This window comes from Haloarcula mannanilytica (assembly GCF_005406125.1).
Classification (GTDB): Archaea; Halobacteriota; Halobacteria; order Halobacteriales; family Haloarculaceae; genus Haloarcula; species Haloarcula mannanilytica.
In genome coordinates this window covers 950839-1061299 of the sequence record NZ_BIXZ01000001.1, presented here as the reverse complement: position 1 = coordinate 1061299, position 110461 = coordinate 950839, and the positions used below count along the sequence as shown (strand labels likewise).

The following is a 110461-nucleotide window of genomic DNA, read 5'->3' as shown; positions in this document are numbered from 1 at the left end:
CCGCTGGTGCTGTGTGGCGTCGTCCTGCGGTACCAGACCCGTCGGATCGACGGGACGGCGACCCGGTTGGGCGTTGTCGGCGTCGTTTTCCTCTCTGTCCTTGTCTGGGGTGGGTTGGCGGCGCTCGCGCGGTTCGAACCGGGCAGCATCGACCTCGTTTCGGGCGGGTTCACCGCTGTCGCTGTCGCCGGCGGCGTCGCGACGCTGTCGGCCGCGCTCGCCGTCACGTTCCGACGCGTCGGCGGTCGCGGGACGACAGTCGCGCTGGCGTATCCGTTCGCCATGACGGCGGTCTTCCTCCCGCCAGTTGTCGCGGCGCTGTACTCGACGACGGTCGCCTCGGTCGTTATCCCCGCGAGCGATTCGTTGTCTCGATGGTTTCTCTACGAGGTGCTGGCGTCGGTCGGTGCCGCGGAGTTCTTCATCCAGAACTTCGACCGGGAAGGCATCGCCTACGTCATCATCTGGCTCGGCATCTCCATCCCGCTGGGGTGGGTGCTCGGCCTGCTCGTGACGCTTGCGGACCTCGTCCGCCCGACAGAGTGACCGCAAGGCCAACGTTCAGAACCGAAGGAAGTCGGGGGTAGTGATGACTTGATTTTGTGGACTTCGTGGATTGAGATGAACTGCTACGGACTTGCGCGGAACTCGCCGTGTTTCATCCCGAGGAAGAACGCAACGACCGAAAATACGATCATTGAGGGTAGCACCATCATGAAGACCGTCGAGGCTGTCATCACAGACGTGAGCGCGACCGTCGCGATGGCGACAATCACGACGAGTGGGGCCACTGCCGGTACGAAGTCGAAATCCATACTTTCAGTTGTATCTGGAGAAATAAATTCTTTGAGGAAGCAAACCGACCGCACGGTGTAGTGCGAAATCAACAATAGATACGCTCTTGACAGGACGCTATGACGGCGTCGCGTCGGCCGGTCGAATCACTGTTTCTTCCGGTGCATCCCCGTCAGCGACGGCGATGTCCGCGACCTCGTCGCCGCCAAACACCACTGTCGCGCCGGCTCGCATCGGCGCAAGCAGGCCGGCGACGACCGCGCCCGCCGTCGTCATCGGTGCCCGGAGCGCGAGGGTCGTCTCCGCGTCGATGTCGTAGTCGGCGACGACACGGCCGCTTTCGGCCATGACTTCGCCGTGCGTGTACGTTCTGTTGGCCGCCAGCACGTCGTCGTCGGGCGCGATCTCGCCCGGCGGCTGGAGCGGGTTCTCGCTCCATAGTTCCCGCTCGAACTGTGCGACTGTCGCGTCCTCGACCGGTCCGCCATAGGCCAATCCTTTCGTCCCCGGCCCTCGCGTGTAGCGGTCGAGCCACGCCGCTGGCGCGACAAGTGCCGTCGCGTCGACTGCGTTCGGCGGGTCCATGTCCACGACCGCACCATCGAGGGCGGCCGCGAGAAAAGCGAGTAGCGCGTCCGGTGCGTCCCGGAGATAACCCGGTTCATCCCCATCAGCCGGCTCTTTCGGACCCACGACGACGGCGACCCGGGTTCCGTGCCGGACGCCGTAGTGGCGCAGCAGATTCCCGCCCTTCCAGGCGTTCGTGGCGAAATCGGAGTAACTGTACGGCGTGGACCGCTCCGGCGAACGGAAGAGAACGCCGTCGCGGTCGCGGGCCTGTGCGACGAGGTCACCGAGTACCTGCATGCGTCGTGGTTCGGACCCACCGATCAAAAACAGCGCGGCCACAAAGCCGATGTAGGTGGCCGTCCCGACGCTTTATAAATGATACGCCAACAACAGGTCGCCGACGTGCTCAGGCACAACGACATCGATACGCCGCCAGCCTATCGGTTGCTCGACGTGGTGACCGAACTCGGAACCATCGCGGATGAAGTCAACGAGACGACCGGCTACGGCACTGATTCGACGGCGCTGTCGGTACAAGAGGACGACCTCGGTGATGCCCTGTTCGCGCTGCTCGCACTGTGTGAACAACTCGATGTCGACGCCGACGCCGCGCTCGCGGCGGCGCTTGCGAAGTACGAGGGGCGGTCAGGCACAAACGGGACGCCGGCAAGCGGCGACTGATTACAGCGAGTTCTTCAGTTTCTCGAAGAAGCCTTCCTCGACATCGACCTCCTCGCCGCCGGCCTCTGCGAACTGTTCGAGGGCCTCCTTCTGCTCGGCGTTGAGGCTGTCGGGCGTGACGACCTGCACCTGTACGTAGAGGTCGCCCCGACCACGACGGCGAAGACGGGGCATCCCCTTCCCCTCTAAACGGAACACCTCGCCGCTCTGGGTCCCGCTGGGCACGTCGACTTCAACCTCGCCGTCTAGCGTCGGGACGGTAATGGTGTCGCCGAAGACGGCTTGGGGGAACGAGATGGCCTGCTGGTGTTGCAGGTCGTCGCCGTCGCGCTCGAAGTCCGGGTGGTCCTGGACGCTCACCTGAATCAGGAGGTCGCCGTTCGGACCGCCGTGTTCGCCGGGTGCGCCCTCGCGTTCCATCCGGAGTGTCTGCCCGTCGGCGATTCCGGCCGGGATTTCGACTTCGAGGATCGCGTCGTTCTGGACGACGCCGTTGCCCCGGCAGGTCGAACACGTCTCGTCGTACAGCGTCCCCTCGCCATCACAGCGCCGGCAGGTCGTCGTCTGTTGGACGCGCCCCATCGGCGTCTGCTGGACCTGCGTCGTCTGGCCCTGCCCGTTACATTCGGGACAGGTTTCCGAGTCGGCCCCCGGCGGATGCCCGGCCCCGTCACAGTCGTCGCAGGCCTCCGGTCGGGTCACGTTCAGCTGCTTCGTCGCGCCCTCGTAGGCCTCTTCGAGGTCGATCTCCAGCCGCGTCTGGAGGTCCTGGCCTTGCCGCCGTCGGTTGCCGCCACGTCCGCCACGGCCACCGCCGCCGAAGAACTGGTCGAAGATGTCCTGCATATCGAAGCCGCCAGCGCCGCCGCCGAAGGGGTCCCCGCCCATGCCGCCGCGGCCGCCGCCACCGCCAGCGCCGCCGCGCTTCTCGGCCTGCTCGAAGCGCTCGTGGCCCATCTGGTCGTACATCTGGCGCTTCTCCTCGTCGGTGAGAACCTCCTTGGCCTTCTTGGCCTGCTTGAACTTCTCCTCGGCGTCGGGGTCGTCGCTCACGTCCGGGTGGTATTCCCGGGCTTTCTCTCGATAAGCCTCCTTGATCTCGTCTTCGGAGGCGTCCCGAGAGACACCCAGTATCTCATAGAAATCCTGACTCATTCGTTGTACGAGGCATAGACGATTGAGCTACTTCAAAAGAACGGGTTGGCGACTAGCGGCACAGCATGCGCAAACAGTTCGATGCTGAACCGAACGGACAGACAGCCATCTGGCTACACGACGACGAGTTCCGGGACGAAGACGGTGGCAGCCAGCACAGTGACGATGACGAGAATTGCCGCGAGACGGAGCACACCGGCTACCCACCGGTGCTGCTTCGGGAGCGCTTCGGCCGTACCAGACAGGGCCGTTCCGACCACCATCCCGAGTAACCACAGGCTCGACGTAGCGTTACCAACGCTCCATGCGTACGCGTAGAGGCCGAGGAAAAAGAGTGCGCTGGAGAACTGGACGAGTGTTTGTGGTCGGCCGGACGGCTCGCTGAACACGACTTCGCTGACTAGGGAGGGCATCGGACGCGGATTCTCACGCAGCCGACAAATAGAAGGGTGGCGATTCGAGAGGTCGGAACTGTCGCGATGGCCGCGACGCCCGCTCCGGCCAGGTTCATATCTGGACACGCGCTGGATATTCGAGTCCGGACTGGATCGGGGCGCTTATTTCCATGCCGGGGGAGGCTTCGGGCAATGAGTCCTGAGTCGTCGCGCAGTCGCGGTCTCGTCACGGTCGAGCGGGTCGCCGTCTGGGGACTCGCGGCGCTGGCCGTCGCCGGACTGGTCGCGCTCGTGGTCGGTCCCGGCGCGGACCTCCGGACGGCGTCGCCGTCGGTCACCATCGACGGCGAGTTCGACGCCGAGGCGGGGGCGGTCACGCTCACCCACGCCGGCGGTGACCGACTCACGGACACCAGCACCCACGCGGTGGAGATCGCCGTCACCGATGCCGACCGGAACCGGTCGACGACGCTAACGTGGGCGGACGCGGATCAGCTCCCTATCGAGTCGGGCGAGACGTTCGTCGTTGACGACCCGCGCGTGGACTCGGACGGCGACGGGAACTACCACGATGGCGACGCTTCAGTCGGCTTTCACCTCGACGCCGGTGACACCGTCACGGTCCGCTGGACCGGCCGCCCGCTCGGCGCACCGGACGAGCGGACGACGACGCTTGGTACAGTGACGCTCGGTAACGGGACTGGTTGACGGGCGCACACCTCCTGCAGTTTACGGTAGCTCGTTTCTGCGAATCTTTACGGCCGCTTATGTCATTTGTTGACACATGGCTACTGATGACAGCTATCAGGCAGTGGCTCCGCTAGACCGCCTCCGTGAGGAGACGCCGGTCGTCGAACAGGTCGGCGGACGGTCTATCGCCTTCTTCGCCCACGACGACAGCGTGTACGCAGTCGACAACCGATGTCCCCACATGGGGTTCCCGCTCTCCGAGGGGACGGTCGACGACGGCCTGCTCACCTGCCACTGGCATCACGCGCGGTTCGAACTGGCCTGTGGGGACACGCTGGACCCCTGGGCCGACGATGTCCAGACGTTCCCTGTTGCGGTCCGAGACGGCACGGTGTTCGTCGATCCCGACCCGGACCCGGACGTGCCGCCGGCCACCCACTGGCGCAACCGACTTGCGGACTCTCTCCAGCAGAACCTCGACCTCGTCGCGGCGAAGGCCGTCATCCACCTCGACGACCTCGGCGAGGGATTCGAGACGCCGCTTTCGACGGCACTGGATTTCGGTGTCACGTACCGGTCGATGGGCTGGGGCCGTGGCCTGACGACGCTTGGTGCGATGGCGAACCTCTACGACGACGTGGCCCACGACGAGAAGCTCCGGGCGATGTACGTCGGCGTCACCGCGGTGGCCGACGACTGCGCGGGCGAGCCGCCGCGGTTCCCACAGTACGAACTCGGGAACGACGCCCTCTCGAAGTCCCGCCTGAAGTCGTGGTTCTGCGAGACCTGTGAGGTCCGGGACAGCGACGGCGCACAGCGCTGTCTCCGCACGGCCGCGAGCGTGCTCCCGCCCGCCGACGTAGTCGAGATACTGCTCGCGGCGGCGACGGACCACCTGTATCTGAACGCCAGCCACACGCTGGACTTCGTGAACAAGGCCGTCGAGACGCTGGACCACGTCGGCTGGGACCGCGCCGACGACGTGCTGGCGTCGACCGTCGACCAGTTTACCGACGCCGTACGGAGCGAGGAGCGGTCCCAGTGGCGACAACCCGTCGACGTGGCACAGTTGTGTTTCGACGCCCACGGGGCGCTTCCTGACCTCGTCGCCGCCGGCGAGGGCCGGACCTGGGACCGCCCCGACGACTTTGTCGAGACGCTCCTGCAGGCCGACCCCGAAGCCATCGTCGACGCGCTCCAAGACGCCATCCGGTCTGGCGCGACCGCCGAGCAACTGACGCGAGCCGTCGCACTCGCGGCGACCCGCCGGGTGGCCCAGTTCGGGACGAGCAACGAGTTCTCGGACTGGAACACCGTCCACCACACGTTCAGCTACGCCAACGCCGCCCACGCGCTCGCGGCTCGGACCGACGCAGTCGAGGCCTACCGGCCGTGTTTCGACGGCGCAATGTCGGTGTATCTCGGCCGATTTTTGAACTCTCCGCCCGCGCCGCTGCCCGACCCCGGGGAGTCCGACCGCGACCCGGCGGCTATCCGCGAGGACCTCCTGGGAACCTTCGATGAACAGGGCCGCGTCGGCGACGCCGGGGCGCTCGTCAGGGAACACTTCGACGCGGGCGGGACTGTCAAAGCCCTCCAGCGGACGCTCGCAAAGGGGCTGTTGCGCGAGGACGCGGGCTTTCACGAACTGCAGCATCTGGAGGCTGCCGTCCGACAGGCCGAGTTCGCCGCAACCACGGCGGAGCGACGGCTTTCGCTGGTCGCGGCAGCCCGCTATCTTGCCGCTCACTTCCCGACGCGACGGGAGCGGAACCAGACGTTCGACATCGCCCGTCGTCTGTTCCGGGGCGAGAAACTCCACGGAAGCGAGGCCACACCGGACCGGGCGGGCTAACTAATCCGACGTGCCGTCGACGTCGCTACAGCTGTCCTGCGGTGGTCACGAACCGAGGCGTCCGTTATGGACGTACACGTCGCCGTGCTCGGTCACGGTGACTTCGTAGTCACCCAGCCGAAACGAGAGCGAGATGTTGCTGTCCGGTTCGGTCGGGTACTGGAAAAGCTCGTCGAGCGCATCCGGATCGACCGTTTCGATGAGTGGCGGGAGTTCTATCGCTTTCCGGTCGGCCGCAATTGCGACCGTCTGAACGATCGCCAACGACGGTGAGATAACAGTCCAGTCAAACTCGGCGTGGAGAATATCACTGCTGTCGGGTGCCCGTTCGGACCGGTTGTCAGACCCGCTCATTATGTGAACTGTGCACATCCAACATATTAATTGTACTGTCAAGTTTTCAGTCGTATTATTGATATAGAAATAACTGCTAATATTCGAGTAAACACCCAGACGTAACTCTCCTAAAATCATAATGTTCTAATTTTATAGTCGTAACCTGATATGATTTCTATGCGGTGAAACCGTAAATTGGTGGTGGCATGACTGATCGTGAGCGGCGATGTTGTGACTGCAATGTGGACAGCGACTTGGCTGCCGGGACAGTTCCGGCCGTCGTCACTGACTCTCTTTGCCGAGAAATCACTGCTTACGGCCAACAGGGATAGTTTCGTGAAAACGGCACGCAGCCGATGTGGTTGGGACACATAGAGTGCTGCGTGCCAACTATCTATAGTCAACACCCATGTATAACAGTTGTGTGATTAACTGAGTAAAACAAAATACAACAGTTCCTTAACTAATCCTCAGGTCGGCGATAACAACCGTTTAAACCGGCTTAGCGTCTGAACGCCGCGACCCAGATATTAAAATATGCTATCTGCGACGAACGGCGGCAGTGTGACAGTAACAACGTCTTTTACCTGTGGGCGTCATCCCACTAGATGTACTCGGCTTCTACCGAGGTGAAGGTTGGGACACATGACATCTGATGCAACACACGAAGAAGCAGTAAGTTTACTTCAGGAGCTGGGGTTGAAAGAGTACGAGGCGAAATGCTTTGTGGGACTCTCCCGGATGTCCAGCGGTACAGCGAAGGGACTGAGCGAGGTGACGGAGGTCCCGAGAACCCGCGTTTACGACGCAGTCCGGATCCTCGAAGCGAAAGGCCTTGTCGAGGTCCAGCATTCGAGTCCACAGCAGTTCCGTGCGGTCCCGCTCCCCGAGGCGACCGAAACGCTCCGGGATCAGTACGAGAACCGGGTCGAACGGCTCCAATCCGCACTGAGCGAAATCAGGAGCGTCGAGTCCGACGACGAGGAAGCTGAGCTACAGGAGGTCTGGTCGCTCTCCGACTCCGCCGCCATCGAGAACCGCGCCGCGGCGATCATCGACGAGGCGACCGATGAAGTGGTTCTCGTTATCGGCACCGAAATGGTCCTCACCGATACGCTGATCGAGCAACTCAATTCGCTCGATCCGGACACCGATCTCATCGTCGGCAGCGGATCCGTTTCGATACAGGACCAAGTAGACCAGGAGATCCCACGTGCCACCACGTTCCTGTCGGAACTGGAATGGCTCCACGGGGAGATGGTGCCCGAAGAGGACGCCGCCGTCGGGCGTCTCCTGCTCGTCGACCGGTCGGCGTTGCTGGTCAGTTCAATCGACCCGCCGACGGGCGACGAACAGGCTATCTTCGCGACCGGGCTCAGAAACGGACTCATCGTCATCGCGCGCCGCCTCCTCTCGCAGGGCGTCGTTGAGATGACCACGCCGGAACAAGATTAGCGGGCCATGCGGTGCGGGGCGTCACAATCCGCGCTTCTCATACTGATTATTGTAGATTATTTCCGGATAGCGCCGCCACCGGGGTCGGCGCGTCCCGGTAAATCGCTCCAAGAATCACTATCAGTCGTCGTAGTACTCGTAGAGAAAGTCGAGCAGCGGCCGGAGCCGCTCGTACTCCGGTCCGCGTGTCACCCGGTGGGTCTCCCGATTCCATTCGATGAGTCCCATCTCCGCCAGTTTCGGGAGATGCTGGTGGTACAGAGTGGCTGGAATTGATGGCTCGCCGATGAGGTCTCCGTCATCGGCAGCTGCGGCCGGTCGCCACTGCTCCGCCCCCCGCAACGCGAACAGTACCGCTCGGCGGTCCTCGTGCTGTACTGCTTCGAGTTGGGCACTCAGACACTGTGGCTGGATCTGTTTCTGATTACTCACTGTGCGATCATACGTTCGGCCATCTGATATATATGCACCATTTTCACTATCTCTATTGTTTTGAGTAACAGGGTGAACAAAATTGGCGCTGTGTATTTTCAATTAACGGAATAGAAGCGGTAGCACGGCGGTATGTGGCTGTCATTATCCGTTTACTGAACACGTGGCAGCTACTAGCCACTTCGATAATGTATAGATTATTTGTCTACTTCGGAACTGCCGTAACTGATATACACTGCCGAGCTGAGAACTGAATCGGCTTGGTAGTCCTCGCTGTCGTCAGCCTCGGTGTCCACGTCGTCAGAGTACACCTGACGGGCTGATGAAAACGACTTATTCTTCGTCGTCCTCGTCTACGTCCTCGAAGTCGGCGTCGACGTACTCCTCACCCTGGTCGGCCGCGCCGCCTGCTGCGTCGCCCGGGCCGGCAGCGCCACCGGGGCCGGCACCGGCTGCACCGCCCGGACCAGCGCCCGCGGCACCGCCGGCGGCCTGCTGGGCCTGCTCCTGGTACATCTGCTTGCCGATCTCCTGCAGTTCCTCGCTCAGGGTCTCGGTGACCTCCTCGTAGTCCTCCTTTGTGGCGTCTTCGTCTTCGAGGACTTCCTCAACGTCCTCGATCTTTGCCTCGATGTCGGACCGGAGGTCGTCGTCGACCTCCTCTTCATTCTCCTCAAGCAGCGTCTCGGCGCGGCGGACCGAGGCCTCTGCCTCGTTGCGGGCCTCGATGCGCTCGCGGCGCTGCTCGTCCTCCTCGGCGTGCTGCTCGGCCTCTTCCTGCATCTCCTCGATCTGGTCGTCGGAGAGGCCAGCACCGCCCTCGATGGTGATGTCCTCCTTGTTACCCGAGCCCTTGTCTTCGGCTTCGACGTTGACGATGCCGTTCTCGTCGATGTTGAACGACACCTCGATCTGCGGCGTGCCTGCGGGGGCCGGCGGGATGCCCGAGAGCGCGAACGCGCCGAGCAGTTCGTTCTCCTCGGCGATTTCGCGTTCGCCCTGGAAGACACGGATCTGGACCTGCGTCTGGTTGTCCTGGGCGGTCGTGAAGATCTTCGATTCCTCGGTCGGGATGGTGGTGTTCTTGTCGATGAGCCGCTCGAACAGGCCGCCTTTGACTTCGACGCCCAGCGACAGCGGCGTCACGTCGAGCAGGACGATGTCGTCCACGTCACCAGAGAGGACGCCAGCCTGGATGGCCGCACCCAGCGCGACGGCCTCGTCGGGGTTGACGTTCTTCTTTGGCTCCTGCCCGGTCATCTCCTCGACCTGGTCTTGCACCTGTGGCATCCGCGTCGAGCCGCCGACGAGGATGACCTCGTCGATGTCGCTCTTGTCGTAGTCCGCGTCGGCAAGCGCCTGCTCCGTCGGGCCGACGGTGCGCTCGATGAGATCCTCGGTCAGCGACTCGAACTTCGCGCGCGTGATCTTCTGTTCGAGGTCCAGCGGGCCGTCGTCTGTGGTCGCGATGAACGGGAGATTGATGCGGGTCTCCTTGCGCGAGGAGAGTTCGATTTTGGCTTCCTCGGCGGCCTCGGTCAGCCGTTGGAGGGCCTGCCGGTCGTCGCGGAGGTCGATGCCGTGTTCGGCTTCGAATTCATCGGCGAGGTAGTCGATGATGGCGTGGTCCCAGTCGTCGCCACCGAGGTCGTTGTCCCCGTTGGTCGCGACGACCTCGTAGACGCCCCCGCCCAGGTCGAGGATGGACACGTCGAAGGTCCCGCCCCCAAGGTCGTACACGAGGACGGTCTGGTCGGATTCGTCGTCGAGGCCGTAGGCCATCGCGGCCGCGGTCGGCTCGTTGACGATGCGCTCGACCTCGAAGCCGGCGATCTCGCCGGCGTCCTTGGTCGCCTGGCGCTGTCGGTCGTTGAAGTACGCCGGGACGGTGATGACCGCCTTCTCGATCTCGTCGCCGAGGTACTCCTCGGCGTCGTGTTTGATCTTCTGGAGGATCATCGCCGAGACCTGCTCGGGCGTGTACTCCTCCCCGTCCAGTTCTACCGAGTAGTCGTCTTCGCCCATGTGGCGCTTGATCGACTGGATGGTCTGGTCGGGGTTCTTGATCGCCTGATTCTTCGCCGGTTTCCCGACGAGTCGCTCGCCGTCGTCGAACGCGACGACAGAGGGTGTCGTCCGTTCGCCTTCACCGTTGACAATGATTTCAGGGTCGCCACCTTCCATGACCGCGAACGCGCTGTTCGTGGTCCCGAGGTCGATACCCAGAATCTTGTTGCTCGCCATCTTACCCGCTCATAGCGGATTGGGCCGGTTAAAAGTTGCTAGATGTACTGATTCGAAAAGCGTCCGACGACCCCTCCTCCGGGCGGTTTTATACTCGGTTCCGTTCCCCGACCGGTGATTATTTAATGTACCGCAATACGACCGCTACACCGCCGCGGCCGCCCGTTACTCCTCGCTCTCGCTGACGGTTACCTGGGCCTCGCGCAGCACTTTGTCGGCCATCTCGTAGCCGGGTCGGTGAACATCGGCAATCGTTCCTTCGGGCTGGTCGCTGTCGACGCGGGCCAGCACCTGCTGCTGTGTCGGGTCCACGTCCTCACCGGGATCGGGGTCGATGACCTCGACGTTCTCGGCGTCCAGCACGTCGTCGAGCTGGCGGAGCGTAGATTCGACGCCGCCTCTGATATCCGTATCTTCGTCCTGTTCGAGGGCCCGTTCGAGGTTGTCCCGAACGTCCAGCAACCGCGTCACGAGGTCCTCGGTTGCGCGCTTCTGTTCCTGCTCCCGGCGCTTGTCCATCCGCTTCTTGTAGTTCTGGAACTCCGCCTGCTTGCGCTTGAGTTTCGATTCCAGCTCTTCGATATCCTCGTCTTGCTGTTCGACCTGTGATTCGAGGCTGTCGGTCCGCGTCCGCAGCGCAGCGAGTTCCCGAGCGATATCCTCCGGGTCCGATTCGGCGACTCGGTCGACGAGGTCATCGTCTACCTCGAACTCACCAAGGTCGACCTCGTCGGCGTCAACGCCATCGGGCGTATCATCAAAATCGCTGTCGCCGTCCGCGGGCGCTTCGCTCGCGGTCGACTCCTCCGTCGCGGCCGTGTCGTCGGCTGCGTCCTGCTCGGTCATACCCGCTAGGAGTCGTCACGTAGATAAAAGGATTCAGAAACGGTGTGACGGCGACACCGTTTTCGGGGCGGTCGTTACAGGAGGAAGCTAACGACCATCAGGACGAGGAATACGACGACGAGGATCTTCGCGATCCGCATGCTGAGTCCCGCTACGCCCCCCAGTCCGGCCAGTCCGGCGACGACAGCGAGGACGAGAAAGAGTAGTGCCAGTTCGAGGAACCCGCCGCCGGGCTGGAGTGGGACAGCGGTTAGTAGGTGGTTCATAGCGGAGTCTAATGGTAATATCACATTTTATTATACAGGACCTAATCAGGGCCCGATGGCGAACGCATCCGGGTCGTACCGGAACCGAGCGCGATAGGCTGCCCACTCGTCGAGTTCTTCCAGCCGGTACTTCGCAAAGGGGGGGTTCCGAACCAGTTCCAGTTCCGCGAGCCGTTCTCGGACCGGGTCGAAAAGCGTCGCCCAGTCGAGTTCCCGGAGCGATTCGTCGGGCTCCTCTTCGGCCGCAGTGAACGTCAGCCCGTCGTCCGTTCGCTCGATGGTCCCGTACTGCTACCGGGTCCAGACGGTGTACTCTCCAAACGGGACGCTATCGGTCGGCGGTGGCGGGCGGCGGTACTGCGCCTGAAATCGCTGCTGTGTTTCGTCGCTGCCCCACAGCACCCCGCGGGCCAGCAGCTTGATCCGTCGTTTCGTGTCCACGCCGCTGTTGTAGACGATACGGGCGTGTTCGTACTCGCTTGATCGGAACTGCTCCGCGATACCGTCCGTGTGGTGGACCTCGATTTCGTACTGGTACGGCAGCGGCGTCCGACGCGCGCGTTCCAGTACTGAGACCGTCTTTGCGCCCCGACGCAGGTCGTCGTGCGGTCCCGTTCCGCGCCACTGCGCCGGGTCGGCCTCGTCCGGGTCGACCCATCGATCCATGCTAGTAATACACGGGAAACGGCCTTAGCTCTTCCCGAATCACGGACAACCACTCAAACTAACACGCGGTCGAGTTCGACGACGAGGCCACTGTCGCCGTCCGGGTCGTCGACGAGCGTGCCCAGACAGACCGCAGCGCCGTCGGGCGTGACACAGACCACCTGCGCGCCCGTTTCGGGCGTGGCATCGCCCACTTCGGCCGAGCCGGTCTCGATGACGCCGGGGGCGTACACCGGCGCGCCCTCGGCGACCTCGCGGGCGGCGCTGGGTGCAATCGTGACTTGCGGGAGGTGGACCAGCGCACGCTCGGCCGGCTGGATGAACTCGCGAAGCTGTGACTCATCGCCGTCTTCGGCAAAGGCCAGCGCATCGACGAGGTCGTGCATCGTCGATAGCGACCCATCGTCGAAGCTCCCGGTCGCCGTCCGGCGGAGGTCGCCCATGTGCCCGCCAGTCCCCGCGGCCAGCCCGATGTCGTGACACAGTTTCCGGATGTAGGTGCCCGAAGCGCACTGAACACGCAGGAGCAGTCTGCGGTCCTCCCGTTCGAGGATATCCAGTGCGTGAATCCGGCGCGAGCGCAGTTGGCGCTTGACCGCGCTCTTTCGGGGCGGCTTCTGGTAGATATCGGTCTCGAACTCGGCGACGATATCCGTAATATCGGCCGGGGCCTGGTCGTGGAGTTCGAGGACGGTGACGTACTCCTTGATGGCGTCATCGAACACCTGGGCCATCCGGGCGGCGTCGCCGAGCAACACGGGCAGACAGCCCGTCACCTTCGGGTCGAGCGTCCCGCCGTGGGCGACTCGGCCCTGCCCGGTAGCGTCGCGAATCCAGGCCGCAACCTGATGGGCTGACGGCCCCGGTGGCTTGTCGAGGTTGACGACGCCGAAGGACCGAAGCGAATCGAGGTCCCGTTCGTCGGGCGGGGCGCGAAGCGTCATCGGCTCAGAACTCGTACCGGATGTTTTCGACTGGCGCTTGGCCCTCGTCGCCGTCGGGGCTGTACGATTCGACGGCGTGCAAGGTCACGCTCAGAACGCCCTGTGGGTCCCAGCGGGCAGTGTTGACCGACAGGTCGTAGATCGAGAGGTCGTCGAAGTCGATGTCGTAGTAGTCGCTGTAGCGCTGGGCCTCGCTCTCGCCGCGCTCCCGCGTCTCGGTTTTGGCCTGCTCGAAGGGCTTGTTCTCCCGGGTCGCGATGCGGTCGGCGCGCACGTCGAGCGGTGCGGTCAACCACAGTTTCATGTCGGCGTACTCGCCCGCCATCCAGCCGGCGAGACGCGACTCCAGTACGAGGTCGTTGCGCTCGGCGGCGATATCCCGAAGCCGGCGGTCCAGATCGCGGTCGATCTGGGCGTCCTCCTCGGCGGCCTTGTTCAGTTCGAGAGGTGTCATCCCGCGCTCCTCGGCCAGCGAGCGGAAGATGTCGCCGCCGCTGACGTGCTCGTAGTTCAGGGCGTCGGCCAGGCTCTTGGCAAGCGTGCTCTTGCCGCTGCCGGCCGGGCCGGAGACGGTAATCAACATAGAGGTGTTCGGGACGCCCCGATAGAAAGGGCTGTCTCTTCGCGCCTACCCGGTCGGCGTCGTCTCGACGTTGAGCGCCTTCCGGATTATTTGGGTGAAGGATAGCGAGCACAGGAAGTACCAGACAATCCACGCCTGGACCGGGCCTGCGACGCCGTTGCGCCACGCCTCGACCTCCCCGAAGATGGGGAGCGTAATCACCGGGCTCGCCTCGACGCCGGCTCCGAAGACAATCCAGTAGAGCCAGAGGAACAGCGGGATGTTGACGAGCATAATCCACACCATCGGGCGGAACTGCTGTTTGAACATCCCCATCTGGTCGGTCATCAGCTCCATCTGCTCCTCTTCGAGGCGGTCCAGGGCCTCTTGGTCGTCGCGTTCTTTTGCGGCTTTGCGGCGCTCTTTCAGGTCCTCCATCTTCTCCTGATGGTCGCCCATCCCCGACATGTCCATGAGGTTGTCCTGCAGAATCGTCGAGGTGGTCCCGGTGATGATCGCAAGCACCAGGATAACGGCGTAGAACGGCAGCATGTCGTTGAGCGGTCCGAGGAAGATGTCGATGAACCCGCCCGCGATAACGTCGCGGACCGAGGTCATGGAGTAGCCGGCGAACAGGCCAAGCGTCGCGAGACCGGCGAGCTTGTCCCACTTCGACCAGCCGCTGTCCTCGTCGTCATCGTCGCTTGGAGCCGCGTCGGAGTCTTCGAGCGCCTCGCGGACGCCCTCGGGGTCGTCGATAACGAACCCCTCGCCGTCGGCGTCGATGAGCAGGCCGGACTCGATGAGCCGGCCCCATTCGCCGCTCGTGAGGTCGTCGCTCACGTCGCTCCAGGTGACGGTCCCGTTCTCTTCGGCCGCAGCGAGCACCGTCGCGAGCGCGTCGGTCATTGCCTCGCCGTCCTCGGCGAGTCGTTCTACCTTCGGCGCGGTACGTGCCATTGGATATGATTGAGGTGCGACGGCATATCAACGTTTTACTCTGTCTGTCTCGGCGGCCGCAGCTTCAGACGGGGGTTCGGGACCCGCTCAGGGTGTCTGCTCGTCGACGGCGGCCTGGATGTCGCTCCAGACCTCGTCGGGCGTCTGCTCGCCGTCGATGGCGACGAAACCGTCGTGGCCTTCGTAGTGGTCGATGACCGGTGCGGTGTTATCGTCGAATACGTCCAGTCGGTTGCGGACGGACTCCTCGTTGTCGTCGTCGCGCTGGATGAGATCCCCGCCGCACTCGTCACAGACGCCTTCCTCTTCGGGTTGGTTGAACTCGACGTGGTAGTTTGTCCCGCAGTCGTCACAGACCCGCCGGCCCGTGAGCCGGTCGACCAGTTCCTCACGGGAAACGTCGAGCGAGAGGATCACGTCGAGGTCGGTCATCCCCGCCAGTTCCTCGGCCTGGTCGAGATTGCGCGGGTAGCCGTCGAGGACGAACCCGTCGGCCTGGGACAGCGCCTCGTCGACGATGGCGTTGACCACCGCGTCCGGCACGAGATCGCCCGCTTCCATGTACTCCCGTGGCGTGTCGTACTCGGTGTCCATGTCGCTGATGTCCATGTCCTTGTTCGCCCGGAGCGCGTCCCCGGTCGTGACGTGTTCGACGCCGTACTCGTCGGCGAGGTTCGCGCTCTGGGTTCCTTTGCCGGCTCCCGGCGGCCCGAGAATCAGGATTCGCGGATTCGACATAGGCACGGTTTCTAAGGGGTCCGTTAAATGGTTATCCAAATCCTGCCGGCGGGCCGCCCTGCCGCCACCCAAAGGTGTGTAGGCCTCCCGAGCGTATCCGAGCGTAATGCTCGAACCCGGAGCGCCCGCGCCCGACATCAGCGCACAGAACCAGTTCGGCGAAACCGTCTCACCGGACTTTGAGGAGCCGACAGTCGTGTACTTCTACCCCGAAGATTTCACCGGTGGCTGTACCATCGAGGCCCGCGATTTTCAGGAGCACCTCCCGCAGTTCCGCGAAGGCGGCATCACCGTCTACGGCGTCTCGATGGACGACGTGGCGACCCACGACGAGTTCGCCGAGGAGGAAGGGCTGCTGTATGACCTGTTGGCCGACCCCGACGGAACCGTCGCCGAAGCGTTCGGCCTGGATACCAGCGGCGGCCGCACGGACCGCCGGACGTTCGTGCTGGCCGACGGCGAAGTCAAGTCCGTTTACGACCCGGACCTCTCGGACCCCGAGGGCCACGCTGCGGAAGTGCTTCACGACGTGCGCAACGAGTACGTGCAGGGTGGCTAGTGGGTTTCGACCAGATTGTCACTTCGTGATACACGGCGGAAATAGCAGTACCGCCACCCAACCTAGAACACTTCTGCACCGCCGCCGATTCGGGTCTGGTACACGCGGGCGTCGACGCCGCGCTCGCCGAAGGCGTCGAGCATCGTACTCGCAATCCGCCGGCGGTCCTCCTCGGCGCAGGCGGCGATAACCGTCGGGCCGGCCCCGGAGATGGTGACGCCGGTCGCACCAGCCGCCAGGGCGGCGTCACGGACCTGTTTGTAGCCGTCGATGAGTTTCGCGCGGGCCGGCGTCACGACGGTGTCGTGCATCCCCTGGCCGACGAGTTCGGGGTCGTCGCGGTGCATCCCCGTCGTCAGCGCCGCCGCGTTACCCACCGTCTCTATCATCTGGTCGACGCGGGCAGTCTCGGGGACGACGTTGCGCGCGTCCCGCGTCGAAACGACGATGTCTGGGAGGCAGGCCACGAGCGGGATATCGGCGTCGACCTGCGTGACGCCCTTCTCGGTGGCGATGGTGAATCCGCCCAGGATGGAGGGCGCGACGTTGTCGTCGTGGGCGTCGCCGGAGACGACGGCTTCGCCTTTGGCGGCGATGGGAACCAGTTCCTCCCGGGAGTAGCCTCGGTCGTACAGTTCATTCAGTCCGACGGCCGCCGCAGCGGCACTGGCTGCAGAGGAGCCAAGCCCCGACGCAGGGCGGACGCCCTTGTCGATCTGGATGCGGGCCGGGGCGTTGAGCGCATCGGCGACCGCACCCACGGTGTTCTTGTCGGGATCTTCCGGGATGTACTGGCTGCCAGCGCCGGTCATTTCGATGGTGACTCGGTCGGCCTTCTCCAGACGGACAACGTCGGCCGGACGCTCCAGTGCGACGCCGAACACGTCGAAGCCGCTCCCGAGGTTCGCACTGGTAGCCGGCGCCCGGACTGTCAGCATGCCTGCGAATTTCAGCAGTGTCGTCAAAAAGGTAGCGAACCGATACTGGAACTTTTTCCCAGTACTGAGAACGCGGCCCAAAGGCATAAGACAGGGAAACATGACCTTCGAGTAGGTATCGATATGGATGTCGACATCGCCACGGTCGCCATCCTGGGGAACACGGGTGGGGCACTCGTCGGTCTCGCGATTGCAATTGTCGCCGCCAGAAACCGGGATGTCCCCGGCGCTCGCCAGTACGGCTGGCTCGCGCTGGCCGGGAGCTGCTGGTGTGCTGTCTCGATATGGCGACTGGTGGTCACAGGCCCTGCCGCCGCCGAGACGGCGTACCTGCTGGAGCGGTTCGCCACGGTGCAGGTCATCGGCCTCTGGGTCGTCTTCGCGCTCGCCTACACCGGGCGACGGTCCTGGCTCCGCCCCTCCCGTCTCGTGCCGCTGTTTTTCGTGGTGAACGCCGACGCGCTATTACTGCTGACCAAGCAGATACACGGTCTCGTCGAGGTGACGGCGCTTCCCGTTACGCAGACCGGAACGACACTGTTCGTCATCATGCGCGGTCCCGCGTACGCAGTTTTCCTCGCCGTCAATTACTGGCTGTTACTGGTTGGCTACGCCCTCCTCGTCGAGTTCCTGTTCCGGTCGCGGAACGTCTACCGCCGGCAGACCGCGGCAATCGTTATCGGAACCGGCCTGCCGATACTCGTCGCCGTGCTGTACGACGCCGGCTACACGCCGCATCCGGCCATCGATTTCACGCCGGTGGCGTTCTCACTCAACGCGATACTCGTCGGCTGGGTCCTGTTCCGGGACGAGTCGCTGTCCGTGACGGCGCTGTCGGGTGACACCCTCGTCGACAACCTCCCCGACCCGGTGGTGGCAGTTGGTGCGGACTGTACCGTCATCGATTACAACGCCGCGGCGGCGACTGCGCTGGACCATCCGGACCCGAGCGGCGAACACCTCGATGACCTCGTTTCGGGCCTCTCCGATCACATCGAGCGCGGTGAGGTGTTTTCCTTTGGGGATTCGCTTACGTACTACAACCCACAGACGACGAGCCTCACCGACCAGTTCGGGACGGAACGCGGGCGACTCGTCGTCCTCAGGGATGTGACCGGACAGCAGCGCCGGCAGGACCGCCTCGAAGCGCTCCAGGCCGCGACCCAGCAGTTCATCGAGGCCGAAACCGCCGAGGCGGTCGCTGAAATGGCCGTCGAGTTCGCGACGGCCGTCCTCGACCAGAACGCGGCGGGCGTGTTCTTAGAAGACGACAACGTTCTCGAACCGACTGTTATCAGCGACTCGATCCAGAAACACGTCGAGGAGGAACTGCTGTACGGTTCGCCGACTGACGACCCCGAGAGTAACCTCTGGCGGACCTACGAAACCGGCGAGATACAGAATGTCTCGCTCGATCAGGACGGACTCGACCCGCTTGATAACGCGTTGATGCTGCCGCTTGGCGACTACGGCGTGATGGCGATTGCGTCACACGACACCACCTTCGCTACTGAAGACAGGCGATACGCCGCGATTCTCGCACAGACCACGCAGGTCGCCCTCGATCAGGTCGAGCGCGAGCGCGAACTCCGCCAGAGCCGCGGGTCGGTCAAACGACGCCGCGAGCAGATCGAGTTCTTCAACGGCGTCCTCAGGCACTCGCTGCACAACGCCATGGTCGTCATCCGCGGCCGCGCCGAACACATTAGAGACGACGTGCCGCCGTCGAAACAGCGGCATCTCGACAGCATCAGCGACTGGTGCGGGAAGCTCACGGACATGAGCGAGACGATCCGTGATATCAACAACACTGTGACGGCAAGCGAAACGGAGCGGTTGGACGCGATCGATCTTAACGCGACGATCCGGCGCTCCATCCAGGCGCTCCGGGTCGAGTACGACTCGGTATCGGTCGACTGCGAACTGGGCGGCGACTACTGCGTGCAGGCGAACGAGCTCCTGGAGGAAGTTCTTCTGAGTATTCTCCGGAACGCGATTGACCACAACAGCGCCGACACCCCGCAGGTGACGGTGTCAGTCCAGCAGGCTAGCGACTGGCTACAGGTCCGCATCGCCGACGACGGCCCCGGGATGAGCGACGAACTGAAGACGACGGTGTTCGAGCGCGGGCTCTCGCCCGACCAGACCGCTGGCGGCTTCGGGCTGTACTTCGTCTCGGTCATGATGGACCTGTACGGCGGCACGCTCTGGTTCGAGGACAACCATCCGACGGGGACCGTCGCAATCCTCGAATTCCAGCGGGTGCCGGGGGCTGAAGGACCGGATTACGAATCCCATCGTGATAGCGACGACGGGACGGCGACCGAAGCGCAAGCTAAATCCCACAACCACTGATAGGTCGGGGTATGATTGGCGTCGTCGGTGGCGGTATCGCCGGCCTCTCGGCAGCGTACCGGCTCCAGCAACGCGGCCACGAGGTCCGTGTCTTCGAAGCGAGCGAGGACCTCGGCGGCCTGGCAGCGACCTACGAGACGGCCGGGGACCCCATCGAGAAGTTCTATCACCATCTCTCGAAATCCGAGGAGACCATCGTCGACCTCGCCGAGGAACTGGGCCTCGGTGACGCCGTCGAGTGGCATATCGGCAAGAACGCCTACTACGTCGACGGCGTCGTTCACCCGATGGACAAGCCCTGGGAAATCCTCTCGTACCCGCATCTCTCGCTGTACGACACGTTCCGGCTGGGGATGCTCGTCCTCGATATCGACGTTCGCGGCGGCATCCCAAAATTCGACACCTACGAACGCTTGGAGGACTTCGAGGATGTGCCCATCGAGGAGTTCGTCGTCGAACACACCACCAGAGGGGTCTACGAGAACTTCTTCGAGCCGCTACTGGACGCGAAGTTCGGCGACCGGAAAGCCGACGTGAGCGCCGCGTGGCTGCTCGGGCGGGTCAAGTTCCGCGGCGAGCGGGACATCCTGAACGGCGAGATTCTGGGTTACTTCGACGGCGGCTTCGGCCGGTTGCTTGACGCGCTGGTCGACGCCGTGGGCCGTGACAACATCGCCACGGGCACGCGTGTGACTGACCTCGATACGAGCGGCGGGGCCGTCTCGTCGCTGACGGCCACCGACGGCACCGAGACGACGGTCCACGAGGTCGACGGCGTCGTCGTCGCGACGATGCCCAACGTCCTGGAGGAGCTGACCGGCTACACCTGCGAGATCGATTTCCAAGGGACGGTGTGTTCGGTCATCAGCATGGACGAATCTCTGCTCGATACGTACTGGCTGAACATCGCCGACGACGCCCCCTTCGGCGCGCTCATCGAACACACGAACTTCGTTTCCGCCGAGCGCTATGGCGGCGAACACCTGCTGTACGTCGCGCGATACATCCAGGACGAATCCGAAGCTGTCTGGCAACAGAGCGACGACGAGGTCGCCGAGACGTGGCTGCAGGGCATCGAATCGCTCTTTCCCGAGTTCGACCGCGACGCCGTCAACTGGATTCGGACGGGTCGAAACCCCCGGACAGCTCCGGTCTACGAACGCGGCTATCTGGAGATGGTCATTCCCTACGACCTTGGTGACGCCGTCGCCGACGGTCTCTACTACGCCGGCATGGCCTCACGCGCCCAGTACCCGGAGCGCTCGCTCAACGGCGGGATCGTCGCCGGGTTCGAGTGTGCCGACCGAATCGCAAGCGGACCGGCAGCGACGACGGACGACGATTCGCCGCTTTCGGAAGCCCAGCGCTGAGAGCGTCCTGCCGAAGAAATCCTGTAATCGCCCTCGGTTCAGTCGCCGGCCGCGCTTTCCACGTCATCCTCGTCGACGACCGGCGCGTCAGTCGGGCTCACATCGTCCGGTTCCTCGCGGCCGCCACCGACGATCATCTCGCCGTCTTCGGTTTCGACGTACACGTCGTCGGCGAAGCCACCGACGGCGTGGGGGTGTTCCGGCTCGTCCAGTTTCTCCGGCGTTGACGGGGCGTCGGCGACGCCGTCGGCCGGGCGGAACGTTCCGAGGGGGTCGTCGATGGTAATGTCGTGGGCGTCGAAAAAGTCCGCGTACCGCTCGTAGTGGGCTTCGAGTTCGTCGGCCGGGAACTCCATCATCTCCGTCCAGCCGTGGTTGTAGAAGTCGAAGTTCGCCTGGATGTGGGTGATCTCCCGGGCCTCGGCTTCCGAGTAGTCGGCCTGCAGCGCGGCCACGTAGGTGTCCATCGTGGCGTCGAAGAAGTCATCGAGGTGGTCGCGGCGCACCTCCCGGTGAGCCTCGTCGGCCTTCCCGAGGAAGATCTTGGTGTGGAGTTTCACCAGCCCGTAGTTGGCCAGCGACCGGACGCCGGGTGTGGTCAGCGCCTTCTTGCTCGCCCAGTGGCGCGGGTTCTGGTAGATTTTCATGTCACTCCCGGATACGGGTCCCAGCGCCTTCAAATCCCCGACTACCGGCGTCTTCCGTCCGATTCAGCGGGCTATCGCAAACGATACGCAGATAGCAATCCACATTAAGCCCGATTTCGTATCGGCCGTACATGAGCACGTCGCACGTGATAATCGGTGACGGCATTGCGGGTGCGTCCGCAGCCGAGACAATCCGGGAAGCGGACCCGGACGCGTCGGTCACGGTTCTGACCGACGAGGGGGAGGCACTGTACAACCGGATCCTGATCAAAGAGTTCGCCAAGGGGAAACTGCCGGAAGCGCCGATCTCGATCCACGAGCCGGAGTGGTACGACGAGCGCGACATCGACCTCCAGTTGAACACCCACGTCACGGATATCGACCCTGACGCCCACGAGATCCACACGCACGAGGGTGACACCTACGAGTACGACAAACTGCTGGTGGCCACGGGCGGGACACCGGCACAGGTCCCAGTCGAGAACAGCGACGCCGACGGTATCCACCACTTCTGGACGTTCCAGGACGCGCGTGGCATCCGCGAGCACGCTGAAGAAGCTGACCAGGGTATCATCGTCGGGGCGGGGCTGCTCGGTATCGACCTCGCCGCGGTGTGTGCTGCCCAGGGCATCGACGCGAAGTACCTGATGCGTGGCAACCGCTGGTGGCGCTACGCGCTCTCGGAGGACGGCGCGGAGATCATCCACGAGGCACTCGAAGAGAACGGCGTCGAACCCGTCTTCGAGTCCGGCGTCGACCACTTCGAAGTCGACGACGACGGCCACGTCACCGGCGCGGTCGACCCCGACGGCAACCACTACGACGGCGAGTGGGCCGGCGTCGCTATCGGTCTCGATTTCAACACCGAGTTCCTCAACGGAACCGGCCTGGAACTCGACGACGGCGTCGTCGTCGACGAGTACATGCAGACCAACGTCGAGGACATCTACGCCGCGGGCGACCTCACCCAGTTCTACGACACCATCCTCGACTCCCAGGCGCAAAACGGCGCGTGGGGCTCGGCCAAGGAGCAGGGCTCGGTCGCCGGCACGAACATGGTCGAAGACGCCGAGGCAGAGGAGTTCCGCTGGGTCTCCTCGTACTCCATCACGCACTTTGACTTCCCGTTCCTCTCCTTTGGTCACCCGACCCGTGGCGACGACGAGGCAGAGCGGAAGTACTCCGACAGCGAATGGCGACGCCTCGCCTTCGAGGACGGACAGCTCGTCGGCGGCGTGCTGATCGGCGACCTCTCACAGCAGTCGGCGTTCAAACAGCTCATCCGCGAAGAGCGCAAGGTCGCGGACAAAAAAGAGCTCCTGCTGGAGAAGGAAGTCGACCTCGAAGAAGTGAAGGCCCAGACGCCCGCACCAGCCGAATAACCGTCGCCACCGATCTTTTTACGCGCTGCGGACGTACCCACGCGTATGCGTAACGTCGTCTCCCGCGTCCTTACCTGGCTCACCGGGGCCGACGCGGACGAGTCAGCGGTCGAAACTGACGGGTCGGACGACAGCGGTGTCTTCGCCGGATCGCTGCTCGATTCGTCGGTCAACTACAGCCACGGCCAGAGCGACGCACAGGCGGCCAGCGAGGTGGCTGCAATACAGGACGAAGCCGAGCGCCTCGCCGAACAGGACCGGCACCGCGAGCGGTGACTGCCAGCGGAAGAACGACGCTCTTTTTTCGGCCTAAAGCGGAGAGTTGCGTATGGATGGCGGCAGCGGCGATATGACCCTCGCGTTCGACCTCGACGCTCTCAAGCAACTGGCCTATCCGGACAGCGTGTTCAACGACGCGCGCCAGTGGTCGGAGTACGTCGGCGTCATCTCCGAACAGCCCACCTACGTCGTGACGAACTTCACCCGGAAACATCGAATCCGGCAAGACTTCTTCTCCGGCCCGCGCGGCCGCGAGGAGAGCCTCGAAAACGTCAAAGAGCAGTTCGACACCGACCGGCACGTCTTCGTAGGTGCGAACGACGACGACGCCGACCTCGCCGAGACGGCGGGCTGGGAGTACCTGCCGGTCGAACAGGCCGCTGAGGCGGCCGACTGGGAACTGGGCGAACCCGAGGCCCCGGACGCACCGACAGAAGATGACGACGAGCGCGACGACTGGCCATAGGGCGCGCTCCGTCCCGCGTGCGAACGAGTGACAACAATTCGACTGGTTTTATATTCTCCCGGGCAGCGATTGAACGTATGGCCCTCCAAATCGGTGACGCCCTGCGTAGTGGTATCGACGACCTCCTCAGCGAAAACGGACTCCTGATTACCGGCGTCTTCCTCCTGTACAATCTCGGGAACACTGTCGCAAATTCCTCGCTCACCGGGGTGCTGTTCGACGAACTGATGGGTGCAGGTAGTCCCGGCGGGCCGGGCGGGGCCGGCGGAGCAGGGACACCCGGATTTTCGATGGCGGACTTCACCGGTCCGTTCGCACTCGATGTCGCAGCGCCGATTGCCCTCGTGCTGGCGCTGGTGTTCCTCGTGGTCGGGCAACTCGTCAAGTTCTGGGGCATCCGGCTGTTCGCCGAACCGGCGGAGATTATGGAAAAGAATACCTCTGAGAGAGCTGTTATGGCTGTCGTCCTCGGTGGCGGCGTTGCGGTTCTCACGTTCGCCGGTTCGATTGGTTCCACGGTATTGAATCTCAACGGCCAGCCACTGCTGGGTGGCCTCGCCGGACTCGTTGGCGGTCTCATCTCCTTGATTCTCGGCCTCGTTTTCGTTTATCTCCTCCAGTCGATTGCCCTGTACGACGGCGGCTACGTCGAGACGCTCAAACACTGCGCGGCTCGGTTCATGGACGCCCCGGCACAGATCATCGTCCTCCTGTTCCTGCTGTTCCTTATCGGTATCATTCCGGGGATTCCCTCGACAGCCTCGGTCCTGTCGATGTTCCTCCCCGGCACGTTCGACCTGCCGTCCCAGTCGATCCTGCAGGTCGCGTCGATGGTGCTGAACGCGCCGGTGCAGGCGTTCAGTCTCGCCGTGATTACCGATGCCTACATCCAGGTGCGGGCGGATCAGGACGACAACGATTTCTGAGAACCGGTCCCGATTGCTTACCGGCCACTGCTGTCGGGCCCTCGTTCACTGCGAAATATTCATTCAGTTTTATATTCCAGCCGGGAGGGCTGGCGTCTATGGCCCTCCAAATCGGCCGTGCCTTCCAAGACGGTATCGACGAGTTTCTCAGTGAACGCGGTGCGGTGTTTGCTGGCGCATTCATCGTACTCGGGTTGGCCAACGGCATCATCTGGACATCGTTGTCCCAGGGTCTCGTAGAGTTATTCATCGGGTCCCTACCGAGCGACGTAGAGGCCCAGACAGTGATGAGCGAAACCGCGCCGCTGGCGTTCGAAATACCCGTTGCCGTGGCCGCTGTCGGCGCACTCGCTCTGTTCGTCGTCAGCGAGGCGCTGAACATCGTCGCAATCCGGGCGTTTGCCAGTGACACCAGCGACCCGATTCCGGACAACGTCGGTCGGCGACTCGGCAAGACTGTCGCGGTTGCGATTGCGGCCGGCATCCTGACAGCCATTGCCGTTGGCATCGGCATTATCCTGCTCATCATCCCCGGACTACTGCTCGCATTCCTGTTTTTCTTCGTCCGGCAGGAAATCGCACTGAACGACAGCGGCGTCATCGAGTCCATCAGCAACAGTATCGGTATCGTCATCGACAACATCGTTCCCGCAGCCGTTCTCTTCGTGGTTCTCGGGGTGCTCGGACTCGTTATCGGTGCCGCCTTTGGCTTCCTTCCGATATCGCTGCCGGCGATGGTTTCGACGACGGTTTCGACAGTCCTTTCGAGCGTTGTCGGCGTGTTCTCGATTGCTGTGACGACAATGGCGTACCTTCAGGCCACTGAGTCCGAGCCTAACGGTGCTCACATGACGGAGTCTGTCGGCGGACTGTAGGCCGCTGCGGTTCGTATCGCGGCCTTTAACCACGCGAGCGACCAATCGCGGGTAATGGCTGAACCGCGCGTGCCCGGCGGGCGCGAGTCCGAACTCGAACTGCCCTGTGGCGAACGCGTCGACACGCATGACCTCCATCTGGGGATGCGGGAGTTCGCGTGTGACTGCGGGAAGACACACGCCGTCGTGCTCGACCCGCACCCGCTGGCGCGCTTCGTCCCGGAATTTCTTACCGAAGTGCTGCACGCGACCATCGAGACCAACGACGACTACGACGAGTTCACGACGGTCCACCTGATGGGCGTCGTCATGGAGGAGTTCCCGGACGAGGTCGTCGCCGCCGACACCAGCGAGGACGGGTCGGTCGGCTTCTCGCTGGCGTGGGTGAGCGACTTCGACTCCCGCCGCCTCCACGAGATCGTCGTCGAACTGCTCGTGGAACTGATGGAACACGCTATCAGCCACGCCGAGGACGACGACGTGATGGCCGAGTTCGAGGAACAGATGCTGCAGTTCGATGTCGACGTGTTCGTCGAGCAGTACCGCGAGGAGCGGAACTTCGACGGGCGGTCGGACACCGCAATCTGACTGCCTGCGACCTGAGTACTTTGTGGGTATAGCTCACACAGTGACGTATGGCGGGTCGCGCGGCGGTCCTGTTCACGCTCGTGCTCTTGCTTTTGGCCGGTTGTGGAGCCTTCGGTGGGACGGACCGCCAGACCGTGACGCCAGTTCCGGTCCCCGAGGACGCCCAGGATGACCGCCTCGACGCGGCAGTGACTGGGGATACTGTCGACGCACGGGAACTCGCGGCGGCACACCGGCGCGCGACGCGGAACCGCTCGTACGTGCTGGGGATCAGACTGTCTCTTGAGTGGGGCACGCAGATCGTCTCCGTCGTCGTCGAAGACAGGCACAACTACGAATATCGTACCGAAATCGTCGACCAGAACTACACCAAGCGGGTGTATACCAACGGGGACCGCCGATACATCTACGACGAGCGAACGCAGCGAGCCTGGACCGCGACGCGACAGCCGATTCCGGTCAGCAGGGTACTCGACCCGGATCCCGCTCGACTCATCGAAGCCTACCTGGCCACGAATGTCAGCGTCGACCGCCCGCGAGACGACTGCGACACCTGTACCACGACGCTCACGGCCACAGATCCACCGGCGGCGTTCGAACCAGCCGAAAATTTCAGCGCTCGGGCCGATGTCCGGCCGGACGGCCTCGTCCAGTCGCTCACAGTCTCGTACTGGGACCCCACCAGGGACGCCATGGTCAGATACGAAATTCGATACTCCGCAATCGGCGATACGACCGTCTCCCGGCCGGCGTGGGTCAGCAAGCGCTGGTCGAACGCGACAGACAGCGACCCCGCGCTGTCTGACAGCACTGCCGGTACGCCGTCCGTTGGTTTGCCGAAATCCGCCGTCTGACTGCTGTCTGACGGTGTTATATGGTTGATGCGGTGTTGTACCAGTGTATGGCTATGCGCGAGGGAGAGTTCGAGCGTATCCTGACGGTGCTCGAAGAAGCCGACGCCGACGGCACACTGACGGCCAGCGAAATCTGTGATTTGCTCGAAGAACACGACGAGGAGTTCGGGAGCGCCCATCGGGTAGCGACCGTCCTCGGTCGTCGTGCCCAGACCGGCGAGGTCGAGGTCATTCAGGGCCAGCCCTACCGCTATCGCGTTCCCGACCGAAACAACTGACCGTTCGGCAGCACTGCTGCCGTCACAGTGACAGTTCGGGGACCAGCGGGTGAGACTTTCCACCGTGTGACGCCCTCGCATTACGATATTCGAAATTTGGCTTCGAGCTTCGCATCCTTTCGCCGGGCTTATTACGATGTGTAGACTCCGCTCGTACAATGACAGCGGACGAGGACCGTACAATCCTACTCATCGGCAGCGGACCGATCAAGATCGGACAGGCGGCCGAGTTCGACTACTCCGGCGCACAGGCGTGCCGTGCCCTTCAGGAGGAAGGTGCTCGCGTCGTGCTCGTGAACTCGAACCCGGCGACGATTATGACCGACCCGGAGATGGCCGACAAGGTGTATCTCGAACCCATCAACACTGAAGCCATCTCGGAGATCATCCGGAAGGAGAACCCCGACGGCGTCATCGCCGGGCTGGGCGGCCAGACCGGCCTCAACGTCACGGCCGAACTCGCAGAGGAGGGCATCCTCGACGAGTACGACGTGGACGTGATGGGGACGCCACTGGACACCATCTACGCGACGGAGGATCGGGACCTATTCAAACAGCGGATGGAGGACATCGGCGAGCCGGTGGCGCGCTCGACGACCATCACGCTCGACGAGGGCGAGTCGGTCACCGACCTCGACGAGGAGTCGCTCGTGGACCGCGTCGAGGCGGCCGTCGACGAAGTCGGCGGGCTGCCCGTCATCGCACGTACGACGTACACGTTGGGTGGGTCCGGCTCCGGCGTCGTCGACGAGATGGACGAACTCATCGAGCGGGTCCGTAAGGGCCTGCGCCTCTCGCGTAACAACGAGGTGCTCATCACCGAGTCCATCGAGGGCTGGGTCGAACTCGAATACGAGGTGATGCGGGACGCCGACGACTCCTGTATCATCATCTGCAACATGGAGAACATCGACCCGATGGGCATCCACACCGGCGAGTCCACCGTCGTCACGCCCTCGCAGGTCATCCCCGACGAGGGCCACCAGGAGATGCGCGACTCCGCGCTGAAGGTCATCCGCGAACTCGGCATCGAGGGCGGCTGTAACATCCAGCACGCCTGGCGCGACGACGGCACGCCCGGCGGTGAGTACCGTGTGGTCGAAGTCAATCCACGCGTCTCCCGCTCCTCGGCACTGGCCTCGAAGGCGACCGGTTACCCCATCGCCCGCGTTACGGCGAAGGTGGCGATGGGCAAGCGCCTCCACGAGATCGACAACGAAATCACGGGCGAGACGACGGCGGCGTTCGAGCCGGCCATCGACTACGTCGTGACGAAGGTGCCACGCTGGCCCATCGACAAGTTCCAGGACACCGAGTTCGAGCTCTCGACGGCGATGAAATCCACCGGCGAGGCGATGTCCATCGGTCGGACCTTCCCTGAAAGCCTGCTGAAGGCGCTGCGCTCCTCCGAGTACAACCCGGCTGTTGACTTCAACGAGGTCGACGACGCGGAACTCGAAACGGAGTACCTCGAAAAGGCGACGCCTGACCGCCCGTACGCGATGTTCGAGGCGTTCACGCGCGGCTACACGGTCGAAGAAGTCGTCGATATCACGGATATCGAGGCGTGGTACGTCGAGCGGTTCAAGGAAGTCGCAGACGCCGCCAAGGCCGCCCGGAACGGCGACTACGAGACCGCCGCACAGGCCGGCTTCACCGACCAGGAAATCACCGCGCTGGCCGGCGGCGAGTTCAACGACACGCACGTCTCCTGGCTCCCGGCAGACCTCGGCGACGACGGCGGCGACGAGCCGGAAGTCGAAGCGGCCACCGACGGCTCCGGTATCACCGTCGACACCGTCGAGACCGACACCACCGACCGCGACTTCAAGCTGGTCGACACCTGCGCCGGCGAGTTCGAGGCGACGACGCCGTACTACTACTCGACACGGGATCCGGTCTCGGGCATCGACCGCAACGAACTCCAGATCGACCCGGGCATCGAGAGCGTCGTCGTCGTCGGCGGCGGCCCAATCCGCATCGGGCAGGGCGTGGAGTTCGACTACTGTTCGGTCCACGCCGTCCGCGCGCTGGAGGAACTGGGCATCGACGCCCACGTCGTCAACAACAACCCCGAGACGGTGTCGACCGACTACGACACCAGTGATGGGCTGTTCTTCGAACCGGTCACCGCCGAGGAAGTCGCCGATGTCATCGAGGCGACCAACGCTGACGGCGTGATGGTCCAGTTCGGCGGCCAGACCTCCGTCGACATCGGCCACCCGCTCGAACAGGAACTCCAACGCCGCGACCTCGACTGTGAGATCATGGGGACCTCTGTCGACGCGATGGACCTCGCGGAGGACCGCGACCGGTTCAACAAGTTGATGGACGAACTCGGGATCTCACAGGCCGAAGGCGGCTCCGCGACATCCAAGGAGGAGGCCCTGGACCTGGCCCACGACATCGGCTACCCGGTCCTCGTGCGTCCGAGTTACGTGCTCGGCGGCCGCGCGATGGACGTGGTGTACAACGACGAGGACCTCGAAACGTACATCGAGGAAGCCGTCCGCGTGAGCCCGGACAAGCCGATTCTCGTCGACGAGTTCCTCGCCGATGCCGTCGAACTGGACGTTGACGCCGTGGCTGACGAGGACGACGTGCTCATCGGCGGTGTCATGGAACACGTCGAGACGGCCGGCGTCCACTCCGGGGACTCGGCGTGTATGATTCCGCCACGCTCCCAGGAGATCAAGGACGTGATGCCCCGCATCCGTGCGGTCGTCGAGGACATCGCCGACGCACTGGATACGGTCGGCCTGCTGAACGTCCAACTGGCGGTCCGCGACGGCGAGGTGTTCGTCCTCGAAGCGAACCCGCGCTCCTCGCGTACCGTTCCGTTCATCTCCAAGACCGCCGGCGTCCCGATTGCCAAAATTGCCGCGAAGGTGATGTCCGGGGCGTCGCTCGAAGACCTCGACGTACAAGAGCAGATTCCCGACCAGGTGTCGGTCAAGGAGGTCGTGCTGCCCTTCGACCGCCTGCCGGGTTCGGACCCACGTCTCGGCCCGGAGATGAAGTCCACCGGTGAGGTCATGGGCACCGCCGGCTCCTTCGGCAAGGCCTACCAGAAGGCCCAGATGGCCGTCGGCAAGCCGATCCCCCTCGAAGGAACTGCGATTGTCGACCTTCCGATTCTGGGCTTCGAGGAGCACTTCGACGTACAGGACTTCGACGACTACGAGGACACGGAGGCCATCATCGACGCCATCCAGAGCGGCGAGGTCGACCTCGTCGTCTCCCGCGACCGCGACGTGCTGGAAGCCTGTGTCGAGGAGACGGTCACGTATTTCTCGACTCGCGAGAGCGCCGAGGCGGCGCTGGAAGCCATCAACTCCGCCGACCAGCCACTCGCCGTCCAGGCCATCGACGAACGGCCAAAGACCCAGCGCGAGTGGGGCGCTGAGTAAGGCGGTCATCTCTTTTAGCGGCTCGGGCGGCTACCCACAGCGGGACGAATTCCTATCAGCCAATCAACTGGACAGAAATACTTATTCATTCGACACGCTCACACATGAGCAATGGCTGAGGCCGTGCGAGTTTTACACGTCGACGACGACGCCGAATTCGCGTCCATGACGGCGGCGTTTCTCGCTCGTCTCGACGACTGCTTCGACGTGACAACGGCATTGTCGGCGGACGAAGGGCTCACTCGGCTGAGCGATGAGTCCGTCGACTGCGTCGTGTCGGATTTCGACATGCCGAAGAAAGACGGTATCGAGTTTCTGGAGTCCGTCCGGACGGTCGATGATGACCTGCCGTTTATCCTCTTTACCGGCAAAGGCTCCGAGGAAGTAGCGAGCGAGGCGATTTCGGCCGGCGTGACCGACTATCTCCAGAAACAGCAGGGGACCGACCAGTTCACGCTGCTGGCAAACCGTATCACCAACGCGGTCGAGCAGTACCGGTCCCGCCGGGCGCTCGAAGCGAGTCGGGAGCGGCTCTCGCTGTTTATCGATAAGTCACCTCTCGGCGTCATTGAATGGGACGAGAACTTCGAGATCGTCCAGGTCAATGAAAAAGGCGAGGCGATTCTGGGGCGTTCGGAGGCGGACCTCGTCGGCAAGCGGTTCGACACGCTTGTCCCGGAGTCGGAACTGGAGACGGTCGAGGAGACGATTACGGCCCTGCAGGACGACAGCGGCGGCTACAACGCGGTCCTCGATATCGAGACCGGCGACGGCGAACAGATCGTCTGTGAGTGGCACAACCGCATCATTCGAGACGAGGGGGAGACCGTCGCGATTTTCTCGCAGTTCCAGGAGATAACTGCACGGCAGCGGCGACAGCAGCGTATCGAAGCGCTCCACGATACGACCCGTGAACTGATGAACGCCGAGTCGCGAGAGGCCGTCGCTGGACTTGTCGTCGAGACCACGCGCGACCTGCTCGGGTTTCCGATCAGCGGTGTCTTTTTGTACGACGAGTCGACTGACTGCCTCAGACCGGGCGCAGTGACCCACCAGGCACGGGCGACTCTTGGTGATATTCCGACCTTCAGCGCGGGTGACGGCCTCATCTGGACGGTGTTCGAATCCGGCGAACAGCGCGTCTTCGATGACGTGTCCACCCACCCGGACCGGTACAACCCCGAGACGCCCCTCAGAAGTGAGATTCTGCTGCCGCTCGGCGATCACGGCGTGCTGGCCGCCGCCTCGACTGACATCGCCGCGTTCGAGGATGCGTCGGTCTCGCTGCTCCAAACCCTCGCCGCCAACACCGAGGAGGCGCTTTCCAGACTCGACCGGGAGCGGGAACTCCGAACGCTCACGGAGCGCCACGAACTTGCGCTTGAGAGCGCTGAACTCGGCGTCTGGGACTGGAACGTCCAGACGGACGAAGTCACGTTCGACGAGCGATGGGCCAACATGCTCGGTTACTCACTCGACGAACTCGACCCGACGGTAGACACCTGGGATGACCTTATCCACCCCGAAGACCGGCAGCGGACCTACGAGGCGCTGAACGCCCATCTCGACGGTGAGACGGAGACATACGAATGCGACCACCGGCTCAAGACGGCCACTGGCGAGTATCGGTGGATCCGCGACATCGGCAAGGTGTTCGAACGTGACGAGAACGGCGACCCGCTCCGTGCAGTGGGGATTCATCAGGACGTGACCGAACACAAAGAACGGAAACAGGAACTCGAAGACACGAGCCGCAAACTGCAGGTCATTCTCGACACGGCACCGACGTACATCCTGATGAAAGACACTGACAGTCAGTTCCTCTTCGTCAACGACGCGGCCCGTGACATGTTCGGACTCGACGCCGACGAGTCCGTCGTCGGGCTGACGGATTACGACCTCTTTCCGGAGCACATCGCGGACCAGACCTACGCCGACGACCAGCGCGCCCTCGAAACGAGAGACACTGTCGAAGTCGAGGAGGTGATTCCCGTTGCCGGGACGGAGCGGACGCACCTGACGCGAAAGACGCCGATCCTCGACGAGGACGGCGAGCCGTACGCTCTCTGTGTCGTCGCAACCGATATCACAGAGCAGAAACGGCGCGAGCGGGAACTGGCTCGGCTCACCGACGAGTACGAGGCGGTCTTCGAGAACACGAACGACGCCATTGCGCTCGTCGACGTTGAGGGGTCGACCGAGGACCCGACCTTCCGGTATATCCGGACGAACCAGGCTTACGAACGGCGAACCGGACTCGGCACCGAATCGGTGGCCGGCCAGACCCCGGCCGAGGCCGCCGGCCAGGACACTGGGAGTCGAATAACTGCTCACTACGAGCGGTGTGTCGCCAACGGCGGCACCATTACGTTTGAGGAAACCGACGAGTTCCACACCACCGGCGTCTGGGAGACACAGATAACGCCGATCTTCGCCGACGAGGAGATCACCCGCCTCGTCGTCATCTCCCGGGACATCTCCGACCGCATCGAGTACCGCGAGGAACTGGAGCGGCAAAACGACCGGCTCGAAGAGTTCGCAAGCATCGTCAGTCACGACCTCCGGAACCCGATCAGCGTCCTCGAAGGCTCACTCGCTCTCGCCAGAGAGACCGGCGACGACGAGCAGTTTGACCGCTGCTATCGCGCAATCGATCGCATGAAAGAGCTCATCGAGGATCTGCTCACCCTCGCCCGCGAGGGGGAGACGGTCTCGGAGACGGAGCCGCTCGACCTCGAATCGACTGTGCAGTCCTGCTGGTACGCCGTCGAGACATCGGACGCGACCCTCGAAATCACCACCGAGAGCACGATCTACGCCGATGAGAGTCGGACCCGCCAACTCCTCGAAAACCTCATCAACAACGCCGTGACACACGGCGGCCCGGATGTTACTGTGGAGGTCGGCGATATCGGAGATTCGGGCTTTTACGTCGCCGACGACGGTCCCGGGATTCCGCCGGAGAAACGCGAGAGCGTGTTCGAAAGCGGCTACACCACCTCTGACGATGGCACCGGGTTCGGCCTCGTTATCGTCAAGGAGATCGCGGCGGCACACGACTGGTCCGTGTCCGTGACTGAGAGCGACGACGGCGGCGCACGGTTTGAGTTCACCGGTGTCAAGCAAGTGTTCTGACGTGGTAGCCACTCGCCACTGACAGCTCCGCTTTGACTTCCAACTCAGAACTATCACCGGCTAAATATCGGCTATATGCAGGCCATCAACACCATCTGGTGACTATCTGTCCTGTTCTGGGACAATAATGGCACGTTCGTAACACTCATTTTCGGGGCTGTAGCACTACCAGTATGCATCGCGTTGCAACCGCTGTCGCTCTTTCGGGAGCCCGATGATAGAGAACGTCGCAGACCGGGCGGAGACGGTCGCGGAGATGGCTCCCAGTGACTCGGTTACGACGGCGGTCCTCGCTGGGCACGAGAGCCGATTCTCGGAGTCGCCGCCGCTGAACAACCCACCGCTGACCTACCTCGACGGCGCGGAAGCACCGGCGTATCTCCTGACAAACGGGAAGCGCGGCGTCGGTCGCGGGACGAAACGCAAGACCGACTCGCCGGTCGGGGACCGCCGGACAGTCATTCTGATCACTGGCCGTCGGACGCTCTGTCTTATCGGGAAAGACGAGGACGACGAGGTCATCGAGGTCCCACACGAGTCGGTTGCAGATGTCACCACCAAGACTGGGTTCCGTGCGCACCGACTCGCGCTCCGGACTCCACGGAAGATGTACCACTGCTGGGTCCACCGCAAGACCGACAAATCGGTCCTCAAGGCGGCCGCCGAGTTCATCGAGAATCATCAACAGGAGAGTCCGGACTCCATCGACGGCGACGACAACGCCAATCGGGTCATGTATCGCGGCCGACCCGTCGCGCCACAAGACACCACGACCGACGATACGGAGAGCGACCAGACGACATACTACCGCGGGCAGCCAATCGACGACGACAGCGACTGATAGTGATTCTTGGAGCGATTTACCGGGACGCGCCGTCCTCCGGGGGCGGCGCTATCCGGAAATAATCTACAAGAATCACTATGAGCCACTCGATTCCTATTCGCTCGCCTCGAACTGGGCTACTACTCGTGGCTGCGCCGCTCGTATATCGAGGCCGCGTCGCGGCCTCGCTGGTCACCCGACGCGCTCGTTTAAAATCAACCTCACTCGGCGAATTCCGATTCATCGAGTTGGCTCGCGTGGCTCGCCACGCGTTACCCAACTCGTTCGTTCAGAATTAGCCTCGTCTTCGTCCCCACGACCTCTTCTAACTCCCGCGCTTTGGTGATGAGTCCGTTAACGGCGTCGGTGTCCGCGGCGTCGACGACGACGACGATGTCCTCCTCGCCGGAGACCTGCCAGACGAAATCGACCTCCTGCCACTCGGCGATGCGGTCGGACACCTCGCCCGTGTCGACGTTCACGTCGACGCTGACCTCGATCATCGCTTTCACGTTGCCGGTCCGCGTCGCGACGGTAAAGCGTTCGATGACGCCGTCGTCGACCAGCCGCTCGACGCGGTTTCGTACGGTCCCTTCCGACGTACCGACCCGGTCCGCGATTTCCGTGTACGGCGTTCGGGCGTCCCGGCGGAGTATCGAGAGTATCTCCCTGTCGAGGTCGTCCATCGAGATGTGACAGTATCACCGGTCGTGACTTGAGGATTACGAAATTCGAAACTCGTCTTCGAAAGCAACCCTTATGGCCGACTATAGTATACGCATCTCGTAATGGCTGACGCATACGTGGCAATCGAAGGCGACCGCGTCATCGAGGCGCGCGCTCGCGCTCCCGGCACCGCCCGTGGCGAACTGGTATTCACAACGGCGTACACCGGCTATGAGGAGAGTCTCACCGACCCCTCCTACGAGGAGCAGGTCCTGACGTTCTCCTACCCGCTGATCGGGAACTACGGCGTCCGAGAGGAGCGCTTCGAGTCCGACCGCGTCCACCCGCGCGCGGCGGTGGCCCGCGAGATGACCGACGACGTGGCCGAGTGGCTGGAGAGCGAGGGCGTCCCCGCTGTCGACCACCTCGACACGCGCGACATCGTCACCGAAATCCGCGACGAGGGGGCGATGAAATGCGGCATCGCCGCCGGTCCGGACGTGACCGAACAGGACGCGCTCGATGAACTCCACGAGTGCAAGCACATGTCCGATCACACCGACATCGGCGCGCAGGTGTCCGTCGACGAGGTTGAGGTCCACAACGAGGGCGGCGACGGCGAGACGGTCGCGCTGGTCGACTGCGGCGCGAAGGGTTCTATCGTCTCCTCGCTGGTCGAGCGCGACGCCGAGGTCCATGTGTTCCCCTACAACGCCAGCGAGGACGACGTGGCCGCGGTGGACCCGGACCTGCTGTTCATCTCGAACGGTCCCGGCGACCCCGAGAACTTCGAGCAGGCCGGCGAACTCGTCGAGACCTACGTCGGCGACGTACCGCTCGCGGGCATCTGTCTCGGCCAGCAGGTCGTCGCCAACGCCTTGGGCGGCGAGACCGAAAAGATGGAGTTCGGCCACCGCGGCGTGAACCAGCCGGTCCGTGACCTGCGTTCGAACCAGGTCGTCATGACGACCCAGAACCACGGCTACACCGTCGCCGACCCCGGCGACAAGCTCGACGTGACCCAGATTAACGTCAACGACGATACGCCAGAAGGGCTGGAGAACGACGACCTGAACATCATCACGCGTCAGTACCACCCCGAGGCCAACCCCGGCCCACACGACTCGCTTGGCTTCTTCGATGATGTGCTGGGGATGGCGGGGGAGTAGCGCGGTTCGGAGCGAGCAACGCGAGTGAGAACCGCGAATTCCGAACGGCGAGCTGGAGCGAGCCGTGAGGAGTAGCGAGGACGCGAACGAAGTGAGCGGCCCCGTTTCATGCGAACGGCGACGGTAGGAGCCGTGAGGAGAGCGAAGGGCGCGAACGAAGTGAGCGGCCTCGTTTCATGCGAACGGTGAGCGTCAGCGAGCCGTGAGGAGTAGCGAGGGGCGCGCGAAGCGCGGCTCTCGGAATTGCGAGCGGAGCGGGACCTTCGGTCCCGCAGGCAGTCGGGCGGTATTGCCGCCCGACGACGGGGAGGAACGACCCGTGAGGAGAGCGAAGGGCGCGGACGGAGTGAGCACCCTCGTTTGATTGGGAACGGCTGGGCGACGCCGTGGCCTCGTCCAGTCCGGACGTGACACCTTGATTTCATACTGATCGAGCTACGACAGCCGGTATGCAGTTTCCGGCGGGCCTGGATATTGACATCGTCTCGACGTACGGCCAACTCGCAACGGACGGCGCACAGTTTCTCGCCGTCGCGGCGCTGCTCTACGCTATCGGTCGGCTGCTCGCCGTCCCGGTGGTTCGATGGGCGTTGTCACGGACAGGGACCAACAAGACGGTCGCGAGCGCACTGACCAGCGCCGTCCATCTGGTGTCGGTCGTCCTCGCTGTTATTATCGGGGCCAGCGTCGCGGGCTTTCGGGGCGCGCTCGCGGGGTCGACGCTGCTGGCGGCGGGCATCACGCTGGCGGTGGGGCTGGCCGCACAGGACGTGCTGGGGAACTTTGTCGCTGGCGCGTTCATCGTGACCGACCCGGACCTGAATGTCGGCGACACCATCGCCTGGAACGGAATAGAGGGGACGGTGATGGACATCGACCTGCGCGTGACCCGAATTCGGACGCCGGACAACGAGCGCATCATCGTCCCGAACACGACGCTGGCGACGAGCGCGGTGACGAACCAGACCTCAACCGGACCTATCGGGATCTCCTACCAGTTCGGCATCAGCTACGACGACGACATCGACACGGTCCGGTCCATCATCGAGAACGCCGCCCGCGATATCGACCACGTCTCGGAGAAACCGGCTCCGACAGCCAGGGTCAGCGACCTCGCCCCCACAGCGGTCATCCTGACAGGCCGAATCTGGATTCCCAACGAGCGACGGAACCGAGTCGTTTCAGTCAGGTCAGCGTTCATTCAGCGGGTCCAGGAGGACTGTCACGCGGAGGGTATCGACCTCAGCGATACGAGCCAGCACGAACTCTCCGGCGATATCGGCGTTTACGACGGTGTTGGGTCGCCGGACGAACCGACCGGTGAGTGACCGGTCGGGACACGGTACGGTCTGGGAGACGATTCTGCCGGCTGTCGCTTATGAGACCAGGGACCGGCGTCCGTACGTTTATATCTGCTCATAAGATGGTACGTATATGGACGAGAAGCGCTTCGTCGTCGCCCTCTTCGGTCTCGCTGTCTCGGTGGTGGTGGGTGTGCTCGCGTACCAGTTCATCGCGGCGCTCACTGTGTCGGTGTTCCTCTACTACTCGACACGGCGGTACTACAGCTCGCTGCGTCGCTTGCGCCTCCCCGCACGGATTCGCGCGGTCGTCGTTATGGCCTCACTGGCGCTGCCGCTGTTGTTGCTCGTCAGCTACGCGACCGTCCTGCTGATCGTCGAAGCCCGGCAGTTCGTCACCCAGTATGCGCTTATCGACGTGGCCGCGACCCACGTCAGTTGGCTCGACGGCGCGGATTCGGTCCCCGACCTCACCGTCGAGGGGCTGTACGAGGCCTATCAGTCCGGGCAGCTCACGCCCTTTGTCGACTTCCTCAGCGAGAATGCAATGGTGCTTACGTCGGTCATCTCCGAATTCGTCCTCAATCTGTTCATCACGACCATCGTCACGTACTACCTCCTCGTGGACGGCCGGCGCATCCGCGAGTGGCTGCTTCGGTTCGACGACGACGCCATCATCCGCGAATATCTCGAAGCCGTCGACGAGGAGCTTGAGGCGGTGCTGTTCGGGAACCTCCTGAACGTCCTGGCGATATCGCTCATCGCCATTGCCGCGTTCACCGGCTACAACGCCGTGGTCCCGACAGCTGTGGAGGTCCCGTATCCGACGCTCGCCGGCGCGCTGACCGGTATCGCCAGCCTGATTCCCGTCGTCGGGATGAAAGTAATCTACCTCCCGCTGACCGGTATCGCCGCGCTCCCGGTGGTACTCGACGGCCAGTCCTCGCTGCTCGTGTACGTGCTCGGATTTCTCCTCGTCGCGGTGGTCGTCGTCGACACGATTCCGGACCTCCTGCTCCGGCCGCTGCTCAGCGGCGAGAACACCCACGTCGGACTCCTCATGCTCGCGTACACGCTCGGTCCCGTCGTGCTCGGGTTCTACGGCCTGTTTTTCGCGCCGATACTGCTCGTCGTCGGACTGACGTTCGCAAATACGGCGCTGCCACGGCTGCTCGGTGCCGGCGAACCGGACGGCCTGTCGCCCGACCAGATGCGGCTCAACGACTTCCGGTAGCCCCAGGGCGCGCTCTCACTCCGACGTTTCGTCCGTCAGCCCGTCAAGCAGGTGTATCGCGCCGTGTTTGTCCAGCGGGTCGTTGGCGTTCCCGCAGTGGGGCGACTGCACGCAGGCCGGACAGCCGTCGGCACAGTCACACGCAGTCAGCATCGAGAGCGTGGTGTCCATCAGCGGTCCGATGTCGTGGTAGCCCGCCCGTGTCAGGCCGATGCCGCCGGGGTAGCCGTCGTAGATGAAGATGGTCGGCTCGCCGGTGTGGGGGTGCCGCGGTGTCGACAGGCCGCCGATGTCGCCGCGGTCACAGAGGTACTCGAAAGGGAACATCGAAATCATGGCGTGTTCGGCGGCGTGGATGGCCCCTGGGAAATCGCCGGGGTCGCTGCCGCCGTCGGTGGCTGTTTCGCCGGGCTGCCCAGTACTGCCGCTCTCGCCTCCGTACGCGCCCTGTCGTATCTCGCTTTCTAGGTCCGACGGCACGGTGTGGTACAGCGCTTTCGTCTCTAAGGTCGTCTCGGGCAGGTCGAGCGAGCGCTGTCCCAGCACCTCCCCGGATGAGCCGTCGCGGCGCTCGTAGCCGGTGATCTGCTTGCGCATCGTCACCGATGCGAACCGTACCGGCACGTCCTCCCGGGTCGGCAGTCGCCGCTCCGCAAGGTCGGCCTCGACGGTGATGGTCTTGTCGTGCAGGACGCGAGTGAAGTAATCGGCCCACGTCCGGTCGAGCTGTGCGACGCCCGCATCCAGGTCGAGGTCGGTCACCTCGTAGCGTCGGCCCTGATGGTGGTAAATCGCGCCGGGGTGGGCGTCCCGCAGCGCGTCCTCGACCGAGAGCTTCGCTATCACGTCGCCTTTCGCCACCAGTTTCACCTCGCCGTCGTCGACAGTCCGCAGGCTCATCTCGTGGTGTGGGCTGCCGTTGCCCAGCCAGCGCATCCCCTGGTCGGTCTGGCGGCGGTCGAGCTTCCCAGCCGATTCGAGGTCCGCGACCACGTCGGGGAACCGATCGCCGAAGTGGCGGTCGTCCTCGGGCGAGAGCCAGTTCTCGCAGGCGGCCGCGTGGACGTGGGCCGGGAGCAGTTGCTCGTTCTCGGGGTTGGTCACGGCCTGCTCGGCTCCCGTCTCGAACAGCGCGTCGGGGTTGCGCAGGACGTACTGGTCCAGCTGGTCCTCGCCGCCGACCAGCGCGACCAGCGCGGGGTCGGTGCCACGGCCGGCCCGGCCGGCCTGCTGGAACGCCCGCATCCGCGTCCCGGGGTACCCGTCCAGCAACACGGCGTCGAGGCCCCCCACGTCGACGCCCAGTTCGAGGGCGCTTGTCGACCAGACGCCGCGCAAGTCGCCGGACTGCAGGCCCCGTTCCAGTTCGCGCCGGCGGTCGTCGGTCAACGCGGCCTGGTACGCACCGACGCTGTCTGCCAAGTCGTGTTCGCCGCGGCTCCGGAGTTCGTCGGCGCTGTCGCTGGCGTACCGTTCGGCCGTCTGGCGCGACCCGGCGAACACGACCGTCTGGAGGCCCCGCTCGACGAGGTCCACGAACAGCTGTTTCGTCTCAACGTGGTTCGATTTCCGGCGGCCGCTCCCCCAGCCGTCGCCCTCGTACTCCGGCGGGTTCCACAGCACCCAGTGGCGCGGCCCGCTGGCGCTGGCGTCCTCGTCGACCAGCGCGAACGACGATTCGGACTGGCCGGTGACGGCCGCCGCGTGCTCGACTGGGTTGCCGATGGTCGCAGAGCAACAGACCCATTCCGGACCACCCGGGGTGGCGCTCTCGCTCACCGCACCGTTGCTGCCGGCGTCGAACCGCTCGGCGACCCGCTGGAGGCGACGCAGCACCAGCGAGACGTGACTGCCGAACACGCCGCGGTAGCCGTGGACCTCGTCGATTACGACGGTTTCGAGGCGCTGGAAGAACCAGTCCCACAGCCGGTGGGCGTGGGGCAGAATCCCGTAGTGGAGCATATCGGGCGTCGTCAGCAGGACGGTCGGCTGGCGCTCCCGGATGGCCTCCTTCTCGGATTTGGACTGGCGGCCGGTGTACTGGGCGACGGAGACGCCGGAGGCGAAGCCAAGTCCCTGGGCAAGGTCCGACAGCGTCTCCGTCTGGTCGTTGATGAGCGCGACCTGGGGTGCGACGTATAGCGTCGTTGCCCGGCGGTCAAGCGCCCGCTCGAAGGCCGGCACGGTGTAGGCGAGGCTCTTGCCGCTGGCCGTCTCGGTCGCGAGGACGACGTTATCACCGGCCCGGACCGCCTCGATAGCGTCCACCTGGTGGGCGTAGAGGTCCGTGATGCCTCGGTCTTCGAGGACATCGGCGAGGCGGTCAGGCAGGTCGCAGTCCGCGGTTTTCGCGTCTCGGCCGGGGACCGTCCGCTGGTCGACTATCTGTCCCTCGTAGTACGGCCGGTCCCGGAGCCACGCGATCGTGTCGTCCACGGGCGGTTTACGTGGACGAGGGGTATCGGTGTTGCTGTTCTCAGTCGGTGGGGGACTGGTTGGGCGGCCGTACCGCGTCGCTCCCCTCTGCGGGCGGCAGGGACGCGACCGCCGCCGGGAGCGCGACCAGCGGGACGGTGTCGTCGACGCCGCTGACGGTCGCCCTATCGCCCGTCTCGACGCCGAGTCGGGCGCGACCGGCCTCGACCACCGGTGCGTTCCTGTCGCCGACTGCCCCCGCGACCACGACGGCGTCGGCGGCCCGGGCGAAGCCGACCGCGCGCTCGCGGGCCGCGTCGTCGACGCCGGCGAAGGACGGGACCGTCACCGCCTCGCAGTCGAGTTCGGCGGCGCGTTCGGCGGCCGCGTCGCCGGCCGGAACGACCCCGACGGTCACCCGGCAGTCGGCTCCGACGAGCGCCGCGAGGGCGTCGGCCGCCGGCGCGCCGGTCCCGACGACGTGGACCCGCCGGTCGACCGACTCCCGCTCGGCCAGCGGCGTCACCAGCGGCGCGTCGGTTCCGGGCTGGGTCGTCACCAGCGTCTCCGCGTCGAAGGCGTCACGGAGCGTGTCGCTGGTGAGCACGTCGCTCGGGCGGCCCGCGGCGCGAACTCCGCCGCCGGCGAGCAACACCAGTTCGTCGCAGTACCGCGCCGCCAGATTGAGGTCGTGGATGGCGGCGACGGCCGTCTTCCCGTCGGCGACGAGCGAGCGGACCAGTTCGAGCGTCCGGACGGCGTGGTTGATGTCCAGGTTCGCCGTCGGCTCGTCGAGCAAGAGGAGCGGCGTCTCTTGGGCCAGCGCTCGGGCCAGCAGGACGCGCTGGCGCTCGCCGCCGGACAGCGAGGTGAACGGCCGGTCGGCGAACCGGACGACGCTCGCGCGCTCCATCGCCGTCTCGACGGCGCTGTGGTCGCGCTCGCCCATCCGGTCGAAGCGCCCGAGGTGGGGCGTCCGCCCCATCTCTACGGTCTGTCTGACGGTGAAATCGAAGGAGAGGTCGGTCCCCTGGGGCGTGCTGGCGACGAGGCGACCGACTTCCTTCGCCGAGCGGTCCGAGACCGGTTCGCCGTCGACGCGGACCGTCCCGCGGTCCGGGGCCAGCGTCCCCTTGACCGTCCGCAGGACCGTCGTCTTGCCCGCGCCGTTGGGGCCGACGAGGCCGACGAACGACCCCCGGTCGACGCCGAAATCGACACCCGACACGACCGACTGGTCGCCGAAAGCCACCGAGAGGTCGGCCACGTCGAGCATCGGCCCGGCGCGGTCCTGCTCGGGGTCCGTGCCGTTGGACCTGCTCGGACCGCTCACAGCTCTCGCACCTCCCGCTTGCGGAGCAGGTACAGGAAGAAGGGCGCTCCTAAGGCGGCGGTGACGATTCCGACGGGGACCTCGGCGCTGCCGGAGCGTGCGAGCGTGTCCGTCGCGACGAGGAAGGAGGCCCCCGCCAGCGCCGCCGTGGGGAGCAGGATTCGGTGGTCCGGGCCGACGAGCAGGCGCATGACATGGGGGACGATGAGGCCGACGAAGCCGATGATTCCGGCGACGGCGACGCCGGCGGCCGTGACGACCGACGACAGCGCGAGCAGGACCCGCTTGGTCCGCTCGACCTCGATGCCGAGGCTCTGGGCGTCTTCCTCGCCCAGCAGCATGACGTTCAGGTCCCGTGCATAGGCCAGCAAGACGACGAACGGGACGGCGACGAGGAGGACGCTGGTGGTCACCTCCGGCCACGACGCGCCCTTCAGATGGCCCATCAGCCAGAACAGCGCCCGGCGGATGCTCTCGCCGCTTTGCAGGAGGAGAAAGGAGACGACCGCGCCCAGGAACGTCTGGACGGCCACGCCCGCCAGCAGCAGTGTCGCGACGGGCGTCTCGCCGTTGCGCGTCGCGATGAGGTAGACGCCGAAGGCGGCGAGGAGCGCCCCCGCGAAGGCCGCGCCGCGCAGACCGAGGCCGAGCGGTATCGCGACCGGCGCGACGATGTACCCGACCGCGCCGACCGCCGCGCCGGAGGAGACGCCGATGATGGAGGGGTCGGCCATCGGGTTCCGGAAGATGCCCTGCATGATGGTGCCCGCCGCAGCCAGCGAGAAGCCGACGACCGCGCCCAGCAGGATGCGAGGCAGGCGGACCTGCATGACGATTTGGGTCTGGAGGTCGGTGACGGGGTAGGCGAACAGACGGGTCGTGGACACGTCGAGGGCGGGCCCGGAGAGGGAGACGCCGGTCGGGACGGCGACGGCGTTGAGAAGCACCTTGGTGACCGCGGCCGGCGGAATCCACACCGGACCGATACCGGCGCTCACCGTCACCACGGCACAGAGGACGGCGGTGAGACCGGCCGACCAACCGACGGTACGCCCCGCGAAACGCATGTGTGAAACCCCAGTTGCAGTAGATAAGTATTTATTGCTCCTGGCACCCGCATACAGCATGCGATACCTTTCTCTCGCCTGTGTTCTCGTCTTGCTCGTGGGCTCGCTCGCGGCCCCGGCCGCGGCGACGGCCACAGTGCAGGCCGACGACTGCTCCTTTCCGGTGACCGTGACCGACGCGACCGGGACCGAGGTCACCATCGAGAAGCGCCCGGAGCGGGTCACGACGACCAATCCGTCGGCCGCACAGACGATGTGGGAAATCGGCGGCCGGTCGCAGGTCGTCGGCCTGACGCAGTACGCCAGCTACCTGGAGGGGGCCGAGAGTCGGACGAACGTCTCTGCCAGTTTCGGCGTCAGCGTCGAGCGGGTCGTCGACACGGAACCGGACCTCGTGCTCGCGCCGAACGCCAGCGCCGGCGACGTGGCACCGCTCCGGCAGGCCGGCCTGACGGTGTATCACTTCCCCGCCGCGACGACCATCGCCGACATCCGTGAGAAGACGACGACTACCGGGCGGCTAACCGGGAACTGCGAGGGGGCGGCCGAGGCCAACGCTTGGATGGACGCGAACGTCGAGGCCGTCGGCGAAGTGACAGCCGGCGTCGAGGATCGTCCAAAGGCGCTGTACCCGCTGGGGAGTGGCTATGTGGCCGCCGGGGACACGTTCGTCAGTTCGCTCATCGAACTCGCCGGTGCGGAGAACGTCGCCGCGCGCAACCACACGGGATATCCGCAACTCAGCGACGAAGTGATTCTGCGGATGGACCCCGACGTACTCTTCGTCACCGAGAACTCAGCGGACATCGCCACCACGGAGCCCTACGCCAGCACCACGGCCGGCGAAGGGAACGCGACGGTGTTTCTGCGGGTCAGGGACCTCAACCAGCCCGCGCCCCGCAGCGTCGTCAACGTCGCCCACAACGCCACTGCACAGCTCTACCCGGACCGCTACGACGCCGACAGCTACGTCCCCCGGTCGGCGGTGACACCTTTCGGGACGGCGACAACCGCGACCCAGACGAGCGAGCCGACGCCCGCGGACAACACGCCGAGCACGGACCGGCCCACGACCGACGCCAGCGGTCCCGGGTTCACGGTCGTCGGGACGGTTCTCGCAGTGCTCGCGCTTGGGACCGGATTCTCACGCCGGAGGTCGTGACGCCGTGGACAAACAGACGCTCAGAGAGCGGGTCTGGGACGCCCTGGAGGAGCGCGGAATAGCCCGGTTCCCGTTCCCGCCACATGACCGCATCCCGAACTTTGAGGGGGCGAGCGAGGCCGCACAGCGCCTGACTGAGACGGCAGTCTGGGAGGAGGCGGAGACGGTCAAGGCGAACCCGGACTCGCCACAGCTCCCGGTCCGCCGAGCGGCGCTGCGGGCCGGCAAGACGGTGTATATGGCAGTCCCGCGGCTCCGGGACGAGCGGTGTTTCTACGAACTCGACCCGGCCGAACTCGATGACATCGAGGCGGCACCGGCGATTTCGAACGTCGCCGACCACGCCCGACAGGTCGGACCAGAAGCCGTCGGGAGCGTCGACCTCGTGGTGTCGGGCTCCGTCGCGGTCACCGAGGACGGCGCTCGCATCGGCAAGGGTGAGGGATACAGCGACCTCGAATACGCCATCCTCCGGGAACTGGGGCTGGTCGACGAGACGACGCCGGTCGTGACGACGGTCCACGAACTCCAGGTCGTCGGCGGTCCCGATGGAGTGGTCGACACCGCCGTGCCCGTCGACGACCACGACGTGCCGATGGACTGGGTCGTGACGCCGGAGCGCACTGTCGAGACGGAGACACCGCACGCGACGCCAACGGGTGTCGACTGGAATGCGCTTTCCGCCGACCGTATCGAGGACATACCGGTGCTTGCGGTACGTCAGCCTGACTGAGTGCTCAGTTCGATTAAACGCCGGGTAGAACCGCGGTAAGGAAATCTTACTGTCGGTACAACTTTAGCCCTACATGCCCTGAATTGTGTATGGACACACCCGTGGCTACGTCGACCCGTCACGGGGACGATGGAACCGCCGGGCGGCTGCGCGTCCTCTATGTCGACTCAGAATGTGACGATATCACGGCAGTCAAGGAGACGCTACGCGGTAGCGCCGACGAATTCACTGTGACAGTGTGTGAGACGGCGGACGACGCACTCGATGCCTTGGACAGCGTGTTGTACGATTGTGTCGTCAGCGAGTACCGACTCCCGGACCGAAACGGGGTCGACCTGTTACGGGCCGTTAGGGACCAGTCTCACGACCTCCCGTTTCTGCTCTTTACTGATGACGGCGACGAGGGCGTAGCAAGCGACGCTATCTCGGCCGGCGTCACGGACTACGTAACCAAAACACCGCTTCCGGAGCAGACGGAACGGCTCCGCCAGCGAATCACGTCGGCCGTCGCCCGCCGGCGGGAGGAAGCGGACATCCTCGACCGGATGACGGACGCCTTCTTCGCGGTGGACGAGAACTGGGAGTTCACGTACGCCAACGAGCGCGGTCGCCGCGTCATCGGCCGTGCGATGGAGGGCGACGCGGATACCACTGACCTGCTGGGGCGCAACATCTGGGAGGCGATTCCGTCGCTGGAAGGAACGGAGTTCAGCAAACAGTACCGGCAGGCAATGAGCCAGCAGGAATCCGTCTCCTTCGAAGCGTACTTCGAGCCGCTGCAGACTTGGTTCGAAGTGTCCGTCTACCCCTCACCGACGGGGATTTCGGTGTACTTCCGTGATGTCACCGAGCGCCACAGGCAGGAAGAAGAGATACGGGCCAGAGAGCGGACGCTCAGAGAGGTTTACCGAGTCACGTCCCGCAAGGACCTGAACTTCGAGAAGAAAATCGAGCGGCTGCTGGAAATCGGGCAGGAAGTCCTCGGGACCGAGACGGCCGCCCTCTCACGTATCGAGGGCGAGACGTACGTCTTCGAAATCGTGTGCGACCGGACGGGCAACACCGAAGCGGGCGATACGGTTCCGCTGGAGGCGACGAACTGTGAGCGCGCCGTCGTCGAGGAACAGACGCTGGTGCTCGCTGATGTCGCCAGGGACCGTCCGGACCTGACCGACAAGGCGGGGTACACGGAGATGGGCGTTTCCTGCTACCTTGGAACGCCAGTTATTGTCGACGGCGAGGTGTACGGAACCTTCTGCTTTTATGACAGCAAGACGCGGGACGCCTTCTCCGAGTGGGAGGTCACGCTCGTCGAGTTGATGGGGAACTGGGTCAGCTACGAACAGGAACGGGAGCGCCGCGAGGCGGAACTCACCCGCGAGCGCAACCGGCTGGAGGACTTTGCCAGCGTCGTCAGCCACGACCTCCGGAACCCGCTTAACGTCGCTGTCGGTCGGCTTACGCTCATCGACGAGGAGTACGACGGGGACCCGGAACACGTCGATGCGCTCCGGCGGGCACTCGAACGGATGGACGAACTCATCGACGACGTGCTCGCGCTCGCCCGCGGCGGCCACAAGGTCATCGACGCGACCGACACGTCGCTGGACGATATCATTACGGCCGCCTGGGACACCGTCGAGAATTCGGATGCGACGCTGGAGCGAGACGACACGGATGCGACAATCACGGGCGACCAGACACGTCTCCAGCAACTGTTCGAGAACCTCTTCCGAAATGCCGTGGAGCACAGTGACGGCCCCGTGACTATCCGTGTCGGGACGCATTCGGACGGCCAGGGGTTCTACGTGGCCGATGACGGTCCCGGTATCCCCGAAGACGAGCGCGATGGGGTGTTCGAACGCGGCTACACCACGAGTGACGAAGGAACCGGGTTCGGGCTGGCTATCGTCTCCGAAATCGTCGATGCACACGGTGGCCGGATCACCGTCGCAGAAAGCGAGGCCGGCGGCACGCGCTTCGACGTGACCGGCATTCAGGTCGCGTGACTACAGCTGGTCGACGCAGTCCCGGATGAGGCCGTCGACGTTCTCGGGCAGCGTCGGGTGGTAGGCCCGGTCGGGCAGGTCACGAACGTCGAGTCCTAACTCGACGACGATCTGGAATTTCTTGGCGAAACTGTCAGCGTGGTAGTGCATACCTTGCCAGCCCAGCACCGTCCCGTCATCGGCGTCAACGACGAGCTTCCCCAGCCCCTCGGGCACGTCCTTCGATTTGAACACGCCGTCGTCGCTGGCCTGGCGCGTCGCTGTGACGACATCGTAGCCCGCCGCTTTCGCCGTCTCCTCGTTGTGGCCGACGCGGGCGAACGGGTAGACCCCCAGCCCGGAGAAAATGACGTGGTGGTGGACGTTCCGGTACGCTTCGAGGCTCCCGCCGGCCTCCTGGTGGACGATGTTCTCGGCGGCGGTGAAGCCCTGCTCCTTGGCGACGTGGAGGATCGGCTCCTTGCCATTGACATCACCGACGGCGTAGATGTGGTCGGCGTCGCGGGTCTGCATCGTGTCTTTGGCCCAGTCGCCCTCCGCGGAGATGGACGTGTTCTCCAGGCCCAGCCCCTCGACGGTCGGGCGACGACCGGTAAAGAGGAACAGCTGGTCGGCCTCGAAGGTCTCCTCGCTGCCGTCGTCGTACTCGACGGTGAGGCGGACGCCGCCGTCCTCGGTCTCCTCCAGTTCCTTCTCGTAGCAGTTCGTCGGGATGGTCACGTCCCAGTTGTCCTCGTAGATGTCAAGCGCCGCGTCGCCGAACTCGGGGTCGCCCTCGTTGATGGGGCGGTCGTCGTGCTCGATGACGGTGAGTTCCATCCCGCCGGCCTCGGCGAGATACGGGACCATCTCCATCCCGATATAGCCAAAGCCCATGACAATGCCGGAGTCGGGGAACTCTGTGGCGTCGAGCACTTGGTCGCTGGTCATGAAATCGACCTCGTCGATGCCGGGCGTGTCGGGGATGTTCACGCTGGAGCCGGTGGCGATAACGACGTAATCTGCCTCGTGTTCCTCGCCGCCGGCCAGGACCGTGTGCTCGTCGACGAAGGTGGCGGTGTCGTGGATGAAAGTCACGTCCTCGCGCTCGGCCATCTCGTGGATGGAGTCCCGGCGATGGCCGGCCCAGCCCAGCACGTGGTCGTCCTTGCGCTCGACGACGGCCTCAAGATCGACTTCGGGTACGTCGCCGACGAGGCGCTCGTCGTGGCGCGCCTGGAACCGGTGGGCCCCCGCCGAGAGGACCTCCTTGGACGGCATACAGCCCCGCAGGATACAGAGGCCGCCCCCGGGCTCGCCGTTGTCGATGAGCGTCAGTTCGATCCCCGCTTCCTCGACGAGTTCGCCGGCGACCGCGGCCCCGGCACTCCCGTACGCGCCGATGATGACGACGTGAGTCATATCGGCCCTAGAACGGTGCCGCGGCATAAAGGCTTCAGTGGCGTGTCCGGACGAGACACGACCGGTCCGTGTCACCGAAACGCGGACTCAGTCGTCGCCGTCGACGGGCGACGGCTTCCGCCCGCCACTGAGCGACAGTAGGTCCCGGAACGACCGCTCGGCGTTGAACACCCGGTCCCAGACGATGATTGTCGACGGGAGCACCAGCAGGGACGCGAGGAAGGCGTATGCGATAGACAGCGCCGTCAGGATGCCGAACTGGCCGATGGCCGGGAACACAGCCAGCCCGAGCACACCGATACCGAACACGGTGGTCAGCATGCTGCTCAACAGCGCCCCGCCGGTCCCGCGAACCGTCCGGTCGAGGGCCGTCTGGAGGTCGTTGATGGCGAACTCGTCGGCGAATCGGTGGGTGACGTGGACCGAGTAGTCGACCCCGAGTCCGATGGTAATCGCCAACATCGTGGCCGTCAGGGCGTTGAACGGGATCGACAGCAGTCGCATCGTCCCAGCCAGTAACGCGACGGTGACGACGACGGGGACGATGTTGACGAGTCCGAGCGACGGCCGCCCCTCAAGCACGGTGTAGATGATCACGAGGAACACCGACGCACCCGCCAGTGCGAGGGCGAGCGACTGGATGGCTGACTCGAAAATGAGGTCGGCGACCGCCTGGAACACGACGACGGAGCCGGTGGCAGTGGCTTCGTATCGGAAGTCCTCGGCCACGGTCCGTGTGTCCTCGGTTATCTCCGAGTCGCTCGCGTCGGACTCGACAGTGTAGACGACGCGGGCGCTCCGGTAGTCCTCGGTGATATAGTTGAGCGCCTCACTGCGGGAGGACGAGTCCAGCAGGTAGTCGTAGATTTCTCCGAGGTTGTCGTCCGGAACGCCGTTGTCGTTGCGGTCGTTGCGCTCGACCATCCGGCGGAACTCGGGGTCGCTCTCGGCGCGGTCCTGGATGACCGTCACAATGGAGGTGGAGTCGGCGCGCCCGTCTTCACGGACGAACGACTCCGGCGGGTCGTCGCCGGCGCGATACATCTGTTCGAGCGCCGAGTCCTGCCGCATCGGCCCCTCGACGTATATCGTTGTCTGGCTGGATTGGGTCGTGGCGAAGTTGTCTTCGAGGTAGTTCAACACGCCGGTGACAGTGTAGTCGCTCGGCGCGAACGGCTCCGGCAGTGACTCGACGAAGTCGGGGCTCTCCTCGGGCGGGAGGAAGTCTTTCTGGGTGAACGATGTCGAGACGCCAGTCGCGTAGTAGCCCGCGCCTGCGGTCGTCACGAGGACGATCAGCAGGAAAATGACCGGCGCTCGGTCGGCGATGACGACCCCGCCCCGGAGGACGCCCCCGAGCGCGGACCCCTCGGAGCCAAGCGGGGTCTCGCTGAACGTGGGGATGGGGTAGCGCTGGCGCAGTCTGTCCAGTTCCACCTTCGCGGCGGGCAGGAACACGCCGAAGATGAGGAACGTGAAGGTGATACCGATAGACGCGACGTAGCCGAAGTCCTGAATCGGCGGGAGCGAACTGGTGAGGTTGGCCGCGAAGCCGATGACCGTCGTGCCGGTGACGATGAAGAACGCGACCAGCAGCTGGTCGGTCGTGATCCGCATCGAGGTCTCGATGGACTCACCGTCCTCGCGCTCCTCGCGGTACCGGTTGACGGCGTGAATCCCGAAGTCGATGCCCACCGCTAGCAACAGCGGCGGAACGGCGATGAGCATCTGCGAGAAGGCGATGCCGGCGAGTCCCATGAAGCCGAACGTCCAGACGACGGCCATGAACAGCGAGACCAGGCCAAGCGCCATGTCGGCGAGGTCGCGGTAGGCAATCGTCAGGAAAAACAGGATGAAAAGCACTGCCGCGGGGACAGTCAGGATGAGCGAGTCGGTGATGACGTTCGAGAACTCGTCAGCGACGATCCCGCTCCCGAAGACGGTGATCGTCCCCTGGCCCGCCGAAGAGACGGTGAACTCGGCCTGTTGCTGGATGCTCGTTAGCGGGCTGGAACCGCCCTGTCCCGACCCCGAGGAGATGCCGGCGGGGACCTCGTGGTTCACGACGCCGATAGTCGCCGACGCCGACGCCGACTTGCGGTTGAAATCCTCACTCAACAGCGACGTGAACTGCGAGTCCTCATCGGCAGCGCGCTGGACTGCGGCATCGATATCGCTGCCAGTAGCGGATTCGACGGCGTATATCTGCTGTTCGGTCGTCGTCGCTTCGGGATCTAACTGCTGAGCGACGATGCTCGCCGCGCTTGAGGATGATGTGACTCGGAGACTGTCGTGTTGCTCTAACCGGTGTTGGGACCGGAGCATCCGCAACAGCCCCTGTTTCGAGAGGACGTTGTTTTCCCGCTGGATGAGCTGGGTACTTCCTGTATCCGGCGAGAACGCCGGCGAAAACTCGGTGTTAATCCGTTCTAACGCCTCTTCGGCGGGGAGGTCGCTCGTGAACTGTGACGTGCCGGCGCTGGTCGAGACGCTCCCGAGGCCGGCGCTGAACACCACCGTCACGAGCAGGAAGGCGACGACGACCTTCCGCGAATCGTCGACGATGCGGTCGTCCGCCCAGTCGATGTAGCGCTGATAGTCCATGCGTTAGCGGAACCTGAAGTAGCCGCCGATGGCAAGGACGGCCACGAGTGCGACACCGATAATGGCCGTCAGCGGCGAGCCACCACCGCTTGAGTCGGTCACGGAAACCGGGATTCGATAGGTGTCAGACACCGGCGTGTCGCCGTCCGGCTCCTCGTACTGGAAGTCGATCGAGACGGGGTAGTCTTTCGTCATCGCGGTCCCGCTCGCACTGATTCCGAACTCGATAGTCGCCGACTCGCCGGGTTCGAGGCTGTTGACGTAGGCCTGGTCGTCGGACACCGAGATGGGGGACTCGGCGAACAGCTTCGCCTCGATGTCAGTCAGCGTCTCGCCGGCCTCGTTCGTGATGGTGACTTCGAGCGTGTCGGAGCCGCCGACATTCACCGAGGCGTTCGCGGTTTCGAGTGCGAACTCGTCGGCGCTGCCCGAGATGTCCTGCCGGATTTCGAGCGTGTCGCTCTCACGGCTGTCGCCCTCGCTGTTGCGGTAGTTGGCGACGAAGTCGAACTGCCGCGGGCCGGCGTTCGCGTTGTCCGATACGTCGGCATCGAAGGAAACGGTGGCCGACTCGCCGGGTTCGAGGTCACCGACGGCGTACTGGGTCTCCTTTGGCGAGATATTGTCGTGGTCGCTCGCCCAGTTCAGGACGACGTTGCGGACGGTCTGGTCGCCGGTGTTGGTCAGTGACGCTTCGAGCGTCCCGTCGTCGCCGGCCTGCAGCGTCGACTCCACGTCGCCAATCTCGAAGGACTGCTCCGGTTCCGGCCGGATACCGAGTGCAATCCCGTCGTCAGCACCGGAATCGCCTTCCGGGTCTTTGTAGCCGACCGTGGCAGAGATCGCGTACCCTCTGACGGACGCGCCCTCACTCGCGGACGCGTCGACGCTGACGGTCCGAGTCTCACCGGGCTCCCACGTCCCGATGTACTGCTCGGCGGATTCGGACTCGCCGAAGGCGATTTCGCTGCTCTGTGAGCGCAGGGAGACCGTGGCGTCCCTGACAGTCACCGGTCCGTCGTTGTGAAGCGTCACGTTGTAGGTCCCCGAATCGCCGACGGCGACATCGCTCTCGACGCCCCGAACGCTGAACGTCTGCTCCGGGTCGGGCGTGATACCGAGCGAGGAGGCGGACGTGCTCTTTCGCACACCATTCGTGTCGTCGAAGTCGACCTGGAGGTCGAATTGATATGGTTCGGCCCGGGCATCACTGCTTGCGCCGACGCGGTAGCGAAGCGTTCGCTGCTCGCCGGCTTCCCAGGTTTCGATGAATCGGGAACTGCTGGTGTCACTGCCGACCGTGAGTTCGGGGTTCGACGATTCCAGCGTCACGGAGGCTTCACGAGCACGCTTGTCACCGGTGTTTTCGACCGTGACGGCGACCGTGCCGGTCGAGCCAACGCGTGCGCCGGAGTCGACGCTCACCACGTCGAAAGCCGCGTCGTTGTCGATGTCGAGTTCGAGTTCGATCCGCTCGGTCGTGCTCGATTCCTCACGCGAGCCATCGACTTCGGAAACGTAGCTCGTATACTCGTATTTGATGGTGACGGGGACGGTGTAGCTTCCGGGGCTGGCGTCGTCATCGACGCTGATTTCGAACGGTATCGGCTCCGTCTTGCCCTCTGGGACAGAGCCCACGGCCTGCTTGTTCGTCGTCACGGTAATGGGAGCGTCGCCGCTGTTGACCCTGACGATGGTTCCGCGGGCAGTCGTCACCTCACTGGTCTGGACTCCCTGGGTCGTGGACCCGGTGTTCACCGTGCCACTGTTGACGAGGACAACGTCAAGGGTTGTCTCTTCGCCGGGCGTGACGGTGTCATCGACGAACGTCGCGTCGAAGTCCGGACTCCCGGTAACGGCGGCGATCGCCGTTCCGGACGCCATGAGCAATGCGACAACAGTCAGCGTCAGTATCGTTCGTGGTTTCATGCGTAGGGGAACTTCGGGCATTCCATGGATTGGTCCTGTTCGGACGGGACGGTGTAACAGAGAAATCGGGTCACACCCCACATACCTCTGTGCAGACTCCCGTTCGAACCGTGTATATCGAACGAACGTTCGGTCGCCTATCAACGTTGTGGTTCAGTGACAGTGGGAAGCTATTTACAGCCCGACCGAATATTCGTTCGGGATGAGTGATGGAATTCCGTTCGCCGGGGAACCGGAGGACTCGCACGAGGCGATCATGCGAGCCACGTTCCGCGCCCTCCGGGAATACGGGTATGCCGGACTTTCGATACAACGGATCGCGGACGAGGCCGATCTCAGCAAGTCGACGTTTTACCACCACTTCGACGGCAAGGAAGACCTCCTGCTGTCGTTTCAGGAGTTCATCCTCGCGGAGTTCAACCGCATCTTCCAGTTAGAGTCGACCGGCGACCCCGAACAGGACCTCAAGACGTTTATCAGTCTGATTCTCGATGACTTCCCCGACTGCGTCGAGACGCCCGAGAAGAACGCGGTGCTCGGGTCCTACGTCGAGATGCGCGCACAGGCGGTTCAGAACCCGGATTTCCGGGAGAAGTTCACCGAAACGGACAAGCTGTTCGCCCAGCAGTTCGCACAGATCATCGAGGACGGCATCGAACAGGGGGAGTTCGCCGATGTCGACCCCGAGAAGGTCTCGCAGTTCATGATAATGGTACTCGACGGCGTGATTCTGCAGAACGCGACGCGAAACGACGACCCCGTTTCGACGGTCCGGGGCACCATCGACGCGTATATCGAAGACACGCTGTTGCTCGACAGCTAGTTCCGGCTGATCGACTGGTGTGTCTCTTTTAGCTCCTCGAAATCATCGTTTTCGGCCCGCAGCTCCGACTCCAGCTCTCTGGCCCGTTCTTTCAGCTTGGTGTACTCCGTGCTCGCGTCCAGTTGTGACGCGGACTTCTCGCTTTCCAGCACGGAGAGCTTCGACGAGATCCGGAAGTACTCGTCGAGTTTGCTGTCCTCGCCGGACCGGTCGAGATGCTGGTCAAGGGTCGACAGGAGCGTCGACTGGTCGACCGGCTTCTGGAGGTAGTCATCGAAAGGCATCTCCAGAATGTTCAGGTCGGCGTCGACCGCGGTCAGCATGATAACGACGCCCTCGTAGCCGCGTTCGCGCAACTGCGACAGCACGTCGTCGCCGTGAACGTCCGGCATCCGACGGTCGAGCAACACGGCGTCGAACGCCGGCCCGGTGGTGTCGAGTGCTGCCTGGCCACTGTAGACGACAGTGGTCTCGTAGCGCTCGCCGAGTTTCAGCGCCTGGGTGTCGGCCACGTCATGCTCGTCATCGACAATGAGTACCCGCGGCTGGCTGCCTGTCGTTCTGGACACTGTCTCAGGGGACGCTAGGGGTGGCGACTGTAAATGTTTTATCGGCAGTGTGCTCTCGAAAGGCGTTAACCGATGGCCCATAGAGTGTATACCGATGAGTGAGTCGTCGGCGGGCAGAGGCGGCCGACAGCGCCTCGGGAGCCTCGCGGCCGTAATCGGTTGGATAGGGGCTGGAGCGGTCGTAGTCGCAACCGTCGCACTGGTAGTGCAGTCGGTGTTTGCGCTGGGGCTCTCGGAACAGGTCACCGTCGGTCTCGGCCTGGCACTCGGCGGTGGACTTGGCGGCGTCTCCTATCTCCTGGTGGCTGATTCGCCCGGCGAAACAGCCGACGAGACGATGACGGTCTCGGCGGAGACCGAGCGAGCCCCGGAGCCGCAACCGATTGACCTCTTCGACGGGCATCCGGACCCGGTACTGTACTTCGTCGACGAGGGCCACGGCCCAATCGTGCGTGCGGCCAACGAGGCCTTCGGGACCACGTTCGACGTACCGTCCGACCGGCTCGACGGGACGGCACTCTCCGAGGCGCTGCTCGTGGCCGGTATCGATGAAGTGGACGCCGAGACGGTCAGTGCAACCGATCTCGATGTCGTGGCCCTCTCGACGGCACACGACGAACCGCGGCAGTTCCGGCTGCGGACGGCCGGGGTCCCGTCGGCCGGCTATCTCCTGCTCACGCCGCTGGGAACGGCTGCCAACTGAGCGGCCACATGTGCCGCTCGGCTCGGCGGCGGAACGGAACTTTAAAGATTCCATCACGGCGAAATCCTGGATAGGAATGCTCGCGTCACCGCTGCAACTCATCGATAGTTTCCTGCTGAACTACACCATCGGTGATGTCCTGCTGCTGGGCTTTGTGGGTGGGCTCGTGGCGATTCTCCCACAACGATCACTCCGAATGCTGGGACTACACACTATCGCGCTTGGCGCGTTGCTCGTGATTACACCGGCGTCGGCGATGGAACCAAACAGCGCGAGCGTCCTCGCGTCGTCGTTCCAGTACAAGCTGTTCGGGCTGGTCCTGCTCGTCCTCGCACCGGTGCTGTACGCCGTCGGTCGGCGTTAGGCCAGTTTGTCCAGTGCGGTAAAGAAATCCAGCGGCGGACCCGCGAGCCGGACCGGTTCGCTCGCACGCGAGAGGGTGATTCGTTCCGGCGGCTCCACGTCTTTTCGGACCCGGCCGTCACTCACGACGACACCGCTGTCGGCGTCCGTGAGTTCGACGACGATTTCGCTGTCAACGTCGACGACCAGCGGCGGCGTCCCCGTCTCGTCTGCCATCCCCGTGACGATGAGGCCGGCCACGTCGGGGTGGACGAGCGGCCCCCGCTCGCTGAGGTTGTACGCCGTCGATCCGGTGGGCGTGGCGACGAGCACGCCGTCGGCGTGGCCTGAGGCGTACAGCGAGTCGTCGACGTACACGTCGAGCGTCGCCCCGCCGCCGTGACCGCGGCGCTCGCCCTGCACGACGACCTCGTTCAGCGCCGGTGAGAGCGCCCAGTCGTCGCCGCTGGCCTGGAGCCGTGGCATGGCCCGCGTCCGGGCGCTGCCGGTCTTCTGGATGTGTTCGACCTCAGCGACGACCGTCTCGACGGCTTCCTCGGGTGCGATAGCGTTCAGAAAGCCCACTTCGCCGAGATTGACCCCGAGTATCGGTGTCGACCCCGCGCCGCGGGCTGCGTACAGAAAGGTCCCGTCTCCGCCGATACTCACGACGAGGTCACACGCGGACATCTCCTCGACTGGAGCCGACTCGGGTACCGCAGCCTCCCAGGCGTCGTGGTCGCCCAGCGCCCCGGCGGTCGTTTCGTCGACGACGACCGCCGCCGACGTGGCACGCAACCGGTCACACAGTGTACTCGCAAGCGACATGGCCCGGTCGTTGTCCCGCTGGGCGACGATGCCGACAGTCATTGCCCGGAATTTCCGGCCGGCCGCATATAAACCCTCTACGACGGCAATTATATCCGTCCCGACGAGTATCCACTTCCATGAGCCGTTCGTGTGGCCGGTGGTCGTACGTATGAGCGAGGACGACGGGTCCGACGACGACTGGTTCGAAAGCGCGCTGGACGACGAGGACGGCGACGCCGAACCGGCAGACGGGGACGACATGTCGGCGTCAACATTCGACAGCGACACCGAAGAGAGGGCCGCCGCGGACACTGAACCGTTTGGAGACGACAGTGATGACGACAGCCCGTTCGATGACGACAGTGATGACGACAGCCCGTTCGATGATGCGGGGGGCAGTTCCTTCGGCGGAGAGCGTGACGACACCCCGTTCGATGATGCGGGGGGCCGTTCTGTCGACGAGAGTAGTGACAGCGGTTCGTTCGGTGAGGAAAGTGAGAGCAGCCCGTTCGACAACAGCGGTGATAGCCCGTTCGGTGGGACTGAAGGTAGTGCCGCCGATGCCGACACCGGATCCGGCGACGATGGCGGCGGCCTCTTCGATGACGATTTCGCCTCCGCGTTCGAGTCCGCCGGCAGCGGTGGCGACGGCGACAGTGGCTTCGAGGAGGAATTCGAGTCCGACATTCCGCGGGTGGACATCGGTATCGAGGGCCTCGACCAGATGATCCAGGGCGGGATCCCGAAACGGCATCTCATCGTCACCATCGGGTCGGCCGGGACCGGGAAGACGACCTTCGGGCTGCAGTTCCTCCATCATGGCCTCCAGAACGGCGAGAACGCGGTGTTTCTGACCCTCGAACAGTCACACGAGGCGATACTGGACACCGCCGGCGACCGCGGCTGGGGGTTCGAGGAGTACGAAGAACAGGGCCAGCTAGCCATCGTCGACCTCGACCCGGTCGAGATGGCGAACAGCCTCGACAATATCCGGGGGGAACTCCCGGCGCTCATCGAGAAGTTCGACGCCGACCGGCTGGTACTTGACTCCGTCTCGCTGCTTGAGATGATGTACGACGACCAGTCCCGACGCCGCACCGAGGTGTTCGATTTCACGCGGTCGCTGAAGGAGGCCGGCGTGACGACGATGCTCGTCTCCGAGGCCAGCGAGACCAACCCCTTCGCGTCCAGACACGGCATCATCGAGTACCTGACCGACGCCGTGTTCATCCTCCAGTACGTCCGAGCTGAAACCCGCGAGACGCGACTCGCCGTCGAGATACAGAAGATACGGAACGCAAACCACTCCCGGGAGACGAAACCCTACGAGATCACGAACGACGGAATCTCCGTCTACCAGCAGGCCAACATCTTCTAACGCGGACGGATTGCTGCTCGTCTTAGACGGTCGCCGTTCCGACCGACTCCGATTCCTCCCGTTCGTCGAGCGCGGCGTTGTAGCCGCCGGCCCAGAGGTCAGTCGCGACGACCACCATGTAGAAACTGGCGAACGGACTGAGCACTGCGGCGATGAGCGAGCCGATGAACGGAATCACGTTGAACAGGTTCACCACGACGTTCGCCGCGATGAACAACGCAATCGAGACCAGCCACGGCGTCGCGTACTCCGGGGACAGGGCTAACTTCCGCAGCGTTCCGAAGTCGAAGCCGGCACCGAGTTCGCCGGTACAGGCGAAATGGATGATCGCCGCCGTCGCAACGTAGCCAAACACCAGCGACAGGACGAACGAGATCGCTAGCCCGCCGAGCAGCCCGGCCAGACCGGCGCCCGCTCCGGCGCGGGTCCCGGTCGCCATCGCGAACAGGCTGCCGCCGACGGTCACGCCGAACACGATGAGCGGGACGAGCATGTACACGAGCCCGATGACCCAGGCTTTGACGCCGTCGACGAGCAGTTCGCCCCAGTCTTCGAACGCCGGCGGCTGTGTCGCCCCGTCGGCCCGCTCTCGGACGGCTCGGACGAGGTAACCGTACACGAGGAATCCGGGAACGATGAGGAACGATAGGAGGCTGAGGACGCCACCGATGAGGACGGTCACGGTCCAGTCGTCGTCTTCCATTGGGTACGTTAGTGTCTCTTCTATCGATTCCATGACTGTTGCTCACACGCCACACGTTTAGTTACAGACTCCTTGCCGAGATATTCGCTCGGCTTACCGCAGGAGGGGACCGGTATCGGAACCGAGCCTGATATTACATGGGGTAGATGCGTGCGGAACCAATAAACCACAACCGGGCGACACGTGTGATATGGTACTACTCGTGCCCTTCGACGGTTCGCCCCTGTCGAAAGCCGCCCTGGAGCGTGCGACGGAGTTCGCGGACTACCGAGACGAGGGGATCGTCGCGCTGTCCGTCATTCCCGATGACGAGGAGTACGCGAGAGAACGCGGCTGGATCGACGCGGACGAGACTTTGGATATCGAAGCCGTCGCCGACCGGATGCGAGAACAGGCCGAGGCGGTTGTCCCGACGGTGTCGTTTCGCTACGAGGTCCCGGCGGACGTGAGTTCGATGGCGTCGACGACGACGGACATCACCCGAACCATCAGGAAAGTCGCTCACGAGGAGGGGGCCTCCATCGTGTTTATCGGGAGCGAGAACGCCGGTCGGGTGTCGACGCCGGTCTGTAGCGTCGGCTCACCGGTGTCGGAAGACCCCCAGTACGACGTGCATATCGTCCGTCATCCGTAGCTACCTGACGACAGTCACGGGAACGGACGCACGCCTGACGACGATTTCGGCGACGCTACCGAGCAGGATGCGGGACATGCCAGAGCGGCCGTGGCTCCCCATGACGATCTGGTCGATATCGTGGTCGTCCGCGTAATCCACGATGACTTTCGTCGGTCGCCCGACCTCGATGACGCGTTCGACGGACTCGACACCGGCATCGGTCACCGTCGCTTCGAGGTCATCGAGCAGTTCTGTCGCGGCGGCTTCCTGCTGTTCGTACCACTCTTCGGAGAAAGAGGGGATCGACGCCTCCGCACTGTAGCCGGCCTCTGCAGGATTGATGACGTGTAGGAGAACGAGCGTCGCGTCGGGGTGTTCCTCGGCCGCGAACTCACAGGCCACCGTTGCTTGATCGGAACTGTCGATCGGAACGAGGATTCGCTTCGCCATACGCCCCCGTTCCGCTGGGGCCGGTTTGAATCTTTGCCCCGCTGCAATCGCCGAGCGAACCCGCGTTTTTCACTCCCGGCCGTGGCGGGTCACACACGTCGAGAGGCCGATGAGTTCCACCGGCTCGGAGTTGTCCGGCGAGTAGACGACCCGCTGGCCCTTCTCCATGTAGGGGACTTTCGACTCCAGATTGTTCGGGATGTTCACGGCCGAGATGGCGTCCTCGTCGCCGAGGTTGAGCACCATCGTCGTGTTGATCTGCTTGAACACCGGGTCGGCGATGTCCTGTGGGTCCTGGGTGATGAGATAGAGGCCGAGGCGCTCCTTGCGGCCCTGCTTTGCGGCTTCGGTGAACTTCCCGATGACCTTGCGGCCCTGGACGCTGTCGGCGTCGGTGAGGAAGTTGTGGGCCTCGTCCATCCCCAAAACGAGGGGCGTCTCTTTGATGCGGTCGTAGTCGGGGTCGTTCGAGAGCTTCTGGTCGATGAGCAGGCTGGAGACGGCCAGAACGATGGTCGAGGCAGTCCGGGAGTCCGTGATGTGGTAGGTCGGGATGACCGTCAGGCCACCGTCGCGGACGAACTGCGAGATCTGGTCGGTGATCGGGCGGGCGTCTTGGTCGAAGACGGCCCCGAAGCCCTGAATGCGGCGTTTGATGGCATCGAACGTCGCCTCGTGAACGTCGCCCGCCTCGTCCAGTTCCTCCTTGAGGGCGGGGTCTCCGAGGAACGTTCGGAAGTCGCTATAGGTGCCACCCTCGCCGTATTCGCGCTTGAATCGCGGAAGCAGCGTGTTCACCAGTGCGCCGTACTGGTTGTCGTTGAGGCTCGACCCGGCGATGAGCCACGGGTTGTCGTGGACGAGCGAGAACGGGATGGTGAACTCCACCTGCTCGGCGCGGTGGTGGCTGGCGTTGTAGTCGGCCCCGGCCACCTTCGGCACGAACGCGATGGTGTTGTCGTAGCCGCCGTAGGCGACGCCCTCCCGCTCACAGCGGCGCTCGAAGTCGTCAGTCATCGCGGGGTTGTCGTCGTGCATCTGGGCGTACTCGTCCTGGGGGTCGAACTGGACGACAGCGAGTTCGGGCGTGCGGCCGTCGCCCATCTCGTAGGTCCGACCGAGATACTGCCGCAGGACGTTCTTCGAACTGTGGGTCTTCCCCGACCCGGTCCCGCCTGCGACGAGGGTGTGCCGGAACACGAGCGGGTCACCGGCGTCGTAGTCGTCTTTCAGCCGGTAGTCGATGGTCGGTGGCTCGGCGGCGGTGCGGACCTTCTCGCCACCGACGGAGAGATGTCCCAGAAAGACGCCGTCCTCGGGAATCTTCAGGCCGGTCTTGATCTCGGATTTGTCGGTGGCCTCTCGCACGATAGTTTCGGGCTTGGGAACCCGGTCGGTCATCCGCCGCTTGAGTTCGCCGCCGTCGGAGTAGAGAACGGCGACTGGCTCCAGTTCCGCGATGAATTTGAAGTCCCGCTCGTCGATACCTCGCTCGCGCATCGCCCGCCGGGCGTGGATTTCGGTCGCGTCGTCGGCGTGGAACTCCTGGGCGTACTCCAGCGCCTTGATGCGACAGAACAGGCGCTCGCCGTCTGCGGGCCTATCGGCCCGCTTCTGGTCTGGCGGCGAAGCCGCCCCGTCGGGATACGGAACGAGCAGGTACGTCCCGATGCGCAGTCGCGAGCGGTTCCGCGCGGTGACGTACGCCCGTAGGATCGATTCGTCGTCCTCTTCACTGATTTTGAGCCCGTTCGCCGCCGAGAGAACGCCGAGGCCGGTGTCGCTCCCTGCCGGTGCCACGTCCATCTCTTCGAAGTCGTCTGTGGTTTGTGCTGTCGTGTCTGTGTCCGTCGATGTGTCGACAGTTTGGTCGTCATCGTCGACTCTAGCGGCCGAATCGCCGGACTCGTCGTCGGCCGCGTCATCGCCGTCGAAATCAGTGAAATCCCCGAGGTCGGACATACCCAACTCCAGGGTAGCCGGGGATTAACACCTTTCCCCAGCGATGTGAAAGTGAAACCTTACCCGGGTGGCTGTCAACGAATGCATATGAAGCGGACGCGGGTGATGTCTTTCAATGTGCGGTACGACACCGCCGGGGACGGGGTAGACAGCTGGCCGCACAGGCGGCGGCTCGTGGCGTCCACAATCCGGTATCATAGTCCGGATGTCATCGGAGTGCAGGAGGCGATGGCCCACCAGCTCCGGGAGCTAGAGGTGCTGCTTGACGGCTACGAATGGGTTGGTGACCCGCGGGATTCCGTCGACGCCGGCGGGGAGCACACAGCCATCGGCTACCGGACCGAGCGGTTCGACTGCACAGCCACGAACACGTTCTGGCTCTCCGAACAGCCGGCCGAGCCAAGCAGCGTCGGCTGGGATGCCGCGTACCCTCGCGTGGCGACCTGGGCGCGCCTCCGGGACCTCGATACCGACGAGGACCTGCTGTGTCTGAACACGCATCTGGACCATCAGGGGGCCGACGCGCGGGTCGAGGGCATCGAACTGGTGCTCGACCATCTCGACTCTATCGCCCGCGAGGCCGCCGCGGTCGTGACCGGCGACTTCAACTGCGTCGTCGGCGAGCCGGCCTACGAGCGAGCCGCGGGCCACGAACTTCCGGACGGCCGCACGCTGGTCGACGCCCGCGACACAGCGACCGCGACCCACGGCCCGACGACGACCCGGACCGACTTCCACGACCTGCTCCCGAACATGGGCATCGACCACGTGTTCGTCAGCGAGGACGTAGCCGTCGACACCAGAGCGGTCATCGCCGACCGCGACGACGACCACTACGGCTCCGACCACCTGCCCGTCGTGGTCGACTGCGAACCCTGATCTGGGGGCGACTCTTTTGCCCTTGTGGCCCCTATACCTCGCTATGTTGCTTATTCGGGGCACAGCAGGTGGGACGGCGCTGACCGGGACGCTGTACGAGCCGGGCGAGGAACCGCCCGAGTTCAACGGCGCGCCGGACGAGGGAACGCCCTACGTCTGGGTCTGTGACGCCTTCTACGAGGTGGAAAGCGGCGGCCAGGTCCAGGCTATCGGCGACCGCGAGATCCGAATCGCCTTCGAATCCCCGATGCCCCGCGGCTTCGAGACACGGGACGCGGCCATCGACGCGGCCAAGGAACACGTCCGAACGCAGTTCGCCCGGCTCGGCGTGGCCGGTGAAACAGTCGACGTGACGGTGCAGCAGGCTGAGACGGCGTAGCTGGCTCGCTGTGCGGGTGTCAAGAACGGCATCTCAGGGAGCATTCCATCTATATTACCGTGAATTGTTCGAGACGTCGGTCTGCGACTGGACTGCTGAAATTCTTATCCGTTTCAAATGATGTGCTGAGTGCCATGCAAGATGGAGGGCGCAAATGCAGCGGTACGGCAGAACTCATGTCGTATCGAACAGCCACGCAAGCGACCACCTGCGGGACTGAGATGCCCCTACTCGGCTTGGTACCACTTCCCGCATGCCGGGTCGCAAAGGTGGCGGGTATGAGTGCCACCACTGCGGTGACTCTCTGGACGGAGTCACAGCCAGTCGGCGTCTGCTGCTACTCATCCCGGGCAACGCTGTCGGCTGACTCACTATCGGTATATTCGGCGTGGCTGTGTAGGTACCAGAGAGTCCCCAAGAGTGATTGACCAGGTTCGTAATAACTGTCCTCCAACACGTCGAACACGCTCCGGAGAGTCACCTCGGCGACATCCCCCTGTAGTAAGTCATCAACCGACTCGATGGGAAGATAGCGATCAGGGACGACCTGTGGGTCAATCAACCGAATGTGCTCATTGCTCGCCTGTTCGGGTACTACACTGGCATCTGCGAGGCCCATTGCGAGTATGTCCGGCTTTCCTAAGGCTTCTAATCGTCTGACGATGCTTAGGACTCGAAGTTGACTGAGGTTTGTCGGCTCAATATTGAGTTCCTGTCTAAGCTCTGACTCAAAGTGCTCTCGGAGATCGCCATTTGTCACAACCGTCGGATCCAATGTACCACCGAATGAGACTCCATTCACCCCGCCGGTATTGACAACTTGCCGGCTCCTCGTCGGAATCACCACACGGCCGTCTTCGGTGAAAAGTAACGCACCGCCGCCGAAGGCTCCATCAAAGGGAGACTCAGATACTGGCGCCAGTTGGCCGTCTTCGGCGAGCAGCAATTCCTCGGTTAAGTCGCGAAGGCTTCGCCCTCCAGATAACTCCGTATCGGGGCTGAAAACAGTCATATACGAATGAAAAAAGGAGGTTGGGGATACACCGAACCGGTTGTCACTAACGGCCTCAAGCGCAACACGCCGTCCGTTGAAGTGATCTTCCCGGGTAAAATCACGGGCGAATCGGTCTCTATACGGCTCGAGTACTAGCGCCACCTCATCGTCAAGTGTCGCGTCATGCTCGTCGATGTACTCAATGTCGTAGCGATCAACGGACGTTGGGTTATCGGGTTGATATTCAGTCACGAACGGAACACGCGGGCCGCGATTGAAAGAGTTGGATCGCCACCCAGGTACGGTTTCCAGCGACAGCAGACTGAGGTCGGCATACCGTTGTACTATCCTTTCCATCGAGTCAATACGCCCTGCTTCAGATCGACGGAAGTAGCGCCGGAAAGTGTCTATCGAAAGGTACACCGCAATGAGTGCGACCAGTACGGAAACAGCTGAGTCAATAACTACATTCGCAAGACTGCTCGGACGATACAACCCCACCACTACGAGCAATCCTGCGAGCACCACTGTCAGGCCGAGCCCGACAACCACCTGGCGTTGGAAGAGAACGGTTTTCAGTCGGGCCAGTTCGTCGTTTGCGCGTTCTGAGAGTTTCATTTCTTTGCGATTAGATCGGCCGCATCTGGCACACTGCTGGAAGTTCCACTGTTGATTTCACGATTGTGTGCGTGAGATCTCGACGGGCCCTGTAGCTTGCTCCCTTCGTGAAACGTATCACCACCCCAAGTGCGGTGATTAAGAGAGTAGAAACGGGGCGATATACAGTACCGGTGACGAGTACCTCCGGGAGTAGCATCAGCATCAATAGCAACATGTGTCCAGCTATCTGGCCGCGTCGCACATCAAGGTTCATTCCACACCTATCTTGATCAGAAGTTCAATAATACAACTCGTAAACGGGGATCGCGCGCAACGGAGTGAGCACGAGTAGATCGCTGCGAGGCGTGCCATCGCGCCGACTGCAGCGCTTCGTCTTCCTCGCGAGTACCAGCAAGCGAGGGCTCGAAAGACGAGCACAGCGATGTCTGTCGGTGGCGCCGTGCGCTGAGAGGTCCCACTTAGCATCGAGTCTACAGTGCCCGGCTGACTGGTCCAAGGTCTGGGTTCAATATCCCGGCTATCGGCCGGTGGTTGTGCATCTCGATACTGGACAGGTGTGACGCGGAACGCATAGCCGGACTTCCCCACCGCCATAGAGGACAGAAACTCGTTGGCGGAGCCAGACTCGGCGACGAATCCACGGTGATGGCGCCGGACTGCTTGACCACCAGGGCCCACCATTCCTGCTGAGCAACGCTTAATCGTCACTCAGTGAAAGTCAACTCCAGTCAGTTGGGAGCACCCATATCCCCACGCTGTTTGAATCGGTACACTGAGCAACTGGTTCGCTGGCTTCAGCGTGAAAGGAATGAAGCTACTGTGCTGCACTCATCTCCTGGATTCAGCATGCAACTTCTACTAGAAATCAGATACACCTCGAACTGTTCTCTACGTTGCCTGTACTGACCGTTCGTCGGGAAGTTGTAGGGATGGTATGTGACCCATTCTATGACTACTTCGGCTCGCTGTGACTGACCGGCCGTTTTCTGGGTCAGCGAACGACCGGTGAGTTATACCACGGTGACAGGCGAACCCACTGCGCGTGGCCGAGGATCCGTCCCCGACCGAGGTGTTCGCCCTCCTCGATGACGAATACGCTCGCGCGCTCCTTGCAGCCACGAGTCACAGACCGATGACCGCAACCGAACTCAGCAACGACTGCGACATGTCGCTCTCGACCGTGTATCGCCGCCTCGACGCCCTCGAAGACTGTGGCCTCGTCGCCGCTCGAACGCAACTCGCGGACGACGGCCATCACCCGGACGTGTACGAGGCACAGATGGACGAACTCACCGTGTGTCTCACCGACGGGACATTCGATGTCAGCCTCTCCGTGGAGTCATCGACACACGAGTTCGCCGACGCCCTAGTCGACCTCTGGGAGGGACTCTGATGGAGTTCCTCGGATTCGCTGACGAGACGTGGGTCACGGTGAAGTTCGCTATCCACTTCGCACAGATGGGCGTAGGGCTGTTAATCGCCGCGTTGGCGCTCGTCGGCTACCGTCGCCAGCGGACCCGCTCCATGCTCGCACTCGCCGTCGGTATCAGCCTCCTAACCTTCGTCTCGTATCTCGTCACTCTCGGTGCCGTGCAAGTCGTCCCGCGAGTGGTCTTTCCGATCCCCAGTACCATCACGGAACTCGCTGGGCTGCTCGTACTCCTCTATGCTATCGTCCTCGCCCGCCGTGGATAGCCTCAGAACGATTCCTCGACGGCTCCCCAGCGGATATCATTGTACTCTCGTTCGCGGTCGGTCTCGAACGTCCGCTCGATGCGGCGGGTAAGCTCCTCGCTGCCCTGTCGGTCGATCTTGGCGAGTTCGTCGGCCTTTCCGATAGCCAGCGGCGGCCCCTGCTCTTTGGCCACGTCGTGGAGTATCTGCCGTGTGAGTTTGGCCCGGCGGTCCGGGTCCTTGGTGAAGGCGTAGGGGGCCTCGACGCGGAACACGAGGTCGGAGCGCGGGTCGTAGAGAACGAAAAACGTCACTTCGTAGGCCTCGGGATCGAGCGACCGTTCGATGCCCAGTGCGTCGCCGTCGGCGGCCATGATGCCGTCGGTGCCGGCCCGCGAGCGGAACCAGTTCGTCGCAGTGAGACAGTCCGTCCGCTGCTCGCCGTCGTCGTCGCGCCGTTCCAGGATGCGGCGGAAGAAGGCGGTGTCGTTCACCCATGGAGCGTTCGTTTTCCGACGGAGCGCCCGCGTGAGCGCCTTTGTCGAGGAGTTTTTGATGAACCCCACCATCGGCACGTCCCGCTCGACGAACCGCTCGACGAGGTCGACGTAGTTGTTCACCACCGTCTTGGGCCGGTCGTCCTCCGCGAGCAGGTCGGCCAGTTCGGTGTCGCGGTCGGCCCAGCGGAGCACGCCGGTCGGGTAGATCGGCCCGTCGAGGATGAACAGGTCCTCGACCATATCGGCGTTCGTCAGTGCGTGCTGGCTCTCCGCGAGATACAGCGCCAGCGCGTGGACGACCCGCTGCTCGTAGCGGTCGACCTGTGGCACGTCGAGGACGCGCCGCTTGGCGTAGCCGCGGTCCCCGCCCTGCCATTCGCCGTCGAACCTCAGCGTCGCGTCGTTCGAATGGACGGCCATGATAATTGTCCGGCCGCGATGCAGTTCGATGTCCGAGGGCACGCTGCCCATCGCCGCCTGTGCCACGTCCAGTACCAGCCCGTTCTTGAACGTCGTGGGATTGATCGTGCCCGAATCAAGGCCGTGCTGGGTCGGAAACGGCGGGTCCGCCAGAGCGATGTCCTCGACCGGCACTTTCCGGCGGCGCTGCTCGTCCAGTGGCTCCAGAATCTTCGTCCCGTCCTGCCACAACGGGTCGAGAAAGCTGTCCCACACGTCCTCGGCAGCTGCCTCCTGGTCGCTTGTCTCGACGGTCTCGCGCACCTGCCCGGCGAGCTTGGCGATCCCGTCGACGTGGACCGGGTCCAGTGTCATGCCCGTGCGTTCGCGGGAACGGCCATAACCCTTTGGTCAACCCGCCGATTCGGCGCTCACTCCTTGCCGGACTCCTCGCGGAGCAGTCGTTCGATGGCCTCGGCAATCTCCTCGTAGGACTGCATCGTCAGGCCGTCCGTGGTGATGAGCACGCCCTGGCGCTCGGTCGTCGCTCGGAGCAGGTAGCCGTTCGAGAAGGCGCGGACGGTAAAGCGGTAATCGCCCAGTTCGGACTCCTGATAGGCGTTTTTCGTCTGCTTGTACCCCTGCCACTCGTGGCCGACGAAGTCGTTGAGGTCGGCGTCCTGTTCGAGGTCGTCCCGCAGGTAGAGCTGCTCGAAGTTCGCACGTGTGAAATAGGTCACTGACCGGAGCGAGTCGCCCGTCGCCGTCCGGGCTGTCGTGACGATTGCGTCGGCCAGATCGTCCGAGAGAATGTTCCGAGTCATACCGGAGAGGAGACGGGCCAGCCTCTTAACAACATGGTTCCAGCAACCCCCCCCACCCTTCAGAGTGCCGGACGGCCATACGGCCGCGGGTCCCGCATTATCGACCGTCACGTTCGATACTGACCGACAGTGTATTAGGCCGGTCGCGCAACCCTCCGAGTATGGATGTCGGACTCATTATCTTGGACGGTTGGGGCCTGAACCCGGACAACGATGTCCAGGATGCCGTCGCCGCCGCCGACACGCCGAACTTCGACCGCTACCGAGACGCAGGTGCAGCGTCGACGCTTGCCACTCACGGCCGCCGGGTCGGCCTCCCGGAGGGCCAGATGGGCAACTCCGAGGTCGGCCACCTCAACATCGGGGCCGGCCGCGTCGTCAAGCAGGACTCCGCCCGCGTCAGCGACAGCATCGCTCGCTCACGGGGACAGTCGCCGCCCGACGACGCCGCACAGGACCCGCCCTTCTTCGAGAACGAGACGATTCTATCGGCCTTCGACTACGCCGAGGACCACGGCGGCCGCGTGCACTTCATGGGCCTCGTTTCTGACGGCGGTGTTCACTCCTATCAGGACCATCTCCACGCGCTCATCGAACTCGCCGGCGAGCGCGGGACAGATGCCGTCTCGCACGCCTTCACCGACGGCCGCGACACGTCGCCGACTGGCGGAGAGAGCTACCTCACGGACCTCGAAGCTCACGCCGAAGAGCACGGCACGGGCCACGTCGCTACCGTCTGTGGCCGCTACTACGCGATGGACCGCGACCAGAACTGGGAACGGACGCGCCGGGCCTACGACGCTATCGTTCACCGCGAGGACGACAACCACGCAGAGGATGCCGTCACGGCAGCCACCGAATCCTACGCCCGCGACACCACCGACGAGTTCATCGAACCGACGACCGTCGGCGACCACGCCGGCCTCGAAGACGGCGATGCGGTCATCTTTTTCAACTTCCGGTCGGACCGCGCCCGGCAACTCACCCGCATGCTCGGCGACATTCGGCCCGAGGACTGGGGAGCCGACACCGAGCCGCCGGACACCCGACTGGTGACTATGACCGAGTACGACGAGACGTTCGACCTGCCGGTCGCCTTCCCGCCGAACCAGCCCGAGGACGTGCTCGGCGAGGTACTTTCCGAAGCCGGAAAGACTCAGATTCGGCTGGCCGAGACGGAGAAATACCCCCACGTCACCTACTTCCTCAACGGCGGGCGGGAGGTGGCCTTCGACGGCGAGAGCCGCGAAATCGTCGACAGCCCCGACGTGGCGACCTACGACCTGCAACCGGAGATGAGCGCGCCGGAACTGGCCGACACCGCCATCGATTTCATCGGAACTGATGATCCCGACGCGCTGGTCCTGAACTTCGCCAACCCCGATATGGTCGGCCACACCGGCGACTTCGACGCGGCGGTGACCGCTGTCGAGGCCGTCGACGAGCAACTGGGCCGGCTGGTCGAGGCGATTCAGACCGCCGGCGGCCACGTGCTCATCTGTGCCGACCACGGGAACGCCGACGACATGGGGACCATCGAGGACCCACACACCGCACACACGACTAACCCCGTTCCGTTCATCTACCTCTCCCCTGACGGGACCGCCGGCGGGCGGACCGCCCGCGACGGCGGGACGCTGGCTGACCTCGCGCCGACGATGCTCATGCTCATGGGTATCGCCCAACCGGCCGCAATGACCGGCACGCCGCTTGTCGAGTAACGGGCGACGCACCAACGCTATTCGTCCAGCAGCGAGAGGTACTGCGGCGGGACGCGGTCGGTCGTGTACGTCTCGGTCCCTCGTTTGACGATGCGTCGGCCGTCGGCCTGCATCGCCCCAGCGTCGACGATGAACACGACGGGGGCGTCGGCGTGACGATGTCCCACTTCGCGGGCCGCCGCGACGGAGTCCGAGAGGTGAACCCTCTGGCGGTTCATCGGCTGCAGTCCCGCTTCGCGTATCGACGCGACGTTCCGCGGGGCGGTCCCGTGATACAGCGTCGCCGGGACAGGGTCGTCGGTCCCATTGAGGGTCACGTCGACAGAGTGCCCGTAGGCCGCTCGAACGCAACCGTCAGCGGCTACTTCGCCCGACTCGTCGCTGACTCCAGTTCGCTCGAAGCGCCCCTTTGGGTCCGTGGCGATGACGCCTGCCAGCGCCTCGCCGTCGGCCCAGTCGTACTTTCGCTCGACTGCAGCGCGGAGGGAATCGAACGCCGTCCAGCCGGCCTCGTCTAACTCGATGCCCGCGTCGTCGGGGAAGTGTCTGAGCGCCCCCGAGACGTACTTCGAGAGCTGTCGCCGTCGTGCGCCGTCGAGAACGCGGGTCCCTTCTCCGTCACAAACCGGGCACGTGTCGCCCTCGAAGAACCCGTCCTCGGGACAGCGACGGACCGCATCTGGCATGGTCGGGGATGGGCCACGGCCGTACAAAAGCGTCACGTGAACGGATATCGCGTCGGGATAACCATGAACAAACAAGCACATGTGCCGGGTGTTTTCAAGTGGATACAGTCACCATTGGCCCGTAGCGAGATGCCGTCCCCAACAGACCTCGAACTCGGCGGCGACCGGTCTGACGTGTATCGGTTCGTGGAGCGAAACGGCCCCGTCGCGCCCGCCGAGGTGGCCGAAGCCATCAGCGTCGACCCCGAGCGCTTCCAGCACCACCTCTCCATCCTCAAACGCGACGACCTCATCGAGACCACCGAGGACGGGAAGCTCACCGTCGCCCTCCATCAGGGCGAGACCGCCGAACACTACGAGGCCGGCGTCAGCTACGAGATCCGGCCCTCCCGACCGTCGGACCTCTCCGGCGTCGTCGGTACGATACGGGAGGTCACCAGCGAGGAGCCGTATCTCGCCGCAGCCGGCGTCGCGGAGCAACTGGCCTACGAGAACACACTCGTCCGCTGGGGTCCCAACCGCTGTCGGATCGTGTTCGTCGCCACCGTCGACGACGATGTCGTCGGCTGGGCCCACGTTTCCATGTCCGAGGTGGCGGAGCTCTCGTCGACGGCCGAACTAACGCTTGGGGTGATGGAGACGTACCGCCGCCACGGGATCGGCAGCCACCTGCTGCACCGCGGGGTCGAGTGGGCCGCGAGCCGGGGCTGCCGGAAGGTGTACAACAGCCTGCCGGCCACAAACGAGCGGGCCATCGACTTCCTGAAGGCGGCCGGCTGGACAGTTGAGGCTGTCCGGGATGACCACTACGAAATTCGGGGCGAACTGGTCGACGAGGTCATGCTGGCGCGACGGTTCGACGACAGTCGAGAGTGACCGAGCGACGGGGGTTAGGGGCACCTAACCAGTTCTAAAGGAGAAATCCAGCGTCGGTGCGGAGTGGGTCAGCGCCCCCATCGAGATGATATCCACGCCCGTTTCGGCGTAGGCCGGCACGTTCTCGACCGTAATACCGCCGCTGGCCTCCGTGAGCGCGTCGGCATCGGACTCAGCCACGATGTCGACGGCCCGCTCGGTCTCGGCGGGGGACATGTTGTCCAGCAGGAGGATGTCCGCGCCGGCCTCGGCCGCTCGCGGGGCGTCCTCAGGCGTTTCCACCTCCACGTCGACTTTCGTGGTGAATGAGGCCCGCTCGCGGAAGTGGTCAATGGCGTCGACCAGTCCCATCTCGGCGATGTGGTTGTCCTTGACCATCACCATGTGCGAGAGGTCCAGTCGGTGGGTGTCGCCGCCGCCGGCCGCCACCGCTCGCTTCTCGATGCCGCGCAAGCCGGGCGTCGTCTTCCGCGTGCCGGCGATGCGGGGTGGGGATTCCACCGTGGCCGCTTCCGTTGCGTCGACGGCGGCTCGGGTCTTCGTCGCCACGCCCGACGCGTGGCCGGTGATGTTCACGGCAACGCGTTCGCCGCGGAGCACGGACTGTGCGGGGCCGTCGACGCGAAGCACGACATCACCGGCGTCGATTCTCTCACCGGCGGCGACGGGTGTCTTGACATCACAGTCCAGATACTCGAACACCGCGGTGGCCGCGTGGAGCCCGGAAATAACGCCGGACTCTTTCGCGACCAGCCGACCCTCGGTCGTTCCGGGCACGTCGTTGGTCACATCGTGGTGGCCCACGTCCTCACGGAGCCACCGCTCGATGTCGCTGTCGGTGAGCATCAGTCGGCCGTGGGCTCCGGCGGGTCCTCGCTCGCGTCCACGAGGTTGTGCGTGCCAACACTCTCCTCGTTCTCCGCGGCGTGGCGCGCGACCAGCAGCGCAGTGACGCTGGCGTGGCGCAGTTCGTACAGCGACCGGCTGGTCCGGGTCCGCACGTAGGCGTCGACTTCGCCTTTGAGTCGCCGGAGTACAGCCATCGCGCGCTGGAGTTCAGCGGGGTCGCGCTCGACGCCGACGTTCTCGTCCATCACGCGGGTCAACCGCTGGAACTTGTCGCGGGCGAACCGCTCGGGCAGGTCTGGGTCCCGTTCCAGCAGCTCCGGCGTTTCGATTGGCTCCGGCTCGGCCCCGGCGGCGTCTTCGCCGGCGCGCAGGCCCCAGACCAGTCCCTCCAGCAGGGACGTGCTGGCGAGGCGGTTCGCGCCGTGGACGCCGGTCCGGGAACACTCACCGACGGCATACAGTTGGTCCAGTGTCGTCCGGCCGCGGTCGTCGACGCTGATACCGCCACAGAGGAAGTGTTCGGCGGGCGCGACCGGGATGCCTTCGGTCCAGTCGATGCCGTGTTCCTCACAGCGCTCAACGAGGCCTGGGAACTCGGCGGCGAAATCGAGTGGCGAGACATCCAGCGTGACTTCGCCGGTGGCCTCGCGCTCAGCTTTGACTGCCCGGGCGACCACGTCGCGGGGCGCGAGTTCGGCGTCGGCGTGGTAGCCGGGCATGAACCGTTCGCCGTCGCCGTTGCGCAGCAGGCCGCCTTCGCCGCGGACGGCCTCGCTGACGAGGAAGGCGACCTCATTGTCTTCTAAGACACATGCTGTCGGGTGGAACTGGACGTACTCCATGTCCTCGATTTCGGCCCCGGCCAGCGCGGCCATCCCGATGCCGTCGCCGGTCGTATTGTCAGGGTTGGTCGTCCGCGGGTAGAGGTCGCCGATACCGCCGGTCGCCAGCACGACGCTGCCGGCGAAGTACGGCTCGACTTCACCGTCGGATTCGAGCATCGCGCCGTGGACCCGCCCCTCGTGGCGGACGAGTTCGAGCGCGGCGGTGTCGTCTAGAATCTCCACGCCGTCGTGGTCGTCGACGTAGTTCAGGAACGGGACGTGGATGTGCTTGCCCGTGGCGGCGTCGACGTGGAGGATGCGGTCCTCGCTGTGGGCGGCCTCGCGGGTGAAGTCGTGGCCAGACCCGTTCTGGTCAAATTCCACATCGAGCGTCTCCAGCAGCACGTCTTCGACGGCCTCGTTTGCATTTTCGACCAGCACATCGACGGCGTCGGGGTCAGCCGTACCGTCCGAGGCGGCCATGATGTCCGCCTTGAACTCTTCTGGGGTGTCCCGTGAGACGGCGATACCGCCCTGTGCCCACCAGGAGGAGGCCCCCTCCGGGCGGGTCGCCTTGGTGGCGAGCGTCACGTCGTCGTCCTCTCGGGCCGCAGCGAGCGCGGCCGCCAGCCCGGCGATACCGGAGCCGATGACCAGTACGTCCGTCGTTGTGGCGTCGTCCGGCATGGTTATATCTCCAGCATCCGGTCCATCGCGACCTGTGCCAGGCCCTTCTCTTCGGGCGCGACCTCGATGACGTTGCGCTCGCGGCCCGCGACCAGTTCCTCCAGCACCCACGCGAGGTAGTTCGGGTCGATCTGGCGCATGGCGTTGCAGTCCATGCAGGCCTCGCCACACAGCGGCACGACGTTCACGTCGGGGTGCCACCGCTGGAGGTGGTGGGTGAGGTGAATCTCGGTGCCAATAGCCCACGTCTCGCCGGGGTCGGCCTCGGCGACGGACTCACAGATGGTCGAGGTGGAGCCGGCCACATCGGCGGCTTCAACGACCTCGCGGCGACATTCGGGGTGGACGATGACGTTCGCGTCGGGGTAGTCCTCGCGGATGGACTCGATGTGGTGCTCGCGGAACCGCTCGTGGACCTGGCAGTACCCCTCCCAGAGGATGATGTCGTTTTCCACGGCGTCGGCGGCGTCGGTCCCCTCGGCGTCCCAGGGGTCCCACTCCACCGTCTCGTCGGCCATGCCGAGCCGGTGGGCCGTGTTCTCACCGAGGTGTTTGTCGGGCAGGAACAGCACCTTGTCGCCCTTCTCGAAGGCGTACTCGAAGGCCTTGTGAGCGTTCGACGAGGTGCAGACGAGCCCGCCCTGCTCGGCGCAGAAGGCCTTCAGGTCGGCGTAGCTGTTCATGTACGTGATGGGGATTATCTCTTCGTCGTTGTCGAGCGCCGCGGTCAGTTCCGCCCACGCGGCGTCGACCTGTAGCGCCTCGGCCATCCCGGCCATCGGGCAGGACGCCTCCATCGACGGGAGAATCACGGACTGGTCGTCGTCCGTGATGATGTCCGCGGATTCGGCCATGAACGTCACGCCGCCGAAGACAACGTAGTCGGCGTCGGACTGGGCGGCCTCCTTCGAGAGCTGGTAGGAGTCACCGATGAAGTCGGCGTGTTCGACAATCTCCTGGCGCTGGTAGTTGTGGCCCAGAATGACCACGTCGTCACCGAGTTCGTCGAGCGCGCTCTCGATGCGCTCGGTCCGTTCGGCTGCTTCGAGGTCCCGGTACTCCGGCGGGAGCTGCTCGAGGTTGTCGTACTTGAAGAGGCTGAGGTCCGTCTCGAACGCGGCAGTTTCCATTTCGGGCACGATGTATCCACCTGTCGGTACTCTCACTTCGGAACTACTACATGAAAAGATTTTATCTTCAAAGACAGTTGTTGGTGGCAGACTAGATACTGAACATCTATATTGGTGGCTTTGCAGATTTTATTACTGTCTTTGGTGGGCTATCAGATTCTATACCGTGTATTGACGAATATTGTTATTTGTTACCGTGTGACAAAAGCTAACTCCTTCGAAACCGCTGGCCGTCGGATTCAACGTCTAGCGTCGAACACTCCGTTGCCGTCACTGACGGTCAGCGTGACAGTTATGTCCGAGACCTCGCTGTCTGGCACGTCCCACGGGGAGGTGGAGAGCAGGTCGACCATACGACGTTCCCGACCGGCGGCCGCAAAACGGTTCGCCCGCCAAGAGCAACTGTTAGGGGTCCCGAACGCACACCGGGCAGTATGACTGACTCCGACGCCGAAGACCTCGCGGCGCGTGTCCGCGAGGGTGAGCTACGCCTCTACGAACTGGAAGACCACGCCGACCCCGACACCGCGGCGGCGGCCCGCAGACACCTGCTGGCCGCGGAGACTGGCACGGACCTCTCTGCGGTCGGCGACTACACCTTCGACGCTGCCGACGCCGAGAGCAACATCGAGAACATGATCGGCGCGGCACAGGTCCCAATGGGCGTCGTCGGTCCGCTGCCCGTCGACGGCGGGGCCGCCGAGGGCGACCACCACCTCCCGCTGGCGACCAGCGAGGGTGCGCTGCTGGCCTCGGTCAACCGCGGCGTCTCGACGATCCGGACCGCCGGCGGTGCGACCGCTCGCGTGCTCAAATCCGGGATGACCCGCGCACCGGTGTTCCGCGTCGAAGACGTGGCCGAAGCGGGCGAGGTGTCGGCCTGGGTCCGCGAACACGTCGACGCCCTGGCTGACGCCGCCGAGTCGACGACGAGCCACGGTGAACTGCAGGACGTGACGCCCTACGTCGTCGGCGACAGCGTCTTCCTGCGGTTCTCCTACGACACCAAGGACGCGATGGGGATGAACATGGCGACCATCGCAACGGAGGCGGCCTGCGACGTTATCGAGTCCGAGACGCCGGCCGACCTCGTCGCGCTGTCGGGCAACCTCTGTTCGGATAAGAAACCGGCCGCCATCAACGCCGTTGAGGGGCGCGGTCGGACCGTCGCCGCGGACGTACTCATTCCTCACGAGCAGGTCGAGGAGCGACTGGATACGACCTCCGAAGCCATCGTCGAAGCGAATACACGCAAGAACCTCGTCGGCTCGGCGAAGGCCGGCGCGCTGGGGTTCAACGCCCACGCCGCCAACGTCGTCGCCGCCGCCTTCCTCGCGCTCGGCCAGGACATCGCCCAGGTCGTCGAGGGGAGCAACGCCATCACAACCGTCGACGCCCGCGAGGACGGCCTCTACGCCTCGGTCACCATCGCGTCGCTGGAGGTCGGCACCGTCGGCGGCGGGACGGGGCTTCCGACCCAGTCCGAGGCGTTAGACGTGCTGGGCTACGCCGGTGGCGGCGACCCCGCCGGGAGCAACGCCGACGCGCTCGCGGAGGTCATCGCCGCCGGCGCGCTGGCCGGGGAACTCTCCCTGCTCGCGGCGCTCTCGTCTCGACACCTCTCTTCGGCGCACGCCGACCTCGGTCGGTAACGCTGCCTTCGAAGCAACACGCCGTCACTGCCGACGCTGGCTCACTAGAAAACCGGCTCCTGCGACGAGCACGACGACGCCGGCGAGTAGCAGCCACTCCTGGCCGAGTAGCGGCCCAAGCACCAGCAGTGCCCACGCGACGGCGAAGACGCCGTGGGCGATAGCGAACAGTCGCCGGCCCCGTCGGGCGAACACGACCGTCCCCAGTGCGAACCCGAACGCGAGGACGACCGCCGAGAGCGCGACCGTGCTCACTTGCAGCGACCCCACGGCAACCAGGTCGACCACCGGTGTGAGCAGAAACAGCAGCCCCGAGAGACCGACCAGCGAGCCGACCGCGACCGGACCGGGCTCCAGGTCCAGCGTCGCACTCATAGCAGGCGGTACTGGCCCCGGCTTTCCGATGCTTTGCCGGCACGAACCAACTTCTCCAGTGCTTTCCGGGTGTACGATGGTGGGACACCGCGTTCCTCGGCGTAAGCGACGACGGTGTCCTCGGTCGGCTCGTCCAATTCCCGTAGCGCGTTCGTGACCGTCTCCTTGCGGCTCGCCCCGCTCGTCGCCCCCTGTTCGGCGCGGTCGGCGGCCGCCGACACGGCCTCCGTGTCCACCCCCGAATCTTCGAGATACGTCTCGTCGTTCACGCCCGCGTTGTCGACCTGCCGCTCCATTTCGGCGTAGGAGTCCAGTTCTGCGAATGCGTCGCCCTCTCCCTGCCGGTTGGCCAGCATCGACGCCCGGACCTCGCGTGCGTGGGCCTCGTCGTCTGTCTCGACGAACTTCCGGCGCTTTGCGTGTTTCCGGCGCGTGCCACACCGCGGGCACTGGGTCGTCTCCGGCTGCCCCTCGGTGACCCACAGCGCGCTGCAGTCACTACACCCCACTACCGCGTACATGCCTCTCTGTCGGGGCCGGACGGTACTGAATCCACCGACAGCCGACGCGGCAGACGACTACTGGAACAAACGCTTAGGTGCGACGGGGGCGACACCACGGCGCATGGAGGAAGTACCACAGGCGGCCTGTGAGACGGTCGAAGCGGTTGACGGCGTCCATCTGACACAGTTGGCGGTCGGCGAGGAGATGAGTGTCCAGCAGTTCCACATCGAGCCCGGCGCGGCCGTCCCGGAGCACAGCCACCACCACGAGCAGGTCGGGTACGTCGCAAAGGGGACCTTTACCTTCCACGTCAACGGCGAGGAGTACGTCATCGGCCCCGGCGACTCCTACGTCATTCCGAGCGAGGAACCACACGAGGCGCGCAACGACGGCGAGGAGCCGGTCAGCGGCATCGACGTGTTCAGCCCGCCCAGAACGGACCCGGACTGGCAAGACTAACCATAACTGTTTGAGGCCTGCGACCGTATGGCAACTAATGACGCGGGCAGTGGCTGCCGTCGTGACGCTTGCGGTCGTCCTCGCCGGTTGTTCGGGATTCGTCCAGCAGGACAGTCCGGAGACGGTCACGCCGGCACCGGTCCCGACCGATGGGGCCGGCTATCCGCCGGGCGTGAGCGATGATGCGGTCGTTCCGCAGGCCCTCGCAAACGCCCACGCGCGAACGCTTGCGACGACCAACTACACGCTGGTCACGCGCCAGCGGGTCACTGACCGCAACGGGACGGTCCTCCGGCGGTCCAACCACACGCGCTACGTCGCGGTGAACAAAACGACCTACGCCGGACAGTTCCGCCAGAACGGTACGGAACTGAACGTGTTCACCACTCGCATCGACTACTGGACCAACGGCTCCATCGTCGCGGCCCAGTACGACGAGCGAGCGGACCGGCCCCACCGTGTCACGTGGACCGTCCGCGACGACGGCCCGATCTCGGACCTCTCGGAGCGCCGGACCATCCTCGGTATCGGTGAGGCCGTCGACCTCTCCGTCGCCAGTCGGAACGACGACGGTGTCATCCTCGCCGGGACTCGCCTCACGAACCCCGATAGGCTCGTGACGCCGCTGTTCGTCAGTGACCCCCGCAACGTCTCCGTCCGGCTTCGGGTCAGTCACGACGGGACCGTCACGGCACTTCGGCTGGCTTTCGACGCTGAGTGGAGCGATCAGTGGGTCCGTGTCACACAGGACATCAGGGTGACGAATATTGGGTCTACGACAGTGGTCAAACCGGACTGGGTCGCAAACACCACCCAGCGCTCGGACCAGCAATAACTACTGACCGCGACACACCACAGCAGATTGGTTCAGGCGCTACCGAAGGCAGGGAGGACTCGTCGGGTGCCGAGCGTGTAGCCGGCGTACAGCAGGACCAGTCCCATGTACACCTCCCAGATGGCAAACATAGAAAACCCGCCGGATAGATCGGCGAACGCGGCCTGTTCGATGACGGCCCCCGAGACGGTTAACCCGGCCGCAAGAAGCGTCGAGAGCAGTAGTTCGAGTAGTTCCGGAACCGATTCTGAGCCAACCATGTGTGCGCAAATATCAGTGTAAACCGGCTTGTAGCTTTTTCGATCCGAGAGAGCTTAGTAGGCCCACGAGAACGGACCAGTATGAGTCAAAGCTGGAACGCAGACTACGCCGTCCTCGCAAAGCGGGGGTTCCTGCTCGGTGTCGGGCTGTTCCTGCTCGGCATTGCGGGGGAAGTCGGCGGCCACGCCGTCCTCGGAACGCTCCCCGCTTGGAGCAACACACTGCTGGTCGACATGGAAATGCTCGGTATCCTCATCGGGCTCTTCTCGCCGCTCGTGTTCGGTGTGATCCTCCCGCTGACGGAGTGACGGTCCGGACACTTCCAGTCGAAGCGTTCACTGATTAGCTACGGTTTCGTCCGCCTGACCATGTGCGCGCTTGTCTCACCAGTCTCGGGCTGCAACGCGCAATAAAAACGGAGATTCCGGTAGTCAGCGACGACTCGCTTACGCGAGCTTCTCGATATTCTCGACGACCTTCTCGGCGAACTCGCTGGTGGCGAGCTTCGTGCCGCCCTCGATCTGGCGTTCGAGGTCGTAGGTGACGTTACCGGAGGAGATGGTCTCCTCGACGGCGTCACGCACGAGTTGGCCGGCGTCCTTCCAGCCCATGTATTCGAGCATGAGGCGGCCGGAGAGAATCATCGCGGTCGGGTTGACCTTGTCCTCGCCGGCGTACTTCGGGGCGGAGCCGTGGACCGGCTCTGCGAGACAGCGGGCCGAGCCGAAGTTCGCGCCGGGGGCGATGCCGAGGCCGCCGATCTGTGCGCCGGCGGCGTCGGACATGTAGTCCCCGTTGAGGTTCATCGTCGCGATGACATCGTACTCGTCGGTACGGGTCAGGAGCTGCTGGAGCATGTTGTCGGCGATGCGGTCGTTGACAACGAGCGCGTCCTCGGGCGCTTCGCCGTCGTACTCGTCCCACAGCTCGTCCTCGGTGATGACGTGCTCGCCGTACTCCTCTTCGGCGACCTCGTAGCCCCAGTCACGGAAGGCACCCTCAGTGAACTTCATGATGTTGCCCTTGTGGACCAGCGTGACGGTGTCACGGTCCTCTTCGAGGGCGTAGTCGATGGCCTCGCGGACGAGGCGCTTGGTCCCGAACTCGGTGATCGGCTTGACGCCGATGCCGACCGGGCCGTCGTGGATGGTCTCGTCGAAGTTCATCTCGTCCTCGACGAACTCCTTGACTTCCTGCACTTCGTCGGTGCCGGCCTCCCACTCGATGCCGGCGTAAACGTCCTCGGTGTTCTCCCGGAAGGTGACCATGTCCATCTCCTCGGGGTCCTTGACCGGCGACGGGACGCCCTCGATGTGGTAGGTCGGGCGGACGTTCGCATAGAGGTCGAGCGTCTTTCGGAGCGCGACGTTCAGAGAGCGGAAGCCAGCGCCGACCGGCGTCGTCAGCGGTCCCTTGATGGCGACGTTGAACTCCTTGATGGCCTCGACGGTGTCATCAGGGAGGTTCTCGTCGTACTTGTCCCGGGCGGACTGGCCGGCGTAGACGCGCATCCAGGAGATGTCACGGCCGGTGGCGTTTGCGGCGGCTTCGAGCACCTTCTGTGCGGCCGGGCCCACGTCCGTTCCGATACCGTCCCCGTGGATAATGGGGATAATCGGGTTCTCCGGAACGTCGAGTTCGTCGTCCTCTGTGACCTGAATCTGCTGTCCCTCGTCGGGAACCTCCACTTTGTCGTAATCGTAGCCCATATTCCGCCAATTGATAGTCGCCCCTAAAGGCGTGCCGTTTTGCGTCAGACGTGGTAACACAGTGCGTAAAGAAAGGGTTGCCATGGCCACATGTCCATATATACTATCCTCTCGCTATAGCCGGAGGTGATATGGCTTTCGTGTGTCAACATGTCCCGCATGCATGTCATCGTTCACGGCGGCGCGGGCAGTCCGTCCGATTCGCCGGCTGCCCGGCAGGAAACGCTCTCCGATGCCGCTGAACGGGCAACGGGGACGGACCGACCGATGAATGCGGTGCTGACCGCCCTTCGGCCGCTCGAATCCAACCCGGCGTTCAACGCCGGCGTCGGTGGGGCCATCCAGAGCGACGGCGAGGTGCGGACCGACGCTGGACTGATGACCGACGACGGCCAGGCCGGAGCGGTGTGTGCAATGTCTGGCGTTGTACACGCCGCGGATGTTGCCCGTACCGTAGGAACTGAGACACCACACGTTCTCCTGGCCGGCGATGAGGCTGTCGACTTTGCGGCGGGCATGGGCATCGAAACCGGGCAAGACCTCACGACCCCCGAGACGCGACAGCGATACGCGGACGCTGACTCACCCGACGGCGGCCCCGCCAACCATCTCGAATGGGTCCGTACACATTTCAGCGGTACCGACACCGTCGGCGCGGTTGCGACCGACGGCGACCGCCTCGCAGCGGCAACCTCCACCGCCGGGCGCTGGTTCGCGCTGGCGGGTCGGGTCGGTGACGTGCCCCAGATCGGTGCAGGGTTCTACGCGGACGACCGCGGCGGTGCGAGCGCGACCGGCGAGGGGGAAGCTATCGCCCGGTTCGGGCTCGCCCGCCGTGCCGTCGACCTTCTAGAGACGTACGGGCCACGGCAGGCCGCCGAAGAAGCAATCGCAGCGTTCGAGGACACCACTGGCGGCCGCGCCGGCGTGATAGTCCTCGACCACGCCGGCCACACCGGGACCGAACACAACACCGCCGCGATGCAGACTGCGACGAGATAGCCAGAGGGAAACCCCTTTGCCCGCCACCGACCAACCGGCGTGCATGACCGACGTGGACCTCGACAGCGAGCAGTACGAGAAATGCCGCGAAGCGGGCGAGATTCTGGCACAGGTGCGCGACGAGGCGGCCGAGCGCGTCGAAGTCGGCGTCTCCCATCTCGAAGTCGCCCAGTGGGCCGAGGACAAGATCCGGGAACTGGGCGGCAAGCCGGCGTTCCCGGTGAACATCTCCATCGACGAGGAGGCGGCCCACGCCACGCCCGAGCGCGACGATGACGCCACCTTCGGCGAGGAGATGATTAACCTCGATATCGGCGTCCACGTCGATGGGTGGCTCGCTGACACCGCCGTGACGGTCGACCTCTCCGGGCAGGACGAACTCGCCGAGGCACCCGCCGAAGCGCTCGACGCCGCACTGGACGTTGCTGGTCCCGGCGTCGACGTGGGCCAGATCGGTGCGGCCGTCGAGGAGGTCATCGAAGGGTACGGCTACAACCCTGTCGTGAACCTCACCGGTCACGGCCTGGGCCACTGGGAACAGCACACGTCGCCGAACATCCCGAACCGCGAGGTTGCACAGGGCGCGACACTCGACGTAGGTGACGTGGTCGCAATCGAGCCCTTCGCCACCGACGGCCGCGGCAAGGTTCAGGAAGGGGCCGACGAGGAGATTTTCGCGCTCGAACGCGAGGGTTCAGTCCGGAACCGCCAGGCTCGACAGGTTCTCGAACAGATCACTGAAGAGTACCGTACGCTCCCCTTCGCCGCCCGTTGGCTGGACTCGCCCCGGGCGGAGATGGCGCTCCGTCGCCTGAAGCAACAGGACATCGTCCACGGGTACCCAGTTCTCAAGGAGCAGGACGGGGCCTACGTCAGCCAGAAGGAACACACTGTCATCATCACCGAGGACGGCTGTGAAGTGACGACTCGTTCGCGGTAGCGGCTCGCATCCGAACCCGGTGCTCCACCGGGTCGACAACTATTGCACTGCTATCGACTGCTGTGAGTGGCATCGCTCCGTGTTTCGGTTGAAAGGGTGTGATGGAATGGGGTGTGTGGGCCACGCAGTCAGCAACCACGTGGCGTACGGAAACGGTGGGGTGGGGGGTGTGTGGGCCACGCAGTCAGCAACCACGTGGCGTACGGAAACGGTGGGGTGGGGGGTGTGTGGGCCACGCAGTCAGAGACCGCGTGGCGTACGGAAACGGTGGGGTGGGGGTGTGGGGATGGTCAGGCGTTGTTCATCCGCGTCGACGTGGTTGTGCCACAGACTTGACACTCGCTGAGCCGGTACGGCTCTCGGGAAAACGCCGCGTTCTCGCGTTTATCTGATTCTGTCTGTATCTGGACACGCACAGCGTGAGGTGTCTCACGGTCACACGCCGAGCAGTGTTCAGCCATGTCAACGCCGTCGTTTATCGCTGCCATCCCACCTGGGACAAACCGGGAAGACAGTATAAAAACCACCCTCCGTTCTGGTCCGTTCAGCACTGTTTATCGCCAGACGGAAGCTGATTTTTGTGGAATACGGGTACAGAGTCGGCGAAAACGTTTAATCGTCTCTCTACAGCCGTAGAACGCAATCTATCTTCGTGAACGGCCAACAATTTTATATACGTATTTCACAGCCCCAGTCACGTCGTTTTTGCTGGTGGCTCGACAAGCGGTGGTATGGACAAGGTGTTCGCACCGTGGCGCATCGAGTGGGTCGAACGCGAGGAGACGAACCCGGATGTCGACTGCGTGTTCTGTGCGTTCCAGAGCGAGGACGCCGACCGGGAAAACAACCTCGTGGCGCGAAGCGACCACGCCTTCGTCCTCCTGAACAACTACCCGTACAACCCCGGTCACGTGATGGTCATTCCCCACACCCACACCGGCGAGTACGGTGACCTCGACGATGAGACGCTGCTTGACCACGCCCGACTGAAACAGCGGACCTTCGACGCCCTCGAAACCGCGCTGTCCCCGGATGCGTTCAACGCCGGGCTGAACCTCGGTGGCTCCGCCGCTGGGGGGTCCATCGACGACCACCTCCACACACATATCGTTCCGCGGTGGAACGGCGACACTAACTTCATGCCGGTCATCAGTGACACGAAGGTCATTGTCGAGGCTGTCGAAGACACCTATGACCGCCTGTACGCCGCGTTCGCGTCACAGGACGGAACGACCGCCCCCGAAAGCAAAGACAAAGCTGTCCGCATCGACTGATAGTGATTCTTGGAGCGATTTACCGGGACGCGCCGTCCCCCGGGGGCGGCGCTATCCGGAAATAATCTACAATAATCACTATGAGACGGCGGCCCAGTGTGGTCGCTGGACAGGTTCCGTGGCGGCCCACCCGGTGTCGAAGCGGCTTTGACGGCGGACAGTTAACGAAGGAGCAATGTCACGCCGCGCGACGCTCAGGCGAGTCGGCCTGCTCGTTCTCGGCGTCAATCTCCTCCTCGTGCTGTTGAAAGCCGGCGTCTGGGTCACCACGGGGAGCTTCGCCGTCCAGTCCGAAGCGGTCAACAGCGCCGCCGACACCGCCTACTCGCTGGTCATCGTCGCCGGCCTCTACCTGACGACGCGCCCGCCTGACTTCGAACACCCCCACGGCCACGAGCGCATCGAGCCGTTCGTCTCGCTGTTCGTCGCCGCCGGTATCTTCGCCGCCGGTGGCTTCGTCCTCTGGAACGCCGGGTCGGCCCTGCTGACCGGCAACATCTCGGTGACACAGGGGCCAGCCGCCGTGCTCGTGCTCGCGTTCTCGGCCGTCGCGAAGTACGCCCTCTACCGGTACTGTCTGCGTGCGGGCACGGACCGGAACTCTCCGGCGCTCGTGGCGACGGCGAAGGACAACCGCAACGATATCCTCACAGCGGGGGCGGCGCTGGTCGGCGTCGGTGGCGCGATGGTCGGCTATCCCATCGCCGACCCGCTGGCCGCACTCGTCGTCGCTGTCGGGATCATCTACACCGGTATCGAGGTCGTCCAGGACAACGTCACCTATCTCGTCGGCGGCGCGCCGCCGGAGGACCTCCGCCGTGAAATCCTCCAGCGTGCGCTCGACCATCCACGGGTCCAGGGGGCACACGACGTTATCGCCCACTACGTCGGCCCCGAGATCGACGTGAGTCTCCACATCGAGGTGGAGGGCGATCTGACGCTGTTCGAGGCCCACGACATCGAGACGGCGGTTATCAAGTCTATCGAGGAACTCCCGGAGGTCGACGACGCGTTCATCCACGTCGACCCGAAGGAACTCGGTGAGTGGAAAGACGACGAAGAGGTCGAGCGGCTCGCTGACCTGGAATGACGTTTTATTAGCTGCCGTGCCATCAGATACCATATGCGTGACGACTCATCACGTAGCTGGGTAGCGCTCGGACGACTGTTGTTCGGTCTCGGTGTCGCCCTTCAGGCCGCCGAGGACTTCCGCGACATGGAGGACGCTATCGAGTACGCCGAGTCGGCGGGCGTCCCCGCACCGAATCTGCTGGCCCCGCTGGCCTCAGGGATGATGCTGGTCGGCGGGCTGGGGACGGCATTCTGGCGACTCCCCCGCGTTTCGACCGGTGCCGTCGCCACGTTCCTTGCCGTCGTGACCCCGACGATGCACGACTTCTGGAACGCCGACTCGGACGACCGGAGCGGCGAGCGCCTCGCGTTCTTCGGGAACCTCGCGATGTTCGGCGCAGCGGTGACGTTCCTCCGTGAGGCCTACGGCGGCGACTAACGACTCGGTTCCGACTGAAAATTTGCGCCACAACCCGTTTAATCCGCCAACTGCGCCCGCTCGACCGGCTCGCCGAAGGCGTAGACGGTGTTGTGGCTCGTGATCTCCACGTCGACCGTGTCACCGATTTCCAGCCCGCGCTCCTGTGCGTCGGCGATGACGACCTGCCGGTAGGCCTCGTCGTAGCCCACCAGCGACTCGTCGGTGCCGTCCTCGACGAGCAACACCGAGGACGTGCGGCCGACCATCTCCTCGTAGGCCTCGGCCATGAGTTCCATCTTCGCCTCGCTCATCTCCTTCGAGCGGTCCTTCTTCGTCTGGCCGCCCAGGCCCTTCATATCGGCGGCGTCGGTGCCGGGCCGCTTGGAGAAGCGCGTGACGTTGATTTTCTCGGGACGGGTCTCGCGCAGCAGCGCCATCGACTCCTCGTGGTCGGCCGGTTCCTCCGTCGGGAAGCCGACGATGAAGTCCGTCGACAGCGTCCAGTAGTCCAGGTGGTCGTCCAGCGTCTCGACGACCTCCAGGTACTCCGAGACGGCGTGCTGGCGGCGCATATCGGCCAACACGTCGTCGCTGCCGGACTGGACTGGCGCGTGGATGAAGTTGTACAGTTCGTCGTGTTCGGCGAACACCCGCGCCAATTCCTCGCGGACGCCGTGGAGGCCCTTCGGGTTCGCCATGCCAACCCGCACCCGGAAATCGCCGTCGATGTCCGTGCAGATGCGGTCCAGTAGCTCCGGCAGCAGGCTCGTTCCCTTGTTCGTGTCCCAGCCGTAGACGCCGGTGTCCTGGCCGGTGATGCGGATTTCCTTCGCGCCGGCGTGGACCAGCGCGCGGGCTTTCTCGACGTTCTCCTCGACGGAGGGTGATTCGATCTTCCCGGTTGCCTGCTTGGTGATGCAATAGGAACAGTCCGACATACAGCCCCGGGCGATGGGGAGGATGCCGACAACGCCGTTGAGCACCGTCTCAGTGTCCGGTGTGATCGTCGGACACTCGCCGTTGAGGACGTACTGCGGCACGTCGTCCCAGTGGAGTACCTCGGCGTCGATGTCGGCGTCCTGGAACTCCTCGCCCTGCGCGAGTGCCATACAGCCCGTGACGACGAGGTCCGCTGGCGTTTCCGCATCGAGTTCTTTGGCCCGTGCGAGCATGTTGCGCTCGGTTTTCTCAAGTACCGTGCAGGTGTTGAGGATCGCCACGTCGGCGGCCTCCGGCCCATCGGCGGGGTGGTGCCCGCCCTCCCGGAGCGCCTGCTCGATCTGCTGGGTCTCACCTCTGTTCGAGGTGCACCCGTACGTCTCGATGTGATACCGGGCCATTCATCCGAACACTATCGCCAGGACGGCAAAAGGGCGACGGATTGGTCCGGTCAGTAACCGTCGTCCGCGTTCGAGTCGTGCGTATCCGTGTCGGCCGTGTCCGCGTCGTCCGGGTCTGGTTCCGTCTCGGTCGGGGTTTCGCCCTCCGTCGCGGCTTGCCACTCCCGAACGATGGTGTCGCCGCTGGAGGCCCCGATGCGCTCCGCGCCGGCGTCGAACATCGCCTTCGCCTTCTCCCACGATCCGACGCCGCCGCTGGCTTTCACCGGGAGGTACTTGCTGAGAATCTCCACGTCGTGGACCGTCGCGCCGCCCTCGCTGAACCCCGTCGCGGTCTTGAGGTACGCAGCGTCGGCGTCGGCGGCGAGTTGCCCGACCCGTTCGAGTTCGTCGTCGGAAAGCAGCGGCGCTTCGACGATGACCTTCACGGGTATCGGGACGCTGGCGACGACTTCGGTGATGTGGTCACGGACGGCATCGTCCTCGCCGGCCTTGAGAAGGCCGACGTTACACACCATGTCCAGTTCCTCGGCTCCGGTCTCCCAGGCGAGTTTGGCCGCCTGGCAGACGCTGTCGGTCTGGCCCTGGCCGTGTGGGAAGTCGATGACGGCCGTGAGCGGGACGTTCGCGTACTCCATCGCCAGCGGGAGCGCCCACGGTGGAATGCACGCCCGCATCCCGTACTGCAGCGCCTCGTCGAGGCAGGCCCGTACGTCGTCCGGCGTCGTCGTCGGTCCGAGGACCGTGTGCTCGATGCGGTCTGGTACGTCGTCCATACAGCGGGGTGAGGCGTGGTGTGTACGTAAAGACGACGGGCGATTCCCGCTCTCGGTCGCGTTCGGAAGGTTTTCAGTTACAGGGGGCGGCGTGGGGGACATGGTACTGCCTTCGGGGTTAGCGCTCCCGCCGCTTGAGTACACGGTGGCGCTGCTTGCGGGCACGCTCGTGGTGACAGCGCTGTTGTACGCCCTCGAACCACCGATCGACCAGCGGACCGTCGTGGCGCTGACGCCGTGGATGGCACTCGGCGGCGCGCTTCATGCCTTCCACCAGCCGCCGATTGAGGCGTATAGACCGGTGGTCGCGCCGCTGTTCGGCGCGCCGGCGGTGTATCTCACGACGTTCGTCACGCTGGGTGTGGTCTGGATCACGCTGACGCTGTTCAGTGTCCGCCGGGGTCACAGCGAGACCATCTCGCGTAACCTCGGGCTCATCGGGATCGGCCTCCTGACGGTGTTGCTCGTCATCGGTGTCGTGATGGCACTGCGGTCGGAGCTACTGGGCCTCATCTGGCCGACCATCGCCGTCGTCGTGGCGGCAGTCGTCACCGCGGTGACGGTGCTCGCGGTCGCGCTGTGGCGGACGCCGATCATCGTTCGGATGCGCTACGCGGCCCCGACGGTCGTGTTTGCACACATGCTCGACGGCGTCTCGACGGCAGTCGGCGCTGACGTTATCGGCATCACGGAACGGACGCCCATCCCGGCCCGCATCATGGAGTTCGCGAGCACCCTCCCGACGGCCCCGTATCTCGGCAAAGGCTGGCTGTTCGTGTTCGTCAAACTGCTCGTGGCGCTTGCGGTCGTCTTCCTGCTCGATGACTACCTCGAAGAGGACCCCGTCGAGGCCAGCCTCCTGCTCGCGTTTGTGACCGCCGTTGGTATCGGTCCGGCCACCAACAACATCGTCCTGTTCCTGTTCAGTCCCGTTTGAGAGAGCGTTATTCTGACGGAGAATCGCCAAGCCGCTCCGCTTGTTCCTGTTCGAGACGCTGGCAGCCGAACACGAGCGGCTCCGGGATGTCCGTAGCGTTCGACTGGAGCGATTCGAACACGACGGCCACTTCCTCGAACCGCGGTCCGCGACCGGCGACCAGTGGCTCGGTGTCCCACGTAATGAATCCATGGTCCGCCAGCATTGGCAAGTGACAGTGGTGCAGTTCCTGGTGGAGAACCGTCGGATTGCGCGGAACGTTGGGGTTTACGGCGCTTTTCGGTAACGGGACTGTCTCGTCCGGTGGCGCGTCAAGCAGTGCGATGATGAGTTGCCGCCGCGGCTCGGACGTAACGGCTTTGAAAACCTCGTCCCAGCGTTCTGTCACTCGCTTTCCGTTTCGGTGACGAGATTGTGTCATGGTATAACTTAGCAAGTATATTGCGGTGGCGGCATATATATTATCAGGGTGTAGTATATTGGGTGAACGCCGTTCTGGGCCGGTTTACCGTGTGGTTCCATTCGGAACCCACCGGTCTATGACTATCTGACCGCGCGACACAACGCTCATTTGCACTGCCAGCAAGGGAGTAGACGTGCTTGAATTCCCCCTCTCACAGTGGGCCTTTGTCTGCGCTGTCGCTGGCGCTTTTGTTGGACTCTTGGTGAATATCCCGATGGTGACACAGGACGAGGGGTACCTGCCGGCGTACGTCGCTGCGGCCGGACTCACCCGCGCTGATCCGACATCGGTAAGTCGACCCCTCGCCGTCCTCGTTCATCACGTGACTGCTGTCGTCGCGGCGCTGCTGTACGGTGCGGTCGTCGCTGTCCTCTCGTTCGTATTGCCGACGGCGATCTCGCTCAACGGCGTCCCGTTGCTTCCACACGTCATCGGTGCTGCGGGCGTCACCGCGTTCGTCTACTTCTTCTTCGCCCGCATTGCAATGCCCCGCTTCGGTGGGAGTCTGCAGGACCGGGCTGACGAAATCGTCCGGCAGTGGGCGCTGACGGCGTTCATTTTCGGGACGGCGCTCGCCCTGTTCGTGCCGGTGCTCGTCACACAGATCTGACTACTGGTTCTTGACTCGCTTCGAGAGGTTTCGATAGGCCCCGAGATACAGGAACACGGTCGCAAGCAGCGCGAACGGGGCGACGAGCGCCCACGAGGGGCCGTCCGGCGTCCCCGCACCGACAGTGTAGCCGGTCAGCAGCCCGAGGATGACGCCGGCGGCGACGGCGACACCCGCCGGTCCCCGCATCCGCTTATCGAACAGCGAGAGGTCGTCTGCCATACCTGCTCTCTGTTCGGGTCCTCCCTCACTGTTGGGGCCACGGCGAATCCACTGGCTACTAAACGGTTCCGTCCGACGGGCCTGTATGGCGAAACAGCCGCACCTCCTCGTCGAACCGGGTGACCTGACAGACATCGCGCTCGTGCCGGGCGACCCCGGCCGCGTCGACCGCATCGCGGGCCTCTGTGACGACCACGAGGTCGTCGCACAGAACCGCGAGTACAAGCTCGTCAACGCGACCTACGAGGGCCGCGAACTGACGATCTGTTCGACCGGTATCGGTTCGCCGTCGACGGCCATCGCCGTCGAGGAACTGGAGGCGGTCGGCGTCGAGACGCTCATCCGCGTCGGGACGACTGGGGCGCTTCAAGAGGGTATCGAAATCGGCGACATGGTCGTCGCCAACGGCGCGGCCAAGGACGAAGGGACGACCGGGCGCTACGAGTCGGACACCGTGCCGGCTGTGCCCGACTACGACGTGCTCTCGTCGCTGGTCGACGCCGCCGAAGCGAACGACGAAGATGTCCACGTCGGCCCCATCGCCACGGACGACGCCTTCTACGCGGAGACGGACGAGTACATCAACGACTGGGAGGCCGCCGGCCTGCTCGCCGTCGAGATGGAGGCCGCCGCGCTGTTCTCGCTGTGTCGCCGGAAGGGCCTGCGTTCGGGCGCTATCTGTACCGTCGACGGGAACCTCGTCGAGGGGACCCAGAAGGGCGAAACCGAGGCCGACGAACTCCCCGAGAAAGCCAAGAACAACGTCGAACGCGCCATCGAAATCAGTCTGACGGCGACCACGTCGCTGTAGGTGTCGGACCCGTCTGAATGGCCTGTCGCGCCGTTTCCGGCGGAGGGCTTAACAGACCCTCTCCCGTGCAAACCTGTATGCTCGACCAGCTCCGGGCGCGGCTCCGTGCGGCGGCCAGACGGCTCCGGCGGGTCGAGCGCCGCGAACTGCAGGATTTCAGACGCTGGGCCGAGGTGACCGAGAACCTCGTCCATCTCTCCATGCTGGTGTTCGTGCCGCTGGCTATCGTGCTGGTGACGACGCTGGCAAACGCCGTTCCGCAGCTGAGCTTCCTGCTGTTTCCGCCGCTTGCGGCGGGGTCGTACACGCTGTTCGTCGACCCGACGAGCAAGTACTCCGACCCGAAGCGGTTCGTCGCGGGCCTCACTATCGGCGCGGTCTGCGGACTGGGCGCACTCGCCGTCTCGAACAGCTATCTCACACCCCCGGGCGGCCAGTTCGCCGTCAACGCGCTCGGCGCTGGTCTCGCCGTCTTTGCCACTGGCGTGGTCACCTGGCCGCTGGACATCGAGGAGCCGTCGTCGTACTCCACTGCCTTGCTGGCGCTGCTGGTCGAACCGAACCAGCGAGCGGCGTTCGTCGTGAGTATCTTCCTCGCCAGTTCGCTCGTGGCGGTCATCTTTGTCGTCTGGCGCGAGGAGTTCTACGAGCAGCGGGCGACGTACCTCTACGAGTCGATGTCCGGCGACGACCACGTCCTCGTCCCGATGCGCGGCGAGTCGGCGGGCCAGACCGCAATGCTGGGCGCGCGGCTCGCGGCCGCCCACGAGGCGGGGAAGGTCGTTCTGCTCGATATGGTTTCAGATACCGAAACTGCCGCGACCGAGCAGTCTCTCATGCGGGAGACGATACAACTAGATATCCGGTCGGAGAACGGGTCAGATGCGCCGCCGGCCCGGACCCGTATCGCTGCCGACGGCGGCGAACCGACAGATGCGACCGAGACAGCCGGACAGCACAACCTCGAAGCGCAGGTCGACTGGCTGGAGACCCACGCCGCCCGGATCGAGACACGGACGGGCGTCTCCTGTCAGGTCGTCGTTGCGAGCGACGACGGGTCGCCGGCGGCGACAACGTTGCGAACCGCTCGGGAGACCAACTGCGACCTCATCGTCGCGCCCTACGAGAGCCGACACGGGGCGCTGACGCCGTATCTACAGCGGCTGTTCCGCAGCGAGAACGACATCGTGGTCCACCGCTCGCGCGGTGACCGGACCCGCTGGAAGCAGGTCCTCGTCCCCGTGCGGTCCGTCAGCGACGTGGCCCACAACATGGTCGATTTCGCCACGCGGCTGGCGGGCCGGAGCGGTCGAGTCGCCGTCGCGACCTGTATCGGCTCCGGCGGGGACCGACGCCGGGCCGAGGAGATGCTCGCGGATCTCATCGAACCCTACGAGGGTGCCTTCGAGACACGGGTCCCGCGGACGGACATCCAGACGTTTCTGGCCGACACCGGCCCGCAGTACGACCTGGTGATGATCGGTGCGAGCCGGGACCGAAGTAAGGCCTCGCGGTTCATCTCGCCGCCGACGTTCGAACGGCTGGAGGACGTAGAAACGGACGTTGCTATCGTCGACCGCGGCCGGGCTTAGATATCTGCGTCGTCCTCGTCGTTCACGTCAAGCAGGTGGTCGGCGATGTTCTCCATCCCCTCCCGACCCAGCGCGGACTGGACGATGAGATGGCCGCCAAGCACTGACGGACTGATAACCGTGTCTGCGCCCGCCCGGCGGAGTTTCTCGATGTTCTCACGGTCGGTCGCCGCGGCGACGATATTGACTTCGGGGTTGAGCGTCTGCGCTGTCAGTATCGCCAGCGCGTCCTGGGCGTCGTCGTTCGTCGCCGCGACGACGGCGGTGGCGTCATCGATGCCCGCCCGCTGCATCGGCTCCTCGTCGCTTGGGTCCGCGGTCAGGACAGCGATATCCTGTTGCTGGAGGCGCGTTGCCGTCTCCGTGTCCGGCGTGATGACCACGAACTCTATCGCGCCGGTCAGTTCTTCGATAATCGGTTCCGTCAGGTCGCCGTAGCCGAGCACCAGAACGTGGTTCTCGAATAGTTCCAGTTGTGCGTCAGTCATGTTTCCGAGCGCCTCCGAGAGTCGTTTTTCGATAGCCGGACCGAGCAGTGACCCCAGCGCGATGGCGAAACTGGCCGTCCCGAGGACGACCACCGACATGCCGAACAGTTTCGCCTGCTGGGTCGTCGGGGTCATGTCGCCGTAGCCGACCGTACTCGCCGTGACCAAGGTGTAATAGAACGCGTCGGTCGCCGTCGAGAGGTTGGTGAACTCATCGCGCAGCGCGTACGAGCCGGCGGTCCCGTAGGTAAGTGAACCAATCAGTGCCGCGCCCGCAGCAAGCTGTGCCGTCGAGAGGTCAATCGGCCGGTCGAACCGGCGACGGTTCAACAGCATCGTCGGGAGTGAAATCAGCGAGAGCACTACGAGGGGCAACGACACCGCCGAACTCTGGACGAGACCCTGTACCGCCGAGACAGGTAATAAGACGACGGTCACGACCCACGCGACCCGCAGCCGGCGGCGGAGGCCGACCACGCTGACGAGCAGCGTAAACCCGGTGAGCGCACCGGTGAAACCGGCAGTACGCTGGATACTCGGGGGAATCACCTCGCCCAGTGGACCGCCGATGGTCACGGCACTGATGTTGACGACGCCGGTGACGAACGACAGCACCGCCACTAGCATCGGCAACACGATAGTCGCGCGTGCCCCGAACCAGTCCCGCGGTCTGTCCATACCCATCCAGATTACAGCGTCCGGTGTAAATGTACTGTCCGCGGGCCGGAAGCGATTTACTCACGGACACGCAGGATGGGGACATGGCTTCACTCCCGATTGAGGTGTTGATGGGGATCTATCTGGGGCTACTGGTGGGAGTGATTCCCGCGCTCGCGTCCTGGGCGCTGGGGTTCAGTTTCAAGTATTTCACCGGCGTGACGCTCCCGGGCTTTGCCGTTGCCGTTCTGGCAATCGCGCTGGCCGGCGTCAGCGGGGGGCTCATGGCGCTCGCCGACCGGTCGATTACGCAGGCGCCCAACGCCGAGCGGGTCATCACCGCTATTATCCTCGTTGGCATGGTGTCGATGTACGCCCACAGCAAGGGGGACCAGCTCGGGGCGAACTTCCCGAAGCGTCTCTCGCTGAAGGGGCTGCGCGAAAAGAAACTCTCCGCCGATATGGTCGAATTCGTCGGCGGCCGCGACGAGGTCCGTATCCGCGTTATCGGCGACGTGGCCGATATGGAGGGGTATCCACCGCTGTTGGAGCCGCTTCGAGCCGAAATCCGCAGCGAGGAGTGGCGGTTCCCGGCGGACCTCCGCATCGGCGAACTCGAACGCCGGATGGAAGAGCGGCTGAAATCGGAGTTCGACCTCGGGGACGCCTCCGTTTCGATTGACGAGCAAGGGCGGGCGACGGTGGTCGCTGCGCCGCCGTTTTCCGGACTGTCGAAGCGCGTGGGGAACAACCGCCACGCCGTCTCCGCTGACGCGCTGTTGCCGACCGGCCTCGCTCGCAACGACGAGGTGACGGTGCTGACCGAGGACGCACAGGTCCGGGGGACCGTCGTCAGCGCCCGGTCGGCATCGTCGGCCGATGAGAAACCCGCCGAGACGCCAGCGGAACCGGAGGTCGCCGACGCCGAGACGCCGCCGACACCGGTCCAGGCACCGACGACTGACGGCGGCGAGGGTCGGCTCACGGTTGCCGTCACTCGAACGGATGTCCAGCCGCTCCTGCGCTCGGCCCAGCCGAAAGTCGTGGTCGAACCCCGCGGGACACATCGAGAGTACGAACTCGTCTCGCTGCTCCGTCGAGCCGGCAGCCGGTTCCGCCGGCTCACAGTCCGCGCCGCTGGCCCGCTCGACGGGACGACGCTCAGGGACGCCCACGTCCGGGAGGCCTACGACGTTGCCATCGTCGCCGTCCGGACGCCGGACGGCTGGCAGGTCGCGCCGCGCGGCGATGCGGCCGTCGCGGCCGGCGACGAACTGTACGCGATTGGGTCCCGAGACGCCCTCGACGCCTTCGTGGAGGCGGTCGCATGACGCCGTTCAGTCCGATACTGCTCGCACAGATCGGGACGAACCTGCAACTGGGGTCGATATCACAGGCATTGGTTCAGGGCGTGGTGTGGCTCCTCGCCATCGCGGTCCTCGCCGCGACGCCGGCGGGCGCTATCGCTCTTCTCTACCGCTGGTACGTCCGCGAACGGATTCAGACTGGGCTGGCGCTTCTGTTCGGACTGACCGCGGTCGTCCTCGTTATCGGCGCAACGACTGCACTCAGTGAAGTCATCCTCGGTGACGAGGATGTCTTGGAGGCCGGTGCGGTCCTGTTGAACCTCGCCGCGTTCCTCGCCGGCGGCATCGGGGCCTACGGCGGACTGCGAATCGGAGACCGACTGGGCGTCGATCTCTTCGCCGCGACCGGTGGCCGGAACATCGACGCCGACGTGAGCGAAATCGTCCAGACGGTCGGTCGGGTCACCTCAGTCCGTCTCCCCGAGGACATCGACGATATCATCGGCTACGACCCGATGCCCGAGGAAACCAAAAAGACGCTCGCGAACCGCCGCTTTCTCTTCCCGCGGCGGCTGACGAAAGACGAACTCCGGGACCGGCTGGTCGCCCGGCTCAAGACTGACTACGGCGTCGGGCACGTGGACCTCGAACTGGCTGACGACGGTAACGTCGACTACCTCGCGATTGGCTCGCGGGCGGCCGGCATCGGCCCGACGCTGCCGCCCTCGACGAACGCCGTCGCCATCCAGGCCGACCCGGCCCACGCCGCAAGCGCCGGCGACCTCGTGCAGGTCTGGGAGCAAGCGCCGGCAAAGCGCGTGCTTACCGGCGAACTCCGGGGCGTCGCCGACGACGTTGTGACGGTCGCCATCGACGCCGCTGACACGCCGAAACTCGACCCACAAACGCAGTACAAGCTCGTCACGCTCCCGGTGCAGGACCGCTCGGACCGCGAGTTCGCATCGCTGCTCCGGGCGGCCGACGAGACGATGGGAACTGCGACTGTCGAACCGGGAAGCGTGCTTGACGGCGCAGCGGTCGGCAGCCTGGCGGTCGCCGTGGTCGCGATTACTCGTGAGGACACCGCTCCGGAGACGATTCCGTCCCGGAACCGGGTACTCGCGGCCGGTGACACCATCTACGCGATTGCGACGCCGGACGCGCTCCGGCGGCTGGAGCAAGCGACGGAGGGGAGCGGTGAAGCGGCCACGACGGACCAGTTGGACGACGATACGGACGACGATGACGAACCGCCAGGTGCGTCTGACCCCGCTGACGGTGACGAGCAGATCAACGAGACGGCAGAGTCAGCGACTGACTCGACCGACGCTAAGACTGGTGACAGTGCTGAAGATGGCGACGCAGCCGAGACCGACGGCACGGCTGACACCGACGCTGTCGATTCGCCGGCTGACACCACCCCCGCTGATGGAACGACGAGGAATGACGAAGCGACGGACTCCGGGGCCGATACGATGGCGGAGGCCGCCGACAGCGACGAGTCCCCGGACGACGACCCGCTGGCGGCACTTCGGGACGCCGATCTGGACGACACCGCCGAGGAGCTAACTGCGGACGAGACGTTCGAGGACCTGCCGGGTGACGACACTGTCGAGGTGTGGGACCCGGAAGAGCGAATCAGCGAGGCGGACGGCGAAACTGCTGAAGACGGGACCAGTGACAGTGATTCCGCAGACGCCGAAGGTGGTGGCGACGACGAACCGACCGCTGGCGACGAATCGGAGAAACCGAACTGACGGCGGTGCTCGCTGTTTCCAGCGGAGCGTCATCGAACGGCTGACACGGCGCGGCGAGTCGCTTGTCGGCCGGAAAGCACCGGAGACGCCGCGGTCCGGAACCCTCTTTTGCCGGACGCCCGGAGTACGGATATGGAGTGGAAACTGTTCGCACACCTCCGGGACGCGGCCGACGGCCAGTCGGTTAGCGTCGATATCGAGGGCGACGCCACGGTCGGGACGGCGCTCGATGCGCTGCTTGCGGCGCGACCGGCGCTCACAGAGGAGGTGCTCGACGAGAACGAGGAGTTGGCCGACCACATCCGGGTCCTCGTTGACGGTGAGGACCCGTTCGCGGCTGGCGAGGGACTTGCGACGCCGGTCGACGAGGAGACGGAACTCGCGTTGTTCCCGCCGGTCAGCGGCGGCTGATTCGGATTCCAGTCCGAGTTAGTTTTCCAGCGATTCCGCAACCGTCACGTTCGAGATGACGATACGAACGCCGTCCTGGTAGTCGGTATCGAGCGATACGTCCCAGCCGTGGGTCCGTGCGAGCATGCGCAGGTTCGGGAGCGTCATCCCGGCCGCAGCGTCCGGGATTGCGCCGCCGTACTCGAAAAACGCCTCCGGCGCAGTCTCGCCTGCGGGGGTTCCGTCATCGGTGATGACGATCTGGTCGTCGTTGCGCCTCACCGTGACTGTCGACGCGCCGTTGTGCGCCGCGAACGTGAAGCCGCTCTCGAAGAGGTCGCGCAGTCGGGTCGGATCTGCGATGACCTGCCCGTCCACGTCGGCCGCCATGGTGAGGCCGTTGGTGTCGGCGCGTTCCCAGGCTCCGTCCACAATGGGCTGAAGGTCGACCGGCGTCGTCTCGTCGATTGTTTGCCCGTGTCGAGCCAGCGTTGCGAGTCCATCGACGATTTCTGACATCCGGTCGGCTGTCTCGGCTGTTGATTGGAGAGACTCCTTTGCGAGTCCCACGTCCCCGCGGTTCAGGGCGTCACCGGCGACATCGACGCGACCAGTGATTATCTGGAGCGTGTTCAGAAGCTCGTGTCTGATCGCGGTGGCGAACCCCTCCAGTTGCTCGTTCTGGCGGTCCAGTTCCCGGCGTTGCCGCTCGCTGTCGGTCACGTCGGTGAACACGAGCATGCGGCCGATGTCGACCTGGCCCAGCGAGAACGAGGTGTCGCTGATGAGAAAGTACTCCGTCTCCCCGTTTCGAGTCCGTTCGAGAATCTGGTCGTCCGTTGCCAGAATTTCTGTGATGGCCGGAAGGACGGCGTCGAGCCGCTGCCCGCGGCTCCCGGACAACGTCGGGAAGAGCCGCTGTGCCTCACCGTTGAACTCCTTGATGTGGTCGTTGTCGTCAAGGTACACGACCGCGTCGTCGACGCCGTCGGTCAACTGCACGGCGAGAAACGCCTCGTCGAACACGTAGAGGACGCCGAGTGCGAACAGTGCGACCCCCAGCGGCTCGTGGTTGATATCGAGCAGGGCGTTGCTGGCGTAGCCGACGATATCGAGCACCGCCGGAAGCGCTGTGATGCCGACGAGGACGCCGAGCGGGCGGGTGTCGTAGTCGGCTTCGAGAAACAGTTCAAACAGCATGAAGAAGCCGACGGTAACGAGCGCATAGGAGAGCCCCGTTACGACCCAGTGAAACACGCCGTGCATGATCGTCAGGTGTGGGAACGGGTCGGCGACGAACTCCGTAGCGAAGTAGAGCCCGTGGAGCGGATTGGTGAGCTTCACCGTGACGATAGCGAGGTACACGCTCACGGCGACCAGACGGTACGGCCGGTTCCGGTGGAAGGACCGCCCCGTGTACGCAGAACAGAAGTACAGCCACGCGCCGACCGTCGCGAGGCCGATGACGAGGCTGCCAAGATAGAAGGCGTACCCCAGCGTTCCCGGTGCAAGCAGGAACCCGAGTTCCAGCGCCGCCCAGCCGCCACTACAGAGGAGCAGCCCGACCATCCCACGCCGGGTGTCGGGGTCCTCGATACGAGTCGCCCTGTAGAGCCCGACGCCGCATCCGACTGCAGCGAGGGCATATACCCCAACGTATGCAAGAAACGCAGGCGAACTCCCAATCAAAGCCATCCATGGATAGTGGGGCCGGTCTTTGAATGAGTGTTCCGCCCGCGTTATCGGCTGTGATAACTCACCGAGAACCGAGGCCACCGATCTCGAACACGAAGTCCGGGCACTCGCCGATAGTTCCGCCGGCGTACGCCGCTTGAGCCACGTGACGGGGCGTCTCGGGAATGAGCACTCGCGTCGAGTCGACGCCGAGAGCCGCTGCATCCGCGGCTATCGCCGAAAACAATGCCCGCGCGGCGTCGACATCGCTCCAGACGCCGACCGCGTACTCTGCGAGCCGTTCCCCGTCGCTCTCGGTCGTCCGAACGCGACAGGCCATCCCCTGTGGCTCGTCGCCACCGATTGTCAGGACTGTCTGGTCGGTCGCTAGCCGGTCGAGCCTCTCCCGCGTCAGCGTCGAAAGCGCCCAACTCTCGTTGCTGTCGAGCGCGAGGCCCGCCAGCGCTGCCCGACCGTCGCTTTCCCGCCAGTAGCGCCACGCTGTCGCGGGGTCGTTTTCGACGCTCATTTCGGGCGCTTTGTCTCGGGGTTCGGGGTACGCCCAACGGAACGACGTGGCCGGTTCGAAGCCGGCGGCCAGCGATTGCCCGAGCCCTGCTTCGTTCCAGGAAAACACCATGTTTCGGCCGACGGACGCCCCGGCGTCGGCCGCCCAGTCGATGAGCCGTTCTGTCAGCAACGACCCGAACCCCCTCCCGCGGTAGTCTGAGTCGACGCGCATGCCCTGAAACCACGCTTCGGTGTCGGTGAGCATGACGGCCTGGCAGAGGCCGACGGCCCGCCCGTCCACGTCGACAACGAGCGTTTTCCGGTCCGGGCCATCGGCCTCGACCCAGTCCCGGAACACGTCGGGGATGTAGTCGGCCATCGCGCGGTCGGGCCACACGTCGCTGGTCAGGTCGACAACGTCGTCGTAGTCGTCGTGGCAGGCCGTCCGAACAGTCGGCGACATGCGGGCAGCCTCGTCTGCAGCGGTGAAAAATGGTCGCTTCGATATTTACAGCCAGGGCGTCGAGCGCTGCTGAATCTCGCCGGCCTGGGGCTCCTGCATGGTGTCGGCCACGTCGTCGCTGTTTGCCAGCGCCCACATGAGTTTGACCTTCGCCGTGCCGGGGAGCATGTCCTCGCCCTCGATGACGCCGGCGTCGAGCAGGTCCCGCCCGGTGTCGTACACCCGGTCACAGACCCGCCCTTCGAGACACTGGCTGGTCATGACGACCGGGATGTCCAGGTCCTCGATGGTTCCGATCCAGTCGGTGTTGACGTGACCCAGCCCCGTCCCTTCGATGACGATTCCGTCACTACTCTCGGCGGCGGTTTCCAGCAGCGCGGTGTCCATCCCCGGCGAGAACTTCAGCAGTTCCACGTCCGTCTCGATGTCGTCGTGCAGCGCGAGGTCGACGCTGTCTCGTTCGGTGTACGCCCGGCGGAAGGTGACCGTGCTCTCGCCGTCGATGTCGTAATCGACTTCGCCCAGCGGCTTCGCGCCGACCGTCTCGAAGGCGTCCCGGCGCGAGGTGTGGTTCTTGCGGACCCGAGTCCCGCGATGCAGCGCACAGCGGTCGTCGGACTCGTCGGCGTGCATACAGACCAGCACCTCCGCGCAGTCGCTCGTAGCGGCCTCGACCGCGGAGACGGCGTTCATCACGTTGTCCGAGGAGGGACGGTCCGCCGAGCGCTGGCTGCCGGTAAAGACGATGGGGACCGGCGTATCGAGCATGAACGCTAGCGCCGACGCGGAGTACTGCATCGTGTCGGTGCCGTGCATCACGACGATCCCGTCCGCGCCGGCCTCGATTTCCTCGTGGACCGCTTGCGCGAGTTCCTGCCAGACCGCGGGCGTCATGTTCTCCGAGAGGATGTTGGCGACGACGCGGCCGCGGTAGTTCGCCATCCCCGCCAGATCTGGGACCGCCCGCAGCACGTCCTCGGCGTCGAACTGGGCTGTCACCGCGCCGGTGCGGTAGTCGACCGTCGAGGCGATGGTGCCGCCGGTGGAAATGAGCGAGACCGTCGGGAGGTCGTCGTCGAACTCTATCGCTGACTGGCCCTGTTCGTCCTGTGCGCTTTCGACATCGTACACGTCCGATTCCAGCACGTCGACGGACGCGTCCTCGCGGTCGATGCCGACGTTGTACCCGCCGTCGAGTTTGACGACGAGGTGCTCTGGGGTGCTGGAGGGTAGCAACACGCCCTCGTAGGTCTGGGCCGCGCGCTCGACGCGGACCCGGTCGCCTGCGTTCATGCGCGGCACTTTCCGCCGGTGGGACTTGAACCCACTCGTTTCGGCGAGCCGCCACCCTCCACAAGGACCATACCCCTCGCGGTCCCACAGCCGGTATGGCCGAACGAACCGAGGAACGGACCCGCGACGCAGACGCGTCGGGCAGTGACCTCGGTGTCGATATCGGTGAGTCGGAGTCGGCGGAGTCAGAGGTCGCTGTCGGGGAATCGCACACGACAGAATCCGCTGTCGAAGACGCCGATACAAAAGAAGACGGCAGCTACTTTTCCCTCCGGGCGCTGCTGTTCGCCTTCGGCGCGGTCGGCGGCGGAATGGTACTCGGCGGGCTGATCCCGCTCGTCCCCTTCACCGAACTGCTCGGCGTTCTGCTGGGCGGGTTCATCTACGGACTGCTCGCTAGCGAGCGCCGCTATCTCGAAGTGGGACTTGCAGGCGGTATCAGCGGGGGTGTAACGGCCGTTCTGTCCTTTCTCCCACAGCTTGCTGCGGGGTTGAACGGGACGCGGCTGTTCGCCATCGCCGGCGGCGTGGGCCTCGTGCTCGCGCTCGTCGGGCACTACTTCGGCCGTGACCTCCGGGACGGCCTCACGAAAGACCTGGGCTGACTTTCCTGCTCAGACGATTTCCCAGCCGTCGTCGGTCTGTTCGACCACGTCGTCGTCCGCAAGGCGGTGCAACGCCTCTTCGACGATCTCCGGCGGGGCCTCGATTTCTCGGGCCAGCGCGGGGACGGTGTCGATGCCGTTTGCGAGGCCGCTGACCAGTTCCGCGTACAGTCGCCCGTCGCCGTTCTCGAAGCCGGAGTCGATGCGGTCCCGCACGTCAGTTATGCGGGCCTGGACCCACCGCTGGGCCAGCGACAGTTCGTTCTCTAGCTGCTGAAGACGCTCCAGTTCCCGCGCCAGGTCGTGAAAGTCCCCGTCGGCCGCGGCCCCCATGTCTATCGAGAGGTGGCGACAGGAGGGCATTTCGAACTCGGGGTTGGCCGGATAAGCGCTCTTGGTGCCGAACTCGTAGGGAGAGACACGGACCTCCAGGCGAAGGTTTCGGGTGATAGAGAAGTACTTCCGACGCTGGTCGTCGGTCCGAGACTCGATGAGCCCGGCGTCTTCGAGCTTCTGGAGGTGATCGATGACCGCTTTCGGACTGACGCCGATGTATTCGCTGATTTCCGTGACGTAGCAGGGTTTGTGTGCGAGTAGTTTGAGAATCCGCCGGCGGTTGGCGTTCCCAAGGAGATTGAGTAACTCGGCGGAGTCCATCGATACGTGAGTAGCGGGTCACGGTTCAAAAGCATGACTCTCGTCGGGCGGTTTGGTAGTGAGCTGTGTTAGCAAGTGAGCTACCGCCCGTTCTGTGGCCCGCTGTTCCCGTTCCCCTGGTTGTTTCCGCTATCGCTGCCTTGACCACTGTCCCCGTTCTCTTGGCTGCTTCCGCTATCGTTGCCTTGACCGCTGTTCTCGTTCTCTTGGCTGCTTCCACTATCGCTACCTTGACCGCTGTCCCCGTTCTCTTGGCTGTTTCCGGTATCGCTACCCTGGTCGCTGTTCCCGTTTTCCTGGCTGCTTCCGGTATCGCTACCCTGGCCGCTGTTCTCATTTCCCTGGGCGTCTCCACCAGCACTCCCGTCGTCGTCATTTCCCTGGGTGTCCCCGCCATCGCTCCCGTCGGTGCTATCGTCAGAGTCGTCGGTGTCTTCGGAGTCGGAAGCATCGTCAGAATCGGCGCTCTCTCCAGCGGAATCGTCACTGCCGTCGCTCACACCGCTATTTCCGTTGCTGTCACCGGTTTCAGCCCCGGAATCGCCGTCGGCACCCTGATCTGAACCCCTGTCACGTCCGTTTCCGTTGCCCCCGGCGGTCTCGTTTTCGCTGTCAGCACCCACGTCATCCGGCGGCCCCCGGTCGCTGTTGTTTCCCTGTTGTCCGGGCGCGTCGTCAGATGGCCCCTGCTGGCTTTCGTTCGTGCCCTGTGTAGTCGCAGTGTCCGGCGGTCCCCGTTCGCTTTGGTTGGCTCCGGCGTCGTCGGGTGGCCCCCGCTCGCTTTCGTTAGCTCCGGCGTTCCCGGGTGGTCCCTGTTCACTCCGGTTGGCTCCGGCATCCGCCGGCGGTCCCTGCCCGTTCCCGGCTGGCCCGACGTTGCCGGGCGGTCCGGCGATACCGCGGGCGATTGAGGCGACCTGCTGACCGGAGAACTCGCTGGCGTTTTGCTTCAGACGCTCCAGCCCAGTGTCGTCCACACCGGCCTGCTCGGCGGCCGCGTCGGTGTCGTTAATCGCGGTCTGCAGTCCCGCAATCTCCGCAGTGAGTCGACTTCGCTGTGCCACGTAGGCCTGCTCAGTGAGAGTCCCGTTCTCGTACTTTTCCTCGAGCGTGGCGTTGCGTTCCTGCAGCCGTTCGAGTTGCTGTTCGAGCGAGCCAGCCCGTTTCGTGACTAACTGGGTTCGCTTAGTCTGGTTCGATTGGTTGTATGCCGACTTCCACATGCCGTTTTCGACCGTGTCGTTTGTGGCGGCCGAGTTCGACTGGAGGAACGCCGTGAGCTGCGTTCCCATACCGCTGGCAGACTCGTTCTGCGTGGCCACTGTCTCCGTTGTGGTCTCCTGCGCTGTCACGGCCGGAAGGCCGACAACGACAGCCCCGACGATGACCAGCAACGTGAGGAGCGTGGCCTGGCGTGGGCTCATTCGTATCACTACTTCTGCCCTCCCACATCAAAAAGAAACGCCTTCGTTCGTGTCGTTTACGGACTCTTGAAACAAACACAGACCGTCCAATAGCGTTTAAGCTGTCTTTTGAGCCGACTTTTCCGTTGGGAGCAGGTACCAGGCGATGCCCACCGACAGCACCGAGAGCACGACAGTGGCGGCCGGTAACAGGAGGCCGGGATCGTACCGCAGCGGCGGATGGTAGCCGAAGCCGTAGTCGAGCACGTCGTTGCCGAGTGCCAGTACCAGCGCGGTCACGAGCGCGCCCTTCGTCGTCCGGGCGTAGTGAGGGACTAACAGCCCCTCGGCGACGAATCCGAGATGGGTGACGATGATCCCGAAGTACGCCCACGGGGCGGGGAAGTAGGCGTCGAAGCCGATGTTTAACGCCACGACGGTCCACAGCCCCATCTTGACTAGCCAGACCAGCGCGATGGTGTGGAGATACGCGAGTGGCACCGTCAGCGGGACCTCGTCCAGTGACTTCCCGAGAAACGGCAACAGGGTCGCCACCGACAGCGTCATCAGAAACAGCGCGGCCGGCGAGTCGGCGTACAGCGGCCAGAGAAACGTCGACACCTCGGGCAGCGTCTCGACGTAGTACCGGACGCCGACGAGCATCGCGACGGCGTTGATGACCAGTAGCCACACGAGGCTCGGCGTCTGCTCCAGATAGTACCGCGCGTAGCGACGTGGCAACGGCCCCCGCTGCTCGCTCATAAATCGACTCGGGACCGCTCGCGGCAAAGCCCTGTCGGACGGGACCCGGATCCCTCTCGTCCAGCCGTCGAATCCGCGCTGTTTGCACGACGGCAAAAGGCTGCCGGCGAACACTTATGTATGTCAATGACACACATTCGGATGCACCGATGTTCGAACAGTTTTCGCGCGGATACTACCTCGGCCGCCTCTACGTCGAACCGAGAGATGACACGGCGGCCGCGATGTGTCGCGAGCAGCACAAACGAGTGAACGAGCAGTTGTACGCCTCCGGTGAGGGAATCGAGCGCACAGACTATCCGCTCGTAATGAAACTCGGCTCGCGGCACTTCACAGTCCACGGTGACGAACAGGTCCCCGCGGATACGCTCGTCGTCCCAGAAACGATGCTCGAAGAGATCAACGTGCGGAACCCGCCTAGCCTCGAAGAAGTATTTCTGGCGAAGGCGGACCACGCCGCTCAACTCCTCTCTATCTCCGAGGGGACGCCGACACTACCCGATACAGCGGTCTGACGAGTAGTATCGCCGTTCTGGTGACGTTCACCACCGCCACCAACCGGCATTTGAGTGGCGAGAACCCATGGTATCTACGAATCCGTTTATAAGTAGGTTATACGCTTAAGCTACAGACCAATCCGGGTCGGGAGCGTCTATCCACCTGTATGTCACAGCGAATCCACACCGACGATTGGGACAGCGCTACCGACTCCAAATTCTACCTCCCCGCCGGGGTTACCCCGTCGTCCGAAGCCGGCTGGTTCGGGCGTCTCTGGGCCATGGTTTTCAATCATCGCGTCTGAGCCAGCGATAGCGATTCGCGGGATGAGCGAGTAGAATCGGACCGTATCCACGTGTGCAGAAACCGCGACCAACCGACTCAGTTAAGCTACCACACGGCCACCGTTATATCCACGATACCGAGAATCGTCTTATAGATTTTCACCGGGCATCTCAAACAAGCTCTTACCCGCACGTCATACCACACCCAAACCACTACCTTACAGAAAATGACCGATATCAAAGCGGTCGTCCGGACCGAGCACCCTGACATAGTGCTCACGGAGACCGTTACTCACGACCGGAGTTCGAAAGTCAGGTCGGTGTCGGAGGCGGGCACAGATCCGACATCGGGTAAGTTCTTCTATCACATCGAGTCGTCTGACTTCCAGCAGTTCGAAGACGGGTTACGGACCGACAGGACCATCGGCGAGTTCGAGCGCGTCATCGAAACCAGAGACGACGAGGCCATCTACAGCTTCGAGTATACGGACGAAGCGAAGATCCTCTCACCTGTAATTTCAGCGGCGAACGGTGTCATCCTCGACATGGAGAACGACGGGAGCGCCTGGGTTCTCACAGTTTGGATGCCCGAGCGAACGGATCTGGTTCACCTCTGGGATTACGCACAACAGAACGACATTGACATCGATTTACTGCGCGTGAACGAATACGCCAGTTTAGGGAACACGGACGCTGGATTGACCGACAGCCAGCGAGAGGCGCTCCTCGTTGCATTAGAAACAGGGTATTTCGAAGAACCACGGAACGCAACGCTCAGCGAGGTCGCCGCCGATCTGGACATCTCACAGCCTGCTGCCAGCGGTCTCCTCCGACGTGGGATCAAGCGACTCATCATATCGTCGCTGCGGGATGACACCGAACCGCCGGAGTGACCGGCCGCTCCTCGATGCAGTGGCAGTCCGGGAAGTCACTTTTAAGCATATCCCCGTCTGCCATCCAGTCGATGCTTGACCGGTTGCTGGGACGCGCGTCGCTGAAAGAGCGGGTGGCTGAACTCGAAGAGGAGACCCACCATCTCGAACGACAGCTCGACGCCGAGAAGGAGCGCCGCGCCGACGCAGCGACCGAGCGCCAGCGGGCCGAGGCCGAGGTCAACCGGCTGGAGGACCGCGTCGCCGAACTACAGGACCGCGTCGAACGGCTGCAAGACGAGGAGGGCGAATCGACGTTTCGGGCCGAGGAGACGCTCAGTCGGGCGCGGCTCGGCGCTGTGCTCGACCGACTGGAGTCCTTCGAGACGGAGCCGGAGGGCGTGTTCACGGCCTACGTCGACGCGGAGCGCTCCCTGCCCGGTCCAGTCAGAGAGGCCTTCGGCGACCGTGCGTCGCTGGTCGCCAGCGCCGCGCCGTGTCTCGCAGTCACCGATGACGCCGGCGTTCTGTCGGCGTGTCTGTCCGTCCCCGCGCCGCCGTCGCCGTTTACCGAGTGGGCCGACGCCGTTCGGCTGGAGCGGTCGTGGTTCGAACCGACCGGCGAACACGTCGTCGCGCTGGTCCGCTCGGACCTGTTCGCCCTGGGCGAGTACGACGGCCGCGAGCGGACCGCTTTCCACGGGTTCGACTCGGACCTGAAAAGCCAGCACTCGAAGGGCGGCTTCTCGCAGGGCCGGTTCGAACGGCTTCGGGACCAGCAGATCGACTCCCATCTCGACCGCTGCCGGGCCGCTATCGAGGAGGTGTCGCCCGACCGACTGTATGTCGTCGGCGAGGGGTCGGTCATCCACGAGTTCGAGGACCTCGCGACGGCGACGAAGCCGGTCGACGCGACCGGGGAGCCGGACGAGGCGCTCGACGACGCCGTCCGGTCGCTCTGGACCGTTCGGCTGCGCGTGCCGTAGGTCGGGTCCCGACCGCCGCAGCGCCGTCCGTGCAGGTGGATAGGTTTTTCGCGGACGGGTGACTCAGTTCCGGTATGGCTGTTGCGATTCTCACCCACGACGCCTTCCCCGACCGAGCCAAGACGGCCGTCGGCCTGTTGCGCTACGGCGACCGGGAGGTCCGGGCGCTCATCGACCGCGAGCGGGTCGGGCAGCGCGTCCACGACACGCTCCCGGACGTACAGGACGCCCCAATCGTCGCGTCGATGGCCGACGCACCCGAGGTCGACGCGCTCGTTGTCGGCATCTCGCCCATCGGCGGGGAGTTCGACGAGTCCTGGCGCGAAGACGTACGCACGGCGCTCGAACGCGGCTGTGACGTGTATTCCGGACTGCACGACTTCCTGGCCGACGACGCGGAACTCACCCGCCTCGCCGAGGAACACGGCGCTGAACTGCACGACCTCCGCAAGCCGCCCGAAGATCTGAGCGTGGCAGCGGGGACTGCCGGCGACATCGACGCGACAGTCGTCACCACTGTCGGCACCGACTGTTCGACGGGGAAGATGACCGCGTCGTTCGAAATCCGCGACGCGGCGCGGGAACGCGGTCTCGACGCCGCCGTCGTCCCGACCGGGCAGACCGGCATCGCCATCACCGGCTGGGGCATCGTCATCGACCGGGTCATCGCCGACTACGCCGCCGGCGCGGTGGAGCGGCTGGTCGAAGACGCACAGGCGGCGGACCTCCTCGTGGTCGAAGGCCAGGGCGCGCTCGCCCATCCGGCCTACTCGGGCGTGACGACGAGCATCCTCCACGGGTCGGCTCCCGACGCGCTCGTCATGTGTCACGAAGCCGGCCGCGAGGCCATTCACGGCTACGAGTCGTTCGCCATTCCGCCGCTCTCCGAGTACGTCGACATCTATGAACGCCTCGCCGCGCCTATCTCAGATGCATCTGTCGTCGCGGGCATGCTGAACACGCGCCACCTCGACGACGACGCGGCCGCGGATGCCGTGACGGAGTACGGCGACGCCCTCGGCACGCCGGCGACGGACCCGGTCCGTCACGGCGTCCCCGACGAGGTACTGGACGCTATCGTATGAACTGGACTGTCGACCGCTATGACCTGCCGCTGTCGAATCCGTTCGGTATCGCCCGGGAGACAAGCGAGACCAGCGAGACGGTCGTCGTGGAACTCACCCACGAGGGAACCACCGGCATTGGAGCCGTCACGCCGTCTGCGTACTACGGCGAGAGCGCGGCGTCGGTGGCCGAGACGCTGCCCTCGCTCTGTCAGACTGTCGACCGAATCGGCGATCCACACGCTCAGCAGCGCATCGAGCGGGAACTCGACGACCATGCACCGGACCAGCCCGCCGCCCGGATGGCCGTCTCTATCGCCGTCCACGACCTTGCCGCTCGGTGTCTGGACCTGCCGCTGTACCGCCAGTGGGGGCTCGACCCCGCGGCCATCCCGCCAACGACCTACACGGTCGGCATCGACACGCCCGAGCGAATGGCCGAGAAAGCCAGCGAGGCGGCTGCCAGCGGCTTCGGCCGCCTGAAGGTCAAACTCGGGACCGACGACGACCGGGCGCGACTGGACGCGGTTCGGGAAGCGGCCCCCGACGCCGAGCTACGCGTTGACGCCAACGCCGCCTGGACCGCCGAGGAGGCTATCGACAAGACCGCGTGGCTCGCCGACGCCGGCGTCACGATGCTCGAACAGCCGGTCGAAGCCGACGACATCGACGGCCTCCGGCGCGTGACTGCGGCGACCGAGATTCCCGTTGCAGCCGACGAGTCCTGCGTGACCGCGTCGGACGTGCCGCGGGTCGCCGACGCCTGTGACATCGTCAACGCCAAGCTGGTCAAATGTGGCGGGCTCCGCCCCGCGACGCGGCTGCTCCACACCGCCGAGGCGCACGGCCTCGACCTGATGCTCGGGTGCATGGTCGAGTCGAACGCCAGTATCGCTGCCGCGGTCCATCTCGCGCCGCTGGTGGACTACCTCGACCTCGACGGGGCACTCCTACTGGAATCGGACCCTTACACCGGCATGCCGCTCGATGGCGACGTATTCGACCTCACTTCGGTGTCGGTCGGCACGGGCGCGACGCGGAATCCCGCCTTCGCCGAATCGGTGTGAATCGTCGCGGTGGTTCCCGCTACTCGGAAATCATCGATGATAATATGTGGAGAATAGTTTTGTATTGGTCCTCTGAGTCATAGTTATGGCACGCTCAGTTCTCTGTGTTGATACTGCAGATCGAATAGACGACGTGGCGACGGCAGTCGAGGACGACGAGTCGCTGACGGCCCGGACGGCCACATCGGTCGAGGCGGCGCGTGAGACGCTCGAAGCAGAGCCTATCGTCTGTGTCGTCACGGGATACGACCTTCCTGACGGGACCGGTCTCGAAGTCGTCGGCGCAATCCGTGAGACTGCGCCCCAGACGCCCTGTGTCTTGTTCACCGACGTTCCGCCCGCTGAGATAGACACGGCGTCGTTCGAGGAAAGCATCGTCGAGTACCTCAACCGTGATCTCCCCGACGCACACGACCGGCTCGGGTTTATCGCCAACGACGTGATAGACTACAGTGCCCAGGCGAGCTTCATCCGTCCGGACGACGAGGACGAGCGCCTGGAGACACTCGCACAGTACGACGTTGACGCCCTCCCCATCGAGGAGAGCTTCGAGCGCCTGACCGACCTCATCGCCAGCCACTTCGACGCGGCAGTGTCGTTCATCGGGCTCATCGAGGAAGACGAGGAGAACTTCCTGGCCTGTCACGGCGGGGACCTGGATACGTTGACTCGTGAGGACACAATCTGTACGCACAGTATGCTTCAAGAGGACGTGATGGTCGTCGAGGACATCCTGCAGGACGCTCGCTTCGCCGAGAACGAGCAGCTGCAGAACCTCGGCATCCGCTCCTACGCCGGCGCGAACATGACCGCGAGCAACGGCCAGGTCATTGGGCAGGTATGCCTGCTCGACCACGAGCCGCGAGGCTACGACGCCGAGGAGCAAGCCGAACTGGAGGACTTCGCCGACACCGCGATGGAAATTCTGGAGCTTCGACAGACCGTTCGTGACGCCGAGCGGACGGAGGTCGCACAATGAGTTCCCTCTCCGCGGACGGGTTCGAGGTGTCTGACGGTATCGGGCCGCTGGAGAGCGGCACGAGCGTCCTGCTGACGGGCGACGATACGGATGCGCTGGAATCGGTGTTCGCCAGGGTCGTGGCCCCTGCTGACGGCGAGCGGAGCGTCGTCCTTGCGACCGACAGCCGTGGCCGCGCGGTCAAACGGTCTCTGAACGGCGCGAAACGCGGTGCCGGGGACCGGTCGTCGGTACTCACCGCCGCGGGAAGCCCGAGCGGTGACGACATCAAGACGGTCGACGACCTCTCGGACCTCACCGGGATGGGGATGGAGTTCGCGGCGCTCGCCGCCGACTCACAGCAGGAAACCGACCGGTTCCGGACCGGTATCTTCCTCTGTTCGACGATTGCCGGTGAACTCGATGACACCCGGTCCCTGTACCGCTTTCTCAACTCCACGTTCCTGACCGAAATCAGGCGGAGTGACGGCATCGGCGTCTGCGCTCTCGACACGAGCGCCGATATCGGTGCGAACATGGACAGCACAGTAACCGGCCTGAAAACGTCGTTCAAGTCTCACGTCGCTGTCGAGGCGACCGGCCCCGGTGAAGCGA

Annotated in this window: 111 protein-coding genes (2 of these 111 running past the window's edge); 60 read left to right on the top strand and 51 right to left on the bottom strand. The window is 64.3% G+C overall.

Annotation, left to right across the window (positions count from 1 at the left end; all coding sequences use genetic code 11):
• Positions 1 to 546 carry the 3' portion of a hypothetical protein gene (locus Harman_RS05385; RefSeq protein ID WP_137682767.1) on the top strand. The gene continues 204 nt to the left of window position 1, outside the view, so the window shows 546 of its 750 coding nt (coding positions 205–750); the start codon falls outside the window, past its left edge; its stop codon occupies positions 544 to 546.
• An 83-nt stretch (positions 547 to 629) separates the two neighbouring features.
• Here the strand turns inward: Harman_RS05385 and Harman_RS05380 are convergent, their stop codons facing one another.
• Positions 630 to 815, bottom strand: coding sequence for a DUF7333 family protein (locus Harman_RS05380; RefSeq protein ID WP_137682766.1), 186 nt, complete (start codon positions 813 to 815; stop codon positions 630 to 632).
• A gap of 97 nt (positions 816 to 912) precedes the next feature.
• A complete protein-coding gene (locus Harman_RS05375) occupies positions 913 to 1662 on the bottom strand; it encodes a hypothetical protein (protein ID WP_137682765.1) in 750 nt (249 codons plus the stop codon).
• A 78-nt stretch (positions 1663 to 1740) separates the two neighbouring features.
• Between Harman_RS05375 and Harman_RS05370 the strand changes: the two genes are divergently transcribed.
• Positions 1741 to 2046: a MazG-like family protein gene (locus tag Harman_RS05370; protein WP_137682764.1), complete on the top strand. Its 306-nt coding sequence runs from the start codon at positions 1741 to 1743 to the stop codon at positions 2044 to 2046.
• Here Harman_RS05370 and dnaJ read toward each other — a convergent pair whose 3' ends face one another.
• A complete protein-coding gene (gene dnaJ, locus Harman_RS05365) occupies positions 2047 to 3201 on the bottom strand; it encodes a molecular chaperone DnaJ (RefSeq protein WP_137682763.1) in 1155 nt (384 codons plus the stop codon). It abuts the gene before it with no gap.
• Between the two features lie 113 nt (positions 3202 to 3314).
• A complete protein-coding gene (locus tag Harman_RS05360) occupies positions 3315 to 3614 on the bottom strand; it encodes a hypothetical protein (RefSeq protein ID WP_137682762.1) in 300 nt (99 codons plus the stop codon).
• A 174-nt stretch (positions 3615 to 3788) separates the two neighbouring features.
• Between Harman_RS05360 and Harman_RS05355 the strand changes: the two genes are divergently transcribed.
• Positions 3789 to 4304 carry a hypothetical protein gene (locus tag Harman_RS05355; protein ID WP_137682761.1) on the top strand — a complete coding sequence of 172 codons (516 nt, stop codon included), beginning with the start codon at positions 3789 to 3791 and terminating at the stop codon, positions 4302 to 4304.
• A 76-nt stretch (positions 4305 to 4380) separates the two neighbouring features.
• Positions 4381 to 6141 (top strand): Rieske (2Fe-2S) protein, encoded by a 1761-nt coding sequence (locus Harman_RS05350; RefSeq protein WP_137682760.1) that lies wholly within the window; start codon positions 4381 to 4383, stop codon positions 6139 to 6141.
• A gap of 45 nt (positions 6142 to 6186) precedes the next feature.
• Here Harman_RS05350 and Harman_RS05345 read toward each other — a convergent pair whose 3' ends face one another.
• Complete coding sequence (locus Harman_RS05345; RefSeq protein WP_137682759.1) at positions 6187 to 6495, bottom strand: HalOD1 output domain-containing protein; 309 nt, start codon at positions 6493 to 6495, stop codon at positions 6187 to 6189.
• Between the two features lie 627 nt (positions 6496 to 7122).
• On the opposite strand from Harman_RS05345, the gene Harman_RS05340 reads away from it, so the two are divergent.
• The gene (locus Harman_RS05340; protein WP_137682758.1) at positions 7123 to 7932 is read left to right on the top strand and encodes a TrmB family transcriptional regulator; all 810 of its coding nucleotides are present in this window, start codon (positions 7123 to 7125) and stop codon (positions 7930 to 7932) included.
• A gap of 120 nt (positions 7933 to 8052) precedes the next feature.
• Here the strand turns inward: Harman_RS05340 and Harman_RS05335 are convergent, their stop codons facing one another.
• The 9 genes from Harman_RS05335 to Harman_RS05295 all read right to left on the bottom strand — a co-directional run bounded on the left by Harman_RS05335 (position 8053) and on the right by Harman_RS05295 (position 15590).
• Entirely contained in the window at positions 8053 to 8364 is a 312-nt protein-coding gene (locus Harman_RS05335) for a DUF7344 domain-containing protein (RefSeq protein ID WP_200830829.1), read from the bottom strand.
• Positions 8365 to 8697: 333 nt separating this feature from the next.
• On the bottom strand, positions 8698 to 10608 hold the full coding sequence (gene dnaK / locus Harman_RS05330) for a molecular chaperone DnaK (RefSeq protein ID WP_137682757.1): 1911 nt from the start codon (positions 10606 to 10608) through the stop codon (positions 8698 to 8700).
• A 165-nt stretch (positions 10609 to 10773) separates the two neighbouring features.
• Entirely contained in the window at positions 10774 to 11454 is a 681-nt protein-coding gene (locus Harman_RS05325) for a nucleotide exchange factor GrpE (RefSeq protein WP_137682756.1), read from the bottom strand.
• A gap of 74 nt (positions 11455 to 11528) precedes the next feature.
• Positions 11529 to 11720: a DUF1328 family protein gene (locus tag Harman_RS05320; RefSeq protein ID WP_058997447.1), complete on the bottom strand. Its 192-nt coding sequence runs from the start codon at positions 11718 to 11720 to the stop codon at positions 11529 to 11531.
• A gap of 291 nt (positions 11721 to 12011) precedes the next feature.
• Positions 12012 to 12386 carry a hypothetical protein gene (locus Harman_RS21740; RefSeq protein ID WP_235007159.1) on the bottom strand — a complete coding sequence of 125 codons (375 nt, stop codon included), beginning with the start codon at positions 12384 to 12386 and terminating at the stop codon, positions 12012 to 12014.
• A 53-nt stretch (positions 12387 to 12439) separates the two neighbouring features.
• Complete coding sequence (locus Harman_RS05310) at positions 12440 to 13330, bottom strand: RNA-guided pseudouridylation complex pseudouridine synthase subunit Cbf5 (protein ID WP_137682755.1); 891 nt, start codon at positions 13328 to 13330, stop codon at positions 12440 to 12442.
• Positions 13331 to 13334: 4 nt separating this feature from the next.
• Positions 13335 to 13913: a (d)CMP kinase gene (gene cmk / locus Harman_RS05305; RefSeq protein WP_137682754.1), complete on the bottom strand. Its 579-nt coding sequence runs from the start codon at positions 13911 to 13913 to the stop codon at positions 13335 to 13337.
• 45 nt (positions 13914 to 13958) lie between these two features.
• Positions 13959 to 14852: a DUF106 domain-containing protein gene (locus Harman_RS05300; protein WP_137682753.1), complete on the bottom strand. Its 894-nt coding sequence runs from the start codon at positions 14850 to 14852 to the stop codon at positions 13959 to 13961.
• 87 nt (positions 14853 to 14939) lie between these two features.
• Entirely contained in the window at positions 14940 to 15590 is a 651-nt protein-coding gene (locus Harman_RS05295) for an adenylate kinase (RefSeq protein ID WP_137682752.1), read from the bottom strand.
• A gap of 106 nt (positions 15591 to 15696) precedes the next feature.
• On the opposite strand from Harman_RS05295, the gene Harman_RS05290 reads away from it, so the two are divergent.
• Positions 15697 to 16149 carry a peroxiredoxin gene (locus Harman_RS05290; RefSeq protein ID WP_137682751.1) on the top strand — a complete coding sequence of 151 codons (453 nt, stop codon included), beginning with the start codon at positions 15697 to 15699 and terminating at the stop codon, positions 16147 to 16149.
• Between the two features lie 62 nt (positions 16150 to 16211).
• Here the strand turns inward: Harman_RS05290 and Harman_RS05285 are convergent, their stop codons facing one another.
• Entirely contained in the window at positions 16212 to 17087 is an 876-nt protein-coding gene (locus tag Harman_RS05285; protein WP_137682750.1) for a homoserine kinase, read from the bottom strand.
• Positions 17088 to 17210: 123 nt separating this feature from the next.
• On the opposite strand from Harman_RS05285, the gene Harman_RS05280 reads away from it, so the two are divergent.
• Positions 17211 to 19442 (top strand): sensor histidine kinase, encoded by a 2232-nt coding sequence (locus tag Harman_RS05280; protein ID WP_137682749.1) that lies wholly within the window; start codon positions 17211 to 17213, stop codon positions 19440 to 19442.
• 11 nt (positions 19443 to 19453) lie between these two features.
• The gene (locus tag Harman_RS05275) at positions 19454 to 20812 is read left to right on the top strand and encodes an NAD(P)/FAD-dependent oxidoreductase (RefSeq protein WP_137682748.1); all 1359 of its coding nucleotides are present in this window, start codon (positions 19454 to 19456) and stop codon (positions 20810 to 20812) included.
• Positions 20813 to 20850: 38 nt separating this feature from the next.
• Here the strand turns inward: Harman_RS05275 and Harman_RS05270 are convergent, their stop codons facing one another.
• A complete protein-coding gene (locus tag Harman_RS05270) occupies positions 20851 to 21459 on the bottom strand; it encodes a DUF6149 family protein (protein WP_137682747.1) in 609 nt (202 codons plus the stop codon).
• Positions 21460 to 21590: 131 nt separating this feature from the next.
• Between Harman_RS05270 and Harman_RS05265 the strand changes: the two genes are divergently transcribed.
• The 11 genes from Harman_RS05265 to Harman_RS05215 all read left to right on the top strand — a co-directional run bounded on the left by Harman_RS05265 (position 21591) and on the right by Harman_RS05215 (position 34493).
• Positions 21591 to 22841 carry an NAD(P)/FAD-dependent oxidoreductase gene (locus Harman_RS05265; RefSeq protein ID WP_137682746.1) on the top strand — a complete coding sequence of 417 codons (1251 nt, stop codon included), beginning with the start codon at positions 21591 to 21593 and terminating at the stop codon, positions 22839 to 22841.
• 45 nt (positions 22842 to 22886) lie between these two features.
• Positions 22887 to 23117 (top strand): hypothetical protein, encoded by a 231-nt coding sequence (locus Harman_RS05260; protein WP_137682745.1) that lies wholly within the window; start codon positions 22887 to 22889, stop codon positions 23115 to 23117.
• 52 nt (positions 23118 to 23169) lie between these two features.
• The gene (locus Harman_RS05255) at positions 23170 to 23586 is read left to right on the top strand and encodes a DUF7124 domain-containing protein (RefSeq protein ID WP_137682744.1); all 417 of its coding nucleotides are present in this window, start codon (positions 23170 to 23172) and stop codon (positions 23584 to 23586) included.
• Positions 23587 to 23663: 77 nt separating this feature from the next.
• Positions 23664 to 24512: a hypothetical protein gene (locus tag Harman_RS05250; protein ID WP_137682743.1), complete on the top strand. Its 849-nt coding sequence runs from the start codon at positions 23664 to 23666 to the stop codon at positions 24510 to 24512.
• Between the two features lie 98 nt (positions 24513 to 24610).
• Entirely contained in the window at positions 24611 to 25387 is a 777-nt protein-coding gene (locus Harman_RS05245; protein ID WP_137682742.1) for a DUF7847 domain-containing protein, read from the top strand.
• Between the two features lie 54 nt (positions 25388 to 25441).
• Positions 25442 to 25975 (top strand): DUF5815 family protein, encoded by a 534-nt coding sequence (locus Harman_RS05240; RefSeq protein WP_137682741.1) that lies wholly within the window; start codon positions 25442 to 25444, stop codon positions 25973 to 25975.
• 47 nt (positions 25976 to 26022) lie between these two features.
• Positions 26023 to 26829: a hypothetical protein gene (locus tag Harman_RS05235; protein WP_137682740.1), complete on the top strand. Its 807-nt coding sequence runs from the start codon at positions 26023 to 26025 to the stop codon at positions 26827 to 26829.
• A 47-nt stretch (positions 26830 to 26876) separates the two neighbouring features.
• The gene (locus tag Harman_RS05230) at positions 26877 to 27107 is read left to right on the top strand and encodes a hypothetical protein (protein ID WP_137682739.1); all 231 of its coding nucleotides are present in this window, start codon (positions 26877 to 26879) and stop codon (positions 27105 to 27107) included.
• Positions 27108 to 27265: 158 nt separating this feature from the next.
• A complete protein-coding gene (gene carB / locus Harman_RS05225; protein ID WP_137682738.1) occupies positions 27266 to 30517 on the top strand; it encodes a carbamoyl-phosphate synthase large subunit in 3252 nt (1083 codons plus the stop codon).
• Between the two features lie 111 nt (positions 30518 to 30628).
• The gene (locus Harman_RS05220; RefSeq protein WP_137682737.1) at positions 30629 to 33652 is read left to right on the top strand and encodes a PAS domain S-box protein; all 3024 of its coding nucleotides are present in this window, start codon (positions 30629 to 30631) and stop codon (positions 33650 to 33652) included.
• 214 nt (positions 33653 to 33866) lie between these two features.
• A complete protein-coding gene (locus Harman_RS05215) occupies positions 33867 to 34493 on the top strand; it encodes a hypothetical protein (RefSeq protein WP_137682736.1) in 627 nt (208 codons plus the stop codon).
• Positions 34494 to 34747: 254 nt separating this feature from the next.
• On the opposite strand, the gene Harman_RS05210 is transcribed toward Harman_RS05215, so the two are convergent.
• Positions 34748 to 35161 carry an Lrp/AsnC family transcriptional regulator gene (locus Harman_RS05210; RefSeq protein ID WP_137682735.1) on the bottom strand — a complete coding sequence of 138 codons (414 nt, stop codon included), beginning with the start codon at positions 35159 to 35161 and terminating at the stop codon, positions 34748 to 34750.
• 102 nt (positions 35162 to 35263) lie between these two features.
• Here Harman_RS05210 and carA point away from each other — a divergent pair, with 102 nt between their 5' ends.
• The 3 genes from carA (at position 35264) to Harman_RS05195 (ending at position 38845) form a co-directional block, all read left to right on the top strand.
• Entirely contained in the window at positions 35264 to 36310 is a 1047-nt protein-coding gene (carA, locus tag Harman_RS05205; protein ID WP_137682734.1) for a glutamine-hydrolyzing carbamoyl-phosphate synthase small subunit, read from the top strand.
• A gap of 449 nt (positions 36311 to 36759) precedes the next feature.
• Positions 36760 to 37638 carry a mechanosensitive ion channel family protein gene (locus tag Harman_RS05200; RefSeq protein ID WP_137682733.1) on the top strand — a complete coding sequence of 293 codons (879 nt, stop codon included), beginning with the start codon at positions 36760 to 36762 and terminating at the stop codon, positions 37636 to 37638.
• A 106-nt stretch (positions 37639 to 37744) separates the two neighbouring features.
• Positions 37745 to 38845: an AI-2E family transporter gene (locus Harman_RS05195; RefSeq protein WP_137682732.1), complete on the top strand. Its 1101-nt coding sequence runs from the start codon at positions 37745 to 37747 to the stop codon at positions 38843 to 38845.
• Positions 38846 to 38860: 15 nt separating this feature from the next.
• Here the strand turns inward: Harman_RS05195 and Harman_RS05190 are convergent, their stop codons facing one another.
• Genes Harman_RS05190 through btuC form a run of 3 tightly spaced genes read right to left on the bottom strand, consistent with a single transcriptional unit; the run spans position 38861 to position 43660 of the window.
• A complete protein-coding gene (locus Harman_RS05190) occupies positions 38861 to 41281 on the bottom strand; it encodes a DEAD/DEAH box helicase (protein ID WP_137682731.1) in 2421 nt (806 codons plus the stop codon).
• 40 nt (positions 41282 to 41321) lie between these two features.
• Positions 41322 to 42536 carry an ATP-binding cassette domain-containing protein gene (locus Harman_RS05185; protein ID WP_137683135.1) on the bottom strand — a complete coding sequence of 405 codons (1215 nt, stop codon included), beginning with the start codon at positions 42534 to 42536 and terminating at the stop codon, positions 41322 to 41324.
• Positions 42537 to 42589: 53 nt separating this feature from the next.
• Positions 42590 to 43660 (bottom strand): vitamin B12 ABC transporter permease BtuC, encoded by a 1071-nt coding sequence (gene btuC, locus Harman_RS05180; protein ID WP_137682730.1) that lies wholly within the window; start codon positions 43658 to 43660, stop codon positions 42590 to 42592.
• 58 nt (positions 43661 to 43718) lie between these two features.
• Here btuC and Harman_RS05175 point away from each other — a divergent pair, with 58 nt between their 5' ends.
• The 3 genes from Harman_RS05175 to Harman_RS05165 all read left to right on the top strand — a co-directional run bounded on the left by Harman_RS05175 (position 43719) and on the right by Harman_RS05165 (position 47564).
• Positions 43719 to 44822 (top strand): PGF-CTERM-anchored ABC transporter substrate-binding protein, encoded by a 1104-nt coding sequence (locus Harman_RS05175; protein WP_137682729.1) that lies wholly within the window; start codon positions 43719 to 43721, stop codon positions 44820 to 44822.
• Positions 44823 to 44826: 4 nt separating this feature from the next.
• Positions 44827 to 45555, top strand: a complete 729-nt coding sequence (locus Harman_RS05170; RefSeq protein WP_137682728.1) for a 5-formyltetrahydrofolate cyclo-ligase — start codon at positions 44827 to 44829, stop codon at positions 45553 to 45555.
• A gap of 89 nt (positions 45556 to 45644) precedes the next feature.
• Positions 45645 to 47564 carry a hybrid sensor histidine kinase/response regulator gene (locus tag Harman_RS05165; RefSeq protein WP_137682727.1) on the top strand — a complete coding sequence of 640 codons (1920 nt, stop codon included), beginning with the start codon at positions 45645 to 45647 and terminating at the stop codon, positions 47562 to 47564.
• Here Harman_RS05165 and Harman_RS05160 read toward each other — a convergent pair whose 3' ends face one another.
• From Harman_RS05160 to Harman_RS05150, 3 genes are all read right to left on the bottom strand, one after another.
• On the bottom strand, positions 47565 to 48965 hold the full coding sequence (locus Harman_RS05160; RefSeq protein ID WP_137682726.1) for a dihydrolipoyl dehydrogenase family protein: 1401 nt from the start codon (positions 48963 to 48965) through the stop codon (positions 47565 to 47567).
• 87 nt (positions 48966 to 49052) lie between these two features.
• Positions 49053 to 51569, bottom strand: coding sequence for an efflux RND transporter permease subunit (locus Harman_RS05155; RefSeq protein WP_137682725.1), 2517 nt, complete (start codon positions 51567 to 51569; stop codon positions 49053 to 49055).
• A gap of 3 nt (positions 51570 to 51572) precedes the next feature.
• Positions 51573 to 53498 carry a COG1361 S-layer family protein gene (locus Harman_RS05150; protein ID WP_137682724.1) on the bottom strand — a complete coding sequence of 642 codons (1926 nt, stop codon included), beginning with the start codon at positions 53496 to 53498 and terminating at the stop codon, positions 51573 to 51575.
• 202 nt (positions 53499 to 53700) lie between these two features.
• Here Harman_RS05150 and Harman_RS05145 point away from each other — a divergent pair, with 202 nt between their 5' ends.
• Positions 53701 to 54321 (top strand): TetR/AcrR family transcriptional regulator, encoded by a 621-nt coding sequence (locus Harman_RS05145; protein ID WP_137682723.1) that lies wholly within the window; start codon positions 53701 to 53703, stop codon positions 54319 to 54321.
• On the opposite strand, the gene Harman_RS05140 is transcribed toward Harman_RS05145, so the two are convergent.
• Positions 54318 to 54890 (bottom strand): response regulator, encoded by a 573-nt coding sequence (locus tag Harman_RS05140; protein WP_235007157.1) that lies wholly within the window; start codon positions 54888 to 54890, stop codon positions 54318 to 54320. The two genes, Harman_RS05145 and Harman_RS05140, sit on opposite strands and share 4 nt — an antisense overlap.
• Before the next feature lie 94 nt (positions 54891 to 54984).
• On the opposite strand from Harman_RS05140, the gene Harman_RS05135 reads away from it, so the two are divergent.
• Together Harman_RS05135 and Harman_RS05130 are read left to right on the top strand one after the other, a co-directional pair.
• Entirely contained in the window at positions 54985 to 55593 is a 609-nt protein-coding gene (locus Harman_RS05135; RefSeq protein WP_137682721.1) for a hypothetical protein, read from the top strand.
• 76 nt (positions 55594 to 55669) lie between these two features.
• Positions 55670 to 55957, top strand: a complete 288-nt coding sequence (locus Harman_RS05130) for a hypothetical protein (protein ID WP_004593774.1) — start codon at positions 55670 to 55672, stop codon at positions 55955 to 55957.
• On the opposite strand, the gene Harman_RS05125 is transcribed toward Harman_RS05130, so the two are convergent.
• Positions 55954 to 56805: an NAD(+)/NADH kinase gene (locus tag Harman_RS05125; protein ID WP_137682720.1), complete on the bottom strand. Its 852-nt coding sequence runs from the start codon at positions 56803 to 56805 to the stop codon at positions 55954 to 55956. The two genes, Harman_RS05130 and Harman_RS05125, sit on opposite strands and share 4 nt — an antisense overlap.
• Before the next feature lie 109 nt (positions 56806 to 56914).
• Here Harman_RS05125 and Harman_RS05120 point away from each other — a divergent pair, with 109 nt between their 5' ends.
• Positions 56915 to 58123, top strand: a complete 1209-nt coding sequence (locus tag Harman_RS05120; protein ID WP_137682719.1) for a KaiC domain-containing protein — start codon at positions 56915 to 56917, stop codon at positions 58121 to 58123.
• A 22-nt stretch (positions 58124 to 58145) separates the two neighbouring features.
• Here the strand turns inward: Harman_RS05120 and Harman_RS05115 are convergent, their stop codons facing one another.
• The gene (locus Harman_RS05115; RefSeq protein WP_137682718.1) at positions 58146 to 58859 is read right to left on the bottom strand and encodes a DUF4013 domain-containing protein; all 714 of its coding nucleotides are present in this window, start codon (positions 58857 to 58859) and stop codon (positions 58146 to 58148) included.
• A gap of 157 nt (positions 58860 to 59016) precedes the next feature.
• On the opposite strand from Harman_RS05115, the gene Harman_RS05110 reads away from it, so the two are divergent.
• Complete coding sequence (locus Harman_RS05110; RefSeq protein WP_137682717.1) at positions 59017 to 59460, top strand: universal stress protein; 444 nt, start codon at positions 59017 to 59019, stop codon at positions 59458 to 59460.
• On the opposite strand, the gene Harman_RS05105 is transcribed toward Harman_RS05110, so the two are convergent.
• Together Harman_RS05105 and Harman_RS05100 are read right to left on the bottom strand one after the other, a co-directional pair.
• Positions 59461 to 59892, bottom strand: a complete 432-nt coding sequence (locus Harman_RS05105) for a universal stress protein (protein ID WP_137682716.1) — start codon at positions 59890 to 59892, stop codon at positions 59461 to 59463.
• A 69-nt stretch (positions 59893 to 59961) separates the two neighbouring features.
• Entirely contained in the window at positions 59962 to 61854 is a 1893-nt protein-coding gene (locus tag Harman_RS05100; protein WP_137682715.1) for an ATP-binding protein, read from the bottom strand.
• Positions 61855 to 61941: 87 nt separating this feature from the next.
• Here Harman_RS05100 and Harman_RS05095 point away from each other — a divergent pair, with 87 nt between their 5' ends.
• A complete protein-coding gene (locus Harman_RS05095) occupies positions 61942 to 62733 on the top strand; it encodes an endonuclease/exonuclease/phosphatase family protein (RefSeq protein ID WP_137682714.1) in 792 nt (263 codons plus the stop codon).
• A 43-nt stretch (positions 62734 to 62776) separates the two neighbouring features.
• Entirely contained in the window at positions 62777 to 63112 is a 336-nt protein-coding gene (locus Harman_RS05090; RefSeq protein WP_137682713.1) for a DUF7113 family protein, read from the top strand.
• A gap of 337 nt (positions 63113 to 63449) precedes the next feature.
• On the opposite strand, the gene Harman_RS05085 is transcribed toward Harman_RS05090, so the two are convergent.
• Positions 63450 to 64724: a hypothetical protein gene (locus Harman_RS05085; protein ID WP_137682712.1), complete on the bottom strand. Its 1275-nt coding sequence runs from the start codon at positions 64722 to 64724 to the stop codon at positions 63450 to 63452.
• Positions 64725 to 65769: 1045 nt separating this feature from the next.
• Between Harman_RS05085 and Harman_RS05080 the strand changes: the two genes are divergently transcribed.
• Together Harman_RS05080 and Harman_RS05075 are read left to right on the top strand one after the other, a co-directional pair.
• The gene (locus Harman_RS05080) at positions 65770 to 66120 is read left to right on the top strand and encodes a winged helix-turn-helix domain-containing protein (protein ID WP_137682711.1); all 351 of its coding nucleotides are present in this window, start codon (positions 65770 to 65772) and stop codon (positions 66118 to 66120) included.
• Positions 66120 to 66422 (top strand): DUF7521 family protein, encoded by a 303-nt coding sequence (locus tag Harman_RS05075; protein WP_137682710.1) that lies wholly within the window; start codon positions 66120 to 66122, stop codon positions 66420 to 66422. The genes Harman_RS05080 and Harman_RS05075 overlap by 1 nt, the downstream gene beginning before the upstream one ends.
• A 2-nt stretch (positions 66423 to 66424) precedes the next feature.
• Here Harman_RS05075 and Harman_RS05070 read toward each other — a convergent pair whose 3' ends face one another.
• Both Harman_RS05070 and Harman_RS05065 read right to left on the bottom strand, forming a co-directional pair.
• On the bottom strand, positions 66425 to 67675 hold the full coding sequence (locus Harman_RS05070; RefSeq protein WP_137682709.1) for a DNA double-strand break repair nuclease NurA: 1251 nt from the start codon (positions 67673 to 67675) through the stop codon (positions 66425 to 66427).
• 56 nt (positions 67676 to 67731) lie between these two features.
• On the bottom strand, positions 67732 to 68124 hold the full coding sequence (locus Harman_RS05065) for a DUF7522 family protein (protein ID WP_053966265.1): 393 nt from the start codon (positions 68122 to 68124) through the stop codon (positions 67732 to 67734).
• A gap of 161 nt (positions 68125 to 68285) precedes the next feature.
• Between Harman_RS05065 and gpmI the strand changes: the two genes are divergently transcribed.
• Entirely contained in the window at positions 68286 to 69845 is a 1560-nt protein-coding gene (gpmI, locus tag Harman_RS05060; RefSeq protein ID WP_137682708.1) for a 2,3-bisphosphoglycerate-independent phosphoglycerate mutase, read from the top strand.
• Between the two features lie 17 nt (positions 69846 to 69862).
• On the opposite strand, the gene Harman_RS05055 is transcribed toward gpmI, so the two are convergent.
• The gene (locus tag Harman_RS05055) at positions 69863 to 70531 is read right to left on the bottom strand and encodes an RNA 2'-phosphotransferase (protein ID WP_137682707.1); all 669 of its coding nucleotides are present in this window, start codon (positions 70529 to 70531) and stop codon (positions 69863 to 69865) included.
• 129 nt (positions 70532 to 70660) lie between these two features.
• Between Harman_RS05055 and Harman_RS05050 the strand changes: the two genes are divergently transcribed.
• Positions 70661 to 71407, top strand: coding sequence for a GNAT family N-acetyltransferase (locus tag Harman_RS05050; protein WP_137682706.1), 747 nt, complete (start codon positions 70661 to 70663; stop codon positions 71405 to 71407).
• Between the two features lie 24 nt (positions 71408 to 71431).
• On the opposite strand, the gene nadC is transcribed toward Harman_RS05050, so the two are convergent.
• Genes nadC through nadA form a run of 3 tightly spaced genes read right to left on the bottom strand, consistent with a single transcriptional unit; the run spans position 71432 to position 74897 of the window.
• Entirely contained in the window at positions 71432 to 72253 is an 822-nt protein-coding gene (gene nadC / locus Harman_RS05045; RefSeq protein ID WP_137682705.1) for a carboxylating nicotinate-nucleotide diphosphorylase, read from the bottom strand.
• Positions 72253 to 73767, bottom strand: a complete 1515-nt coding sequence (locus tag Harman_RS05040) for an L-aspartate oxidase (protein ID WP_137682704.1) — start codon at positions 73765 to 73767, stop codon at positions 72253 to 72255. The genes nadC and Harman_RS05040 overlap by 1 nt, the downstream gene beginning before the upstream one ends.
• 2 nt (positions 73768 to 73769) lie before the next feature.
• Positions 73770 to 74897, bottom strand: coding sequence for a quinolinate synthase NadA (gene nadA / locus Harman_RS05035; protein WP_200830848.1), 1128 nt, complete (start codon positions 74895 to 74897; stop codon positions 73770 to 73772).
• 434 nt (positions 74898 to 75331) lie between these two features.
• Between nadA and hmgA the strand changes: the two genes are divergently transcribed.
• Positions 75332 to 76549 carry a hydroxymethylglutaryl-CoA reductase (NADPH) gene (hmgA, locus tag Harman_RS05030; protein ID WP_137682702.1) on the top strand — a complete coding sequence of 406 codons (1218 nt, stop codon included), beginning with the start codon at positions 75332 to 75334 and terminating at the stop codon, positions 76547 to 76549.
• A gap of 24 nt (positions 76550 to 76573) precedes the next feature.
• Here hmgA and Harman_RS05025 read toward each other — a convergent pair whose 3' ends face one another.
• Positions 76574 to 76924, bottom strand: a complete 351-nt coding sequence (locus Harman_RS05025) for a hypothetical protein (RefSeq protein ID WP_137682701.1) — start codon at positions 76922 to 76924, stop codon at positions 76574 to 76576.
• The gene (locus Harman_RS05020; protein ID WP_137682700.1) at positions 76921 to 77445 is read right to left on the bottom strand and encodes a DUF5817 domain-containing protein; all 525 of its coding nucleotides are present in this window, start codon (positions 77443 to 77445) and stop codon (positions 76921 to 76923) included. Before Harman_RS05020 ends, Harman_RS05025 begins: the two co-directional genes overlap by 4 nt.
• A gap of 103 nt (positions 77446 to 77548) precedes the next feature.
• Here Harman_RS05020 and Harman_RS05015 point away from each other — a divergent pair, with 103 nt between their 5' ends.
• Together Harman_RS05015 and Harman_RS05010 are read left to right on the top strand one after the other, a co-directional pair.
• Positions 77549 to 77887 (top strand): cupin domain-containing protein, encoded by a 339-nt coding sequence (locus tag Harman_RS05015; RefSeq protein ID WP_137682699.1) that lies wholly within the window; start codon positions 77549 to 77551, stop codon positions 77885 to 77887.
• Positions 77888 to 77924: 37 nt separating this feature from the next.
• A complete protein-coding gene (locus Harman_RS05010; protein WP_137682698.1) occupies positions 77925 to 78722 on the top strand; it encodes a hypothetical protein in 798 nt (265 codons plus the stop codon).
• A gap of 32 nt (positions 78723 to 78754) precedes the next feature.
• On the opposite strand, the gene Harman_RS05005 is transcribed toward Harman_RS05010, so the two are convergent.
• Positions 78755 to 78982 carry a hypothetical protein gene (locus tag Harman_RS05005; protein ID WP_137682697.1) on the bottom strand — a complete coding sequence of 76 codons (228 nt, stop codon included), beginning with the start codon at positions 78980 to 78982 and terminating at the stop codon, positions 78755 to 78757.
• Between the two features lie 81 nt (positions 78983 to 79063).
• Between Harman_RS05005 and Harman_RS05000 the strand changes: the two genes are divergently transcribed.
• Positions 79064 to 79291 carry a DUF7860 family protein gene (locus tag Harman_RS05000; protein WP_137682696.1) on the top strand — a complete coding sequence of 76 codons (228 nt, stop codon included), beginning with the start codon at positions 79064 to 79066 and terminating at the stop codon, positions 79289 to 79291.
• 138 nt (positions 79292 to 79429) lie between these two features.
• On the opposite strand, the gene icd is transcribed toward Harman_RS05000, so the two are convergent.
• Positions 79430 to 80692: an isocitrate dehydrogenase (NADP(+)) gene (gene icd / locus Harman_RS04995; RefSeq protein ID WP_137682695.1), complete on the bottom strand. Its 1263-nt coding sequence runs from the start codon at positions 80690 to 80692 to the stop codon at positions 79430 to 79432.
• 159 nt (positions 80693 to 80851) lie between these two features.
• Between icd and Harman_RS04990 the strand changes: the two genes are divergently transcribed.
• Entirely contained in the window at positions 80852 to 81694 is an 843-nt protein-coding gene (locus Harman_RS04990) for an isoaspartyl peptidase/L-asparaginase (RefSeq protein WP_137682694.1), read from the top strand.
• Positions 81695 to 81737: 43 nt separating this feature from the next.
• Complete coding sequence (gene map / locus Harman_RS04985; protein WP_137682693.1) at positions 81738 to 82634, top strand: type II methionyl aminopeptidase; 897 nt, start codon at positions 81738 to 81740, stop codon at positions 82632 to 82634.
• A gap of 290 nt (positions 82635 to 82924) precedes the next feature.
• Here map and Harman_RS21735 read toward each other — a convergent pair whose 3' ends face one another.
• The gene (locus Harman_RS21735; RefSeq protein WP_137682692.1) at positions 82925 to 83122 is read right to left on the bottom strand and encodes a DUF7835 family putative zinc beta-ribbon protein; all 198 of its coding nucleotides are present in this window, start codon (positions 83120 to 83122) and stop codon (positions 82925 to 82927) included.
• A 243-nt stretch (positions 83123 to 83365) separates the two neighbouring features.
• Between Harman_RS21735 and Harman_RS04975 the strand changes: the two genes are divergently transcribed.
• The 3 genes from Harman_RS04975 (at position 83366) to Harman_RS04965 (ending at position 85418) form a co-directional block, all read left to right on the top strand.
• Positions 83366 to 83908, top strand: a complete 543-nt coding sequence (locus tag Harman_RS04975) for an HIT family protein (protein WP_137682691.1) — start codon at positions 83366 to 83368, stop codon at positions 83906 to 83908.
• Positions 83909 to 84083: 175 nt separating this feature from the next.
• A complete protein-coding gene (locus Harman_RS04970; protein WP_137682690.1) occupies positions 84084 to 84998 on the top strand; it encodes a cation diffusion facilitator family transporter in 915 nt (304 codons plus the stop codon).
• Positions 84999 to 85031: 33 nt separating this feature from the next.
• Positions 85032 to 85418 carry a DoxX family protein gene (locus tag Harman_RS04965; RefSeq protein ID WP_137682689.1) on the top strand — a complete coding sequence of 129 codons (387 nt, stop codon included), beginning with the start codon at positions 85032 to 85034 and terminating at the stop codon, positions 85416 to 85418.
• 38 nt (positions 85419 to 85456) lie between these two features.
• Here the strand turns inward: Harman_RS04965 and Harman_RS04960 are convergent, their stop codons facing one another.
• Both Harman_RS04960 and deoC read right to left on the bottom strand, forming a co-directional pair.
• The gene (locus tag Harman_RS04960) at positions 85457 to 86740 is read right to left on the bottom strand and encodes a tRNA (N(6)-L-threonylcarbamoyladenosine(37)-C(2))-methylthiotransferase (protein WP_137682688.1); all 1284 of its coding nucleotides are present in this window, start codon (positions 86738 to 86740) and stop codon (positions 85457 to 85459) included.
• Between the two features lie 50 nt (positions 86741 to 86790).
• Positions 86791 to 87516: a deoxyribose-phosphate aldolase gene (gene deoC / locus Harman_RS04955; RefSeq protein ID WP_137682687.1), complete on the bottom strand. Its 726-nt coding sequence runs from the start codon at positions 87514 to 87516 to the stop codon at positions 86791 to 86793.
• A 100-nt stretch (positions 87517 to 87616) separates the two neighbouring features.
• On the opposite strand from deoC, the gene Harman_RS04950 reads away from it, so the two are divergent.
• Entirely contained in the window at positions 87617 to 88453 is an 837-nt protein-coding gene (locus tag Harman_RS04950) for a DUF63 family protein (RefSeq protein WP_137682686.1), read from the top strand.
• A gap of 7 nt (positions 88454 to 88460) precedes the next feature.
• Here the strand turns inward: Harman_RS04950 and Harman_RS04945 are convergent, their stop codons facing one another.
• Positions 88461 to 88874: a hypothetical protein gene (locus tag Harman_RS04945; protein WP_137682685.1), complete on the bottom strand. Its 414-nt coding sequence runs from the start codon at positions 88872 to 88874 to the stop codon at positions 88461 to 88463.
• 256 nt (positions 88875 to 89130) lie between these two features.
• Here Harman_RS04945 and Harman_RS04940 point away from each other — a divergent pair, with 256 nt between their 5' ends.
• Positions 89131 to 89526, top strand: coding sequence for a hypothetical protein (locus Harman_RS04940; RefSeq protein WP_235007154.1), 396 nt, complete (start codon positions 89131 to 89133; stop codon positions 89524 to 89526).
• On the opposite strand, the gene Harman_RS04935 is transcribed toward Harman_RS04940, so the two are convergent.
• Positions 89527 to 89748, bottom strand: coding sequence for a hypothetical protein (locus Harman_RS04935; protein ID WP_137682683.1), 222 nt, complete (start codon positions 89746 to 89748; stop codon positions 89527 to 89529).
• Positions 89749 to 89833: 85 nt separating this feature from the next.
• Here Harman_RS04935 and Harman_RS04930 point away from each other — a divergent pair, with 85 nt between their 5' ends.
• Entirely contained in the window at positions 89834 to 90559 is a 726-nt protein-coding gene (locus Harman_RS04930) for a nucleoside phosphorylase (protein ID WP_137682682.1), read from the top strand.
• A 77-nt stretch (positions 90560 to 90636) separates the two neighbouring features.
• Positions 90637 to 92151 (top strand): HPP family protein, encoded by a 1515-nt coding sequence (locus tag Harman_RS04925; protein ID WP_137682681.1) that lies wholly within the window; start codon positions 90637 to 90639, stop codon positions 92149 to 92151.
• On the opposite strand, the gene Harman_RS04920 is transcribed toward Harman_RS04925, so the two are convergent.
• Entirely contained in the window at positions 92148 to 93317 is a 1170-nt protein-coding gene (locus Harman_RS04920) for an NAD-binding protein (protein WP_137682680.1), read from the bottom strand. The genes Harman_RS04925 and Harman_RS04920 overlap by 4 nt on opposite strands.
• Positions 93318 to 93346: 29 nt before the next feature.
• On the opposite strand from Harman_RS04920, the gene Harman_RS04915 reads away from it, so the two are divergent.
• The 3 genes from Harman_RS04915 (at position 93347) to Harman_RS04905 (ending at position 96771) form a co-directional block, all read left to right on the top strand.
• Complete coding sequence (locus tag Harman_RS04915; protein WP_137682679.1) at positions 93347 to 94627, top strand: potassium channel family protein; 1281 nt, start codon at positions 93347 to 93349, stop codon at positions 94625 to 94627.
• On the top strand, positions 94624 to 96360 hold the full coding sequence (locus tag Harman_RS04910; protein ID WP_137682678.1) for a TrkA C-terminal domain-containing protein: 1737 nt from the start codon (positions 94624 to 94626) through the stop codon (positions 96358 to 96360). The genes Harman_RS04915 and Harman_RS04910 overlap by 4 nt, the downstream gene beginning before the upstream one ends.
• A 132-nt stretch (positions 96361 to 96492) precedes the next feature.
• Entirely contained in the window at positions 96493 to 96771 is a 279-nt protein-coding gene (locus tag Harman_RS04905; protein ID WP_137682677.1) for a ubiquitin-like small modifier protein 1, read from the top strand.
• 18 nt (positions 96772 to 96789) lie between these two features.
• On the opposite strand, the gene Harman_RS04900 is transcribed toward Harman_RS04905, so the two are convergent.
• The 3 genes from Harman_RS04900 to gatD all read right to left on the bottom strand — a co-directional run bounded on the left by Harman_RS04900 (position 96790) and on the right by gatD (position 100690).
• The gene (locus Harman_RS04900; RefSeq protein WP_137682676.1) at positions 96790 to 98445 is read right to left on the bottom strand and encodes a sensor histidine kinase; all 1656 of its coding nucleotides are present in this window, start codon (positions 98443 to 98445) and stop codon (positions 96790 to 96792) included.
• Between the two features lie 61 nt (positions 98446 to 98506).
• The gene (locus tag Harman_RS04895) at positions 98507 to 99397 is read right to left on the bottom strand and encodes a GNAT family N-acetyltransferase (RefSeq protein WP_137682675.1); all 891 of its coding nucleotides are present in this window, start codon (positions 99395 to 99397) and stop codon (positions 98507 to 98509) included.
• Positions 99398 to 99442: 45 nt separating this feature from the next.
• The gene (gene gatD, locus Harman_RS04890; protein WP_137682674.1) at positions 99443 to 100690 is read right to left on the bottom strand and encodes a Glu-tRNA(Gln) amidotransferase subunit GatD; all 1248 of its coding nucleotides are present in this window, start codon (positions 100688 to 100690) and stop codon (positions 99443 to 99445) included.
• Positions 100691 to 100785: 95 nt separating this feature from the next.
• Between gatD and Harman_RS04885 the strand changes: the two genes are divergently transcribed.
• On the top strand, positions 100786 to 101295 hold the full coding sequence (locus Harman_RS04885; RefSeq protein ID WP_137682673.1) for a hypothetical protein: 510 nt from the start codon (positions 100786 to 100788) through the stop codon (positions 101293 to 101295).
• Between the two features lie 9 nt (positions 101296 to 101304).
• Here the strand turns inward: Harman_RS04885 and Harman_RS04880 are convergent, their stop codons facing one another.
• From Harman_RS04880 to Harman_RS04870, 3 genes are all read right to left on the bottom strand, one after another.
• Positions 101305 to 101952 carry an ArsR/SmtB family transcription factor gene (locus Harman_RS04880; RefSeq protein ID WP_137682672.1) on the bottom strand — a complete coding sequence of 216 codons (648 nt, stop codon included), beginning with the start codon at positions 101950 to 101952 and terminating at the stop codon, positions 101305 to 101307.
• Positions 101953 to 102032: 80 nt separating this feature from the next.
• Entirely contained in the window at positions 102033 to 103376 is a 1344-nt protein-coding gene (locus tag Harman_RS04875; RefSeq protein WP_137682671.1) for a hypothetical protein, read from the bottom strand.
• A 96-nt stretch (positions 103377 to 103472) separates the two neighbouring features.
• The gene (locus Harman_RS04870; protein WP_137682670.1) at positions 103473 to 104117 is read right to left on the bottom strand and encodes a DUF1405 domain-containing protein; all 645 of its coding nucleotides are present in this window, start codon (positions 104115 to 104117) and stop codon (positions 103473 to 103475) included.
• Positions 104118 to 104266: 149 nt separating this feature from the next.
• Between Harman_RS04870 and Harman_RS04865 the strand changes: the two genes are divergently transcribed.
• From Harman_RS04865 to Harman_RS04835, 7 genes are all read left to right on the top strand, one after another.
• On the top strand, positions 104267 to 104632 hold the full coding sequence (locus Harman_RS04865; RefSeq protein ID WP_137682669.1) for a DUF5802 family protein: 366 nt from the start codon (positions 104267 to 104269) through the stop codon (positions 104630 to 104632).
• A 494-nt stretch (positions 104633 to 105126) separates the two neighbouring features.
• Complete coding sequence (locus tag Harman_RS04860; RefSeq protein WP_137682668.1) at positions 105127 to 105792, top strand: helix-turn-helix domain-containing protein; 666 nt, start codon at positions 105127 to 105129, stop codon at positions 105790 to 105792.
• 71 nt (positions 105793 to 105863) lie between these two features.
• On the top strand, positions 105864 to 106757 hold the full coding sequence (locus tag Harman_RS04855) for a Vms1/Ankzf1 family peptidyl-tRNA hydrolase (RefSeq protein ID WP_137682667.1): 894 nt from the start codon (positions 105864 to 105866) through the stop codon (positions 106755 to 106757).
• A 74-nt stretch (positions 106758 to 106831) separates the two neighbouring features.
• Positions 106832 to 107842 (top strand): DUF1611 domain-containing protein, encoded by a 1011-nt coding sequence (locus Harman_RS04850; RefSeq protein ID WP_137682666.1) that lies wholly within the window; start codon positions 106832 to 106834, stop codon positions 107840 to 107842.
• Positions 107839 to 108888: a dipeptide epimerase gene (locus Harman_RS04845; protein WP_137682665.1), complete on the top strand. Its 1050-nt coding sequence runs from the start codon at positions 107839 to 107841 to the stop codon at positions 108886 to 108888. The genes Harman_RS04850 and Harman_RS04845 overlap by 4 nt, the downstream gene beginning before the upstream one ends.
• Before the next feature lie 85 nt (positions 108889 to 108973).
• A complete protein-coding gene (locus Harman_RS04840) occupies positions 108974 to 109867 on the top strand; it encodes a GAF domain-containing protein (RefSeq protein WP_137682664.1) in 894 nt (297 codons plus the stop codon).
• On the top strand, positions 109864 to 110461 hold the 5' portion of the coding sequence (locus Harman_RS04835) for a DUF7504 family protein (protein ID WP_137682663.1). 53 nt of this gene lie beyond the right edge of the window; the window shows 598 of its 651 coding nt (coding positions 1–598); the start codon lies at positions 109864 to 109866; the stop codon falls past the right edge of the window. Before Harman_RS04840 ends, Harman_RS04835 begins: the two co-directional genes overlap by 4 nt.

What these genes read in the sequence shown, in the direction of transcription:
- Harman_RS05380 (WP_137682766.1), bottom strand. Translation starts at nt 815, where the DNA reads ATGGATTTCGACTTCGTACCGGCAGTGGCCCCACTCGTCGTGATTGTC.
- Harman_RS05375 (WP_137682765.1), bottom strand. Translation starts at nt 1,662, where the DNA reads ATGCAGGTACTCGGTGACCTCGTCGCACAGGCCCGCGACCGCGACGGC.
- Harman_RS05370 (WP_137682764.1), top strand. Translation starts at nt 1,741, where the DNA reads ATGATACGCCAACAACAGGTCGCCGACGTGCTCAGGCACAACGACATC.
- dnaJ (WP_137682763.1), bottom strand. Translation starts at nt 3,201, where the DNA reads ATGAGTCAGGATTTCTATGAGATACTGGGTGTCTCTCGGGACGCCTCC.
- Harman_RS05360 (WP_137682762.1), bottom strand. Translation starts at nt 3,614, where the DNA reads ATGCCCTCCCTAGTCAGCGAAGTCGTGTTCAGCGAGCCGTCCGGCCGA.
- Harman_RS05355 (WP_137682761.1), top strand. Translation starts at nt 3,789, where the DNA reads ATGAGTCCTGAGTCGTCGCGCAGTCGCGGTCTCGTCACGGTCGAGCGG.
- Harman_RS05350 (WP_137682760.1), top strand. Translation starts at nt 4,381, where the DNA reads ATGGCTACTGATGACAGCTATCAGGCAGTGGCTCCGCTAGACCGCCTC.
- Harman_RS05345 (WP_137682759.1), bottom strand. Translation starts at nt 6,495, where the DNA reads ATGAGCGGGTCTGACAACCGGTCCGAACGGGCACCCGACAGCAGTGAT.
- Harman_RS05340 (WP_137682758.1), top strand. Translation starts at nt 7,123, where the DNA reads ATGACATCTGATGCAACACACGAAGAAGCAGTAAGTTTACTTCAGGAG.
- dnaK (WP_137682757.1), bottom strand. Translation starts at nt 10,608, where the DNA reads ATGGCGAGCAACAAGATTCTGGGTATCGACCTCGGGACCACGAACAGC.
- Harman_RS05325 (WP_137682756.1), bottom strand. Translation starts at nt 11,454, where the DNA reads ATGACCGAGCAGGACGCAGCCGACGACACGGCCGCGACGGAGGAGTCG.
- Harman_RS05320 (WP_058997447.1), bottom strand. Translation starts at nt 11,720, where the DNA reads ATGAACCACCTACTAACCGCTGTCCCACTCCAGCCCGGCGGCGGGTTC.
- Harman_RS21740 (WP_235007159.1), bottom strand. Translation starts at nt 12,386, where the DNA reads ATGGATCGATGGGTCGACCCGGACGAGGCCGACCCGGCGCAGTGGCGC.
- Harman_RS05310 (WP_137682755.1), bottom strand. Translation starts at nt 13,330, where the DNA reads ATGACGCTTCGCGCCCCGCCCGACGAACGGGACCTCGATTCGCTTCGG.
- cmk (WP_137682754.1), bottom strand. Translation starts at nt 13,913, where the DNA reads ATGTTGATTACCGTCTCCGGCCCGGCCGGCAGCGGCAAGAGCACGCTT.
- Harman_RS05300 (WP_137682753.1), bottom strand. Translation starts at nt 14,852, where the DNA reads ATGGCACGTACCGCGCCGAAGGTAGAACGACTCGCCGAGGACGGCGAG.
- Harman_RS05295 (WP_137682752.1), bottom strand. Translation starts at nt 15,590, where the DNA reads ATGTCGAATCCGCGAATCCTGATTCTCGGGCCGCCGGGAGCCGGCAAA.
- Harman_RS05290 (WP_137682751.1), top strand. Translation starts at nt 15,697, where the DNA reads ATGCTCGAACCCGGAGCGCCCGCGCCCGACATCAGCGCACAGAACCAG.
- Harman_RS05285 (WP_137682750.1), bottom strand. Translation starts at nt 17,087, where the DNA reads ATGCTGACAGTCCGGGCGCCGGCTACCAGTGCGAACCTCGGGAGCGGC.
- Harman_RS05280 (WP_137682749.1), top strand. Translation starts at nt 17,211, where the DNA reads ATGGATGTCGACATCGCCACGGTCGCCATCCTGGGGAACACGGGTGGG.
- Harman_RS05275 (WP_137682748.1), top strand. Translation starts at nt 19,454, where the DNA reads ATGATTGGCGTCGTCGGTGGCGGTATCGCCGGCCTCTCGGCAGCGTAC.
- Harman_RS05270 (WP_137682747.1), bottom strand. Translation starts at nt 21,459, where the DNA reads ATGAAAATCTACCAGAACCCGCGCCACTGGGCGAGCAAGAAGGCGCTG.
- Harman_RS05265 (WP_137682746.1), top strand. Translation starts at nt 21,591, where the DNA reads ATGAGCACGTCGCACGTGATAATCGGTGACGGCATTGCGGGTGCGTCC.
- Harman_RS05260 (WP_137682745.1), top strand. Translation starts at nt 22,887, where the DNA reads ATGCGTAACGTCGTCTCCCGCGTCCTTACCTGGCTCACCGGGGCCGAC.
- Harman_RS05255 (WP_137682744.1), top strand. Translation starts at nt 23,170, where the DNA reads ATGGATGGCGGCAGCGGCGATATGACCCTCGCGTTCGACCTCGACGCT.
- Harman_RS05250 (WP_137682743.1), top strand. Translation starts at nt 23,664, where the DNA reads ATGGCCCTCCAAATCGGTGACGCCCTGCGTAGTGGTATCGACGACCTC.
- Harman_RS05245 (WP_137682742.1), top strand. Translation starts at nt 24,611, where the DNA reads ATGGCCCTCCAAATCGGCCGTGCCTTCCAAGACGGTATCGACGAGTTT.
- Harman_RS05240 (WP_137682741.1), top strand. Translation starts at nt 25,442, where the DNA reads ATGGCTGAACCGCGCGTGCCCGGCGGGCGCGAGTCCGAACTCGAACTG.
- Harman_RS05235 (WP_137682740.1), top strand. Translation starts at nt 26,023, where the DNA reads ATGGCGGGTCGCGCGGCGGTCCTGTTCACGCTCGTGCTCTTGCTTTTG.
- Harman_RS05230 (WP_137682739.1), top strand. Translation starts at nt 26,877, where the DNA reads ATGGCTATGCGCGAGGGAGAGTTCGAGCGTATCCTGACGGTGCTCGAA.
- carB (WP_137682738.1), top strand. Translation starts at nt 27,266, where the DNA reads ATGACAGCGGACGAGGACCGTACAATCCTACTCATCGGCAGCGGACCG.
- Harman_RS05220 (WP_137682737.1), top strand. Translation starts at nt 30,629, where the DNA reads ATGGCTGAGGCCGTGCGAGTTTTACACGTCGACGACGACGCCGAATTC.
- Harman_RS05215 (WP_137682736.1), top strand. Translation starts at nt 33,867, where the DNA reads ATGATAGAGAACGTCGCAGACCGGGCGGAGACGGTCGCGGAGATGGCT.
- Harman_RS05210 (WP_137682735.1), bottom strand. Translation starts at nt 35,161, where the DNA reads ATGGACGACCTCGACAGGGAGATACTCTCGATACTCCGCCGGGACGCC.
- carA (WP_137682734.1), top strand. Translation starts at nt 35,264, where the DNA reads ATGGCTGACGCATACGTGGCAATCGAAGGCGACCGCGTCATCGAGGCG.
- Harman_RS05200 (WP_137682733.1), top strand. Translation starts at nt 36,760, where the DNA reads ATGCAGTTTCCGGCGGGCCTGGATATTGACATCGTCTCGACGTACGGC.
- Harman_RS05195 (WP_137682732.1), top strand. Translation starts at nt 37,745, where the DNA reads ATGGACGAGAAGCGCTTCGTCGTCGCCCTCTTCGGTCTCGCTGTCTCG.
- Harman_RS05185 (WP_137683135.1), bottom strand. Translation starts at nt 42,536, where the DNA reads ATGCTCGACGTGGCCGACCTCTCGGTGGCTTTCGGCGACCAGTCGGTC.
- btuC (WP_137682730.1), bottom strand. Translation starts at nt 43,660, where the DNA reads ATGCGTTTCGCGGGGCGTACCGTCGGTTGGTCGGCCGGTCTCACCGCC.
- Harman_RS05175 (WP_137682729.1), top strand. Translation starts at nt 43,719, where the DNA reads ATGCGATACCTTTCTCTCGCCTGTGTTCTCGTCTTGCTCGTGGGCTCG.
- Harman_RS05165 (WP_137682727.1), top strand. Translation starts at nt 45,645, where the DNA reads ATGGACACACCCGTGGCTACGTCGACCCGTCACGGGGACGATGGAACC.
- Harman_RS05160 (WP_137682726.1), bottom strand. Translation starts at nt 48,965, where the DNA reads ATGACTCACGTCGTCATCATCGGCGCGTACGGGAGTGCCGGGGCCGCG.
- Harman_RS05155 (WP_137682725.1), bottom strand. Translation starts at nt 51,569, where the DNA reads ATGGACTATCAGCGCTACATCGACTGGGCGGACGACCGCATCGTCGAC.
- Harman_RS05150 (WP_137682724.1), bottom strand. Translation starts at nt 53,498, where the DNA reads ATGAAACCACGAACGATACTGACGCTGACTGTTGTCGCATTGCTCATG.
- Harman_RS05145 (WP_137682723.1), top strand. Translation starts at nt 53,701, where the DNA reads ATGAGTGATGGAATTCCGTTCGCCGGGGAACCGGAGGACTCGCACGAG.
- Harman_RS05135 (WP_137682721.1), top strand. Translation starts at nt 54,985, where the DNA reads ATGAGTGAGTCGTCGGCGGGCAGAGGCGGCCGACAGCGCCTCGGGAGC.
- Harman_RS05130 (WP_004593774.1), top strand. Translation starts at nt 55,670, where the DNA reads ATGCTCGCGTCACCGCTGCAACTCATCGATAGTTTCCTGCTGAACTAC.
- Harman_RS05125 (WP_137682720.1), bottom strand. Translation starts at nt 56,805, where the DNA reads ATGACTGTCGGCATCGTCGCCCAGCGGGACAACGACCGGGCCATGTCG.
- Harman_RS05120 (WP_137682719.1), top strand. Translation starts at nt 56,915, where the DNA reads ATGAGCGAGGACGACGGGTCCGACGACGACTGGTTCGAAAGCGCGCTG.
- Harman_RS05115 (WP_137682718.1), bottom strand. Translation starts at nt 58,859, where the DNA reads ATGGAATCGATAGAAGAGACACTAACGTACCCAATGGAAGACGACGAC.
- Harman_RS05110 (WP_137682717.1), top strand. Translation starts at nt 59,017, where the DNA reads ATGGTACTACTCGTGCCCTTCGACGGTTCGCCCCTGTCGAAAGCCGCC.
- Harman_RS05105 (WP_137682716.1), bottom strand. Translation starts at nt 59,892, where the DNA reads ATGGCGAAGCGAATCCTCGTTCCGATCGACAGTTCCGATCAAGCAACG.
- Harman_RS05100 (WP_137682715.1), bottom strand. Translation starts at nt 61,854, where the DNA reads ATGTCCGACCTCGGGGATTTCACTGATTTCGACGGCGATGACGCGGCC.
- Harman_RS05095 (WP_137682714.1), top strand. Translation starts at nt 61,942, where the DNA reads ATGAAGCGGACGCGGGTGATGTCTTTCAATGTGCGGTACGACACCGCC.
- Harman_RS05090 (WP_137682713.1), top strand. Translation starts at nt 62,777, where the DNA reads ATGTTGCTTATTCGGGGCACAGCAGGTGGGACGGCGCTGACCGGGACG.
- Harman_RS05085 (WP_137682712.1), bottom strand. Translation starts at nt 64,724, where the DNA reads ATGAAACTCTCAGAACGCGCAAACGACGAACTGGCCCGACTGAAAACC.
- Harman_RS05075 (WP_137682710.1), top strand. Translation starts at nt 66,120, where the DNA reads ATGGAGTTCCTCGGATTCGCTGACGAGACGTGGGTCACGGTGAAGTTC.
- Harman_RS05070 (WP_137682709.1), bottom strand. Translation starts at nt 67,675, where the DNA reads ATGACACTGGACCCGGTCCACGTCGACGGGATCGCCAAGCTCGCCGGG.
- Harman_RS05065 (WP_053966265.1), bottom strand. Translation starts at nt 68,124, where the DNA reads ATGACTCGGAACATTCTCTCGGACGATCTGGCCGACGCAATCGTCACG.
- gpmI (WP_137682708.1), top strand. Translation starts at nt 68,286, where the DNA reads ATGGATGTCGGACTCATTATCTTGGACGGTTGGGGCCTGAACCCGGAC.
- Harman_RS05055 (WP_137682707.1), bottom strand. Translation starts at nt 70,531, where the DNA reads ATGCCAGATGCGGTCCGTCGCTGTCCCGAGGACGGGTTCTTCGAGGGC.
- Harman_RS05050 (WP_137682706.1), top strand. Translation starts at nt 70,661, where the DNA reads ATGCCGTCCCCAACAGACCTCGAACTCGGCGGCGACCGGTCTGACGTG.
- nadC (WP_137682705.1), bottom strand. Translation starts at nt 72,253, where the DNA reads ATGCTCACCGACAGCGACATCGAGCGGTGGCTCCGTGAGGACGTGGGC.
- Harman_RS05040 (WP_137682704.1), bottom strand. Translation starts at nt 73,767, where the DNA reads ATGCCGGACGACGCCACAACGACGGACGTACTGGTCATCGGCTCCGGT.
- nadA (WP_200830848.1), bottom strand. Translation starts at nt 74,897, where the DNA reads ATGGAAACTGCCGCGTTCGAGACGGACCTCAGCCTCTTCAAGTACGAC.
- hmgA (WP_137682702.1), top strand. Translation starts at nt 75,332, where the DNA reads ATGACTGACTCCGACGCCGAAGACCTCGCGGCGCGTGTCCGCGAGGGT.
- Harman_RS05025 (WP_137682701.1), bottom strand. Translation starts at nt 76,924, where the DNA reads ATGAGTGCGACGCTGGACCTGGAGCCCGGTCCGGTCGCGGTCGGCTCG.
- Harman_RS05020 (WP_137682700.1), bottom strand. Translation starts at nt 77,445, where the DNA reads ATGTACGCGGTAGTGGGGTGTAGTGACTGCAGCGCGCTGTGGGTCACC.
- Harman_RS05015 (WP_137682699.1), top strand. Translation starts at nt 77,549, where the DNA reads ATGGAGGAAGTACCACAGGCGGCCTGTGAGACGGTCGAAGCGGTTGAC.
- Harman_RS05010 (WP_137682698.1), top strand. Translation starts at nt 77,925, where the DNA reads ATGACGCGGGCAGTGGCTGCCGTCGTGACGCTTGCGGTCGTCCTCGCC.
- Harman_RS05005 (WP_137682697.1), bottom strand. Translation starts at nt 78,982, where the DNA reads ATGGTTGGCTCAGAATCGGTTCCGGAACTACTCGAACTACTGCTCTCG.
- Harman_RS05000 (WP_137682696.1), top strand. Translation starts at nt 79,064, where the DNA reads ATGAGTCAAAGCTGGAACGCAGACTACGCCGTCCTCGCAAAGCGGGGG.
- icd (WP_137682695.1), bottom strand. Translation starts at nt 80,692, where the DNA reads ATGGGCTACGATTACGACAAAGTGGAGGTTCCCGACGAGGGACAGCAG.
- Harman_RS04990 (WP_137682694.1), top strand. Translation starts at nt 80,852, where the DNA reads ATGCATGTCATCGTTCACGGCGGCGCGGGCAGTCCGTCCGATTCGCCG.
- map (WP_137682693.1), top strand. Translation starts at nt 81,738, where the DNA reads ATGACCGACGTGGACCTCGACAGCGAGCAGTACGAGAAATGCCGCGAA.
- Harman_RS21735 (WP_137682692.1), bottom strand. Translation starts at nt 83,122, where the DNA reads ATGGCAGCGATAAACGACGGCGTTGACATGGCTGAACACTGCTCGGCG.
- Harman_RS04975 (WP_137682691.1), top strand. Translation starts at nt 83,366, where the DNA reads ATGGACAAGGTGTTCGCACCGTGGCGCATCGAGTGGGTCGAACGCGAG.
- Harman_RS04970 (WP_137682690.1), top strand. Translation starts at nt 84,084, where the DNA reads ATGTCACGCCGCGCGACGCTCAGGCGAGTCGGCCTGCTCGTTCTCGGC.
- Harman_RS04965 (WP_137682689.1), top strand. Translation starts at nt 85,032, where the DNA reads ATGCGTGACGACTCATCACGTAGCTGGGTAGCGCTCGGACGACTGTTG.
- Harman_RS04960 (WP_137682688.1), bottom strand. Translation starts at nt 86,740, where the DNA reads ATGGCCCGGTATCACATCGAGACGTACGGGTGCACCTCGAACAGAGGT.
- deoC (WP_137682687.1), bottom strand. Translation starts at nt 87,516, where the DNA reads ATGGACGACGTACCAGACCGCATCGAGCACACGGTCCTCGGACCGACG.
- Harman_RS04950 (WP_137682686.1), top strand. Translation starts at nt 87,617, where the DNA reads ATGGTACTGCCTTCGGGGTTAGCGCTCCCGCCGCTTGAGTACACGGTG.
- Harman_RS04945 (WP_137682685.1), bottom strand. Translation starts at nt 88,874, where the DNA reads ATGACACAATCTCGTCACCGAAACGGAAAGCGAGTGACAGAACGCTGG.
- Harman_RS04940 (WP_235007154.1), top strand. Translation starts at nt 89,131, where the DNA reads ATGGTGACACAGGACGAGGGGTACCTGCCGGCGTACGTCGCTGCGGCC.
- Harman_RS04935 (WP_137682683.1), bottom strand. Translation starts at nt 89,748, where the DNA reads ATGGCAGACGACCTCTCGCTGTTCGATAAGCGGATGCGGGGACCGGCG.
- Harman_RS04930 (WP_137682682.1), top strand. Translation starts at nt 89,834, where the DNA reads ATGGCGAAACAGCCGCACCTCCTCGTCGAACCGGGTGACCTGACAGAC.
- Harman_RS04925 (WP_137682681.1), top strand. Translation starts at nt 90,637, where the DNA reads ATGCTCGACCAGCTCCGGGCGCGGCTCCGTGCGGCGGCCAGACGGCTC.
- Harman_RS04920 (WP_137682680.1), bottom strand. Translation starts at nt 93,317, where the DNA reads ATGGACAGACCGCGGGACTGGTTCGGGGCACGCGCGACTATCGTGTTG.
- Harman_RS04915 (WP_137682679.1), top strand. Translation starts at nt 93,347, where the DNA reads ATGTACTGTCCGCGGGCCGGAAGCGATTTACTCACGGACACGCAGGAT.
- Harman_RS04910 (WP_137682678.1), top strand. Translation starts at nt 94,624, where the DNA reads ATGACGCCGTTCAGTCCGATACTGCTCGCACAGATCGGGACGAACCTG.
- Harman_RS04905 (WP_137682677.1), top strand. Translation starts at nt 96,493, where the DNA reads ATGGAGTGGAAACTGTTCGCACACCTCCGGGACGCGGCCGACGGCCAG.
- Harman_RS04900 (WP_137682676.1), bottom strand. Translation starts at nt 98,445, where the DNA reads ATGGCTTTGATTGGGAGTTCGCCTGCGTTTCTTGCATACGTTGGGGTA.
- Harman_RS04895 (WP_137682675.1), bottom strand. Translation starts at nt 99,397, where the DNA reads ATGTCGCCGACTGTTCGGACGGCCTGCCACGACGACTACGACGACGTT.
- gatD (WP_137682674.1), bottom strand. Translation starts at nt 100,690, where the DNA reads ATGAACGCAGGCGACCGGGTCCGCGTCGAGCGCGCGGCCCAGACCTAC.
- Harman_RS04885 (WP_137682673.1), top strand. Translation starts at nt 100,786, where the DNA reads ATGGCCGAACGAACCGAGGAACGGACCCGCGACGCAGACGCGTCGGGC.
- Harman_RS04880 (WP_137682672.1), bottom strand. Translation starts at nt 101,952, where the DNA reads ATGGACTCCGCCGAGTTACTCAATCTCCTTGGGAACGCCAACCGCCGG.
- Harman_RS04875 (WP_137682671.1), bottom strand. Translation starts at nt 103,376, where the DNA reads ATGAGCCCACGCCAGGCCACGCTCCTCACGTTGCTGGTCATCGTCGGG.
- Harman_RS04870 (WP_137682670.1), bottom strand. Translation starts at nt 104,117, where the DNA reads ATGAGCGAGCAGCGGGGGCCGTTGCCACGTCGCTACGCGCGGTACTAT.
- Harman_RS04865 (WP_137682669.1), top strand. Translation starts at nt 104,267, where the DNA reads ATGTTCGAACAGTTTTCGCGCGGATACTACCTCGGCCGCCTCTACGTC.
- Harman_RS04860 (WP_137682668.1), top strand. Translation starts at nt 105,127, where the DNA reads ATGACCGATATCAAAGCGGTCGTCCGGACCGAGCACCCTGACATAGTG.
- Harman_RS04855 (WP_137682667.1), top strand. Translation starts at nt 105,864, where the DNA reads ATGCTTGACCGGTTGCTGGGACGCGCGTCGCTGAAAGAGCGGGTGGCT.
- Harman_RS04850 (WP_137682666.1), top strand. Translation starts at nt 106,832, where the DNA reads ATGGCTGTTGCGATTCTCACCCACGACGCCTTCCCCGACCGAGCCAAG.
- Harman_RS04845 (WP_137682665.1), top strand. Translation starts at nt 107,839, where the DNA reads ATGAACTGGACTGTCGACCGCTATGACCTGCCGCTGTCGAATCCGTTC.
- Harman_RS04840 (WP_137682664.1), top strand. Translation starts at nt 108,974, where the DNA reads ATGGCACGCTCAGTTCTCTGTGTTGATACTGCAGATCGAATAGACGAC.